The 115,343-nt window shown below is 43.0% G+C and carries 97 protein-coding genes, 1 tRNA gene and 1 riboswitch (1 of these 99 running past the window's edge); of the genes, 18 read left to right on the top strand and 80 right to left on the bottom strand.

From position 1 onward, the window contains the following. Positions 1-652: the 3' portion of an ABC transporter ATP-binding protein gene (locus BXO88_RS05670; RefSeq protein ID WP_078036776.1), read on the top strand. The gene continues 182 nt to the left of window position 1, outside the view; 652 of the gene's 834 nt are visible here — the last part of the coding sequence; the start codon falls outside the window, past its left edge; it ends in the stop codon at positions 650-652. Positions 653-871: 219 nt separating this feature from the next. Here BXO88_RS05670 and BXO88_RS05665 read toward each other — a convergent pair whose 3' ends face one another. From BXO88_RS05665 to BXO88_RS05655, 3 genes are all read right to left on the bottom strand, one after another. Beyond that, positions 872-2,578, bottom strand: a complete 1,707-nt coding sequence (locus tag BXO88_RS05665; protein WP_078036775.1) for a glutamine--tRNA ligase/YqeY domain fusion protein — start codon at positions 2,576-2,578, stop codon at positions 872-874. A gap of 128 nt (positions 2,579-2,706) precedes the next feature. Next, entirely contained in the window at positions 2,707-4,884 is a 2,178-nt protein-coding gene (locus BXO88_RS05660) for an EAL domain-containing protein (protein ID WP_078036774.1), read from the bottom strand. A 123-nt stretch (positions 4,885-5,007) separates the two neighbouring features. Further along, positions 5,008-6,381, bottom strand: coding sequence for a M14 family zinc carboxypeptidase (locus tag BXO88_RS05655; protein ID WP_078036773.1), 1,374 nt, complete (start codon positions 6,379-6,381; stop codon positions 5,008-5,010). A gap of 238 nt (positions 6,382-6,619) precedes the next feature. Here BXO88_RS05655 and BXO88_RS05650 point away from each other — a divergent pair, with 238 nt between their 5' ends. Then, positions 6,620-7,843 carry a DUF3810 domain-containing protein gene (locus BXO88_RS05650; protein ID WP_078036772.1) on the top strand — a complete coding sequence of 408 codons (1,224 nt, stop codon included), beginning with the start codon at positions 6,620-6,622 and terminating at the stop codon, positions 7,841-7,843. 84 nt (positions 7,844-7,927) lie between these two features. On the opposite strand, the gene BXO88_RS05645 is transcribed toward BXO88_RS05650, so the two are convergent. After that, a complete protein-coding gene (locus BXO88_RS05645; RefSeq protein WP_078036771.1) occupies positions 7,928-8,926 on the bottom strand; it encodes a hypothetical protein in 999 nt (332 codons plus the stop codon). 317 nt (positions 8,927-9,243) lie between these two features. Then, a riboswitch (THF riboswitch) is annotated at positions 9,244-9,344 on the top strand. A 55-nt stretch (positions 9,345-9,399) separates the two neighbouring features. Here BXO88_RS05645 and BXO88_RS05640 point away from each other — a divergent pair. Together BXO88_RS05640 and BXO88_RS05635 are read left to right on the top strand one after the other, a co-directional pair. After that, positions 9,400-9,990: a folate family ECF transporter S component gene (locus tag BXO88_RS05640; RefSeq protein WP_078036770.1), complete on the top strand. Its 591-nt coding sequence runs from the start codon at positions 9,400-9,402 to the stop codon at positions 9,988-9,990. A gap of 225 nt (positions 9,991-10,215) precedes the next feature. Continuing rightward, entirely contained in the window at positions 10,216-11,511 is a 1,296-nt protein-coding gene (locus BXO88_RS05635) for a bifunctional folylpolyglutamate synthase/dihydrofolate synthase (protein WP_078036769.1), read from the top strand. A 122-nt stretch (positions 11,512-11,633) separates the two neighbouring features. On the opposite strand, the gene BXO88_RS05630 is transcribed toward BXO88_RS05635, so the two are convergent. The 8 genes from BXO88_RS05630 to BXO88_RS05595 all read right to left on the bottom strand — a co-directional run bounded on the left by BXO88_RS05630 (position 11,634) and on the right by BXO88_RS05595 (position 21,554). Further along, positions 11,634-13,598 (bottom strand): FAD-binding protein, encoded by a 1,965-nt coding sequence (locus tag BXO88_RS05630; RefSeq protein ID WP_078036768.1) that lies wholly within the window; start codon positions 13,596-13,598, stop codon positions 11,634-11,636. A gap of 113 nt (positions 13,599-13,711) precedes the next feature. Continuing rightward, a complete protein-coding gene (locus tag BXO88_RS05625; RefSeq protein ID WP_078036767.1) occupies positions 13,712-15,400 on the bottom strand; it encodes a hypothetical protein in 1,689 nt (562 codons plus the stop codon). 27 nt (positions 15,401-15,427) lie between these two features. Next, complete coding sequence (locus tag BXO88_RS05620; RefSeq protein WP_078036766.1) at positions 15,428-16,879, bottom strand: MBOAT family O-acyltransferase; 1,452 nt, start codon at positions 16,877-16,879, stop codon at positions 15,428-15,430. Positions 16,880-17,171: 292 nt separating this feature from the next. Further along, complete coding sequence (locus tag BXO88_RS05615) at positions 17,172-17,780, bottom strand: recombinase family protein (RefSeq protein WP_078036765.1); 609 nt, start codon at positions 17,778-17,780, stop codon at positions 17,172-17,174. Between the two features lie 144 nt (positions 17,781-17,924). After that, the gene (locus BXO88_RS05610) at positions 17,925-18,596 is read right to left on the bottom strand and encodes a helix-turn-helix domain-containing protein (RefSeq protein WP_078036764.1); all 672 of its coding nucleotides are present in this window, start codon (positions 18,594-18,596) and stop codon (positions 17,925-17,927) included. A gap of 5 nt (positions 18,597-18,601) precedes the next feature. After that, a complete protein-coding gene (locus BXO88_RS05605) occupies positions 18,602-19,282 on the bottom strand; it encodes a flavodoxin family protein (RefSeq protein WP_078036763.1) in 681 nt (226 codons plus the stop codon). Between the two features lie 120 nt (positions 19,283-19,402). Continuing rightward, entirely contained in the window at positions 19,403-20,767 is a 1,365-nt protein-coding gene (locus BXO88_RS05600; RefSeq protein ID WP_242945161.1) for an MATE family efflux transporter, read from the bottom strand. A gap of 43 nt (positions 20,768-20,810) precedes the next feature. Continuing rightward, positions 20,811-21,554, bottom strand: a complete 744-nt coding sequence (locus BXO88_RS05595) for a TraX family protein (protein ID WP_078036762.1) — start codon at positions 21,552-21,554, stop codon at positions 20,811-20,813. 464 nt (positions 21,555-22,018) lie between these two features. Here BXO88_RS05595 and metF point away from each other — a divergent pair, with 464 nt between their 5' ends. The 3 genes from metF (at position 22,019) to BXO88_RS05580 (ending at position 26,517) form a co-directional block, all read left to right on the top strand. Beyond that, on the top strand, positions 22,019-22,882 hold the full coding sequence (metF, locus tag BXO88_RS05590) for a methylenetetrahydrofolate reductase [NAD(P)H] (protein WP_078036761.1): 864 nt from the start codon (positions 22,019-22,021) through the stop codon (positions 22,880-22,882). A gap of 151 nt (positions 22,883-23,033) precedes the next feature. Beyond that, on the top strand, positions 23,034-23,834 hold the full coding sequence (locus BXO88_RS05585; RefSeq protein WP_078036760.1) for a vitamin B12 dependent-methionine synthase activation domain-containing protein: 801 nt from the start codon (positions 23,034-23,036) through the stop codon (positions 23,832-23,834). 118 nt (positions 23,835-23,952) lie between these two features. After that, the gene (locus BXO88_RS05580; RefSeq protein WP_078036759.1) at positions 23,953-26,517 is read left to right on the top strand and encodes a homocysteine S-methyltransferase family protein; all 2,565 of its coding nucleotides are present in this window, start codon (positions 23,953-23,955) and stop codon (positions 26,515-26,517) included. Between the two features lie 35 nt (positions 26,518-26,552). Here the strand turns inward: BXO88_RS05580 and BXO88_RS05575 are convergent, their stop codons facing one another. From BXO88_RS05575 to BXO88_RS05560, 4 genes are all read right to left on the bottom strand, one after another. Then, positions 26,553-27,419, bottom strand: coding sequence for a hypothetical protein (locus BXO88_RS05575; protein WP_078036758.1), 867 nt, complete (start codon positions 27,417-27,419; stop codon positions 26,553-26,555). A 1-nt stretch (position 27,420) separates the two neighbouring features. Then, positions 27,421-29,205 carry a hypothetical protein gene (locus BXO88_RS05570; protein ID WP_139355519.1) on the bottom strand — a complete coding sequence of 595 codons (1,785 nt, stop codon included), beginning with the start codon at positions 29,203-29,205 and terminating at the stop codon, positions 27,421-27,423. A 351-nt stretch (positions 29,206-29,556) separates the two neighbouring features. Then, positions 29,557-30,561, bottom strand: coding sequence for a hypothetical protein (locus tag BXO88_RS05565; RefSeq protein ID WP_078036756.1), 1,005 nt, complete (start codon positions 30,559-30,561; stop codon positions 29,557-29,559). Between the two features lie 95 nt (positions 30,562-30,656). Beyond that, positions 30,657-31,118, bottom strand: a complete 462-nt coding sequence (locus BXO88_RS05560; RefSeq protein WP_078036755.1) for a hypothetical protein — start codon at positions 31,116-31,118, stop codon at positions 30,657-30,659. A gap of 53 nt (positions 31,119-31,171) precedes the next feature. Between BXO88_RS05560 and BXO88_RS05555 the strand changes: the two genes are divergently transcribed. Then, positions 31,172-31,924, top strand: coding sequence for a serine/threonine protein kinase (locus BXO88_RS05555; protein WP_078036754.1), 753 nt, complete (start codon positions 31,172-31,174; stop codon positions 31,922-31,924). Between the two features lie 47 nt (positions 31,925-31,971). Then, complete coding sequence (locus BXO88_RS05550) at positions 31,972-33,102, top strand: hypothetical protein (RefSeq protein WP_078036753.1); 1,131 nt, start codon at positions 31,972-31,974, stop codon at positions 33,100-33,102. A 135-nt stretch (positions 33,103-33,237) separates the two neighbouring features. Here BXO88_RS05550 and BXO88_RS05545 read toward each other — a convergent pair whose 3' ends face one another. Then, positions 33,238-34,932, bottom strand: coding sequence for an AAA family ATPase (locus tag BXO88_RS05545; protein WP_078036752.1), 1,695 nt, complete (start codon positions 34,930-34,932; stop codon positions 33,238-33,240). Between the two features lie 203 nt (positions 34,933-35,135). Between BXO88_RS05545 and BXO88_RS05540 the strand changes: the two genes are divergently transcribed. Beyond that, on the top strand, positions 35,136-35,741 hold the full coding sequence (locus BXO88_RS05540) for a TetR/AcrR family transcriptional regulator (RefSeq protein WP_078036751.1): 606 nt from the start codon (positions 35,136-35,138) through the stop codon (positions 35,739-35,741). After that, positions 35,725-36,369 (top strand): alpha/beta hydrolase, encoded by a 645-nt coding sequence (locus tag BXO88_RS05535; protein ID WP_242945160.1) that lies wholly within the window; start codon positions 35,725-35,727, stop codon positions 36,367-36,369. The genes BXO88_RS05540 and BXO88_RS05535 overlap by 17 nt, the downstream gene beginning before the upstream one ends. On the opposite strand, the gene BXO88_RS05530 is transcribed toward BXO88_RS05535, so the two are convergent. From BXO88_RS05530 to BXO88_RS05485, 10 genes are all read right to left on the bottom strand, one after another. Further along, positions 36,347-37,324 (bottom strand): prephenate dehydratase, encoded by a 978-nt coding sequence (locus BXO88_RS05530; RefSeq protein ID WP_078036750.1) that lies wholly within the window; start codon positions 37,322-37,324, stop codon positions 36,347-36,349. The two genes, BXO88_RS05535 and BXO88_RS05530, sit on opposite strands and share 23 nt — an antisense overlap. Before the next feature lie 116 nt (positions 37,325-37,440). Then, entirely contained in the window at positions 37,441-37,926 is a 486-nt protein-coding gene (locus BXO88_RS05525) for a flavodoxin domain-containing protein (protein ID WP_078036749.1), read from the bottom strand. Positions 37,927-38,143: 217 nt separating this feature from the next. Continuing rightward, a complete protein-coding gene (locus BXO88_RS05520) occupies positions 38,144-39,868 on the bottom strand; it encodes a clostripain-related cysteine peptidase (protein ID WP_078036748.1) in 1,725 nt (574 codons plus the stop codon). Next, the gene (locus tag BXO88_RS16470) at positions 39,868-40,494 is read right to left on the bottom strand and encodes a hypothetical protein (RefSeq protein WP_078036747.1); all 627 of its coding nucleotides are present in this window, start codon (positions 40,492-40,494) and stop codon (positions 39,868-39,870) included. Before BXO88_RS16470 ends, BXO88_RS05520 begins: the two co-directional genes overlap by 1 nt. A gap of 59 nt (positions 40,495-40,553) precedes the next feature. Next, positions 40,554-40,841, bottom strand: coding sequence for a hypothetical protein (locus tag BXO88_RS05510; protein WP_206099966.1), 288 nt, complete (start codon positions 40,839-40,841; stop codon positions 40,554-40,556). Between the two features lie 102 nt (positions 40,842-40,943). Further along, a complete protein-coding gene (locus tag BXO88_RS05505; RefSeq protein WP_078036746.1) occupies positions 40,944-41,792 on the bottom strand; it encodes a Type 1 glutamine amidotransferase-like domain-containing protein in 849 nt (282 codons plus the stop codon). 25 nt (positions 41,793-41,817) lie between these two features. Then, positions 41,818-42,489, bottom strand: coding sequence for a hypothetical protein (locus BXO88_RS05500; RefSeq protein WP_139355518.1), 672 nt, complete (start codon positions 42,487-42,489; stop codon positions 41,818-41,820). Between the two features lie 154 nt (positions 42,490-42,643). Beyond that, a complete protein-coding gene (locus BXO88_RS05495) occupies positions 42,644-44,194 on the bottom strand; it encodes an AAA family ATPase (RefSeq protein ID WP_078036744.1) in 1,551 nt (516 codons plus the stop codon). A 184-nt stretch (positions 44,195-44,378) separates the two neighbouring features. Beyond that, the gene (locus BXO88_RS05490; RefSeq protein WP_078036743.1) at positions 44,379-46,232 is read right to left on the bottom strand and encodes a hypothetical protein; all 1,854 of its coding nucleotides are present in this window, start codon (positions 46,230-46,232) and stop codon (positions 44,379-44,381) included. 206 nt (positions 46,233-46,438) lie between these two features. After that, complete coding sequence (locus BXO88_RS05485; RefSeq protein WP_078036742.1) at positions 46,439-47,113, bottom strand: RraA family protein; 675 nt, start codon at positions 47,111-47,113, stop codon at positions 46,439-46,441. 213 nt (positions 47,114-47,326) lie between these two features. Between BXO88_RS05485 and BXO88_RS05480 the strand changes: the two genes are divergently transcribed. Beyond that, a complete protein-coding gene (locus tag BXO88_RS05480) occupies positions 47,327-48,220 on the top strand; it encodes a LysR family transcriptional regulator (RefSeq protein ID WP_078036741.1) in 894 nt (297 codons plus the stop codon). Between the two features lie 28 nt (positions 48,221-48,248). Here the strand turns inward: BXO88_RS05480 and BXO88_RS05475 are convergent, their stop codons facing one another. From BXO88_RS05475 to BXO88_RS05430, 10 genes are all read right to left on the bottom strand, one after another. Beyond that, positions 48,249-49,268, bottom strand: coding sequence for an ABC transporter permease (locus BXO88_RS05475; protein ID WP_078036740.1), 1,020 nt, complete (start codon positions 49,266-49,268; stop codon positions 48,249-48,251). After that, positions 49,255-50,805 (bottom strand): ABC transporter substrate-binding protein, encoded by a 1,551-nt coding sequence (locus BXO88_RS05470; protein ID WP_078036739.1) that lies wholly within the window; start codon positions 50,803-50,805, stop codon positions 49,255-49,257. Before BXO88_RS05470 ends, BXO88_RS05475 begins: the two co-directional genes overlap by 14 nt. 163 nt (positions 50,806-50,968) lie before the next feature. Further along, on the bottom strand, positions 50,969-51,904 hold the full coding sequence (locus tag BXO88_RS05465) for a carbohydrate ABC transporter permease (protein ID WP_078036738.1): 936 nt from the start codon (positions 51,902-51,904) through the stop codon (positions 50,969-50,971). 12 nt (positions 51,905-51,916) lie between these two features. Then, a complete protein-coding gene (locus BXO88_RS05460; protein WP_168171629.1) occupies positions 51,917-53,584 on the bottom strand; it encodes a dicarboxylate/amino acid:cation symporter in 1,668 nt (555 codons plus the stop codon). 101 nt (positions 53,585-53,685) lie between these two features. Next, positions 53,686-54,021 (bottom strand): hypothetical protein, encoded by a 336-nt coding sequence (locus tag BXO88_RS05455; protein WP_078036736.1) that lies wholly within the window; start codon positions 54,019-54,021, stop codon positions 53,686-53,688. A 375-nt stretch (positions 54,022-54,396) separates the two neighbouring features. Continuing rightward, positions 54,397-54,945 (bottom strand): peroxiredoxin-like family protein, encoded by a 549-nt coding sequence (locus BXO88_RS05450; RefSeq protein WP_078036735.1) that lies wholly within the window; start codon positions 54,943-54,945, stop codon positions 54,397-54,399. Positions 54,946-55,021: 76 nt separating this feature from the next. After that, positions 55,022-56,233: a MalY/PatB family protein gene (locus BXO88_RS05445; RefSeq protein ID WP_078036734.1), complete on the bottom strand. Its 1,212-nt coding sequence runs from the start codon at positions 56,231-56,233 to the stop codon at positions 55,022-55,024. Between the two features lie 122 nt (positions 56,234-56,355). After that, positions 56,356-57,777: an APC family permease gene (locus BXO88_RS05440; protein WP_078036733.1), complete on the bottom strand. Its 1,422-nt coding sequence runs from the start codon at positions 57,775-57,777 to the stop codon at positions 56,356-56,358. 437 nt (positions 57,778-58,214) lie between these two features. Then, positions 58,215-58,703, bottom strand: coding sequence for a MarR family winged helix-turn-helix transcriptional regulator (locus tag BXO88_RS05435; RefSeq protein WP_078036732.1), 489 nt, complete (start codon positions 58,701-58,703; stop codon positions 58,215-58,217). A gap of 59 nt (positions 58,704-58,762) precedes the next feature. Beyond that, entirely contained in the window at positions 58,763-59,491 is a 729-nt protein-coding gene (locus BXO88_RS05430; RefSeq protein WP_256363646.1) for a precorrin-8X methylmutase, read from the bottom strand. Between the two features lie 292 nt (positions 59,492-59,783). Between BXO88_RS05430 and BXO88_RS05425 the strand changes: the two genes are divergently transcribed. Next, the gene (locus tag BXO88_RS05425; protein WP_139355517.1) at positions 59,784-60,914 is read left to right on the top strand and encodes a hypothetical protein; all 1,131 of its coding nucleotides are present in this window, start codon (positions 59,784-59,786) and stop codon (positions 60,912-60,914) included. A 254-nt stretch (positions 60,915-61,168) separates the two neighbouring features. On the opposite strand, the gene BXO88_RS05420 is transcribed toward BXO88_RS05425, so the two are convergent. The 3 genes from BXO88_RS05420 to BXO88_RS05410 all read right to left on the bottom strand — a co-directional run bounded on the left by BXO88_RS05420 (position 61,169) and on the right by BXO88_RS05410 (position 64,837). After that, positions 61,169-62,878, bottom strand: coding sequence for an FAD-binding protein (locus tag BXO88_RS05420; RefSeq protein ID WP_078036803.1), 1,710 nt, complete (start codon positions 62,876-62,878; stop codon positions 61,169-61,171). A gap of 238 nt (positions 62,879-63,116) precedes the next feature. Beyond that, positions 63,117-63,938, bottom strand: a complete 822-nt coding sequence (locus BXO88_RS05415; protein ID WP_078036730.1) for a MerR family transcriptional regulator — start codon at positions 63,936-63,938, stop codon at positions 63,117-63,119. A gap of 179 nt (positions 63,939-64,117) precedes the next feature. Then, entirely contained in the window at positions 64,118-64,837 is a 720-nt protein-coding gene (locus tag BXO88_RS05410) for a nitroreductase family protein (protein ID WP_078036729.1), read from the bottom strand. 900 nt (positions 64,838-65,737) lie between these two features. Here BXO88_RS05410 and BXO88_RS05405 point away from each other — a divergent pair. Continuing rightward, positions 65,738-65,938, top strand: a complete 201-nt coding sequence (locus BXO88_RS05405) for a resolvase (RefSeq protein ID WP_242945159.1) — start codon at positions 65,738-65,740, stop codon at positions 65,936-65,938. A 69-nt stretch (positions 65,939-66,007) separates the two neighbouring features. On the opposite strand, the gene BXO88_RS05400 is transcribed toward BXO88_RS05405, so the two are convergent. The 9 genes from BXO88_RS05400 to BXO88_RS05360 form a co-directional block, all read right to left on the bottom strand. Beyond that, complete coding sequence (locus tag BXO88_RS05400) at positions 66,008-66,613, bottom strand: cob(I)yrinic acid a,c-diamide adenosyltransferase (RefSeq protein WP_168171628.1); 606 nt, start codon at positions 66,611-66,613, stop codon at positions 66,008-66,010. A 133-nt stretch (positions 66,614-66,746) separates the two neighbouring features. Continuing rightward, the gene (locus BXO88_RS05395) at positions 66,747-68,249 is read right to left on the bottom strand and encodes a cobyric acid synthase (RefSeq protein ID WP_078036726.1); all 1,503 of its coding nucleotides are present in this window, start codon (positions 68,247-68,249) and stop codon (positions 66,747-66,749) included. Between the two features lie 25 nt (positions 68,250-68,274). Continuing rightward, entirely contained in the window at positions 68,275-69,525 is a 1,251-nt protein-coding gene (locus BXO88_RS05390) for a pyridoxal phosphate-dependent aminotransferase (RefSeq protein ID WP_078036725.1), read from the bottom strand. Between the two features lie 25 nt (positions 69,526-69,550). Further along, entirely contained in the window at positions 69,551-70,546 is a 996-nt protein-coding gene (cbiB, locus tag BXO88_RS05385) for an adenosylcobinamide-phosphate synthase CbiB (protein WP_078036724.1), read from the bottom strand. 61 nt (positions 70,547-70,607) lie between these two features. Next, on the bottom strand, positions 70,608-71,234 hold the full coding sequence (locus BXO88_RS05380; RefSeq protein WP_078036723.1) for a histidine phosphatase family protein: 627 nt from the start codon (positions 71,232-71,234) through the stop codon (positions 70,608-70,610). Positions 71,235-71,367: 133 nt separating this feature from the next. Beyond that, positions 71,368-71,781 (bottom strand): bifunctional adenosylcobinamide kinase/adenosylcobinamide-phosphate guanylyltransferase, encoded by a 414-nt coding sequence (locus tag BXO88_RS05375; protein WP_168171627.1) that lies wholly within the window; start codon positions 71,779-71,781, stop codon positions 71,368-71,370. Positions 71,782-71,910: 129 nt separating this feature from the next. Further along, complete coding sequence (locus BXO88_RS05370) at positions 71,911-72,681, bottom strand: adenosylcobinamide-GDP ribazoletransferase (RefSeq protein WP_078036721.1); 771 nt, start codon at positions 72,679-72,681, stop codon at positions 71,911-71,913. Between the two features lie 16 nt (positions 72,682-72,697). Further along, positions 72,698-73,366 (bottom strand): bifunctional adenosylcobinamide kinase/adenosylcobinamide-phosphate guanylyltransferase, encoded by a 669-nt coding sequence (locus tag BXO88_RS05365; RefSeq protein ID WP_078036720.1) that lies wholly within the window; start codon positions 73,364-73,366, stop codon positions 72,698-72,700. A gap of 172 nt (positions 73,367-73,538) precedes the next feature. Next, positions 73,539-76,304 (bottom strand): cobyrinate a,c-diamide synthase, encoded by a 2,766-nt coding sequence (locus BXO88_RS05360; protein WP_078036719.1) that lies wholly within the window; start codon positions 76,302-76,304, stop codon positions 73,539-73,541. 183 nt (positions 76,305-76,487) lie between these two features. On the opposite strand from BXO88_RS05360, the gene BXO88_RS05355 reads away from it, so the two are divergent. After that, complete coding sequence (locus BXO88_RS05355) at positions 76,488-76,724, top strand: AbrB/MazE/SpoVT family DNA-binding domain-containing protein (RefSeq protein ID WP_078036718.1); 237 nt, start codon at positions 76,488-76,490, stop codon at positions 76,722-76,724. Positions 76,725-76,793: 69 nt separating this feature from the next. On the opposite strand, the gene cbiT is transcribed toward BXO88_RS05355, so the two are convergent. The 7 genes from cbiT to BXO88_RS05320 form a co-directional block, all read right to left on the bottom strand. Continuing rightward, complete coding sequence (gene cbiT / locus BXO88_RS05350) at positions 76,794-78,116, bottom strand: precorrin-6Y C5,15-methyltransferase (decarboxylating) subunit CbiT (RefSeq protein WP_078036717.1); 1,323 nt, start codon at positions 78,114-78,116, stop codon at positions 76,794-76,796. Positions 78,117-78,241: 125 nt separating this feature from the next. Next, the gene (locus tag BXO88_RS05345) at positions 78,242-79,120 is read right to left on the bottom strand and encodes a precorrin-6A/cobalt-precorrin-6A reductase (RefSeq protein ID WP_078036716.1); all 879 of its coding nucleotides are present in this window, start codon (positions 79,118-79,120) and stop codon (positions 78,242-78,244) included. Continuing rightward, entirely contained in the window at positions 79,120-79,887 is a 768-nt protein-coding gene (gene cobJ / locus BXO88_RS05340) for a precorrin-3B C(17)-methyltransferase (RefSeq protein ID WP_078036715.1), read from the bottom strand. The genes BXO88_RS05345 and cobJ overlap by 1 nt, the downstream gene beginning before the upstream one ends. Before the next feature lie 141 nt (positions 79,888-80,028). After that, entirely contained in the window at positions 80,029-80,862 is an 834-nt protein-coding gene (locus BXO88_RS05335; RefSeq protein WP_078036714.1) for a hypothetical protein, read from the bottom strand. Continuing rightward, the gene (locus BXO88_RS05330) at positions 80,859-81,815 is read right to left on the bottom strand and encodes a hypothetical protein (protein ID WP_078036713.1); all 957 of its coding nucleotides are present in this window, start codon (positions 81,813-81,815) and stop codon (positions 80,859-80,861) included. The genes BXO88_RS05335 and BXO88_RS05330 overlap by 4 nt, the downstream gene beginning before the upstream one ends. Before the next feature lie 49 nt (positions 81,816-81,864). After that, on the bottom strand, positions 81,865-85,452 hold the full coding sequence (locus BXO88_RS05325) for a hypothetical protein (RefSeq protein WP_078036712.1): 3,588 nt from the start codon (positions 85,450-85,452) through the stop codon (positions 81,865-81,867). Then, a complete protein-coding gene (locus BXO88_RS05320; protein WP_078036711.1) occupies positions 85,449-86,609 on the bottom strand; it encodes a zinc ribbon domain-containing protein in 1,161 nt (386 codons plus the stop codon). The genes BXO88_RS05325 and BXO88_RS05320 overlap by 4 nt, the downstream gene beginning before the upstream one ends. A 283-nt stretch (positions 86,610-86,892) precedes the next feature. Here BXO88_RS05320 and BXO88_RS05315 point away from each other — a divergent pair, with 283 nt between their 5' ends. Continuing rightward, complete coding sequence (locus BXO88_RS05315) at positions 86,893-88,239, top strand: ABC transporter substrate-binding protein (protein WP_078036710.1); 1,347 nt, start codon at positions 86,893-86,895, stop codon at positions 88,237-88,239. A gap of 116 nt (positions 88,240-88,355) precedes the next feature. Here the strand turns inward: BXO88_RS05315 and BXO88_RS05310 are convergent, their stop codons facing one another. The 22 genes from BXO88_RS05310 to BXO88_RS05205 form a co-directional block, all read right to left on the bottom strand. Continuing rightward, positions 88,356-89,087: a hypothetical protein gene (locus BXO88_RS05310; RefSeq protein ID WP_078036709.1), complete on the bottom strand. Its 732-nt coding sequence runs from the start codon at positions 89,085-89,087 to the stop codon at positions 88,356-88,358. A gap of 75 nt (positions 89,088-89,162) precedes the next feature. Then, a complete protein-coding gene (locus BXO88_RS05305) occupies positions 89,163-89,828 on the bottom strand; it encodes a CPBP family intramembrane glutamic endopeptidase (protein ID WP_078036708.1) in 666 nt (221 codons plus the stop codon). 62 nt (positions 89,829-89,890) lie between these two features. Next, a complete protein-coding gene (locus BXO88_RS05300) occupies positions 89,891-91,015 on the bottom strand; it encodes an ABC transporter permease (protein WP_078036707.1) in 1,125 nt (374 codons plus the stop codon). Next, positions 91,012-92,220: an ABC transporter permease gene (locus BXO88_RS05295; protein WP_078036706.1), complete on the bottom strand. Its 1,209-nt coding sequence runs from the start codon at positions 92,218-92,220 to the stop codon at positions 91,012-91,014. Before BXO88_RS05295 ends, BXO88_RS05300 begins: the two co-directional genes overlap by 4 nt. A gap of 91 nt (positions 92,221-92,311) precedes the next feature. Further along, positions 92,312-92,929, bottom strand: a complete 618-nt coding sequence (locus tag BXO88_RS05290; protein ID WP_078036705.1) for an ABC transporter ATP-binding protein — start codon at positions 92,927-92,929, stop codon at positions 92,312-92,314. A 69-nt stretch (positions 92,930-92,998) separates the two neighbouring features. After that, on the bottom strand, positions 92,999-94,729 hold the full coding sequence (locus tag BXO88_RS05285; protein WP_078036704.1) for a zinc ribbon domain-containing protein: 1,731 nt from the start codon (positions 94,727-94,729) through the stop codon (positions 92,999-93,001). A 305-nt stretch (positions 94,730-95,034) separates the two neighbouring features. Further along, positions 95,035-96,237, bottom strand: coding sequence for a cobalt-precorrin 5A hydrolase (locus BXO88_RS05280; RefSeq protein WP_168171626.1), 1,203 nt, complete (start codon positions 96,235-96,237; stop codon positions 95,035-95,037). Between the two features lie 106 nt (positions 96,238-96,343). Further along, the gene (gene cobM, locus BXO88_RS05275) at positions 96,344-97,129 is read right to left on the bottom strand and encodes a precorrin-4 C(11)-methyltransferase (RefSeq protein ID WP_078036702.1); all 786 of its coding nucleotides are present in this window, start codon (positions 97,127-97,129) and stop codon (positions 96,344-96,346) included. Between the two features lie 136 nt (positions 97,130-97,265). Continuing rightward, on the bottom strand, positions 97,266-98,609 hold the full coding sequence (cbiD, locus tag BXO88_RS05270) for a cobalt-precorrin-5B (C(1))-methyltransferase CbiD (RefSeq protein ID WP_078036701.1): 1,344 nt from the start codon (positions 98,607-98,609) through the stop codon (positions 97,266-97,268). Between the two features lie 47 nt (positions 98,610-98,656). Continuing rightward, on the bottom strand, positions 98,657-99,205 hold the full coding sequence (locus tag BXO88_RS05265) for a histidine phosphatase family protein (protein WP_044993644.1): 549 nt from the start codon (positions 99,203-99,205) through the stop codon (positions 98,657-98,659). A gap of 247 nt (positions 99,206-99,452) precedes the next feature. Next, positions 99,453-99,935, bottom strand: coding sequence for an NUDIX hydrolase (locus BXO88_RS05260; protein WP_139355516.1), 483 nt, complete (start codon positions 99,933-99,935; stop codon positions 99,453-99,455). A 22-nt stretch (positions 99,936-99,957) separates the two neighbouring features. Next, on the bottom strand, positions 99,958-100,896 hold the full coding sequence (locus tag BXO88_RS05255) for a hypothetical protein (protein WP_078036700.1): 939 nt from the start codon (positions 100,894-100,896) through the stop codon (positions 99,958-99,960). Positions 100,897-101,166: 270 nt separating this feature from the next. Next, complete coding sequence (locus tag BXO88_RS05250) at positions 101,167-102,117, bottom strand: DNA-directed RNA polymerase subunit alpha (protein ID WP_078036699.1); 951 nt, start codon at positions 102,115-102,117, stop codon at positions 101,167-101,169. Between the two features lie 290 nt (positions 102,118-102,407). Next, complete coding sequence (locus tag BXO88_RS05245; protein ID WP_036610419.1) at positions 102,408-103,259, bottom strand: replication initiation protein; 852 nt, start codon at positions 103,257-103,259, stop codon at positions 102,408-102,410. Between the two features lie 1,252 nt (positions 103,260-104,511). Then, positions 104,512-105,996, bottom strand: coding sequence for a hypothetical protein (locus BXO88_RS05240; protein ID WP_078036698.1), 1,485 nt, complete (start codon positions 105,994-105,996; stop codon positions 104,512-104,514). A gap of 11 nt (positions 105,997-106,007) precedes the next feature. Then, a complete protein-coding gene (locus tag BXO88_RS05235; RefSeq protein WP_078036697.1) occupies positions 106,008-106,388 on the bottom strand; it encodes a hypothetical protein in 381 nt (126 codons plus the stop codon). Positions 106,389-106,459: 71 nt separating this feature from the next. Further along, positions 106,460-107,569: a sigma-70 family RNA polymerase sigma factor gene (locus BXO88_RS05230; protein WP_078036696.1), complete on the bottom strand. Its 1,110-nt coding sequence runs from the start codon at positions 107,567-107,569 to the stop codon at positions 106,460-106,462. A 542-nt stretch (positions 107,570-108,111) separates the two neighbouring features. Next, on the bottom strand, positions 108,112-108,744 hold the full coding sequence (locus BXO88_RS05225) for a rhomboid family intramembrane serine protease (protein ID WP_078036695.1): 633 nt from the start codon (positions 108,742-108,744) through the stop codon (positions 108,112-108,114). A 134-nt stretch (positions 108,745-108,878) separates the two neighbouring features. Continuing rightward, positions 108,879-109,472 carry a hypothetical protein gene (locus BXO88_RS05220; RefSeq protein WP_078036694.1) on the bottom strand — a complete coding sequence of 198 codons (594 nt, stop codon included), beginning with the start codon at positions 109,470-109,472 and terminating at the stop codon, positions 108,879-108,881. A gap of 55 nt (positions 109,473-109,527) precedes the next feature. Continuing rightward, entirely contained in the window at positions 109,528-110,937 is a 1,410-nt protein-coding gene (locus BXO88_RS05215) for a transglutaminase domain-containing protein (protein ID WP_078036693.1), read from the bottom strand. 223 nt (positions 110,938-111,160) lie between these two features. Further along, positions 111,161-112,564, bottom strand: coding sequence for a trypsin-like peptidase domain-containing protein (locus tag BXO88_RS05210; RefSeq protein WP_078036692.1), 1,404 nt, complete (start codon positions 112,562-112,564; stop codon positions 111,161-111,163). A 183-nt stretch (positions 112,565-112,747) separates the two neighbouring features. Next, a complete protein-coding gene (locus BXO88_RS05205) occupies positions 112,748-113,266 on the bottom strand; it encodes a hypothetical protein (RefSeq protein ID WP_078036691.1) in 519 nt (172 codons plus the stop codon). Positions 113,267-113,603: 337 nt separating this feature from the next. On the opposite strand from BXO88_RS05205, the gene BXO88_RS05200 reads away from it, so the two are divergent. Beyond that, a complete protein-coding gene (locus BXO88_RS05200; protein WP_168171625.1) occupies positions 113,604-113,849 on the top strand; it encodes a glutaredoxin family protein in 246 nt (81 codons plus the stop codon). On the opposite strand, the gene BXO88_RS05195 is transcribed toward BXO88_RS05200, so the two are convergent. Then, positions 113,846-114,406, bottom strand: a complete 561-nt coding sequence (locus BXO88_RS05195; RefSeq protein WP_078036689.1) for a hypothetical protein — start codon at positions 114,404-114,406, stop codon at positions 113,846-113,848. The two genes, BXO88_RS05200 and BXO88_RS05195, sit on opposite strands and share 4 nt — an antisense overlap. Positions 114,407-114,609: 203 nt before the next feature. Here BXO88_RS05195 and BXO88_RS05190 point away from each other — a divergent pair, with 203 nt between their 5' ends. Continuing rightward, entirely contained in the window at positions 114,610-115,233 is a 624-nt protein-coding gene (locus BXO88_RS05190) for a DUF4317 family protein (RefSeq protein ID WP_078036688.1), read from the top strand. A gap of 37 nt (positions 115,234-115,270) precedes the next feature. On the opposite strand, the gene BXO88_RS05185 is transcribed toward BXO88_RS05190, so the two are convergent. Then, positions 115,271-115,343, bottom strand: a tRNA-Thr gene (locus BXO88_RS05185).

The raw sequence follows: 115,343 nt of genomic DNA, 5'->3' as shown, positions 1-115,343 counted from the left end.
CATACAGGACATCCCCGTCTCCCGAATGAAGGAAAGAGAAATGTGGAACTATATAAGCTATGTCCCTCAGGCAAGAAAGCTCGTATTCGGATACAGCGCTCTCGATATGGTTGTCATGGGGCTTTCTCAGAATATAGGCATCGGAATGACTCCAACAAAGTCCGACTACGAAAAAGCATATAGGCTTCTTGAGCAGTTCGGCATATCCGATCTGGCAGAACAGTCCTGCAATACCCTGAGCGGAGGTCAGCTCCAGATGGTGCTTATCGCCAGAGCTCTCATCAAGGAGCCCGAACTCCTCATAATGGACGAACCGGAAACCGGTCTCGATATGAAAAATCAGATGATCGTTCTGGAAACCATAGAGGCTCTTTCTCGGAACAACCTTTCCATCATAATCAATACCCATTATCCGGACCACGCACTGAGATGTGCGGACAAAACTCTGCTTCTCGGGAAAAACAGCTATATTTTCGGGGATACTCCTGATGTTATCACAGAAAACAACATCCGGGATTTCTTCGGTGTCGAGGCTTATATCACAGAAGCTCACTGTCACGGAAGAAACTTCAAGGGTATAGTTCCCATGGAGCTTGTCAGGAAGGATCCTGATCCTCTCCACAGTGATGTGCCAACAGATATAGCTGTATAAAAACAGACTTCATATGCAATGAAGCCATCTGTTTCATCATTTTAAACCAGTCTGGCTTCGAGCATCTAAAAAGGTGACCACCTCTGAAATCGAGGTGATCACCTTTTCTATTGATATTTTTCTTGTTTAATACTTATGCCGGACAAGATTTCCTTTGAAAATCCGTGCCATCCGCCGGCGGCTCTGAGAAAATAATGATTATATCCGTGTTTCCTCAGATCAGTTCTGTGTCGGAAGCTTGAAAGAAGACTTCAGACCTACAACTCTGTTATATACAGGATGTCCCTCTGTGGAATCCTTGCTGTCCACGCAGAAGAAACCGTTACGTACAAACTGGAAGCTGTCATATGGCTTTACATCCATAAGCTCAGGCTCAACCATGCAGTTCGTAACTGTAGTAAGTGAGTTAGGGTTGAAGTTCAGTGTTCCGTCGTCGTTGAGCTTGCCCTTCTCTTCGTCTATAAGCTGCTCATAGAGACGTACTGTCACCTGACCTGCGGTAGGAGCATTGACCCAATGAATGGTTCCCTTTACCTTACGTCCCTCAAATCCTGAACCTGACTTGGTCTCAGGGTCATAAGTACAATGAACAACAGTAACATTGCCATCAGCATCAGTCTCATAGGACTCAGCCTTTACAAAATATGCAGACATGAGACGAACCTCATTACCTACGTAAAGTCTCTTATACTTCTTAGGAGGCTCGATCATGAAATCATCTCTCTCGATGTAAAGCTCTCTGGAGAAAGGAACCTCACGGCTTCCCAGCTCCTCGTTCTCAAGGTTGTTAGGAACTGTGAGCATCTCTGTCTGACCTTCCGGATAGTTATCGATAACGAGCTTGATAGGATCGATAACAGCCATCATACGCTTATCCTTAAGCTTCAGATCCTCTCTGATGCAGTACTCAAGAAGTGAGTAATCAGAGCTTGAATTTGCCTTCGAAATACCTGAAAGCTCAACAAACATGCGGATAGATGCAGGTGTATATCCACGTCTTCTGAGGGCTGCGATAGTTACGAGACGAGGATCGTCCCATCCGTCTACTACACCGTCCTCAACCAGTTTCTTGATATATCTCTTACCTGTTACAACGTTTGTGAGGTAAAGCTTCGCGAACTCGATCTGTCTTGGAGGATTCTCAAAATCACAATGCTGAACTACCCAGTCATAGAGAGGTCTGTGATCCTCAAACTCAAGAGTACAGATGGAATGTGTGATACCCTCGACAGCATCCTCGATAGGATGTGCGAAATCATACATAGGATAGATGCACCACTTGTCACCTGTGTTGTGATGATGCATGTGAGCTACACGGTAGATGATCGGATCTCTCATGTTGAGGTTAGGAGAAGCCATATCGATCTTCGCACGAAGTGTCAGAGTTCCGTCCTCATACTTTCCTGCCTTCATGTCGCGGAAAAGCTGAAGGTTCTCTTCGATACTTCTGTTACGGTTAGGAGACTCCTTACCCGGTGTAGTGAAATCACCTCTGAACTCTGTGATCTGCTCTGCTGTAAGATCATCAACGAAAGCAAGTCCCTTATTTATAAGAAGCTCTGCCTTCTCATACATGATGTCAAAGTAATCTGATGCAAAGTATACTCTGTTCTCGAACTCTGCGCCGAGCCACTCTACATCTCTCTTTATGGCATCTACGAACTCTGTCTTTTCCTTCATCGGATTTGTATCGTCAAAACGAAGGTTGAACTTTCCGCCGTACTCCTTTGCAAGTCCTGAATTCAGGATGATGGACTTGGCATGACCGATATGAAGATATCCGTTAGGCTCCGGAGGGAATCTTGTCTGCACGTGATCGTAAACGCCCTCTGCAAGATCCTTGTCTATCTCTCGCTCGATAAAATGCTTGGATTCCTGTGGCTTTGCCTCAAGTTCTCCATTTTCGTTTCTAATTTCCTCAGACATATAAGTCCTCCTCAAAACTAAAGCCAGATCGCTGAAACAAACCGCTCAGTCGATCTGGCGTTATACTTTAATATTTCATCGTAAATTTCCTAGATTTTACAACTTTTCTGATATAAGCGCAAGATATATCAACTCATATTTCGTTTATGCATTTCTCTTTCTTCCTGCATACGCATATGTCCGATATCGTGCATCTTGTTTATATCCTTTATCTCTGAATACTTTACCACTCCCAGTGACGGATAAAGCGTACAGTTATATCCGTTTACGTTGTGGATCTCGGATACGAGTCTCCTTACCTTTGCTGCAAAGGCATCCACTTCCCTAGGATTCATGAACTGCGTGAATGCCATGAAATCATCTCCAGAATAACGCACAAGTGTAGCTGTGGTGCCGAAACCGTTCGCCAGCTTCTTGCCGCAGGCATACAAAATCTCATCTCCGAAGGCGTGACCGTGCAGGTTCTTGAGTTCCTCAAAATTATCCAGAGAGAAAAATACCTCTACGAAATCCGTACCCCTTCTCTCATATTCATCCTTGTATGTTGCAGTGGCAGTCATCATACCGCGAATATTGAGTAGACCGGTAAGATTATCGGTTTCCTGAAGATCCACCTTTCTCGCTCTGTCCTGCTCTGTCTCGGTTATATCCTCAAAATATCCTACCAGTCCTATGATTCGTCCGTTGTCATAAACAGGCATCTTGGAGGCAAGTATATCTCTGATACTTCCATGGGCGATACAGTGTCCCTGCACTCTTCTCGTAACAGCACCTTCTCTCAGGACTCTGTACTCATCCTTCCTGTACGGCTCTGACACTATATGCCAGCCCATATCCTCATCAGTCTTACCGATGAAATCTGCAGGGGTCTTGAATCCATAGTAGTCCATAAACTTCTGGTTCGCACCAACGAAGCGGCGCTGCTTATCCTTCCAGAAGATCCCCAGATTCGAGTTCCTGTTCAGGTTATCCCACAGAAGATCCTTGGTAAGCTCCATACCGAGATCTCCTCTTACTGCATCGGTATAATTACGATAATACTCGGACCATGCATTGGCCTTGATTGAGTCTGCATTACGCACGAAAACAAGCGCCTGCTGCGGAGCCGTCATCAGCGCCAGGTATATCTTCCAGGTGTAGTCGCCATGAGGGGTCTTCGTTCTGATGTAAGCATTGATAAAACCTCGCTCAGACCCGTTGATCTTCTGTTCCAGGGTCTCAGCCTCGAAGAACTTGAGATAATGCTTACTGTCTTCGGCAAAAACGAACCTGTCGGCATGATCACTGGTGATGCCTTTGATACTTCCCTTTATGGCCTCCCCGTTCTCAGCGACTCCGTAAAGAACCTCAAAAGAATCCTCATCCAGATTCAGAAGATAAACTCCGTTATAAATGTCGTAGAGCTGCTTCCATTTCATATTGAGATTTCTTATCTTTTCAGCAGCTGCTTCATCACGCTCAATCGTATAAGCCACTTCTCCGGAATATGAATCTCCTGAAACGCCGCTTTCATTAGGAGTCTCTATAACTACTCCCTTGTTTTCCAGCTCTTCCATACACTGTGAAAGCGGCAGCGGCTTACCGAAGATATCGCCCTGAATCTTTTCGAATCCTATAGCCTTCAGGAAATCCAGCTCCTTTTCCGTCTCGACTCCTTCTGCCAGAGTCTGGATGCCTATGCCCTTCGCCATGGAAGCGACCGACTTTATGATGCTCACAGCCTTTTTCGTGAACTCACGGATGAAATCCACATCTATCTTGATACCGTAAAAATCATAGTCCGTCAGGACATTCAAAGAAGAGCGGCTTCCGAAGTCATCCACCCACAGCTGATAACCTGCATCACGGAACTTCTCTATACCCTCTCGCAGCTTCTCAGAGTCTCTGGCAAACGCAGACTCTGTTACTTCTACATTGATAAATTCCTTTGTTATCTCATATTTGGTTACGATAGAATCAACGACCTCGAAAATGTCGCATAATTCAAAATCCTTTTCAGACAGATTTATGGAGATAGGCACCACAGCCTTATCATTATTGAGTCTTTCACGAAGGAGCTTGCAGACTTCCATGACTGCAAAGCTGTCAAGATGGTGCACCACCCCATGCTTCTCCAGAACAGGCAGAAAATCATCAGGAATAAGCAGACCATACACCGGATCCTCCCACCTTGCGAGGGCTTCCAGACCGGAAAGTTTATCACTTTTCACGCGCATTATCGGCTGGTAAAATATCTTGATCCAGGAATTTGTGATGGCCTTTTCAACGTTGTTAACTATATACTCTTCAAACTCTAAACTGTTCATATCTCAACCTACATGTGTTCAAAAAACAGCCGAAAAACACAAATCTAATTACTTTGATTATATACTAAACACCAAAAAAAGAAAGCCCGGGACGAAAAATCGTCCACGGACCTTCTCTCAAGATCACTTATTCAAAAGATCGATCATTATATCCGGAAGGATACCGTCGTTCTCAGCCCAGATCCTGTTTATCTGCTCCTCTTCCACAGGTGAGGTTCCGAGACCGCACTCGATGGTAACTGAAGGGATATCCAGCTTCTGAACAGCCCAGTCCTTGAAGCCCGCAGCATCCTTAGGAGCCCAGGAATTGGAAATGCTGTAATTTGTATTGTTATGAACGATGGTAGCCAGATTGAAGCCCTCGTTCTTGTAGTTACCGCTGTCTCCGAAATACCAGTAGATAACTCTTCCCTGCGTGTGGTAGCTTATGGTTCTGTTCGGCATGATAGCTCTGGTGAGGTCTGCCAATGCCTTTGACTCCACCTCTGACTCCGCGGCAGAACCCTTGTAGTTCATGGAAGACGGATGATCGACCTTTGAAGCGGTCTCTTCCCAGTTGGCATCAAAGTTTCGGTTCAGGTTTACACCGTTAATGTTGTTCTTCCATGTGCGCACATAATTTCCCATGTCCTGAGCGCCGTCCATCTGGGCAATGCTCATTACGGACATCTTCGCGCCGTCGGTCTGAAGTGCTTCCACACCGCCCTGTACCAGAGTGATACCGTCAGGATCCACCATAGGAACGAAATGGATACAGGTGTTCTGAAGAAGATCCGCAACATTGCATCCGCTATAGACAGTTCCCTGCTTCTGCATCTCCAGAAGTGATGCTATCTCTCTCATCACCACCTGACAGGTGATGTACTCTCTGGCATGTATTCCCGCATGAACCAGAACCTTGTGCTTAGCCATAGGATTTCCAACCACAACATGATAGAGGGCACGGTTATCCGCTGTAGTGGCGATGCTGTCCAGCATCATACCGGGATAGTTTGCCTTGAGTACACTTAAGTCAGACACCATGTTCTCATAAGTATATGTAGCCACATTGTTGAAATGGTAGCCTGCAGGAAGCGGCAATGTCTCTCCATATCCGCTGTCAGATGAATCAGCTGCTGCGCCTGATGACGCCGATGTTACCACGGCACCACCTGCCATAGGTCCGAATTCAGAAGTTGTATTCATAACATTAACAGCCCCTCCCACTGAAGGTCCAAACTCTGAAGCGGCATTAACCGCACTTCCTGTTGAAGCTGTATTTACCGAAACCTGAGATGTCGTCGTTTCGGAAGCCGCCTGTGTTTCGGTTGAATCAACTATAGCCGCAGTCTCGATCTGCTCTGATGAAACTGACTGCGAATCTGCCCCTGCAGAAGCATTGGCAGGCTCGGAAGCTACGATGACGCTGACTGAATTCTCCTCAGCCAGAGCGCTCATGCATATATTTGTACTGATCACTGCTGCCGCAGCGATGGCAAAAAGTCTTTTATGTTTCATATCTACCTCTTAAATATGTGACGTGCGTGTCTCTGTATCGAGCCAATCTAAAATAGGAAAAGTCATCTGTGTGGCTCCTGACACCTGAGCCATTATATCCAATGACTCCCGACATGTGAATGAACAATTTAATTACAATTCACTTTCCACGTGTTTTGACCGGTCTGTCCCGATGTAGTAAAATGTCGGTGAATTAATACGGCTTTAGTATATCCTATTTTTAAATTTGGTTATTGACATGAATTTGAAGGTTTTTATAAGAAAATATAAACTATATTTCATCGCACTTATTTTTGATCTCATGGCTCTCACGGCAAGCTGTCTCGCCGCAGGAACTCCTTTTTTTGCCAATGTCTATTCCCACACCATCTACCGCTTCGGAAGTCTTCTGATAAGCAGAATCACAGGACTTCTGCCCTTTTCGCTGGTGGAGATACTTCTGTATGCATTGCTCGTTTTTATCCCGGTGGATCTTGTTTTTCAGATCGTTTCAGGAATAAGACGTCTGACTGTATTTATCGGTCATCTGTTTCTGATCCTGTCACTGCTTTTCACGCTTTATGTATTTAACTGTGGCATCAATTACCGAAGAGCCAGCTTCTCTGCCGAAGCCGGATTAAGTTCAGTTTCACCTGATCTCAACGAGGAAACTCTTACGAAGCTTTGCGAATATCTGGTAGACAATATAAACAGATCAGAATCCGCACTATATTCCGGTAATGACTCAGCTGCACTTTCCGTGTCCAATGTCTCCGGCGAAGTTTCTCCGGAACACACCTCTTCTGATACGACTGTTTTACCTGTCAGACTGTACAATGGAGCTGTTCTCGGTGAAAACCGGTTCTCGAAAAAGCCTTCCCTGCCCTATCTTTGGAATACCGGAAAGGCAGGTCAGGCTGCAATGGAAAAGATCGGTGCAAAATTCCCCAGACTTTCGGGGCATTACCCTTTCCCCAAGCCTCTTATAAATTCATGGATACTTAGCATACAGCAGGTAACAGGTGTGTACTCACCTTTTACAATTGAAGCAAACTACAATCGCGACATACCATATTACGATATTCCCTTCACCGTATGCCATGAGCTGTCACATCTTCGCGGCTATATGCAGGAAGAAGAGGCGAATTTCATTGCCATACTTGCGACCATCGGTTCAGAGGATGCTTATTTCAATTATTCAGGTTACGTTTCCGCATGGGTCTATGCGGGCAATGCTCTCGCAAAGGCAGATCCTGAAAAATTCGTAGAACTCTACAGCCGGATAAACAGCTACACCCGTCAGGATATGCAGTACAACAATGAATTCTGGGACCGGTATGAAACAAAAATTGCGGAAACTCAGGAAAAGCTGAACGACGCATATCTCAAGTACAACGGACAGTCAACCGGAGTCCTAAGCTACGGACATGTGGTTGACCTGATGGTGGTCTACTATAACGAAAACGGGACACTGGGCTACTGAGGATGTAATTCCCCAATATGCATCCTCAGTGCCCGGACCGCTGTATAATATTTTCTCATACATATCAGTAATTTGATCTCAGCATCATCTCTCTTCCAGAAAATGAAGGAATTTAACCGAAAGCTCCTTCCTCTCCGAAACGACCGGAACTCCGAAAACCGGAACTGTCCTGCTGAAAAATCCGCCATCTGCTATCTTTGGTGCATCTGTGACGATGATTCCTACAGGAATCGGGTCTTCCATCTTTTCAGGATCAGGAACTGTAAAAGCTTCTCTTGAAACAACATCCGGTTCACCCATGAGCTCTGCAGCGAACTGCGCCATCTCACCGAGAGTCTCCTCTGAAGAATCGCTGCTCTCAGCTGTTATGTCGCTTCTATTTTCCCCGGCGACATCATTTACAGCTTCCGGATCTCCTGTCTCACGACTCTTATCTCCGTTTTTTATGGCTCCGGCATCGGCTCCGGTTTTCGGCTCCGAAACTTCAGCTCCGCTTTCTGCCGCCATAACACTTTCTGTCTGATCCGCGTCAAGATTTTTCAGCTTCTCCTGAATCGCTCCGTCGATGTAGTAAATGCGGTTCCCGGATCTGTATTTCTCAAACTCATCGTCGTTCAGAACTTCTCTTAGGTCAGTGAATGCTCCATTCAGCCCATAATATGTGAAAACACCCGGATCTATGACCATGGCATCCAGATCATGAGATGCAAAAAGAGCAGTGATCTTCGCATTCTGAGCCATGGAGTACTGGCTGTTGACATTGGGATTGAAGGAAGCCGTGGTGTCGATGACTACCTTTTCGCTTCCATCGTTCACTTCCGCAAATGCCGCGAACCGGGATTCAAGCTCTTCCTCACTCATGGATACCTCCGGGCCGGAAGCATTGAGCATCATGCAGTAAAACGCCAGAGGTTTGTTGTTTAGGAATGTGGTCACAACATAATAGATAAGTGAGACTGCCACCACAAATGCGATAATATAGAATTTATAGTAATCAAATATGTACTGAGCTTTCTGCCCGAAGCTCATCCTGCTGAGTTTTTCTTTCTCATTTCTGAATTCATTTTTCAATTTTTCGCTCATATATGTCCTGCCTCAATTTTCACCAAGAATATCTGTCTGATATTCTCTGTTTTATATCTATCAAAAATCACTCTGTATCCAATGGATCTTAACCCGAAAAAATTTTATCCTGTTAAAATCACTCACTTGTTACTTTTGTTTAATAATCAGGTGATATCTTATCAGAAAGCTATCAAAATATCCACTTTACGGACTGAAGGTTTTGATATACATTCTACTTGAGAAGGATCGATGTGACCGCTCCTATGATATCCGATTTGTTCCGGGTTTATGGAACTGCCTATCTGATTTTTCTTGTACAATACAATTTATTTTTAAGCAGAGTAGACGCTCGAGCGTATAGTGCCTTCCGAACGGGGAGTTTGTCGGAGGGACGAAACCTTTTTCAGGTGCGGTTCGGTCGTCGCATCCCGCTGCAGTGAAGGACGAGCTAAACCTTCTTTGTAGTCAGGGACTGCAAAGGAGGTTTTATTATGTCAAAGTTCTCAACGAGAATGATCGTAACCCTTTCAGTTCTTGTCGCTCTTCAGGTCGTACTGACAAGATTTTGTTCATTTAATGCGTGGAACGTCCGCATAGGTCTCGGTTTCACCGCCCTGGTCATCGCAGCCATCTTCTATGGCCCGGTGGCAGCCGCAATAGTCGGAGGGCTCGGTGATTTCATCGGTTCCATAGCATTTCCGACGGGCTCATATTTCCCGGGCTTTACATTGACACAGGTCCTCATGGGACTGGTCTTCGGCTTTGCCCTCTACAGGAAATATTACAATGCTCCTTTATTTTCTTTCGGAAGCACTCAGAATCAGACTGAAGGAACCACTCTTACCGGAAATACCATGACACAGATTATCCGAATCGTAATCGCGGTTCTCATCAATCAGTGTATCTTCAGTCTCCTGTTGAACACTCTCTGGATCTCGGTTCTTTACGGTTCAAGCTTTACAGGTCTTCTCTCCACCAGAGCCCTGCAGGCAGCTGTCACAGCACCGATACAGATCATCATCATTTCCGTACTTCAGGGCATATTGAAGAGAGCCGACATCAGAAGTCTGTTGGCAGTATAAACGTTTGACCGGATCATCATAGTCAGGTCAGAAAAATCAGCCTGTACGATCCTGCGTTACCTGTCAAATGTTGTATGGCAGGTTCACAATTCTCTTGTGGCGAGCATCTCGTATGATTGACAGGCTTATGACAAATCAAAAAACTGACTTCCGCGTGGCAAAGGCTCCGGAAGTCAGTTTTTTCACGGTAATACCAAATTAATTTCTATCACGAAAGGCATCAAAATGGACTGGAACGAAGCAATAGCACTTTTTCACGGCGCAGACTGGAAACACGCAAAGATCGGTCTCGACCGGATGAAGGATCTGATGAAAGTGCTCGGAGATCCTCAGAAGAATCTCAAATTTATACATATAGCAGGTACAAACGGAAAGGGCTCTGCCTGCTCTATGACAGCTTCTGTTCTTACCGCCGCAGACTACAGAACCGGTCTTTATGTTTCACCCCATCTTGATGCTTTTAACGAACGCATATCTATAGATGGTGTTTATATCTCTGACGAAGATCTCCGAAGAATCGCCGCAAAAATAAACGCCGCAGTTTCAACATTGAAAGAAGAGCCTACGGATTTTGAGCTGATAACCGCTCTTTCCCTCTGCTATTTCGCAGAGCAGAACTGTGATTTCGTAGTGCTTGAGGTTGGCATGGGCGGAAGGCTGGATGCCACCAATGTTATCGACGCGCCAGTTGCAGCCGCAATCATGAGCATCGGCCTCGATCATACTGAGGTTCTCGGAGATACAGAAGAACTTATCGCGAGAGAAAAGGCAGGGATAATAAAAAAAGGCTCTGATGTAGTTGTACTCCATCAGAAGCCTTCTGTTCTTGAGGTTATCACTGAGAAATTCAGAAGCGTTAATTCAGAATATACAGCTTCACATTTCTGCATCACTGACCCATCATCACTTTCTGTTTATTCAAGAGATCTGTCCGGTCAGGTTTTTGATTACAAGGATTTCAGAGACATTAAACTGCCGCTGCTTGGGGCATATCAGACAGAAAATGCCGCTGCTGTTTTAGAGATCATCTCCTGTCTTCGTGCCCGCGGTTATATGATTTCTGATGAAGATGTCCGCACCGGTCTTCTTAATGCCAAATGGCCTGGACGCTTTGAGCTTCTCTCCACAGATCCTGCTCTCATAGTTGACGGCGCCCATAATCCTGACGGTGTCATGGCGCTTATCAACTCCATCAGAACATTTCTGCCGGATGAAAAGATCTGTTTTGTCATGGGTGTCATGAAGGATAAGGACTACCACGAGATGCTCCGCCTCATCACTCCCTTTGCGGAAAGCTTCGTGACAGAACTCCCCTACAGCGCCCGTGGTCTTGATCCGGAAGTCCTGAAAAAAGAAATCGCAGCCTACTTCTCCGGTCCTGTGGACACCGCTGGTTCAGTGACAGAAGCCGTGGACAAGGCATTGGCACACGCAAAAGAAACAAATACTCCTGTGATCTGCTTTGGTTCACTGTATCAGGTGGCGGACATCAGGAAGCATGTTATGAACAGCATAGTCTGATTTTTAATCCAAAATGAGTAAATAAAAAGAGACTTCTATACTGATATTTGCACTCAAAAAGCCACCGCAGGCTGATGATTCATCTTCCTGCGATGGCTGAATTTTATTTCAGATTTTACTTTTTAAGCATTAAGGTATTCAAGCATGCAGTCTGCTGCAACGATACCGCTTGTATAAGCTGTTCCGAGAGCTGCGCCTTCATTCTCATAATAAGGGCTGCAGTAAAGACTTCCGTTATCTACACCGGCAACATAAAGTCCCGGAATAGGAGTCTGATCAGCTGTAAGAGCTCTTGCATAATCATCAGTCTTTACTCCGCCGAAGGTAGACCAGATTGACATCTCATACTCGAAAACATAGTAAGTGTCTCCGCTTAACTTATGAAGAAGATACGGAGCCTTGAAGAACTGTGTATCTTCCTTTGCATCACAGAGCGCATTGTACTCTTCAACTGTTTTCTCGAGGTTGTTCATGCTGAAGAACTTAGCACATTCTTTTAATGTTCCCTTGGCTGCCCACTCCTGCTCGATAGCGGTCTCTGTTCCTTCATCAAGATCTGCCATTACCTTGTCCTTCATACCGGTATATCCAACATACCAGTCTTCAGGGCTTCCATAATACTCAAGGATACCCTTGTCACGGCAGGTGTCAAACATCTCCTGATCTACTACTGCATAGTACTTTCCTTCTCTTAACGCCATCTCACCGCCAAGCGCCAATGGACGATCTGAAAGATACTGCTCATTCATGAAACGATCACCGTTCTGGTTAACGATAAGTCCACCATATATAGCAAACTCAAGAGCGATGTTTGCGTTTCGCATCGCAGGTCCCTGAACAGGAATCTTATGATTTGCGCCGCCGAATTCATTACAGCAAAGTGCCCAGTTACGATCTGCTATACCGCCGGCTTCGATAACCATGTCATAACCCTGACCGGTTGAAAGTGTATTGCAGAGAGGCCATACTGTGATATCTCCGTAAATCTCACGAAGCTTTTTATCATTTCCTGCATATCCGCCTGTTGCAACGAGTACAGCCTTGGCATCATACTCTACGATTTCCTTTGTTGCTGTGTGACGTACGATAACGCCTGTTACAGCATCACCAGTCTTGACAAGCTTGAGAGCCTCGCTGTTAACGAAGAACTGTCCTCCGTCAGCTTCAAACTTATCGATCAGCGGCTGGAAGCGATCCACACCCTTGACCTGCTTGCCCTCAAGGTTGGCAAAGTTGTGACGGGCACGGAATCCCATTCCGTAGGCATCTCTTCTGAGACCCATGTTTACGCCGTTATCCATAAAGTTGGAAACAACTCTCTCACCGACATCGACGCACTTACGTAAAAGTGAACCATTTACTGTTCCGCGGCTGAAGCCATATTCGCACTTGTAAAGAGTCTCGGCAGTAACGGTTGCATTCTCAGCTTCCTGAACTCTTGTCTCTGCGAGTGCAGGTCCACCGGCTACAGAACCATTGGAAATTCCGCAGGAACCTCCCTTTTCAAGGAGAATGGTCTTCTTTCCGGCTGCCTGAAGAACAAGTGCCGCCTGAATTCCGGCTGCACCGCAGCCGATAACTACAGCATCAGATGAAACTGTGCGGGACGGTGTGAGATCAAGCTCTTCTTCCTCTTCAGAAACCTCAACTACAGTTCCGCCTGCCTGTCTGATACAGTCATTGAGACATTCTTTTGCTGCATTTGTAGTGATAGTAGCTCCGGAAACACCATCGATGTTAGCGTTCTGAGCATCCATAAACTGCTTGATCAGTTCGTCACCAGCGGCCTTACCGATTCCTTCGGTTTCCTCGGAAACATCCAGCACGATATCTGTGATGGCATCCTCTGAGAAGGTGGCTTTCATGGTAACATTACCCATACCTTTAGCTGTTGCGGTATAAGTTCCCGGCTTGTATAGAGCCGCTCCGGAAGAAGCCGCACTTGTTGCCGCCTCTGTGGATGATGCAGCTATTGTTGCCTCCGGTACCTCTGTTGCAGAACATCCCGCAAGAGAACCGAGTCCTGCTATAACAGCTGTAGCGCTCATTCCCTTAAGGAAATCTCTTCTTGTTATTTTGTTTGACATAATATCCTCCCTTAGAATATAAACTATCAAGCCATTTCGGTTACTTATACATTATATAAAATAAGGTAATGTTTTCCCAATTCTTTTTTATTCATATGCGACTCGGACATTGATCAATAAAAGCAGATATCGCTGAATAAAAAACCGGTTTCTTTTGCTTCGTTCTTAACACTCAACTTCTTTTTCCTTTTTGCTTTACCATCTTCTTCGGGAGGTACTGGTGCTTCGCCAGCACCTAATACCACTGTTACCTGACCAGATATAGTTGAAAGATCTAAAACATATTGATGTCTCTCTTCGTCCATATCCTGATATTCAACATTCTTTTCAGCGACTATATTTCCAGAACTGTCTACAACAAATACCCTCATTTCTCCATTCTCCGACTCGGACAGCTTCTGTCCACAAAAGCTCAGATAACCGTGTCCTTTATAGCCTTTATCCATATCGAAAGAAAACTTAATTCCCTTATACTCACTGAATTTAATAAACGCATTCTGATCATCAGATGGTTCATTTTCATACATAGAATCGCACTTTATAGCATTTTCACCTTCATAGATTATCTTTTCTGCATCCCTTAATCTAACATCAGTTTTTCTGTCAAGCATCACATTCACTGGTTCCGCACCGGTCAGTTCATGATTTAGAAGTGCTGCTGCATAGAAATCCGCCTCATAATCCTCCTGCCCGTTTAAACCTTCATAGTCAAATGTTGAATAGAATTTCCTCTCTTGTTTCAGGTAATCCTCATAATTATCCTCAGAAAGAAGTCCTTCTCCATCATGCATCCATTTAAGCATAAGCGAATTTATCCAACATGCATAATGCGCATTATCTTTATAATGATTCAGATCTGTTATAATATCAGTCCTGTTATTAAATGAATATAAATGAATATTCTTATGTGGAAGTATAAGCTCTGTTATAAACTTTTCAGCTTCCAGTCTTTTTTCAAATTCACCCTTATCAAGAATCTCTCTCCACCATGCTATACTGTAAGGCGAATAGAAATAATAAAAATCCACGTTCGGATATCGATCCGCAAGTTCTGTGACATTACGTTTTATATTCTCTTTAATGTCTCCTTTTTCTTCTTCAGTGAGTGATTCTTCCATTTCCGAATTACTGATATATATTCCATCCGGACATACCGTATCTATCCCAAATGTATACCCGCCCTGCCATCTTGCATATCCATCAAAAGACGATATACCCGGTTCAAAGCTTTCTTTCTTCTTATCAGAAATCATCTTATAGACCCATGAGAATACAATGTCTCTGTTCAAATAATATCTTACGTCATTAAATGGATTATCATCATACAGATACGTCGGATATGTCCCGAGATCATCACGCATATTGTCCCATTTATCGAAGAATCTATCCATATCTAAAGCCCGAACCACTATTTTCAGATTATTGTTATGCTTTAGCGCTGTTTCAATATGATCATTTATCTCCTTATAGGATCCGCCAGAAAATGGGGTTTTTACTGCATTGCACCCGAATATGTCATTCATTTCTGTCGTTCTGAAGTTCTCGGTCATGGATGTTCCAACTATCATGGCATCAAAATCGAAATGTTTCAGTATTCCATCATTCTGGCTTCGCTCATTGCTGATTTCATAATAGTATCTGCTTATATTCGGTTTGTGATAGTGAAAAAAAGGATCTACTTTATATACTTCCGCAGAGATGAACATTACTATAGAAAAGCTCAAAGTAAACCATATAGTAATCCAGATTTTCTCTTTCATGTTAATTAACCCATGCCATATTTTTATGACTATATTTTTCATTCTTTGTTTATCCTTCTAAAAATCCAATTAAAAACCGAAATATACAAATACGGATTCCGAGCCAAGGCGTAAAACTCCCCAAACAAAAGAAAGCACCGAAAGTATCAGCGAAGCAAAACTCAATTTATCTATTTTTCTAAAATTGTTTTCCGGAATGAAACAGATAATACAAGCCGCTAAGATAAAGACAAGCATATTAAATCCTCTGACTCCATATTGAATACGATCGGGAATAAACAACATATCACATATAAACTGACTCTCAGCAAGATTGAAGTTTCCAATAAGCCCACTGCTGATCTCAGTACTCTGCATTGACAATATTCTTTTAATCACAGCTTTCCACTGACCTATGGATTCTGCACTGAATAACAGCCACAAAACATTGACACAGCCAAAGGTACACAGCCACCTTACCGGCATAAATATTTTTTCTTCTGTCTTCTGAAGCGCCCTGTCAAAACAGCTGATAAGTCCATGGAGAAATCCCCATAAAATAAACGTCCAGTTGGCTCCATGCCATATTCCGCTAACCATAAAAACTATCATTATGTTAATATATGTAAATACGATACCTTTTCTGGATCCACCCAGTGGTATGTAAATGTATTTTGTCAGGAATTTTGTGAGAGAAACATGCCATCTTTTCCAGAAATCTTTTATAGATATAGCCTTATACGGTGAATCAAAGTTCATGGGAAGTTCAATGTTCATCATGGATGATATTCCAACTGCCATATCACTGTACCCACTAAAATCAAAATAAATTTCAAATGTATAGAATAAAACAAGAAGAATGCAATCCATGGATGTGGCAAAATCAAAGTTTCCATATACCCAAGCCACAGCCTTTGCAAATGTATCCGCCAGCAAGACCTTCTTTATCAATCCTAAACTGAATAACTTTATCCCAACTGCGAGATTATGTATATCTATACGTTTCTTTTCCTTTTGATTTATCTGCCCTATGAAATCCACAGGATCAACGATAGGTCCCATGATAAGCTTGGGAAAATATAAAATATATACGAGATAATCAGTAAGGCTGTTATTCTTCAGTTCCCATCGCTCAATCGCCACAATATAAGCTATTTGCTGGAATGTATAAAATGATATTCCTAAAGGAAGCACAATTCTCCATAAATCTATATTTTTTCCGGTAAAAGAATTTAAATTACTGACAACGAAATCAGAATACTTAAAATATAATAAGGCAACCACATTAATAATTATTGGGATCATCATGATAAGTCTGCTTTTCAGCTTGAATTTTCTTATCAATATAGCAAAAAGATAATTTGTCAGGATACTTGCACCAAGATAAAAGAGCATATTAAGCCTTTCATAGGCATAAAACACCAAGCTTGCCAATATCAACACCATTTTCCCTGCAAATGGTCTAATATGATTCCCGAGAAAATACAATATGACTGTGATAGGCAAAAAACAGAGTACAAACTCATAACTATTAAACTGCATAATTAAGGCTTCCTTATTTCAAAAAGTGTACTTTTTGAAATAAACAGGAATACACATCTCAACTATTATGAATTTCCTGCAAAAAGTGCTCGATGTACAAAAAAAATAGTACGTATATGATATAATCATCGTCGTTGTGTCTAAGAACACAATTTATTTACTAAAGTACACTTTTTGAAATTATCTTTTTTCACAACCTCTTTCACAACCTCGTTCAGTCTTATATCTGAGTAATACTCTTCGAATCGCCATCATTAAATTAATCTGCCTCGACAACTAACTATTTTCCAATTTATGCCTTATTCATATATTGGCGAGCCTTTTTGAAAAAAGTTGATTCAGCCATTCCACAATCTACTGCAGCCTGCCTGATAGTAATCTGTTTATTTTGCCATTTACAACATACTTCATAAAAATTGTTCGGCAACTTATGAACCGGTCTTCCAAACTTAACACCTCTGGCCTTTGCCGCTATGATTCCTTCTGCTTGTCTCTGCTTTATACAAAGTCGTTCATTCTCCGCTACATAACTGAGAAGCGCCAATACTATATCCCCTATCAATGTTCCCATAAGATTCTTTTCTCTTCTTGTATCAAGCAGTGGCATATCTACAACTACGATATCTGCATGCTTTTCCTTCGTGATGATCCTCCATTGTTCATTGAGATCTCTGTAAGATCTTCCTAGTCGATCAATAGATTTCACATACATGACTGAGTTCTCATCCAACTTTCGAAGAAGTTTTTTATACTGCGGTCTATCGAAATCCTTTCCCGACTGTTTGTCTACAAAAATGTTTCTCTCCGGTATACCAAGATTCCTCATGACAATCATCTGCCTGTCTTCATTTTGATCTCTTGATGATACACGAATATACGCATACAGCTTTTGGCTCTCCATTCATTTAATCTCCTTCGTTTTCTTTTTTGCTTTTTCAAGTCGTAAATCATTATAGAAAACCGATTATAAATGGCCGGAAACCATAAAACTTCAACTTAAGCCTATTGTCACGGACACATTTTTTCCTGATCCGAATTCTAAGCACTATCCAAACAGCCTGGCAGCTGCTTTCTCCAGCTCTCTCCGTTCCTGTGTATCGTCGTAGCCGCTCTTTTTATCATCAATACCTTTTATGATCTCATGACTGAAAAGACCATCTCGGTTACAGTAGAAAAAGATTTTCTGCACGCCATTGATGGAAAATCTCGCCTGGGCTTCTCCTTCCGGATAAAGCTTCACAATCTGACAGCGATCCGGTGATACTGCTGCAATAAATGAAATGTAGTGGTTCTTGTTCATTTCGTGATCGATCCTGACGAAATACTCGTCCTCCACACGCTCAACAAAAACCATATGTTGTTCATCTGTCAGCTCTGCTTCAGCCGGCAGAAGCTGAATCCCATGACAATTAATCACTGCCTCCCCCATGCTGTGGATCACATTGCCGCAGACCGGACAGATATAGAATTTCGATCGGAGCATATTCGCCGATACATTTTCATTGTGTACGGTGTTTCCGGAAATCAGCTCCGTTACGGAGATCCGGAATGCATCCGCTATGGGCTCCAAAAGGGTGATGTCAGGATACCCCTTTGCTGTCTCCCACTTAGAAATAGCTTTGTCACTGACTCCCAGCTTCTCCGCAAGCTGGCTCTGAGTCATTTTATTTTTTTCTCTCAGTTCTTTGATAACTGCACCTGTAACGTACTGGTTCATATTCCTCAGCCTCCGTTCACATTACGAAGATACTCAGCCTTCGGTATCATAGGTGTCTCAAGACCTGTCACAGTCTCCGGTGAAAGGTGAAATGTCTCCGCATACTCCTCACCGGCCCTTTCGAATTTCTGAAGCAACGGATCTGCCACAACAGCCGCGGCAGGAACATTGAGCAAAGGTGCCTCCGGAACACATACCATGTCCGATCCGCAGAAGCACTGTTTGCACATCATCCTGAGCCCATCAAAATTCCCGTCCCAGTCAGGAAAACCGCAGCCGCAGATCACAAGTGTATGAAGTTTCGAAAAATCCGCCCCTGCTTCATGATGAATTCTTCCGTCCTGCTCCTCCACCATCCTCATCTTCACCAGCGGAACGGTCCTGTCGAGAACCGCCTTTAGATGGGACGGCATGGAATAACAGTACAGCGGGAAGCTCCAGATAATAAGATCCGCCTTCGTATAGAGATCCAGAATCCTATTCTGATCGTCCTCCATTACGCAGTGGCCATCCATTTTCTCCCAGCATTTGAAGCAGCCTCTGCAGGGTGCAACCGTCTTTTCGATGACATTGATAATGTCTACATCATGTTTCTCTTTTTTGTTGAGTCCCTTTAAAAAGCTTTCCGTCAAACGAAATGTGTCACTTTTCTTTTTGGGACTTCCGTTCAATACAAGTACTCTCATTTATTCCTCCTTGGGGTTTCCCCTATGCTGAAATCTTAGTACTTGTATGAGCCAAAGACCACCTACTCAAAGTAGAGTCAGTTTCTTATTCCATTGGCGCCAAAATGACGTCATATTTATTTATAAACCAGCAGGCCAGCCTTCACTCTTTCTTATCCCTGCATATATTATGTACGAAACTATAACCGTAAAAATATCTGCCACTATCTGTGTCCATACGATACCCATAACGCCAAACAGTCTGTTAAACAAAAAAAGTATCGGAATATTGAAAACGATCTGGCGTATCACTGCCAGCCAGAAGGAAGCATTACCCCTCCCGATGGCCTGTGTAAAATGAACCATGGAAAAACAGAGGAACATAAGGGGTGTAGCAAAACATCTCGCCCTGAGAAACATGGTTCCGTATCGGACAGTTTCCGCATCTCCGATAAACGCCTGCATGATGGCCGGCGCGAAAATATAATAAAGGATCACACAGGTGATTCCGATTCCCAGTCCTACAGCACGTCCGAATCTGAAAAACTCATCCATACGTTTCCTGTTACCGGATGAATAATTATAGGCAAGAAGCGGAATCATACCGAGACAGATACCTATTCCTATATTCAGCGGAAGCCTCTCCGCTTTCAGAACTATCCCGATAGCCGCCAGCTCAATGTCTCCATAAGAGGCTGACAGTCTGTTAATAACGATATTGCAAAGGTCAAAAAGAAGGACGCCGACTGCAGCCGGAATCCCGACACCAAAAATAGCCGAAAAAGATTCTTTCGAAGGGTACTCTCCCTTCATCCTTAATCTCAACACAGTATCTTTCTCTGACTTTTGATAAGTTATGATGAAGTAAACTGCCACAACAAGATTACTGATCATGGTAGCAAGTGCCGCTCCCATGACCTGTTTGCCGTCAGGCAGTATCACAAACATAAATATTGGATCCAGTACAATGTTCAGAACTCCACCCATACTGAGCCCGAATGAAGCTTTTGAAGAAAGTCCGATACTTCTCAGCATAGATGACACAGTATTACTGAATATCACCGGTACCCCGCCAAGAACCACCACAAAGAACATGTATTGTCTGGAATATTCAAGCACATTGTCACTTGCCCCAAGAAAAATAAGGAACGGAGTCATCACAAAAAAGCACATCAGAGAGAACGCAAGACCTAAGCCCAATGCCATCCATATACAGGCCGCAGAAACTCTTGAAGCTTCATCGTCTTCACCTTTTCCTATGAGACGTGCGATCAATGTTCCACCGCCGGCTCCGAATATATTCGATATAACGATAGTCAGCATATATACAGGAAGCACTAGTGAACAGGATGCCACCATATAGGGATTATTTGTTCTCCCGACAAACCATGTATCAGCCAGATTGTATATCAGTGTTATCAACTGGCTTGCTATGGCAGGAAATGCCATAACCCCTAAAGCATGCGGTATACTGTCTTTTTCAAATAAAAACTTTTTATCGTTCACTTACTTTCCCTCTGCAAATGATTTAATTCCAGCAAATAACCATTCATACGGAGATCATCACATCTCCATAGACAAGACATCTTATTATTCCGATGATGACGAAGTGCAGCGGATAATAAATATAGAAGAACCACTTCATCCATCGTGCCTTTCCTCTTTCTCCATTGTAAAACTTCAAAACAGGATATACCATGAGGACTCCCACAAGTTCCAGCGCATAAACTTTACTTACAAAGAAGTATGATACGATTCCGTAAAGAAGGACCCACTTTATCATTTCAAGCATCTGAAGCTCAAGGTTCCCTCTTCTTTTATACATCCCCAAAATCGCCAGAACTGCTATGCAGCTCCAGTCTGCAGGGAAAGCACTCCAGACCAGAACAAACTGAATGAAACTCTTCAGCCATGATTTCCATGCAGAAGCATTGTCCTCAAGGTACTGAACCAGAACCGCTATAAAAAGAGGATACATCACACTGGTTCTGTTAAAGATACTTCCTTCAAAAGGATTCAGACTTATTCCGAAGCCGAAGCAATAGGCAAAATGCGAAATAACGGCAAATACCCCGAGCCTCAGCATATACTTCTTTACGTCTCTCGTGTAATGATAACCCTCACAGACAAAGAACCACATGATGGGTGCCGTAAGCCTGCCTATAAAATGAAGCGCCAATGGAATGGGCTCTGCCGGAAAACCGGGGTAAAGAAGATCTGTCCCGTGATCGATAGTCATGGCAATGATCGCAACCAGCTTCAGATAATTGGAATTACACAGTCTGTTATTCATTTAGTCCTCTTTCCGGCAAGTATAATCTTAATTCTGTAATGATCAGGTATGCTCTCTGAATCCCGGACATCCTCTGAATCCTCATGATGAACAAAGTCTCTCACCTCTTAACTCTCCATATAAGAATATCACCAAAACAAAAGCAGACAAATCAGAATACGTAATTTGTCTGCTTTACACTGGTTTTTTATTTTTTTCACATAAGGAAGAAAACATTCAAATCTGACATTATTCTCACATATTTTCACCCCAACCCCGAAGTGCAATAAATTGTATCTATAACCTCTACTAAATTTAATATATTTTGAATTATTTTGACGATGTGATTAAATAGTATTAGTTAGTCGGAAGACGCTTTTTTGCACATGTGAAATTCACTGTCGTTAATGCTATAAGTGTGAGTGTCAAAGTCGACACCGAGTCATTTTCACTTAAATCAATATATAGAAATCAGCGAGGGAACTATGAGAATCATCGATATACTTAACAGCGGCAAGGTAACATTATCCTTTGAGGTTTTCCCACCGAAAAAGATCGAGAATTTTGAATCAGTACAGCAGGCAACTGAAGATGTGGCTGCTCTTCACCCGAGCTTCATGTCCGTGACCTATGGTGCAGGTGGCGGAACCTCGGAGTTTACATTGAACATCGCAAAGAATATCCGTGACAAACACGGAGTCGAGGTTCTCCCACATCTCACCTGCGTTTCTTCCACCAGGGAGCATGTTCACAATATGCTTCAGAAGTTCAAGGAGAACGGATTTGAGAACATCATGGCTCTCAGAGGCGATATTCCAAAGGATGGAACTCCTCATGATGATTATCACTATGCTTCCGAGCTTATCGCAGACATAAAGGCTCACGGAAACTTCTGCATAGGCGGCGCCTGCTATCCTGAAGGTCATGTTGAGTGTGCTCACAAGGACGAAGACATCAAGAACCTGAAACTCAAAGTCGATGCGGGTGTTGATTTCCTCACCACTCAGATGTTCTTTGACAATGCCGAGTTCTTCAACTTCCTTTACAGACTTCGCGAGAACGACATCCGTGTACCTGTACTTGCAGGTATAATGCCTATCACCAATGCAAAGCAGCTGGGCCGTTCCGTTGCACTTTCCGGAACTACTGTTCCAACCCGCTTCAAGGAAATAGTTGATAAGTTCGGTGACCATCCTGAGGCCATGAAGCAGGCAGGAATCATTTACGCCACAGAGCAGATCATTGACCTCATAGCTAACGACGTAAAGCACATCCACGTTTATTCCATGAATAAGCCTGATGTAGCTGAAGCGATCCAGAAGAATCTTTCGGAGATCCTGAAGGTTTAAATAACAAATTAGATTTTCCAGTGCCGTTGCCAAATGGTCGCGGCACTTTTGATATTTCTATGAAAGCAGGCTTTGAATCGCACTATTCACGTTATTTTCCTGAATATAATTAACATATAGTCGCACCCACTTTCAAAACACAAATGTAACTATGATTGAATTACGAACCAAAGAAATTTACCGTTTTCTCGGCTACCGGAACATCACTCCCACCCCTGAGATAGACGAAAGAATAAGGCTCTGCGTAGAAAAGATGCAGGCTGCTGCCGCCCCCAGATGCTTTTATCGAAAATTTTCAATATCTCAGACTGCCCCTGATATCACTCATATAGCAGGTCTCACCATAAGGTCAAAGAACCTGTACAAAAATCTTCAGGGCTGCGATGAAGCCTATATGTTCGCCGCAACTGTAGGATTAGGCATTGACCAGCTGATTAAGCGAAGCGAAGTAACCAGCATCATGGATGCTGCCATATATCAGGCGGCAGGTGCCGAGATGGTTGAAGCCTTTGCGGATTCGGAAATGCAGAAGCTTCGGGCTCAGGAGGAAGAAAGGAGCTACAGACTCCGTCCCAGATACTCTCCCGGCTACGGCGATCTGCCTCTTGCACTTCAGACAGACTTCGCAAGAATACTCGACATGCAGAAGTGGTGCGGCATCAGTCTTACGGACACTCTTCTCATGGTTCCGAGCAAATCCATCACGGCATTTATCGGATGCGTTAAGTTTGAGCCGGATGAAAGATCATCTCTGGATTCACCTATGACTATACCGGCTGGCTCTTCTGAAAATGATGAAGCTTACCTTGCGGATGTCGTGAATCCTCTGGAAGCCACCGGACTATCTGCCAAAGAATCCACGGGATCGGAAAAGATATGCCGCAATTCTCTTCCGGAAACCTCCTGCACTCATTGCAGCATGGCATCCGATTGCATGTACAGACACTGCTGACTACTCTATGCAATTCCACTACAGTATCTGTATATTACAACATTTACTCATATTCGTATTTCCTGCACAGAATCATTCTGTATAATCGAACTACAATCACTCTTAAGGAGACTTTTCAATGCGCAAAAACATACTCGAACGTTTAGGAAAAGAATGGATCTTTTTTGACGGTGGTACCGGCTCCATTCTGCAGTCAAAGGGCCTCCAGCCCGGGGAACTTCCCGAGACATGGAACCTGACCCATCAGGAAGATATCATCGACCTTCATCTTGGATATCTCAATGCAGGCTCCCACATCTTCAACACCAACACCTTCGGCGCCAACAGACTTAAATATCCTGACAATCTGGATGAGATAGTTTCAGCTGCCGTAGGTCTTGCAAAGGAAGCCCGACGCCGTTCAGGTCGTGAGGATGATTCCTACATCGCTCTCGATATCGGCCCCACCGGAAAGCTCCTTAAACCTATGGGTGACCTCTCTTTCGACGATGCCGTGGATATCTTCGCCGAGGTTGTTCGAATCGGTGCCAGAGAAGGTGCTGACCTCGTGCTCATCGAGACCATGAATGACTCCTATGAGGCAAAGGCTGCAGTTCTCGCAGCAAAGGAAAACTGTGACCTCCCGGTCCTCATCACCTGCGTTTTTGACGCCTCAGGGAAAATGCTCACAGGCGGCACTCCCGAATCTACCGTAGCCATGCTGGAAGGCCTCGGTGTTGATGCTCTGGGAACCAACTGCTCCCTCGGACCTGAACAGATGATTCCTATAGTAGAACGCCTCGTAAAGGCAGCTCACGTACCTGTCCTTGTTAATCCGAATGCAGGGCTCCCGAAGTCAGTGGACGGAAATACGGTTTACGACGTGGATGCGGAAGCATTTGCAGGCTTCATGCGCACCATCGCGGAAATCGGTGCCACCGGTCTCGGCGGCTGCTGCGGAACCACACCGGAGTACATCAAAAAAGAGATCGAAGCTGTTACCTCTCTTCCCTTCCGCGCTCCTGTGCCGGAAAATCACACAGTGATATCTTCCTTCTCTCAGGTGGTGGAAATAGGCGGCGTCGCGAAGCCGGTCATCATCGGTGAGCGAATCAACCCCACCGGAAAAAAGCGCTTCAAGCAGGCTCTCATCGAACATGACATCGATTACATCGTGGATCAGGGCTTACAGCAGGAGGATGCCGGGGCTCATGTTCTGGATGTCAATGTCGGCTCTCCCGAGATCGATGAAACAGAGCTTATTGACGAGGTCATCACCAGACTTCAGAGCGTGCTGGCTCTTCCGCTTCAGATAGATACCTCAGACCCCGCAGCCATGGAGCGGGCGCTGAGACATTATAACGGAAAGGCCCTTATCAACTCAGTGAACGGTAAAGAGGAAGTGATGCATCAGATCTTCCCTCTCGTTAAAAAGTATGGCGGAGTGATCGTGGGCCTCGCTCTCGATGAAGACGGAATCCCTGACACTGCCGACGGACGAATCCGCATCGCGAAGAAGATCTACGACACAGCGGCTTCCTATGGAATCAGGAAGGAAGATGTAGTCATTGACGGACTCTGCATGACCATTTCAAGTGACCCCCGCAGCGCCCTCGTGACTCTCGAGACCATTCGCCGCATCCGGGATGAGCTTCACGGAACTTCTATCCTCGGAGTTTCCAATATCAGCTTCGGTCTCCCCGCAAGAGAACTCGTGAACTCCTACTTCTTCGCCATGGCCCTTCAGAACGGACTGTCCTGCGCCATCATTAACCCGAATAATCAGGCTATGATGCAGGCATACCGGAGCTTCTGCGCTCTCACCGCTCAGGACGAGAACTTCATGGATTTCATCGGAGCTTATCAGAACTATAAAACTCCCGAGAAGCGCGTATCTGAGGCGGTAGACAACTGCCGCGCCCGGGTACTTGATGCCCTCGGAATTTCAGCCGGAGACTTAAAGTTTTCCGGCAGTCCCCTAGGAAACGGTTCTAAATCTCAGGCCAATGCTTCCGCTTCGGCACAGTCTTCAAACGGAAATTCCTCATCAGGCGGCAGTTCCGAAGGTAAAGCCGGAAAGACGCGACTCATGGAAGCAATCGAGCGAGGCATGGCAGGTCCCGCCGCAGAAGCCACTAAAGAGGCATTGCGCTCAAGAGATGCTCTCGACATCATAAATCAGGATCTGATTCCGGCCCTTGATACAGTCGGTCAGGGCTTTGAAAAAGGAACCATCTTCCTTCCTCAGCTCCTCATGGCGGCTGATGCCGCAAAGACCGCCTTTTCTGTTGTAAAAGAATCCATGGCAGGGGTACAGCAGGAAGTTAAGGGAAAGGTGATTCTTGCCACAGTAAAGGGTGACATCCATGATATCGGAAAGAACATCGTAAAGGTCCTTCTCGAAAACTATGGCTACGATGTTATAGATCTCGGAAAGGACGTTCCTCCCGAGGCTGTAGTGGAAACCGCCATTTCTCAGGATGTAAAACTGGTGGGACTCTCCGCCCTCATGACCACCACCGTAGTCAACATGGAGGAGACCATCCGCCAGCTCCGTGAGAAAAAGCCTGACTGCAGGATCGCTGTGGGCGGTGCCGTCATGACTCAGGACTACGCAGATAAAATCGGCGCCGACTGCTACGGCAGAGACGCCATGACCACCGTAAGATATGCGGATGAACTATGTGAAAAGGGATTACTGTAAAAATAATCAGGAGGGGCGATGCCCCTCCTATTTTTTTATGAAAAACTCTTAGAAAAGAAATCCTCTTTCCTTAACAATTCCGGAACATATGTACTTAATACTTCAAGCAAATCTATTGCACATTTATGATATTCAGCAAACTTCTCTTCTGTATTAACTCCACCTGTAGAACTTTGTATCTTATCACTTTTATCCATTAACATCTCAAGTTCTTGCTTAAGCTGATTATACATGTAAGTGTTTTTTTGAGATTTAAACAACTTCTCAAAGCATGATATTAAATCCGGAATAATTCCTGGATTATCCCTATCATGCAATTGTGTTAAATGATATGTATAATAAAGCGCATTATATTTATCAGCCGCGATATGATCACCTATTATGTGAATATAATACAGCAGTTGACAGAAACTCTCACATTGCTCTTTATACTTTTTCCCATCGGAATCCCACGGCAAAAAGGAAAAAACAGATTTCACTTCTGAAAAAAGCACCTTATCAACTGTATTCCTGAGGATCCTTTGCCTAATATCCCAATGAGCACTACGGTCATAATTAACGTTCCATCCTCTATGAGTATGCTTCCTATGTGTATAATTATCTTTGAAATCAAACTCATCAATTGACTTAGGTATATCAGGAATTTTTTCATTATGTAGATTTTCTAATTCTTTAATTCCTTTTCCATTAAACTGATCGACACAAAGATATGTAGCATCTTCTATGGCTTGAATTTTTTTACTGTTACTACTATTTGGATGGGTTTTCTTATAATCTTTATTACGAAACAGCACATATTCAATATCTTCATCATGTTCAGATTTTTCGTGTGCCATAACCGGTACTGAAAAAAGGAAAATAATTACACATACTAACAAAACTGACAATAGTCTTTTTTGCATATTATTTCACCCTTTCAAACAGCACATCACTCTCCCATACTTTTAAATACTCGAACCATTCATTTTTATTTCCTTTTGTTTTAAATTCAAAATGATGTGATCCTTTTGATGATCCCTTATATGATACATCTATTGAGATTGTTTCATCAGCTTTCCAACCATAATCCTTAGAGGTTTTGCTGGTATATTCAGCTTTATGGGTTGAAATAACATTCTCTGTATCTCTTTCAACCTCTTTAAGTACCCAGTCTGTAAAAACATTAGTCATATTTCCATCTTTAACCGATACTTTTATATTTGAATCTGATGTCAATATAGATGCAGGAAGCACCATACTCCCCTTTGATATTGATACATTCATATCTTTATCTGCCGTTGATGATCCATTCTTATCAAACCAGTAATTATTTTCAACCGATTCAACAAGAAATACTGCTTCAGCGTTTGGATGCAACATTTTATCAATTTTTTTCTTATCGGAAGCTGATATCTTAAGCTCGTCAGCTATGGCGAATAATAAATCTAAATTCAATCTAAGTGGTTCATAAATCGGTGCTAACTCCACCTTTCTGGCTTCCTTACGCATTTTGTTATATTCTTCTATCTGGTTTTTCTCTTCTTTTGTTGCGGATTTTGGTATGGCTTTATCAGATACCTCTTTTAGATACTCTTCATTTTGAGTTTTCTGCTCTGACAAAAGATAGTTGACATTATCTACAACAATATTATATGCATCTTGTAAATATATCTTATCTTTTGTTTCGGCATATATATCCACAAAAGTCTGGGCAGCAAAATACCTTAAAGCCCAATCATCATGATCAGTATTATTCACGATCACCTGTGCTTTTTCACTTGCATACTTGGCATACTCATCCTTTTTCATTGTTTCTTTTGCTGATGCTATTGCTAAAGGTAGTATCTTTGCATATTCATAATCTCGTCTAAATATACGAGTACCCATTTTTTCATATGTTTCAACATCGCTAAGACACTTCTTATAATCATCATTCTTATAGTAGCTCTCTGCTCTGATAAGCCAGTATCCGCCATATGCTTGATATGTTTTTTTATTTGATTCCAAAAACTGAATTCTGCCAACAATATTAGAATTGTTCTTCCAATTTACAAGGTCCTTTACACTATCTTCTGTCAATGTCAAATCGCCCGGAAGATTATATTCATTAACCATCTTTACCATGTAGCTAAAAGTTCCTTTTCTGCTCTCATGAAGTACCTTTGCTTCCTCATCATCAAGAGCCCATCCATCCTTTAAAAACTTTTGTTCAGTTTCTGACTTATATGCAATATAATTCATCGCCGAATCCATTGCCATATATACAACAGATCCTATCAATTTAGCCGGATGAAAAGAATGAACAGTGCTTAATAGTCCTGTTGGATTAGGTATAGCTGCTTTCATAGCTTGTGCCTGACTTTGTTCATAAACATATTGCAGACGTTCACGCTTAACATCAATCATTCGATAGCTTTCCATCGTATCAAGCAGTCCTGTCAAATGACTTAATGTTCTGCTGTCAACCGCATTTGGATATGTATTATTTATAAGTGTAGAATACGCATTTTCCATGTAGATACGGCTGTTTTTCGAAGTATTGATGTCCTGAGTGAGCACAGTAATATAGTTGAGCATCTCAATTGCATTACTCTGCTGTGTTGTTAAATTTGCAGCTTCTTCTGCCATAGCTATAGTACTTCCTAAACTCATCACGACAAACGATGTGGTCAAGACAATACTTATAATTAATCGCTTAATTCTATTCATACAAAAACACCTCCACCACGCAATCCTTTATCCGGTACGCTTTTCTCTACTACTTTTGATGCAATTGTCTTACAACTATAACCTTTCTACAGTACTTATCTAATTTCTAATCCATTAAAATCATCAAATATCTTTGGAAATATAATCATTATAAATTCTCATTACCCCAATGTTTTTATCGTCAAATCCTAGGTTAACTATAACAGTAAAGACTCTTGCTATTATGGTTTGAAGCTACATCATTATGAATAATTATTACAGAGCAATGTTTTTAAAGCCCATTTATTTTCTTTTTCAACAAAAGGGCCATCATGTGACAGCCCCTTAGTATTCCTTCAATTTTTTATTGTCTCACCTTATTTTTACGATTACTTCTGCCGGCTCGGACATCACCATATTATCTGAGTTCTTTGCTTCAATAGTGAATCCGATACTTTCGACATCTTCTATTCCTAATTCTGATTTTTTCTCTTCCTTAAGAACACTATTTATACCTATATCCTCAATGGTTCGTTTCCCGGCAGTGACAATTTCAGAGCTCCACGTTCCCTCGTAAGCCAATTGATCATTAATTTTTATATCTTTTATAGAAATCCTGGCATCCATTTCCGTATCATTCTTTTCTTCAATCATCAATGTTTGCTTACCGTCTTTGTTTGTAATTAAAACCTCAGTTATAATTGAAATACCGGCTGATGAGTATAATTCTTCATCGGAGAAGTAGTCCAGTGTCATATTATAAGTGTATTGAAGTGCCTTACTCTGCATGTTTTTACGAAAATTGTTAGTACTGGATTCAACTGTATCTGCTGCTGTGGTCTTTAACTCTAAAGTCCCGGTATAAATGTCGTTATAATCATCATCACTAATACTGAACCCAGTTTGTATAATTCCTATTTCGGAAATCCCCGAAAGCATCATTTCATTATAATTGAATCTCATTGTGTCAGTTGCAGACTCACCGGCGGCTACATCAACATTAACGTAACCATCCTTTATCATAGAATCATTTATGGCATTTCGAGAATATCCTAAAGATTGAGCTATAAAACTCATATTTTTATCACTATTATTCTCAAATTTCAGCCCCAAATCTGCAGAGTAATTTCCATACGTGAGTGATATAGCAGTAATTTTTAAATCATTTTTATCAAACAAGACAGTTTCTTCAATTGTCGCATCCTTTTTAAAAGGTTCCAGCGGAACAAAATCACCATTTTGAGTTTTCCCTGAATTACCCGTAGCTGATTGTTTATCGTTTCCATTCGCATCAAAGCTTGTTTCACTAGATTTATTACCACAAGCCATAAGTAAAGAAAGACTACCGAGTATCAAAATAAAAACTATCTTTTTCATAGCAACTCCTTTCTTTTTAAAGAATGATAATTTATTTTTTCCTTAGAACAATTTCAGAAGTGTCAAAGATCAACCAACTATCCTACAAAATACTTTTATTCATGTACTCCACTGGATCTTAGCGGCACCATTTTGTTGGCAAGAAGCATCTCATTAATATCAATGATGCTCCCGGGATGTTCATTAAAAAATGTCATGAGTAATGCATCTCTCGGATCTCTGGCAAACAACGTATCCATGTGATAAATCTTAAGTGCCTGCTGCGTTTCCTTAAGTGAAAAATTTGCAGCATAACAGATTCTCAGGATAATATCTCTCTGCTTAGTTACCTTTTCCTCTGATAACAGCTTATATCCATATCCCTGCGAAATATCCGCCCTAAGAAGCACTTCCTGTTTCTGAAGCCCCTTCTCCCTGAGCTTTTCGTTCATATATTTCATAAAGTTCCTGTCACCATCAAGAAGATCCTCTTCATTATTCTTTACATAATCCAAAATGTCCTTTGGATGAGTATGTTCAAGTATCTCTTCCAATTCTTTTGTGGTCTTTTTATACATTGCACTCCCCTTTACTGTGTTATACTTAGATAATAAATAGGTGAGGTTATATTATGTTTGACAGTTCATTGCCAATTTCCTTTTATAAAGAGGTTGCCACCCTCAGTGAGGAGCATCAGATATATTATGTCCAGCACATTGATACAAAGAAAGTTTATCTTAAAAAAACGCTTTCCGTATACAATCTCAATGTTTATGAGCAGCTTTTCAGACATCACATCAAAAATATTCCTCGCCTTTATGCCATGTATCAACATGACGGAGTTCTCACCATTATAGAAGAATACATTTCCGGTGATACTCTACAGGAAGTGATTGATCTGTGCGGTTCAGTTTCAGAAATCGATGCCATATCCTACGCAATAAAACTATGTGACATTCTTATTGAATTACATTCACAAAAACCTATTCTGATTCATCGAGATATTAAGCCTTCAAATATAATTCTTACGGAAGACGAACGAATCATCCTGATAGACTTAAATGCCGCCCGTCAGTGTATCACCGAAAAAGAACGCGATACCAGACTCATTGGCACCGAAGGCTATGCAGCCCCGGAACAATTCGGTTTCGGTAATTCCTCATGTCAGACAGACATATATGCTGTAGGAAATCTAATTAAGACACTAACAGGAAATGATAATGTTCACTCGAAAAAAAAGTCAGCAAAACTTTCAACTGTTATTAATAAATGTCTTGAAATGAATCCAAAAGATAGGTACCAATCAGCCTCTCAACTAAAGAAAGCTTTGCAAAAGCTTCAATGTATTCTATCTATAACTAATTATAACAACAGGAATTATTAATGCTCCCACCGTAGCAGTGGGAATAGTATAAAAAAAGAGTAAATCTTATGCGATTAGTTAACTGCCCAATTTGTGGAACAAGATGTTCCGCAGATTTAGAAAAGTGTCCTGAATGCGGTTTTGAAATCGGTCAATATTTTGCAAACAAAGCAATTGATAATCATACTAAAAAGCCTCCGATTCTGATCATATGTGCTGTATTTATTATGATAATGGTTTTTGTGGCATTTTCATTTTTTAAAACAAAATCAGAATCTCTTATACCGGAGGCTTTTGTTGAAACCAGCATTGATAATACTCCGACAGACACATACTCAGCCACACGGGAAACAACTACAGTATCCACTTCCGTGGAAGAAACGACAATCACCTCAAATGAAGATAATATTGACATTTGCGGTGTTTATGCGGGCGATGACCATGAAATCCTTGTACTAAACTCGGACGGCCTTGCATACTATTATTGCATCACTATCCAATACACTGAATTGGCATGCCCTTGGTATATTAAAGATGATAATATCTATATAGAGCTTTCAAGACTGCACTGCACAATATTCTCAAAAGTTGATGAAAAGGAACTAATATTTAAATCGGATAGCACCAATTGGAATACTGAGCTGTTCACACGGCTGAACGTCGAGCCGGAACAATATCTCACAAAGATACCCAAAACTAATGATCCCATGGCAACCATGAATATGGATGGAACCATAAATTATACTTTAGATAATATTACCTATATTCTCCCAAAAACATTTATGGATGTAAAAGATGAATTTGACAGTATGAATGACACCTCCTCTTTCATAGATCAGGATACTCAAAGTGACTATATAGCTTCCATAACATTCTATAAGACTATCGGTAGTAAAGAGATGGATGATACTTTCGCCAAGAATTTGGCAGAAACCTTTGCATCAGGATTCTATAAAAATATAACCATTTCAGATTGTTCCAAACTGAAAATTGCCGGTCAACATGGATTCAGATTTAAAATCAACGGATTTCTCAATAAAGGATTTAACGTTTTTGAAGGGCATGAAATAGATGGATTTATTATTATCTTCTACAACAGACTCACAGGAAACAACAACTATATCATGATGGTACAAACTTCCAATAGGGCTCTGGACGATACATCCTCATTTGAGAGCATTATAAAATCCGCAGGATAAACTCTGTATTTTTCCTGAGTTCCCATGACAATATCATTATTACATATAAAAAAAACTACATTCATCAGTTATGTACAACTACAGGAGGGGCGATGCCCCTCCTGTCTGTTTACACACTATTATGCTTTTCCGCACTCATAAACTCTTCCCGGCAAACCCGGATACCTCTGAAATAAGACATTTCTTATCACAAAAGGCCATACTATACTTCAAACGTGTTGTATATCCCTCATATCTGGGCCCGCTCTCATATTTTTTCTCTACAATCTGTCCTGCTGCCTCCTTTAAAGCTTTTTCCAGTTCATTTTCATCCTTAACATGCTTTAACTCGATAATGATACATCTGCTTTTTGCCGGATCCTGAATTATCAGATCACTTCTTCCGTATCCGGTCTCTCTTTCAGAATGCACTATATATCCCAAACCTGTGAAAAATCCATCCAGAATTAGATGATAACTGTACTCACGGTATTCATGATAAAAAGATAATGTTGCCTCCAGTATCTGATTAAGTGCCGCTTCTGCTCTCTGTATTTCTCCGGTCCACAATGCACTTACGAAATCTTTTACAAAAACATTGTCTACCTTGTCTTTGAAATAATTCCATATCTCCTCTCTGAATACCACCTGTATTTCTTTATTAGGTATCCGAAGGGGCATCAATGGCATATTTTCGGTAACAGCTTTCGAAAGATATCCTGTTTCAACAAGTACCGACCAGAGGTTTTCACCGCTCTCATGTATTCTGTGATAAGGCAGATTAACATTTACAGTACAGTCAATCGTATCCCCTGCCAAAAGTCTTTCAAAGCTCTCATCGATATCAGCGGTTTTTCCAAGGAAACCTCTTATGATATTCAATGACGTCTCCGATGTATTTACCCAATAGCTTTCAGGCCCCATAGCCTCACTATATGAGCCATCCAGTACAGATCTGACATATGACAGCACATCCCATGGGCAGTACATTTTATCTCTTCCAAAAATATATCCGTCATACCATTCTGATACAGTCTCGTAACGGTCAGACAATCCGGCGTCTTTAAGTAATGTTTTTACATTATCATCAGTAAAACCTATGGCAGAAGCATAGTTCGGTGAAAGCACAGTGTAGGGTATGATATTATTGACACCGGTATATGTACTGTTTTTCACAGTATAGAGGCACCCTGAAAGGATTACGGCCTTAACATTATCATTTGTCTTACATACGAAACTGAGCATGTGTTCAATCATGTCCCGTACTCTGTCATATTCAGGAGTCCCAATAGCCTTTGCCATCGGAACATCGTATTCATCAATTATGACAAATGCCTGCTTTTTATAGTAATTCTTTAAAAGTCTGGCCAAGAAACCGAGGGATGCTATCGTGTTTGCTTCATTTGCCTCCTGATCTCTTAATTTACTGAGGATTTTCCTGTCTTCTTCCTCAAGAAGTTCATTCCTGATCAATTCAGGATACTGCTTGCATAATTCCGAAACCGCAAGTTTCAGATTAGAAAAAATGCTGTCCGACTCTTCTCCATATATCTCCTTCAACGAAATGAAGATTACCGGATACTTATTCATGTATCCTTCAACCACATCACGGCAGTTCATGACATTCAGTCCGGCAAATATATCCCTGCTATCCTGCCGTATGTCCAGAAAGTCCCTCAGCATCGTCATGGTCAATGTCTTACCAAATCGACGAGGTCTGGCAAAAAGAACCGCCTTATCAAATTTATGGATCAGATACTCTTCAATGATATCTGTCTTGTCAACATAATATGAATTGTTTTCCCTTAACTCTCTGAAACTATCATACGATGTCCTTATATTGATCGCCATGCTATCTCGTCCTTCCTGATGGATTCCGGTACTGCCCTTTATTTCCAAAGAGCAGAATTCACTTCATATATACGTTTATACTATCACTCGGACAATGCTCACACAATCGCAACCGCCTTTTCTTTTTTATCTCTTGCAAAAATCGACACGCGTGTCTATAATCTAAATCGACACAGGTGTCGAAAAAGGAGTGGGATAAAAAGATGGCAGGAAAAGCTGAGAGAACAAAGGAAATGATATTGGATCGGGTCTATCCTCTGTTTGCAAAAAGAGGATTCAAGCAGGTGACCATGAAGGATGTATGCGAAGTGACAGATCTGAGCCGCGGCGGACTGTACAGTCATTTTTCAGGTACCGAGGTACTGTTTGAGGCTCTTCTTGAAAAGATCACCGCAAAAGACGCTATGGATTTTCATGGCGAGATTTCGAAGGGACTTTCTGCCACTGAAATTTTAGAGAGTGCCCTTCTGCTTATGGATGATGAGATGAAACATCCCGAAGACTCTCTGAGTATCGCGATGTATGAATACGCGGAAGTGACGGGCTCCGATGTGATGGAACGTTTTAACAAAATCTGGGAAGAAAAATGGACTGCCTTGATCCGCTATGGAATCGAACGCGGTGAATTCTCAGAAGTGAATGTCGGTGAGATCGTGAATGTGATCCTCTTCTCCTATCAGGGTATCCGAATGTGGAGCCAGATCATACGGATGGAACCGGAGACATTTCAATCGGTCACAGAACACATCCGAAATATTCTGATCCGAAAGGATCGTTATCATGGAGGCAAAAATGAATATGCAGAATAAAAAAATCGCCGTTCTCTATGTTCATGGAAAAGGCGGCAACGCGGCAGAAGCCGAACACTATAAAGCTCTCTTCCCGGATGCGGAGGTTACGGGACTTGATTATCACACCGATCTTCCCTGGGAGACCAATCTGGAAATTGAGAACGCTGTCTCAGAACTTGCGGCCCGCTATGACCATGTCTTCTTGATCGCAAACAGCATAGGTGCTTTCTATTCAATGAATGCTGACATCTGTGAAAAGCTGAGCCACGCCTACTTCATCTCTCCTATGGTTGACCTTGAAAAGCTCATCCTGAATATGATGACATGGGCAAATGTAACCGAAGAAGACCTGAAACGTGAAAAGACCATTAAAACCGACTTCGGTGAAGAACTGTCATGGGAGTATCTTTGCTACGTGAGGGAGCACCCCATAAAATGGACTGTTCCCACTGATATCCTCCGGGGCTCAGAGGACGAACTGTCTACCGCTGAATCCATCGAGCACTTCATAAAAAAAACCAATGCTTCCCTCACTGTCATGCAGGGAGGTGAGCACTGGTTTCACACAAAAGAACAGATGGAATTTTTAGATAAGTGGATAACTGACGCCACTGCCCGCTGTTTTACTTCTTCTCAACAGCGTTGAAGCTGCCGAGAAAACGGATACCTTCCAGCCCGGAGACCTCTTCGATCTCTTCTTTTGTAACTCCTCCGGGCTTTTCGGTTTCAATGATGTAGTTGTATCTTCCCAGCTTGCTGCCCTCAGGTCTGTCATGGATAGTTACCATTTCGAGTCCTGCATCATGTATGGCTAGAATAATGTCATCGATCCTGTTTGCTTCACAATCAGCCACAAACAGCGCACGCTCATTTCCATCACCCTCCATGGGATTCTTCGAAAGAACATAGAATCTTGTTTTATTCGCATCGGTGATCTGAACATTTTCAGCAATTACAGTCAGACCGTAAAGCTCTGCTGCTCCGGGAGCAGCGATGGCAGCGATAGTCTTATCTCCCTGCTCCGCAACATAACTTGCCGCTGCCGCGGTACTTGCCATCTCTGTGACATCCGCATCCGGCATATGTTCTGCACGCCACTTCTCTGTCTGTTTTATTCCCTGTGCATGCGAGCACACAGTTTTAATGTCTTCGATAGCAGCACCTTCAACTCCCATCAGTGTCTGACTTATAGGAAGTATCACTTCTCCGACTACATAAACACTCTTTTCAGCGATAAGAGCGTCAACATATCCTGTAACGGCTCCACCAAGCGTATTCTCCTGAGGGATCACGGCATAGTCCGCCTCTCCTGCCACAACATCTGAAATAGCGTCTGCCACGGTTTCTTTCGGAATAAATGTGCCTCTTTCTTTGAAGAAAAACTGAGTCGCCTCCTCTGTATAAGTCCCGGCAGGTCCCAGAAAACTGACCTTTGCTTCCTCTGTAAAAGCACCACTGACTGCATTCCCCTCTGACTGACTTTCAGCTATTGTCTCCTGCACAGTGTTCCCGATACCCGGAACTGCATCATAACCGCAGCCGCTAATTGCTCCTGTAAGTAAAACAGCAGACATAAAAATCGAAATCATTCTTTTCTTCATTTACTCTTCCTCACTCTTCACTTCATACCGCTTTTTAAAAAAGCCACTAGTAAGTATATCTTAAATCTGTGAAGTTGAGCTGTTTTTTCTTACCATATCATAGACTGCAGACGGACTTAATTACATTCATACGACACCGGATATACCTGGAATATATATTTACGCTTTATTCCATCAAAAAACTTCACTGCTCCGTCTATATCAGACTGATCCGGGTGCTTTTTGTTGATACCTCCTATGATCTTAAAAGGTCCGAAGGTATCAAATCCCTTACAGAAATAGGTCCCCAGATACTCGCATTCCCTCTCATCAGTTATCTTCTTTGCAGATCCATTCTGATTCTCTCTCGGATCTCCGGCTGTATGGATAAAGAAGACCTTCTTGCCCGCCGGAAGCTTCTTTTCCAGATATTCCAGAATCTGCGGATAATACTTGCTGAACACTATACCGGATGCGATTCCGATAAAATCATAATCCGAAATATCCGCATCCTTCTCACTGATGATGTCTATGGCATCGACCTGATTCTCTTTTGCTATGGCATCTACCAGCTTTTTGGTATTACCATGATGTGATGATGCATAAATAATAGCTGTCTTCATTTTGCTCCTACTCCTTTTCAATAATTTTTATATCTTCAAATACAACTATACACTCTTAAGGCCTGATTTTTTCTCAGACACTTTAAATTGCTGATTTTACATTGTTTTGATTGATTTATCACTTTATTCCCACTGTCAACACAAATATATAACAAAAATGGCGGAGCACCTCACGCTCCGCCATCTGACATTATATAAATCAGTTCAACTGATACCTTCACTCACAGTATTCCCAACTGTCACTTGCTTCATCATAACAATACAGACAGTCGCAGTCCTCATCGTAATAGAACATGGTATCCGTATCCTCATCATAGAGGTAAAGCTCTCCATCCTCATAGCTGTACCAGATCTCCTCGTCATAATCATAGATCCAGCCATCCTCATCGCAGGAGCCATCATAACATGAGCTATAGTCATAACCATACTGACAGGAACCGCCGTTACTGATATTGCAGCCATACTCACTCTCGTAGTCTCCCCAGCCGCCCCAGTTGTTCTCAAAGCCATAATAATCATAGTAATCATTATAGCCGGAGCTGCTCACGAAACCTTCGAGCCAGTTTATATACTCCGCATCCAGACCGATATCACTGTAAACCTCTTTCAGCTGCTTATAAAATTCGTAATCTCCATACGGAAGCGATACCGCAAGTCCGGTCAGTTCGTTTTTATCCGATGTATGCCCAAAGTACGCCACCTCCGCCTTCAAAGCTGAGATAAGCTTCTTCGCCTCATCACTGTTTTTGTCAATGCTTTCCACCAGCGCAAGGATATCACTGATATAGTAATCCGACAGAGTTACACTGCTGTAATCATATCCCCAGTTATCAAAAAAGCCTCTTCCCTTTGCCTTGTGAGCCTTACTGTAATTCTTCTTCAGAAGTGCCGCCTCGTTTTTATACGCAAAAGCCTTCCACGCCTCATAAAGATCCCTGGAGGCCGCCACATTGAAAAGCCCCATACAGGCAGAACCGCCGCCAAAACTGCTTTCATTATCGGCAATAACAGCATCTACTATCCGCTTCCCGAGCAACGGGGTAGCCATCCCGGGATTTCTCTCGAGCTCTTCCATCCATCCGGTGTAGTTCCAGCCGAGTCCCGACTCAAAGTCCTCCGACAAAAGGGCATACTTACAGTATGGTGCCAGAGCATAGCAGGTCTCCATGCTGGCCATGATACAACAGTCCATGCCAATGATATCGAAATGAACATCATCATTCTCCGAAAAGGCTTCTGCCATCTCGGCGATCGTGAGGCTATCAGTCTCAGACTGCCACTCATCATACCCGAAGCCGTATACAGGCCCGCCCCCATGATCCCAGAACAGGAACATGTACCTGTCCGCCGGATACCCGGTTTTACAGAAATCGATAAATTCAGACAAAGTTCTCTTATCTGTACAGTCAAGCTGTCCAAGCCCGTCTCTAATAAGCTTGAACTCACCATCTTCTATCCTGTATGTCTGGGCACTTTTTGAAGATATACCGTAATTCTGCCAGTGTCTCGTCCCCATAGTCTGCACGATGACATTGACATTATCACCTATTCCTGAAGCTATCATCTCGGAAATGTCTTCCGTCGCCTCTCCTGCCTCCGACTCAAGATCCGAGCCGTTGACATAGACCATGATGGTAGCAGATCTGGCACCTGTATCAACAGAAACGGTATCCACATTTATATCCGGGGCACCCGAGTTACTGATCTGCTCTTTGATATTCTCCGTATCCGTCTCAGTCTGAAAGCCATCAGTTACACTCTGATGATCTCCACTCTGATGATTATCACTCCGGTCATCAGTATCCCGTTCATCTACATTCTGCTCTACCGCAGTCTGTTCTGAAATCTGCTCCTCATCATCCGGCCATAGAAGCAGGATGATGAACATAAAACCAAGAGATGCCAGTATGAAAATTATTATTTTCTTTATTTCATTCCACATTATTCTTCGAATTTCTGATCATCAAAGTCATCGTCGAATTCTTCGTCTTCAAACTCATCATCACCGAAATCCTCGTCATCAAAGAACTCTTCATCGTCCGGTTCATCAAAAATGGTCTCATAGTATCCGGCTGTTTCGAAACCGTCATCCTCATGATCTGACAGCATCCATTCCATCATCTCTACTATTTTGTCATGGCTTCCATCAAAACGATCATGCACATAGAACAGAGAGAGAATATCCTGACTAAGCTCCATACCCGGAATCTTGTTATGGAATGTCTCTATCACGTTCCACAATGTCACCGAATCATCATACTGAATATCCATGAGAAGTACATTGAGTCTGTCCGGATTGTAATAGCAGCGCACCATACCGCCCACTGTATCCTCTCCGAAAAGATCCATGTATATCTGTCTCAAAGCCTTTGCATTGAGCTCATCAGGATCATTCAGATAATTCTCAGGATTCTCTATAGCCACACGATAGTGGCTGAAGGACTCGTTCTTCAGCTCCAAAAATTCAAGCGTATCTGCTATCGCAGTCTCTATCGTTACATCATTCTGTTCTGTATATGATTTAAGTATCTGCATATACTCATCGGGAAATTCCATCTTCACACCCATAATCAACCTCCGATCTTATATAGCCCTCATAATTTTGTGCGTATATTCTATATCTATGTTCACATACCTGCAAGCTCTGCCATGAACATATCATAATAGTCATCCTGCCCCTCAAGCTTTGGAGAATTCTCTCCGCCGCCGTTTGTGGACCTCTTGATAGCTGCGTAGAATTCTTCGCCGTATGTGAGGATATCCATCTCATACAGCTCATAGCCCTCACTACATGCTATATCGCAAAAAATCGATAAAGGATTTTTCTCCTTCTGCGTGTCTAAAAGCCTCTGTCTGAATGCTTTGTCTGCCAGAGCCTTCTTTCTAAGTGCCGCCATTACTGTCTCAACATCCATAATTACCTCCCATTGTAAAACATCTCCCAAAATTTATGTAATCATACTCCCTGATAATTTTATATTTAAAAAATAAACCCTGACCTGCCGACCCTCACAAGATCACTTCTCATCCAGCTTCTTCAAAACGTATCTCGTTATAGCTGCTCCTATGAGACTGCCAACAGTCAGCGCTGTTGCCACCAAAAATGCCGGCTTCCTCACATCTGCTCTCACAGGTATCTCAAACTCTCCGCCGTTCTTACAGATAAGCCCTATCTCTCCGTCTGCAATGAGATAAGACTCACCGTAAAGCATCTCCTTGTTTGCCCCTGTATCCTTTCTGATGTAGGCACCGTCAGTCAGGCAGTAAAATGCCCTGTTCATACTGTCAGGATAAGTGATCTCCTCAAACAGCTTCTTGCCGTCAAGAACTGAATCTATGGTCTGATTGTAGTGGGGAATGACATTGGTCTCAGTGAGCCCAAGTCCCTCTATGAAGCGTTCATAGTTCGCATCCTTTGATTCACCTGTAAGCTCCGGCTGGGCATAAACCACATCGGCGCAGTTCATGGTACCGGCGCTTATGCCAATGATTATACCTCTGAAGCTTCTGATCCTCTCCTTCAGATTTATCTTCCGGAACCAGGCATTCTCTGTGGGTACATGTCCTCCCGCAAGGATAACCACATCGTAGCATCCGATGATCTCTACAGTCTTTTCATCCCTTTCGTCCAGAACATCTATCATGTCCATGCTGAGTCCTGACTGGTTAAAGGCATCAAGGTAAGTCTGTGCTATGGCGCTGTTCATCTCTGCCGCTTTAGGATCCGAAGAGATAAGAAGACATTTGCTGTGATCCTTCCAGTCCTCCTTCAGTCTGTCCACGAAATTATTGCTATTATCAAGTTTTTCTGGCAAGCCAGTCTTTCGATCGAACCCGCCCGGGGTAGATGTCAGATATATGATCATTTAAAAACTTCCTCCTATGAAAAAGTTACTTTTTCATGCTGTTGTATGCCTTCATAACGAGCCATGAAACGAGATAATTTACTCCTAGAATAGCCATGGTCCATAACACTGACTTAACCGGTGACTGCTCATGCACGCGAAGGAAGAAATAAGGTCCGTCAGCAAGTCCAGCTGCATTCATAGCTATAAGTATCACGGCATAGATCAGTGTCGGTATGACGGCATAAACAGGAGCCTTTTTCGGCAGCGGCTCAGCTGTCTCTAAAAACAGAAAGCTAAGCAGCGATAAGACCGGAGCCAGCACATGGTCGATGGGATGTACTCCCTTAAGCAGCTGATCCTCAAAACCCTTCTTTGGTCCGAGAACAAAAAGCACCACCAGAAATGTAAGCATTAAGCAACATGTAGAGATGTATCTGATCATGCTGATCCAACGCGGCATTTCAGATGAGCCCTTATAATGCTGCATCATATATGTGGAAACGAAGCCGCTGGTTCTGCCTTTGGACAGCGCCGGAAGCATGAACACTGTAAAGATCGCGCTCACTATAAGGCATAAAAAATTGGAGCTGTCGGTATAATAAATGAACATTTTGAATCCGTCATGAACTCCGAAAGTGTAATTAAAGCCTATCAGCTCCATCACCACCAGCATGATGTGAATAAACAGCGCCGTTCTGAATTTCTTATTTTCCATTCCAAACAATCAAGGCCCGGCGGATCCCCCGTCAGGCCTCTCCTCCTTTTTACTCTATCTAAGGCACTTTCAGCCTCCGACTGGTAGATATGATACCCTACCTGAAGCGGCAAGGGAAGTACTATGTATGCAAATGTCTCCACCGGTATATTTATCAAAACAGAAGCCTTCTCACCGTATGGGCGTCAAATGTCACATCCTTCACTCCGGTGGTCTCGATCTGGTAAAGCGCATTGGCCGCAAGATGTTCCGCCGCCTGCTCCAGATCTCTGCATCCGGTCTGGTCACGATACTTTTCCAGTATCACATCTATGGCCCTGTCCTCGACTACGCACTCCTCCGGTCTCATGCCCATTCGCTTCAGTACCTTCGGAAGTGAGAACTTCCTGAATATGATCCGTTTCTCCTCCGGCGTGTAATCCGGTATATCTATAACCGCAAATCTGCTCATAAGAGGATCTGAAATTCTGGACTTATCATTGGCAGTAGCCACAGGATATACCCCGTTGGTCGGGATACGGCATTCGATGTAGTTGTCAGTATATCCGATATTATCAAGCAGTGTCAGAAGTGCATCCGCAGGATTTCCGTTCACACTGTTCTTATCGGCTTTATCCAGCTCATTTATTATGAAAACTATATTACTGGAGCCGCTTTGTGTAAATGCCTCCATTATGCGCCCGGCCTTGGCATTGGCATAAACACGGGGACTACCGGTCAACGCCTCCGAGTCGTGGATGGCACTCATGTCGAGGCTGGTCCATGGAAGTCTCAGGATCCTCGCTACAGCGTAGGCAAGCTGGGACTTCCCGATGCCCGCAGGTCCCGCAAGGAGAAGCCCGTAGGCAGGAAGTGTGTGGGTTCTGTTTATCTGGATGATGGTCTCCATGATGCGCTGCTTTACACGCTCGAGACCGAACAGCTCTTCATCCAGGATCTGCCTTGCCCTGACAGGATCTATGGAAGCGAAATACTCCCCTTTCCAATGTATGTTCAGCACCATCTGGAGAGCTCTTTCCGCGTGACGACGCTCTTCAGGAGTTATGGTTTGGGACTTGATGAGGTTAATGCTTCTATCCGCCCATGCCTGCATGTTCTTCGGAAGTGTGTGTCTCGCGCAGGCAAGGAAATTGAGCATGGAGTTCAGGTCACGGAGATCCTGCTGCCCCGAATCTTCGGGCTCATCCTCCATATCCGTATCCTCAGGTGCCTCACTCTCTGAAAGTCTCGCTATCACCATCTGAAGGAATCTGTCACGTTCAGTCTGGATACCGGAGCCGTTCGGATTCACTGCGCGTATCTTATAAACACAGTATCCTTCCTCCCGGCTCTCTCCGGTGAGTTTCACGGATACATGGTTCTCTCCGAGCCACTTCTCAAGCTCCACAAATCTCTTGTCTATGGTGAGGATCCGATGATTCAGGTCTCTGCCATCCTTGTCCTGGCCGCTGACATTAGCCTCCACCGTGCCTCCCGTATAAGCGAAGGAATTCCCTCTCAGTGGATTTATAAAAACTCCAACCGCATGCCGTGGAAGCTTTTCTTCCCCCTCCATAAGAACCATGATGGGAGTCTCAGGGCAAAGCACTTTGCTGTCACTGACCATCACCCTGAATGCATGAGGTGCCGATGTTCCGGCCTTATCTTCCTCTGCTTTCGGATTCACCATCGTACTACTGTTAAAGTCAAATATCCTGTCCGCCATATATGCGCCCGCCTATAAATCGATAAAAATCGATTTCCCCTTTCCTGCTGACATTAGTGCCTGACAATTGAATCAAAAGTACCAGATCAGACCATCATTCTATCTGCCTATACTAACATACTTTCGCTTTCCAGTCACATAACATAGTGTGAACAGAGATATGCTGTATTTTAATTGACAAAACTCAGCTGACCTGCGGGGACAGCTCCTGTCCATATATGATATACGTAAGTCCGTCTGCATTTTTTGCAAAAGGAATGTTCAATATACCTTCCGCAGTGCATAAAACAAGTACACTTGTACCATCACTGAACAATACCTTATATGTCTCTCCGATGGTCACACCTGCACTCACCGGAACATCTACTGTATCGGAGACTGAGTCTGCAAACAGACCGTTGAAGCTTACCACACCTGCTCCCTTTACGTTATCTGTCCCCATGGTGCTTACATCCGATGAAAAATTATTGATGGCTGTTAACGTGTCTACAGGCTTTAGTACATCAGAAACTTTCTGTACCTGGGATGTTCCTGCAGAATTTACCGTAATTATCTGTAATCCCATGACCTCTTTCGAAAGCGCTGTCATATGATCCGAGGTGTTTGCAGTTTTTTTATTATTACCTGTGTCCGATCCGTCATCTGAATTCGTATCAGTTGAAAGTTTTGTCAGTCTGACACCGACCTCAACTCCGCCTCCTCTGGGAACAACCAGATAAGCGTTTCCGTTACCGTCAGACACGATCCTGTAATTGCTGTTTCCGTTGATATCATAGAATTCAGCCATGTGTCCTGCGGGGATATCCACCTTGAGATAAACTGTTTTATCCTGATTATCAGTATAGCTGCCGCTTATATATCTGCCGTTTCCGCTGACAGAGATGCTTGGAGAAGTCTTTATGATATAGTTTATCTGCTTCTCAGCCCCTTCTGCACTGCTATACTCAATTTCTCCTGTATCTGCATCTTGCATCATGTTCTCCGCAACAGCTTTACCGCCGGATGTATCGACCCTCCATACCGTTATGTCTATGTTCTCTGTTGAACCAGTCTTTTCAAATACCAGATTATGCTCGCTGCCTGAAACCGTGCCATTCACTACGAGCTCAATATGGGTGTCATCAGCCATTTTGTTTATCTGTACAGCCTGGCCCTCCTGTCCTTTCTGTACGACATCACCTCCAATATATGCATATATATCTCCATTATTAGACCACAGATCCACCCCATCTGCATCAGGACCTGATGAAACGACATCTCCCATAACAGTTGCAGAGGCATTTCCATCTACGGTATATAAAAACACTCCTATTGCCAGATCCGTATCTGTCTCGGCCATCACACTGCCTGATACATCAACCTTTGTTGTTCCGCTTTGAACCTTCGCAAAGACTCCCTCAGCATTTCCATAAGCTTTAACACCAACATCATTACCGACCGTCACGGTTGTCGTTCCACCGGTATCACTTGACGGAAATATACCGAATGCTGCATCTGAAGACGAAACAGTTCTTATATCACCCTCTATTTCTACGGTTGTTTTTCCTTTATTATAGCTTCCGGCTATAACTCCATAATCATTATCGACAGCTTCAACATCTACATTTTTAGCACTGACTTCAGTAACTGCCTCGTCTTCAGCTGACGCATTTATGCCGATAGTCAGTTTATTTGAACTCACTGTCACAGATACTTCCCCGCCAATGTTGACATCAGCCTTTGAAACATTGTCCGCATCTTTACCGGAAGATGCTGCAATCACACCTGATATATTTTGCCACGAACTACTGTCACCACTGGTTTCAACATCACCCTTGATATCCACTGTAACCTCATCACCGGCACTCATCGATACCATGACCGCCGGTGAACCGTCAGTAGAACTTACAGATTCAGCCTCTATGGATTCACCATGCTGATATCCTGTCACCGCTATGACATTAGCCGCCAATGCCGGCACAGAGACACCGGTACTTAAAGAAACAGTCAGTACGGTCACCGTCAGCCTTTTTATCTTACATAAGTTCCTTCTTATCATTATGAGCCCTCCCTTTCTGCTCTCTATGGGCATTTTTCCCAAAAAATCTCATGAAAACCCAATATGATTTTTTCGCATACTTATGTATATAAAGTCGGCAATTTTTTCAAAAAAAATAACGTGGGCGAACCAGAGCACATTTCGATACTCTATGTGCTCTGGACGCTCACGTTTTAACTTTGGATATCACGGACTGTCTTCAATCATCAGACGATAGTACAGCCGATCTGCTCAAGTCTCTCCCAGACAAAAGTCTGTGTCATGGAACCTGTCTCCTCAAGTTCCTTGAGAAGAAGCTCTTCCTTCTGCTTTGTCTTTATAGTGTTTCTATATACTTCCTCGGCCAGCTCCGGCTTGATGAAGACGATTCCATCCTGATCTCCTACTACGATATCTCCAGGATTAACCAGCTGTCCACCGCAAACTATAGGGACATTGACCTCTCCCGGACCGTTGAAGAAAGGACCGTTAGGACTTACACCCTTTGCGAAGACAGGGAAATCAAGCTCTGAAAGCACCATACTGTCACGAAGAGCACCGTCACAGATGATTCCTGCAGCACCTGCCTTCATGGCATACTTTGTTGTGACCTCACCGATAACGGCTCTGTCCTCAAATCCACCTGCATCAATAACGATAACATCCCCCGGCTTAACATACTTAAGGGCTGCTCTGAACATAAGGTTGTCTCCGTGAGGAAGCTTAATTGTAAATGCTGTACCTACAACAGTCTTTCCTGTGAATGATGAGATCTTATGAAAAACCGCCTGAGTTCTGGACATGTTGTCGTCCAGATCTGCAACCTGAAGTCCCTCAAAAAGCTCAACAAGTGACCTGTCAGGTCTCTTGAAATCTGTTATTATCTGACATCCTATAGACATATATTTTCTCCTTGATTATATATAAAACTCTGTTTGGCGTTCTTTACGGTGTCATACTATAATTCCTATTTTTTCATTTGAAAAATACAGGTTTTTTATATACTATTAGTTTTATTAATAGTATTGAGTACAATTTACATTTATTATAGTGATTGTCTATATTCTGATAATATTAGCACCTATTAAAAAAGAAAATCAAAAAGAGGCGAGATCATGATCACCATAAAACAGATGAAGTATTTCCTTTCAGTTTGCAGAACGGAAAATCTGAGTAAATCCGCAAAAGAGCTTTTCGTTTCCCAGCCAACTCTGTCCGTTGCCATCAAGGAGCTGGAGCAGGAAACATCTACTCACCTTTTCATGAGAAAGGGAACCCATATTACATTGACAGAAGCCGGAAGGAAACTAAGGGACGAAATAAAAAAGATCATGGAGCATTACAACAAGATGAGCTCCATGATCGAATCAGGTATTTTAAGCACTGACTATCTGCGCCTCGGCTACTCCACCATCATCGGCAGCGAATCCCTGCCTCTCATTTACAGAAAGTTCACTGAAAGCTATCCCTCCATACATCTCGAGATCTCAGAGGGCGCCGGATGGAACCTTCTTCAGAAACTGGATGAGGATGAGCTTGATGCAGTACTGACTGTAGAGAATTATTCTCAGGAAAGCCTCTGGAAGAAAAGATTTGAAACAAAAAAGATAAAGCCCTCTATCCTTGAGTACTGTGTAAGTGAAAAAAGTCCCCTTGCAGGCAAGGAGACTATAACACTTGAAGAGATCTCGAAGGAACCTCTCATTCTGTTCGATCAGGCTTTTCCCCTTTCCGGAACCATCGAAAATATCTTCAGCGAACGTGGCTATGATCTGAAGGTGGTTCTCAGGAGCTCCCAGATATTTATGGTGTCCCGTTTCATTGAGGAGGGACTCGGCGGCGGCTTCCTCCCTGCATCAGCCTGTCGTGAGAACCTGAAGCTCGTCCCTCTGGACTGTCCTGAACTCACCCACTCTTCCGGCATGGAAGCAAGAGTTTACTGGAAAAAGCATTCTGCCCCTGACCGTCCTCTCTCACTGTTCCTTGATCTTCTGGATTCGATCATGTGAGTCAAGGGACAAAAGCCTACCACCCGCGTCAAAACAGACTGCTGTCGCTGTCTATGGCTTTTATGATCCGGTTCGTCACCATCAAAAGTACAAAGCCCACTATGCTCTGGAGAAATGACGCGGCGGCTGAGAAACTGAAATTCGCCTGCTGCATCAGCGCCTTATATACATACACGTCAAGAGTCTGCGTCACGCTCTGCAGAGACCCTGAATCCAGCGGAACCTGATAGAACAGTCCGAAATCCGAATTAAGTATGGTTCCGATGCGTAGTATGAATATGGTACAGATGGTCGGGCGAAGATGCGGCAACGTTATATACCACACCCTCTGCAGGAATGTCGCTCCATCCAGCACTGCTCCTTCATACAAAGAACGGTCAATGGCAGTTATGGCACAAAGATATATGATCATGGCATAACCCGCCGACTTCCATAACTCGGTTATGATAAGTATCACTCTCCAGTATCCCGGAGACTGATACCACTGTATCCCCTCCATTCCGAACATCCTGAGGAAATGGTTGACCTGCCCTTCATTGGTCGCGAGAAACGCATACACCAGGTATCCCACAATGACCCATGAAAGGAAATACGGAAGGATCATAACCGTCTGTATGAAGCCTTTAAACTTCACACTGTGTATCTCTGTAAGAAAGATCGCAAGAAAAACCGGTATTCCTATCCCCAGAATTATAAAGAAAAAGTTATAGATCAGTGTGTTCCATATGATCCCCGGCATATCCGATGACCGGAGCAAAAAGTTAAAATTCTCAAGCCCAACCCATGGACTGTTTATGAAGAGATTCTTGAGAAGGAACTCTCCCGGTTTCGGTGTAAACCGCTTAAATGCAAAGAATATACCGAACATGGGCAGATAACAAAAACCGATATACCACAGCATGGCAGGGAGAGACATCAGCATAAACACCCTGTTTCTTTTCCCGGTATATGTGGAAAATCCGGTCTCAGACTTTACCTGCACTGTCTCGCTTGTAACGGTTGTGATTTCTGCACCACTTATAGATGATTTTTTCTCAGTTTCCGTCATCACTTGTTCCCTTCTCTTTAGTCTTCACCTTACTTCTGTTCCACTCTGAAAGCTGAGACCTTATATCCTGTAGAAGCTCCTTCATCCCTGCTGCCTCCATTCGTCTCTTTATCTCAGGGATCACTACATCAGGATCACTGGTTCCGGTCCTTAGCTCTGCTCCATAATCACTGTAAATGGCGAGCAGCGCTGCTATGATGTCCTCTTTTCCTGTCTGATCATAGGCGAAACCGTTTATGGCGCTGTGTATGCCATCGGTTTCGTATTCCTCAAATACATCCTTCCACTGATCAGGATCCGCCAGAAATGTTCTGCTGACAGATTCAACAGATGCAGAAGCGGATGGACCTGTCTGAAAAAGCATCAGATTATATCTGTCACGCCCGGTCTGAGTCCTGAGAACAGTTCCGTTATCGAGATACTCAAAATGCTTACCCTCTATACCATAGGCAAGGATATCCCTGAATCTCCTGTCCGTACTGATAAGCTCGATATACTTAAGACATGCTGCCGCATGCTCCTCATCACAGGCTGCGCATATCCCGAACAGAGCTCCCTGTCCGCTGGAACGTGACAGGAAGGGACCGTCATAGATGGAGGTCTTCACATTGAACCCCCACTCCAAAGGATTTGAATAACCCTGATAGCCCTTCCATGCAACTCCGAAGCGCACCGGAATAGTCTTGTCATTGGCCGTGGAATCGATAGTGGCTGCATCCGGGTGTATGTATCCGGCCTTATACCATTTATGGAAAAGCCTGAATCTGTTCACCAGCTCCTCACACTCATAAAACGGAACCACATCATCACCTTCCTGTCCCTCTCCGAAGGGTAGGACTATGATAGGGTTCACTATGCGCTCAAGAAAATTGAGATAACCCGCAGGTCCCGATTTAGTCATATCAAGAGGAAACTTATCGGGATGATCCTTTTTATATGCTGCAAGGAAGGGTTCAATGTCTTCGAGTTTCATTCTCTCAGGAATCACCATACCCTTCTTTCCTTCAAAGTAGTCAGCATTGAGACGGAACATCTCCTCCGCTCCCATATCCTTAAGCAGCGGTACGCCATAGATCCTGCCGTTAAGCTCGGCACATTCCCAATAGGGATCAACGTACTCATAAAGCTTCGGAGTCTCCTTCTTTACGAGCTCCGTGATATCATAATACAGTCCCGCGGAAGCATTTTTATCGAAGTTGTTGACCCATGACGAGGTGAACACCATGTCATAATACTCTCCTGCTGCCATCATGAGATTTATCTTGTCATTTGGCTGGAATTCGAGATCCAAAATCACTCCGATCTTTTCCCGGGATACAGCATTGGCAGCTTCCACCACCTCTTTGATATCGAGAGGAATATCTCCTCCCTGATAGGTCACAACTCTCAGTTTAATGACTCCATCGTGGTTCTCCTTCTGTACGCATCCCGAAAGCAGCAAACAAACCACCGGAATAATGACAACGAAAAACCCTCCCGCAATCTTCTGAAACAGTCCTTCATTCATACATAAATGTCCTCTATCTCCTGAAAACATTCAATCCCTCTCCTCAATCACAGCCGGCTTCATAACTAAAAAAGAAATCCGGCCTTTTGTATCATGAGCCCTCCATGGAAGGTCCTCCCTCATATCCGGATTATGGCCGCCCTAATCTCATAGCTGCACTGATCCCCATGTCTCCATCTGATCAGGAATTTCCTTATCCCTTGATGGCCCCAATCGTCATTCCGTTCTTCAGGAATTTATGAAAAAACGGAAGCAGGATCATTACAGGCAGTATAACTATGACCACCATGACCATACGCACCGTCACAGCCGGAGGGGTGTAGACACCGGCACCTGAAATATACTGAGCGTCTCTGGAGAGTCGTTCAATGCTTCTGTCCATATTCACCAGCACATACTGCAGCGGATAAAGCTCCGTGTGGTTGCTGTCCAGATAAAGAAGCGACGGATACCAGCTGCTCCAGTAGGAAAAGACCTGAAATACAGATACAGTCACTATTACAGGCTTTGAAATGGGAAGCACGATAAGTCTGAAGGTCTGAAACGGGTCACAGCCGTCCAGCTCCGCAGCTTCTATCAGTGAATCCGGGATAGAAATATGAAAATAATTTCTCAGGATCATGATGTACCATGTGGAGCAGAGTCCCGGCAGTATCAGCGCAAGATATGAATTTTTCAGATGGAATATCTGGGTGTTTACCATATAAGAAGAAACCAGCCCTCCGGAAAACATCATAGGTATCATAAGAAACAGAAGTATACGTCTCCTGAATCCGAACTCCTTCCTGGATACCGCATAGGCAATCGGGCACATGACGAGAAGCCCTGCCAGGGTACCTGACAGGGTTATAAGAACAGAATTAAAAAAAGATCTGAGGAGATATTCTCCGGAGTTAAATAGATAGCGGTAAGCGGAGAACGAGAAGCTTTTTGGAAAAAAGCTGTATCCAAGCTCCGTCACACTCTCTTCAGAAGAAAAAGAAATGATGATGACCAGCAGTATGGGAAGGAATATCAAAAGAGCAATCAGTAAAAAAAACGCGCTCATGAATATATTCACTGTCCCTGAATAGGCACTTTTCTGTGGAATAATATATATGTCACGGCCCTTAGGATTATTGTCACTCATTACAGATCACCTCTAGTCTCTGCTCTTATATATCTCCATATCCAGCTCTCCCTCGCTTTTGGCTACGATCGTGGATACCGCCACATCTCCGAGACAGTTGCTCATGGCTCTGAACATTCCGCAAAGGGAATCTATACCCATCACAAGACCTATAGCTTCAACCGGTACGTTCATCTGTGACAAAAGAACCGAAAGACAGATAAGTCCTGAACCCGGGATGCCCGGTGCTCCCATGGAAAGAACCACGATGGATATGATCATGGAAAGCATGGCTCCCTCTGTAACAGTAACGCCATAGATCCTGGCAAGAGCCAATGCAAATACAGCCAGATGGACACATGTTCCATCCATATTGAGAGTTGCACCAAGAGGAATGGATAATGAAAAAATCCTCTTGCTGATTCCTAACTTTTTCTCACATGCTTCCATGTTTATAGGGATGGCGGCATTGGATGAGGCCATGGAGAAAACCTGAAGCATAGAGGGCGCATATTTCTTTAAAAAGTACACGGGGTTGATCCTCCCCATCACCACCATGAGGATGCAGTAAAATGCCATCATGATAATGAGTCCCATTATAAATGTCCCCATCATTCCAAGAACCGACACCATGGTTCCCACACCCATAGTCAAAATCATAGACATGATGGAACAAAAGACAGCTACAGGCATAAGCTTGACGATCATTTTTGTGACCTTCAGGAACAGGTCATTGCAGGCGCTGAAAAACACCCTCAGTATATCTGAATACTTGCCGAGATAGCCTGTTGCGATACCACACATCACAGCCATGAATATAAGCTGAAGCATATCCGATTTCAGAAAAGGATTAATGATATCGGACGGCACGATTCCAATTATAGTATCCTTTATGGAAACATCCATGGTTTTTGATGTTATTGAGGAAGCATCTGCAACCAGAGACTCGGCCAGATCTGAGTTACCGGGTTGTATAAGAAAGAAAATACCGATACCCACTGCCACTGCCACAAATGTTGTGAAAAGATACATCACTATGATCTTTCCCCCTATTCGTCCCAGAGCGGAAAGATCCGAGAACTGTACGATACAGGTAATGATAGAAAAGAAGACCACCGGAGCAACGATCATCTTCAGCGAATTCATGTACATGGTCTTGATGGGGATAAGAAGCATGCTGTTCAATGTTTTGTTGATCTCATCCGGAACTAAGGACGAAAACAATATTCCGAAAACTATGGCAAGGACCATGGCTCCAAGAGTCCTGTACAGAAATGTCCTCGGTGACCGTACCACAGTCATCTTTATATAATTGACGCCATTCATATGTGTGTACCTTATATCATCCGTCATGGATTTAAGGATGATATTTCTTAAAGCCACCTGAATGTCGTCTTCATTATCCACATCCTCCAAAAGGGATGTCGATGCCATATTGTCTACAAGAGAATATTCCTCACCGGCCGCTATAAGCTCTATGTTGACATTACCGAATTCCGCTTTAAATACTACGGTTATCTCCCCGGCATCTCCATCCTTCTTCCTGTGGCTGATGAGACTGTCTGCAGCCTCTTCCACCGCAAGAACGGCCTTACCTCTGTTTCTTCTCTCTGTTCCGCACTCGTCAAGCTTATCGTTTATAAACAGTGTCAGCTCATCGATACTTTTTATATCTGCGCTAAATTGTTTTTTTACTATCATAAATTGCCCTTCTGCTACTATATATTTATGGTTGACACCCATACCTATCCCTTAAGTAGTTATATCGGCAAATTTTTAGAATTATTAATTTATTATAAAAATCATTCGAGTCTTATATCTGTAAGAGCGATCCTGTCTCCGGTAAGGGCTGCATATACCTTCTCGGTTTCTTCTTTTATGGTTGTGGTGCTTTCAATGCTTATACCGAGATTTTCTGTCTTAATGATATTGGTACAGAATCCAACCAGGACCCCGGGAAGATACCCACCCATTCCTGCAATCGCCACAGTCCCCACAGTATCGAGATACAACGGCAGCTTAAAGACAGTTACCAGATAGTTCAGCGACAGGTTAAGCATGACTCCCAAAATGCACAGCATGATCGCCATTATATTGGATCTGTTTCGCAATGACTCTTTAACTCTTTCAGATATCATCAAAACCTCCGCCGGTTGTACTGTGAAAAGAATCGAGTAGAAAAAAAGAGCAAGGCCTATTCATAGGTCTTGCTCCCAAGCCTTCAAAAATGAACATACCTGTACATTTATTTTCGGCTGTTTGATTGTCGATTATATCCGGCGAATTATAAAATTTTTATTATGTTGGTTGTACTAATATTTTTGCCTGTAAGTATCAATCTTTTGGCGAATAAACACTTGCCTATACGGCAAACAAAAACAGCATTATCCCTGTAATATTAACAGGTACAATGCTGTTTTCACATCTTATTTCAGAATATATATCCAGAAGGTCTTTTATACAATCATTGTATAGGATATCTGATTTCTGAACTGACTTTCACTTAGTTTCCATCATGAAGCTATAAGCTCTTTCAATTCCTTCGGCGCAGGTACATCACCCGCGGATTTCCCATAATGTGAATAGCTTATCTTTCCTTCTGAATCCATAACAAATGTTGCAGGAAGCTGCAGTTCTTCTCCTTCGTAATCTCCGTGTTTCAAACCCGCCATGGTAGCTTTCCCGACCTTTAACATGGTTTTGGCATCTGCCATCGCTTTCATGGATTCAGCACAGGGAATCTCGAACTCCCTGTACAGCTTCATTTCCGGGTCACATATGATTTCGAAGGGAAGCTGTTTTTCCTCCATATCTTTTGCGATCTTTTGAGGATCGGATTGCAATACAACATAGAATCTGCCGCCACCTTCTGTGATATCAGAAAATTCTTTGGCATAAGTCCTGATATCAAGCTGGCACAGCGTGCATCCATAGTATCTCAAAAATATAATAGCCGTTTTTCCATCATTTTTTTCCAGCTCCGAATACCACTGTCTGTCTGTTGAAAAAGGAGTCTGGAATTGAAAATCCGGCATAGTATCTCCCACATTCAATTTAGCCATGATATGTTCACTCCCACACATAAAATATTTTCTGCTTTTTTCATCCACACATAGAACACAGCTTAAAAGCTATTATCTAAGCATTAAAAACATACTTATCCAATCGTTCAAAGGCTTCCTTTACTCTGGACAAAGGAAGGGCCAGATTCATTCTAAGGTGACAGTTTCCGTGGAACATCCTTCCATCCTGAATCGCAACTCCCACATCCCATGCCGCATGCTCGATGTCTTCGATGGTTTTTCCATGGGCCTCGCACCACTTGCTGCAGTCCACAAAAAGCATATAGGTTCCCTGAGGCTTGCACACCCTGAGTCCTTCAAAGTGCTCAGATATATAGTCACTGGCATAGTTCACATTTTCACTTAGTACAGCCTTTAACTCATCGGCCCACTCATATCCTTCAGGCTTGTAAGCACCTATAAGGGCATGCATGGATAAAACATTCATATCATTGTAATGTGCCAGTGATGACTCTTTTTCAACCCTCTCTCTTATCCACTTGTTGTAGATGATGTGGTAGCTTCCCACAAGACCTGCAAGGTTAAAGGTCTTAGACGGAGCATAGAGTGCTACTGTACGCATCTTTGCATCCTCAGAAACAGACTGAGTCGGGATATGTTTATGACCGTTCAGGATGATGTCTGACCATATCTCATCGGATATGACAAAGACATCATGCTTCCTGAATAACTCCATAGCCTTTTCAATCTCCCACTTCTCCCATACACGTCCGCATGGGTTATGAGGTGAACAGAATATTGCGGTATGGATTTTATTATCAACTATCTTTTTCTCCATATCGGAAAAGTTCATTCTCCATATACCCTCATCATCGATCTCCAGAGGACTGTGAACGATATTATAGCCGTTGTTCTCAAGGCACATGGTGAATCCGATATAAGTCGGACTGTTGACTAAGACATTGTCTCCCTTGGAACAGAAAACATTCATGGCACTTACAACTCCGCCAAGTACTCCGTTTTCATAGCCGATTGCTTCCCTTGTGAGACCTTTTACATCGTTTCTTATTTCATGCCACTTGATGATGGAATCAAAATACTCGTCTGTGGGAGCAAAATAACCAAACGCCGGATGCTTGGCTCTTTCGATGATAGCCTCAGAAATGGTAGGAACTGTAGGAAAATTCATATCAGCCACCCACATAGGTATGATATCAAATCCATCCTTTGGCAATTCCGGAGCAAATCCGGGAATAGTTCCCAGACCGTCAACCGCAATGGCATCTTTTCCTTTTCTGTCCATTATGGAAACAAAATCGTATTTCATATAAATCTCCATTCCGCTGCCATTTTTGACAGCATGATTAAGTTATATTAACCGCTTCTTCATAATACTATCCATTCCGTCTGTTCTCACCTTACGGAATGGATAGTTTAAAAACGGCTTTTTTACACTAAACTGCTGCTAAGCTGTCCCTCGGTCCTGACCGTCTCAGAAGCTTCAGTTGCTTCGATCGCAGCCCGGGCTATCTGTTCGCGCTTTTCCATAAGTTTCTCAGCACTTACAGCCCCTGTCATAAGTCTTATCTTTGCTAATCCTATCATAACCGCCAGCAAAACCACACAAATGATCATAGACTTTGTATCAAGACTCTTGAAAAGATAATAGGCAACCGCAAGTGCACACACTGAACTCAGTCCACATACAACTCTGAATACCGGCATCGGCATATGCCATGCAGCATTGTTCCACTGTCTGGGATATTTTTTGACAAGCTTGATGAGGCAAATGTTCATGTATGCATTCTGAAGCATGGCCGGAATCATGGTCAGTGAGATCATGGAATCAATCGAAAGCCCCATAAAAAGCGGAGCGATAGAAAATACCAGGAATAACAGCATGACCACATATGGATATCCGTTTTTATCAGTTTTCTTAAATACTGCAGGAAGCCATCCATCTTCAGCAACGGCAACCAGAGGATATCTGAGCATAGTCATTCCGGAAGCCAGTGACGAAAGGATGGCACAACACGCAGCTCCTAAAATAAATATGGCAAATAATGTCGGGTTAAATATCTCTGCCGCAACAAGTGACAGGTTCTGTCCCATAACCTTTTCAACCGGTAATACTCCTGCTGCAACGATTCCCATAAGAGCATAAACGATACCTACTGTAATAGTGATGAGAATGATTCCGAAGGGAATGGTATGTCTTGCATTTTTAGTTACGGGCATTACAGATATCGGAGCCATGGTAGTTCCCTGGCAGGCAAATGACATCATGGCAATGGCACTGATAAATCCTGTGAAACCGTTTGAAAAGAAAAGTCCATCGGAGTTAGACCAAAAACCGGGCTTAACATTTGGAATTCCCACAACTACGAACAGGCAGATAGATGCCAGCAATATGATAGTTATTATGGTCGTAATGGTTGCAAGGGCTTTCGTTCCTCTTGTAGAAAGGGCAAAAAACAGAACTATAAGCATTACCGCTATCCATAGCTGATATGGCGCCAGCCCTTTAAATACTGAAACAAAATAATTTGCAAATGCAAGACCATATGAACCCATTCCGAGACTCTGAACTACAGTATATATTGCAGCAAATCCCGACATCGTTGGTCCTAAAAGCATACATTTCATATCGTAGTCACCGCCGGGCAGTACGAACATAGACGCCATCAAAGGCTGAAATAAATACGCAAGAAGCATATATATACAGCCTATGGATACAGCCAGTACTATGGAACGCCCTGTATGAGCAATTCCGAATCCCATCATTACAAAGATACCTGAACCTATAGCTCCGCCCACACCAAGACTGAAGATATTGAACAGACCCAATTTGTTACTACTGCTTTCACTCATAACCTCCACCTCTCTTTATTCTGTTTTCTTTACTTTTTAACCGGTCAAATTTGAAGCACCTGAATGTTCACGCTCATTGTTAAGGTGCTTAACTATTTAACATGATTATAATCCCGGGAATGCCATGTGTCGATAATAGTTAAGCAGCTTAACAATTTTTGGCAATTTAGCCAACTTTTAGCCAGAAATATAGGCGCTTTACACAATGAGCAGAAAGGTCATTCTTTGATAGATAACTGAAACTGCCATGGTACCTGTTTCAGAAAAACAATCCTCAATGGCATCACTCTCTGCTGTACGAAAAAGAGGCAAAGTCATCCGGAAACCGGACAACTTTGCCTCTTGAAAGGGATTATAGTTACATCGGGCAATAAAAGTCAACAACACTTAACATGTATAAACATTCCATTTGGTTATCCCTGCGTAAACCGGAAGCTCTACAATGAAGATTTTCCATTCTGCTCTTTACTTCTCTTAACGTCTTCCTTATATACCTCATTTAGTGCCCTCTGAACCTTTATGGATATCATTAATTCCTCATCCGTAAATTCATCGAGTTTTTTGAATGTTATCATCTGACAGTCATCATTGACCCTTTTATGATTTTTGTATAACTCTTCTCCGGCAGGTGTAAGTCTCAGATTATAGACTCTTTTATTGTTTTTATTCCTGACCTGTTCAACGAGTCTCTTTTTTACAAGTTTTTTTACTATCTGACTGCAGGCGCTTGTGGTCTTATCAAGCTTCTCTGCAATTTCTGTAAGAGTAATTCCGGGGCTTGCTCCGATAGAACTTACTATATACGCCTCTGCCTGATACAGCACGACATCACCGTAATAATGAGTCATAGAGTCATATTCATACATATAATCATAAGCATTATTCTGTTCTTCCCATATGTTTGACAGCAGCTCCGCTCTTTCCATAATTCATAATCCCCAGTGATCAATGATATTTTTTAATTCATTATACAACAATTACATCATTATTCTATTCCGTAAAGCAGCGCATTTACTATGGCTGCTGCGATATTGGAACCGCCCTTTCGCCCCCTCGCGACTATCAGCGGAATATCTCCGTATTCCTTTTCATTCCTGAGCTCCCATATGAGTTCCTTCGCCTCTACCACATTTACAAATCCAACGGGAACCGCAATGATTCCCGCAGGTCTCAGATTCTCCTCGCGGATAAGTCTCTCCAGCTCAATGAGAGCTGTGGGGGCATTTCCGATGGCGAAGATAATGCTGGAGGAAGCAGGCACCACCTTTCCGGCTTCTGAATCCTGATAAGAGTCAAATTTGATCTTCGGAAGGTGCTTTGCAAGTCTCGCAGCCTGTTCCATGCTTACAGTAGCCCGGGTGACTCCTCTCTTTCTGGCTTCTTCCGCCACTTCAGGATCCGACATGAAGCATCTTAGCTTACAATCATATTTCGCCATCGTAACCTTGCTTATTCCCGATTTCGCCATCTCAGTATCCGTCACCACTGTGGCTCCTGCTGAAAGGGCAGCTCTCATTCTTTCCACAGCATGTCTTGTAAAAACAAGATTCTCATAATAATCGAAATCTGCCGATGTATGTATGCATCGCTCTATCACCGGGGCTTCTACAGCCGGAAGCTTAACTCCTCTTCGAGCCAGCTCCTCCCTGATGATCTCCATGCTTCTTCTCTCTATATCCTTTGGCTCTATATGTTCAAACCTTATATTCTCCACGCTGCTCTCCCCTGATATATACCTTCATAAATTCAATCTTAGCATATTTTTTCTTTTCATTTACTATAGAAACTATTTTTCAAGAATAAGTCTCTCAGATAACACTGATCTACGATCACCTGTGCATCATAAATTATCCCTCATTGCATATAGTCGGAATTTAGACCATATGCAATCTGATTGAATTTTGATATAATTAATTTCATAATCATTCAAAAGATTCAGATTCATAATTCTTAACACGTTCTGTGATTGAGAAATTTCCGGATAAGATAAAACGATACTTTTAGAATTGGGACTGTTAAACAGTCTGAATGATACTTTATCATGCCCGCAATTACTGATTTCTTCTCCTCCCTATAGATATTCTATAAAATTCATTCACTTCTGTTCCCCAAAAATCGATTATTTAAACTATGAAGATAAGGAGGCCAATAACTTAACCATGCCCTACGATGAGAGTAATTTAGAAGACTTGTCTAACACGCCATTCGATGATGTATTCAAGCTTCAAATAGAAAAGATGGGACAACTACTTGTACCTGTCATAGAGAGGATGTTTCATGTCAAAGCAACTCTGGTAGATATGGAAGAAATCGAAAGACTTGCCAATGAACGTTTTCTCATGGATGATGAACAAAAAAAGATTTCAAAGCGTTTTTCAGACAGCTGTTATAAGATTGCAGGCGGATACTACCATGTGGAATGTCAATCCACAGAAGACGGAAGCATCCTGTTCAGGCTGGCAGAATATAATGTCCGGATAGCTCTTGATGGTGCTAAGAAAGATGGTGATTCTATACGAATAAACCTTCCAAATTCTGGACTCATAAAGCTTAGAGGTACTATCGATTCAGAAAAATCTTCCGAAATGAAGATAAGATACCGGTTTTCAGATCAGGAAATAGTCATGCCTGTTCCGGTTCTGAATGTGCAGGCATACTCAGCTGATGATATATATGATGGAGGATTGTTTTTCCTGATACCCTACTATCTCATCAGATTCGAAAACCGTTTAAGAAAAATATCAGATTCGGAAGACCCTGAATATGCTAAGATATATTCAGAACTACGTGAATTCGTTAATCGGTTAGTCAAAGCCTGTGATGACGGATTTATCTCAGAGGATAATACAAGAAGACTCGCAGAGTTATCGAATTTGATACTTAATCATATAGCAAGCAGGCTGAATAAAGATTTAAAGGAAAGGATGGCAGGACTTATGAGTCATGTAATTGAACTTCAGGAAGACAGATGGCTGAGAAAGGGCCGTGAGGAAGGCAGACTTGAAGGAACAAAATCCTTACTGTTTTCTTTGGTTGTTGATAAAGTAATTGATGTAGCAGATGCTGCCAGAAGAGCCGGTGAATCTGAAGAAGATTTCACTAAAGAACTGGAAGAATATATCAAGAATCAGAAATAAAGCTATAAAATACAATTTTAGGATAATCATTATGGATTTATTAGGAAAGGTGGCGCTGTTAACTCAAGTACAGTACCATCTTTTTATTAACCTCCTCATCAGATTCCCTTTTGTCACCGATGTTATGACCACATCTTAACTAACACATCCTCTTTGAACGAATATCCAAAAAGGATGTGTTAGTTTACTATTCCCAAAAATCAAAAAGATTTATCGATCATGCTGTATATGTTTAAACTTGTTAAATCCTATATTTATTTACCGGCATTTGCTGCTGCGCTCTCACCTGCAAGAAGACCTGAAGCATAGCAGAATCCGAGGCCTGAACCGCCCTGATAGTAAGGTGTGCTCCAAAGGTCTGCATCAGCTCCGCACACATAAAGGTTCGGAATAGTCTTTCCGTCGGAAGTCAGAGCCGCAAGGTTTCCATCAGTCTTGATTCCGCCGAGAGTCAGCCATGCACCGACATTGTACTCTATCATGTAGAAAGGACCTGTCTTCACCGGAATGAGGTACTCCTTCGGAGTGTACATCTGGTCATCCACACCGCTATCGCAGGCTGCATTGTAAGTCTCCACAGTCTTAACGAGGTTCGGCATGTTGAAATGCTCAGCCAGCTCCTCAATGGTATCTGCCTTGTAAGCCCAGTTCTGGGATACAGCCTCTTCAAAATCGTCATAGATATTGTCAAGAACAACACCCTCAAAGCCCGCAAGGAGAGCCATTCCCATGTTGGCCTTTGCTCCTTCACCGAGGAAATCGATGACCGGTGTAGTGCTTATCCTGTCCATAAATGCCTGATCGACGATGGTGTAATAGGTGCTCTCGCGAAGGGCCTGCTCGCCGCTGTACATGGTGGCCTCACACATACGACGCTCATCCATGAAACGGTCACCTGCCCTGTTCACAAGCATCAGTCCGAAATTCGGGAAATAGAAGGTGGCATTCGTTCCGCGGCCCGGTGCCCATGAGAAGGTCGGAGTCGCCTTGAAGTTCGCCGCACCCATCTCATTCATGGAAATGGAGAAATTCTTGCCCATTTGGGCGCCCGCATTCTGAAGCAGCTGAATGCCTTCGCCGTCATTGTAAATGCTGTCCTGAGGAACCAGCTCGGCACCGCCATAATATCTGGCAACCATCTCCTTGTTCTGAAGGAAACCGCCGGTACATACGATAACGCTCTTTGCACGGATCTTCACGGTATTTCCATCCTTGTCTTCGGTGAGCACACCTACGATGGCATCGTCCTCCCTCAGAAGGTTGGTGACCTGAGTATTCCAGCGAAGCTCAACGTCCGGTCTCACCTCAAAGATCTTCTCAAGGTATGGAACACGCTCAAGACCTTCAACCATATATACATGTCCGCCGCGGCTCAGCCAGTCTGTAGCCCCCATGGCAAACGGATATATCATAGGCATTCCGCTGTTAATGACTATATCGATGGCGCGTCCGCTGACCTCCAGCATATTTCTCACGAGACGGGCATTGCACTGATAGTTGGTGCCAGCCATGATATGCTCAAAGGCCTCCTGCTTCGTGAGGTATCCGTCGTACTTAAGCTGCTCGCTGGACTCAATGTGCCATGCGCCTGTGGTATTGACATTGTTGGTGCCCGCAAAGCCGGAAGCACGGTCAAGGGCTATGACCTTACAGCCCTTATCTGCTGCGCCTGCTGCCGCAGTGGTTCCCGCAACACCGATACCGACTACAACTACATCTGTCTCCTCTTCCTTTGAAGCCTCAGCCTCATCATAAAGAAGTGTTTCAAACTCTACAGGCTTTCCCTCCGCTGCTTTATCAGGTGCCAATGTTTCTGCCGAAGCACCTTTTGTTTCCTTTTCCTTCTCTCCTTCCGGATGGCTCTCCGCCGGAGGTACCTGAGGTCCGCAGGCAACTGTCACTCCCATAGCTGCCACCGCAGCGAGACCTCCCTTTAGAAATGAACGACGACTGATCTCTTTCATGATACATACTCCTTTTCAGCTGCCACATATCTCACGGTTACCTTCAGGCTTATTCTCCATTTATTGCAGCATGTTTTACTGTCTGCATTTTTCGAATTACCGCGGATGGTCTTAATCAATGCTGATTATTTTTATATTTCTTTACCATCACTTTGTTTCAACTCATGTCGATATCGTGTTATATGGCTTTTGACAATTAATGTTTACCTTTATTCTAAAGTCTACAGTTACTGAAGAGTCAATCATGATCTGATACTTTTTTAACATTGACCCACAAATGATCGTATCTGCTATTCTTTCCGTTCTTTCTTGAGGTCAGTATCCTTTTTGAAATGACCGGCTCGTCCTCCGAAATCACAAGTCCCTCCTTATCCATCAGTTCATGCAGGAGTCTTCGGCTTCTGCTGAGACTCTCCTTAGTGATGGTGAAATCTTCATTTATCTCAACGATGCAGTGAATAGCCGGACCCTCGGCATATTTTCTTACACTACTTCCTTCAAAAAAGCTCATATTCAAAATATCCGATTCAAACATTCCCACACCAAGCTCCGGGACCGGTCCCTCCGCATTTTCCATATACTCCTGTGCTGAGAATCTGAGTACTGAATCAGCATAGGGAATCTCAAATACTGAATTTTCCGGCCAGCTGGAGGGCTTCCCGTCTCTGACTTCCAGAGGCATCCAGATGATAGCCGGCCTCACGGTCAGTTCACAGAAACTCTCCGCCCTCCTGATATCAAGTGCATCATGACTTCTGTGCCTAAGGAAATGAAGAAGTCTCATGCTTTCATGTATCTCTCCTTCCAGCTCATCACAACGCTGGTCCAGTATCCCAACTTCATCCTCACTATGCAGAAGACTCAGTATCTCCTCCTGCGTCAGCCCGCTTTTCCTGTAATTCCTGTAATCTAAAATAGTCGATACGTCTGACATGCTGTACGACCTGTATCTGCCTTTTCTGCCTCCCGAGGGCGAAAGCACACCCTGCTCCTCCAAAAAACGTATACCGCTTGGAGACAGCCCCGTCATTTTTGCTATTGTTCCGATTTTGAATTCCATGATAGTCTCCGGTATCTTTATAACATCTTTGTAGAAACACTATAGTTTATATACGCGTTCGATATACTGAATATCCATGTCAAATCATTAAATAACACAGTCTCTTTGAATATGCATATCCAAAAAGGCTGTGTCAGGTCACTGTTTAAATAATATGACGTATATATCAAAAGGCGATATCAATCTACTAAGCTCACCACATCATCATATGTATTTCTTTCTGTCGCTCCGGAAGAAGTATCTATTGAATCCGCCGGATGACCCACCATAAGAACTGCAACCGCTGACTGGTCATCGGGAATGTTAAGAATAGACTTATACTCATCCTTCTTCTCACCGTTCAGGACGATGGTAGGTGAAGAAACTATCTTCGTTCCATATCCCATGACATTTGCCATATCAGACATGGATTCGCAGGCAAGTCCTGCATCAAATTCCGAACCTTCCTTGCAGGAAATCACGATAGCCACCGGCGCATCCGCTATGCCCGCCTTTGGTCCTGTACCTGTTGGAGCCGGTGCCGGAGCTTTATCTTTTTTATCCCCGTCATCCGGTTTTCCCGCAGGAGCACCGGCAGGTCTTCCTGCACTCATGTCCGATGCAATCTGTTGAAGAACCTCTTTATTCGTAACAACTGTAAAATGCCATGGCTGCTTATTCATAGCGCTTGGAGCATTTATTCCCGCAGTAACAATCCTGCTAATGTCATCACTGCTGACAGCTTCCTCCGAAAAGCTCTGCACAGTCGGTATATCACCGATCACTGCCGCAGCATCACTTGAAACAGACTGAGCAGACTGTACAGACGAAATGGTCGGCACATCAACCTGTTCACACCCATACAGAGCTGAAGCCAACATTAACGACATCCCCAGAACCAGACACTTTCTTTTGAGCATATTCTCCTCCTCACTGATGAAGCTATCTATTCTGCCATAACTTCATCCCTTCTTAATTGAGTTCCCCAGACTCAATTAAATACTCGTTTCATACTACTCAGCACAATCCCTTGATATATGTAAAATCTATATCCAATGATACCACATTTTTTCTTTTCATTTACTATCAAAACTATTTTTCAAGAATAAGTCCCTCAGATAACTTTTTTGCAATATTATCTCCACAACCAGCTGTTCTGAAAAGTTTAGTCATTTCTTCAGTGAATAATTCACCATTTTTTAAGTATTCAACGGAAAGAGTTATGCCGTCCTACTCAAATTGGAATCCTGCTAATGCACGTAATTACATTTGTTTTTTTGTTATAGGGGCAAAAATGTGTTGACATATTGGATGATAACCATCTTTGGGCAAGATTGTTCTTTTATAAATACAATACCGGTTTCATATCATACTTGCTGAGTTTCCTCAGCTAGCTCATGCTTAGAATAAAATTATTTCGTTCTGTCTCGAGTATTCTACGATCTAAGACTGTGTGGTTTGACTTTTTAAATCAATCTAACACTGAGCTACGGTCACCTGTGCATCATAGATAGTCCCGCATTGTATATAGTCGGAATTTAGACCATATGAAACCCGAATGAATTTTGATATAATTCACTTCGGAATCATTCAAAAGATTCAGATTCATAATTCTTAACACGTTCTGTGATTGAGATACTTCCAGATATGTTAAGATATATTCAGAACTACGTGAATTCGTTAATCGGTTAATCAAGGCCTGTGAGGACGGATTTATTTCAGAAGATAATACAAGAAGACTCGCAGAGTTATCGAATTTGATACTTAATCATATAGCAAGCAGGCTGAATAAAGATTTAAAGGAAAGGATGGCAGGACTTATGAGTCATGTAATTGAACTTCAGGAAGACAGATGGCTGAGAAAGGGCCGTGAGGAAGGCAGACTTGAAGGAACAAAATCCTTACTGTTTTCTTTGGTTGTTGATAAAGTAATTGATGTAGCAGATGCTGCCAGAAGAGCCGGTGAATCTGAAGAAGATTTCACTAAAGAACTGGAAGAATATATCAAGAATCAGAAATAACGCTATAAGATACAATTTTAGGATAATCATTATGGATTTATTAGGAAAGGTGGCACTATTATCGGATTCTCATAGTTCTACCCCGACTCTCGCCTTGATACCGTCATCATAGGGGTGTTTATCCTTAACCATATTGGTGACATAATCCGCCATGGACAGGATGGTAATGTCGGGATTCCTGCCTGTCAGTATGACCTCCACGTTTTCCGGAATCCGCAGTAGAAAATGGGTCAGAAGGTCATGATCCAAAAGCTCTTTGTTCACCGCATCCAGTATCTCATCAAATATAAACATGGCCTCTATATCCGGTTTAAAGGGCTCCGATTGCATGATGACTCCGGCCTTCCTCTGTCTTTCCTCGGAAGCTATCTGCTTTTTCACCTGATTTTTCAGACTTATCTTCATGGTTTTAATTGCCTTTACGAACATGGCATCACAATCTTTTCTGGTGATTTTCAGCTCCTCTTGAGACATCTTTCCTGTCCATCCAAAAAAATGCTCGGGAAAAAGCACCAGCACTCCGGGAATCTTTTCCAGAATACTGATTTCACCGGACATGCCGTCCTTCAGGAACTGACAAAAGACCACCGGCACATTATGCCCGGCGGCCCTTACGGCAGCACCTACAGCAGCCGTGGTCTTCCCTTTTCCGTTTCCCTGATATATATGAATCATTTTTACCCCCATGGACGTGTACGAATCGAGTTCACTTGATTTTGTATATTCCCCAACAGATAAGTTTGAAATTAAAGCCTTTCCCTTTTTGGTTTCCGATATTTTCATATTATCTGATGCCACATGCAGACTCTTATTTTTCCAGCCCCATAATCCGATACACTTTATTCATATCCAAAGACTCTCTCAGCACTGAAGCCAGCTTATCATACTGCTCCTCTTTGAAATCCTCATACCGTATTTCTGTTATATTATCGCGGTTTATCCCCTTCTTCTCGAATAAAATCCGGAGAAATGCTTCCCTCAGTTCATCACTGTCGAAGAAGCCGTGAATGTAAGTTCCGAAGACATTTCCGGCAGAAACATTAGCCGAATCCTCCGAACATACGGCATGAGTCCTTCCCATGTGTATCTCGTAGCCTGTGACAGTCTGCCCGTTAAGCTTCGAAAATTCACCTGAGAGTCCTGAAAGCTCCGTAGTCACTCTGGTTCTCGTTTTCTCCTCCGAAAATTCTGTCACCAGAGGTAAAAAGCCAAGACCCCGGGTAGTTGTCCCGGAAGCTGTCTCTGCTCCGAACTCGTCCACGATGCTTTCACCCAGCATCTGATAACCTCCGCAGATTCCCATTATCATAGTTCCGGCATGATGCTTCTGCCTTATTTTCGCTTCAAGCCCTGTAGCCCTGAGCCACTCCATATCTTTGATGGTGCTTTTTGTTCCCGGAAGGATGATAAGGTCGGGCTCTCCCAGCTCCCTCACCTTCGTAACATATCGAAGTGACACTCCGGACTCTGTAGAAAGTGCCGTAAAATCTGTAAAATTGCTGATCCTCGGAAGACGGATAACCGCAATATCGAGAAGCGGCACGAAGGATTCACTTCCTTTATATCTTCTCACATTCAGCTGCTCCGAAAGAGAATCCTCATCGTCTATCACCACATCCATATATGGCACAACTCCGAGAATTTCCTTCCCTGTTCTGTCCCTAAGGATATCCAGCCCCGGATCAAGTATGGTCTTGTCACCTCTGAACTTGTTTATGATGAGCCCCTTTATCCGTGCCTTTTCATGATCCTCCAGCAGCTCAATGGTTCCATAGAGCTGTGCAAAAACTCCGCCCCTGTCTATATCACCAACCAGCAGCACCGGTGCATCCGTAAGCTCTGCCATACCCATGTTGACAATGTCATCGTCCCTTAGATTTACCTCCGCGGGACTCCCCGCTCCCTCGATCACGATGATATCGTAGTCCGCTGAAAGCTTCTCATATGCCTCACGAACCACAGGGATCAGCTGTTTCTTATGTTTGTAATACTCCCTCGCAGTCATGTTGCTGCTGACTTTCCCGTTGATGATCACCTGAGAACCGACGTCCGTGGTGGGCTTCAAAAGTATCGGATTCATGAGGACCGATGGCTTAATGCCTGCAGCCTCCGCCTGAACCACCTGAGCGCGACCCATTTCAAGCCCTTCTTCTGTTATGAAGCTGTTCAGCGCCATATTCTGTGATTTAAACGGAGCCACTCTGTATCCGTCCTGATGGAAAATACGGCAAAGTCCTGCTGCAATGAGACTCTTTCCTGCATTGGACATGGTCCCCTGTATCATGATGGCTTTTGCTCTTTTCTTCTCCATGAGGTTCTCCTTTTATTTGAAATTCCTATTTATTATAGTACAATAGTGCTTTCCAGTTTTCTAACAGCTGAACATTTTCCTCATGCCTGCGGACACAGATTCTGAAGAATCTTCCATCAAGTCCTGAAAAATCCCTGCAGCTTCTTATAAGTATTCCTTTTTCTATCAGTTTTTCTTTAAGATCAAGAACATCCTTAGACACTCTGAAAAGAATGAAATTCGCCTCTGATTCAATATTGTATACCTTTTCAGCAAGTCCGTTTCTTAGGATTTCATCAATCAGATATTTACGTTCTACTTTTATTATTTGTCTCGTTTCCACGAGATAATCACCATCAGAAATTGCTGCCACTCCCGCCATCTGTGCCGGTATATTTATCTCCCATGGTGTCATGGTTTCTTTTAAGCTTCTGATCAGATCCAGATTCTCAGTAACGAGATATCCAAGCCTCAGACCCGGCATACCATATATCTTCGTAAATGCCTGGAGGACGATGAGATTCCTCCAAATGTCATTCTCTGCATCAAATCCGCTATATTTAGCTCTACTTTTTTCATTATAAACTATTCTGCTTTGGGATCTTAATTCAGACCCCATACTACATTCAGCCGTATTGGAGAACGATTTTGTAGTATTCCTATTACGTTCCGTTAAATCCTTTTTCTTCAATCTTTTTCTGATCTCCGGAACCATGGAATACTCTTCTTCACGGGAACTGAACGGCAGGAAACATTCATCCACTATCAGCCAGATTGAGTTCTTCTCGCAAACCTCATAAATACGAAGAAGCATTGCCTTTGGAATCATTCCCCCGTCGGGATTATTGGGATTACATAAAAAAACGGCAGACCCTGCTGCCATATTTTCTATCTGATCAATGAACTTCTCCAGTGTTTCATCATTAAAACTGAAGGAGTCCCTCTCGTAAAGAAAGAACTCCTGAACCTCTGAACCACTCATTATCGCCGCTTTTCCGTACTCTGAAAAAGAAGGTGCCGGAACCATAACCTTTTCAGGTCTTATCACCTGCATTAGCCGATATATGAGATCCGCCGCACCGTTACCGAAAAGCAGATTCTCTCCTTTAATACCGATATGCTCCGATACAGCTTTTCTCAGTTCTCTCTGATTCCAGTCGGGATAAAAAGTACTTAATTCAACACCTTTTATAGCCGCGTCTCTCGCCCCATACGGCATCCCCAGTGGATTAATGTTTATCGAGAAATCCAGTCTTATATTTTTTTCGTAAATGTCTCCACCGTGATGATATTCCAATGTTTATCTCCTGTATTCTATGATCTCACACCCATCCAAACCTGTACATCACAGCTCTCATAACAATTATACCCACTATGTATATCATGAAAACCGAAAGATACATCACTCTGTTGGCGGTCTCAATGTCTTCAGGCACCACCTCGCGAAGCTTATCACCTATCTCCGGCTTCTTTACAAGCTTTCCGAAATACCATGCATCTCCTAAAAGTGTGACTCCCAGGGCACCCGCCATTACTGCCTCAGTCTGTCCGGAGTTTGGACTTGTGGACTTCTTTGCATCTCTCATCCAGATCTTAAATGCGTTCTTCCAGTTAAGATTAAGGAATAAAGCTGCAATCACCATGAAAAGCGCCGTTACTCTTGCCGGAATAAAATTAAGTACGTCATCAAGTCTCGCCGCGCAGGTTCCAAAATATCGATATTTATCGTTTTTATATCCTATCATTGAGTCCATGGTATTGACTGCCTTGTAAAACCAGCCACCTGCGACTCCGAAAACCATCATGAAAAGGAGGGGTGCCACAACACCGTCGGAAGCATTTTCCGCAACCGTCTCAACTGTTGCCTTCACTATTCCTGACTCATTCAGCCTCTTGGTATCTCTTCCGACTATCATGGAAACGGCTTCCCTTGCTCCCTTGATGTCCCGCTTTTTCAGTGCATCATATACCTTCATGGATTCCTTTTTAAGCTGCTTCATCGCAATCATCTGGTAGGCAAGAAAAGCACTGATGGCCCAAGATATGGTCTCACCGAACATTTTACTTATATTCAGTATCACAAGAGGTATCACCGTGAAAACAACCAGCATGATAAGCACCAGTATGCCCCCGGCGATACGTTTTTTTGTCTTGTCCTCTTCAGGTTCATCGGAAATTTTGAATATTTTTCTCAATGCTTTTTCCAGCCACTCGATGGCACGACCCATAGCCATCACCGGATGGAACCAGTTGTGCGGATCCCCGAAAACAAGATCCAGTATAAGTGCCATTATGAGTATCATTATTCTCTCGTACATATGATGTCCTTCTTCTTAGTCCTATTATGAAATCAAATTATTTTATCTGGTACGGCTGGTATCAACTCCACATTTTTACTTTTTTGAACCTGATCTCTCCTTCAGAATCCAAGCTTATCTCAGCCTCATAGCCCTGTCCCGGCTTCAGGCCCCAGTCAAAGTAATCCTTATGAGGCTCTGAATATTTATCCATGAGCGCCATGATGGTTCCGCCATGAACCACCAGCGCAAAGGCAGACTTTGATGAATTCCTTATTACAGCAATCACTTCCTTCTCAAAAGCGGAAACCACCCGTTCCGTGAATTCACTTTTGCTTTCACCTCCAGGGAAGGGTGATTCTCCCATAGAATCTATATATCTCTGGTATGCCGCTTTATGTTCAGGATCCGAATCCTCATTTATTTCTTTATAATTCATGTACTCGAAATCACCGAACTCCATCTCCCGAAAATCCCGAACTACAATCTCTTCATTGTCTGAAACAACCTCCGGAAACAGACATTCCAAAGTATCTCTGCATCTCAGCATAGGGCTAATGAATACTTTTTCAATCTTTAACCCACCCGGAAGTCTCATTTCCCTGAGCCTGTCTTTTTCCTCCGGAAGCAGCCCCTCATCAGTCGAACCAACATAACGATGCTCCAAATTTCCTTTTGTCATTCCATGTCGTATAAGCAATAATTTCATCAATCCCACCGATGTATCATTTTTTCATCAAATTAAAATATATCAATATGTCCTTATAATGATGACAACCCACTCAATCATTTGGCTTTTATGCAGAAATCATACTATCCTGTTACACCACCAAAGAATCAGGCTACTTCAGCCTTTGTGGTATCCCTGCCAGCAGTCTGTAGACTCTGGCAGCTCTTTCAGCAAAAAGACAGCTCACACGTCCTACAGCCTCGCGCCACTCCCGTTCCTCTCTGTCCATGGGAACAACTCCTGAGCCCACCTCTCTCATTATTATCACAAGTTCCGGCTTTTCCGCCACTGAATCAGACCCCATATCCTTTATACGATCTGCTTTGTCACTTGATACTCCGGTGATGTCAGTAAATGAACCTGTATTATCTTCAAGCCATCTCTCGGCTTCTTTAACAGGATCCTTTCCCTGCTTCAGCTGCTCCCGGATTTTATATTCAAAATCATCGATTAATACTGCTGTAGGAAATTCTTTTTTGCAAAAGCTGTGTTTTCCCTGACACATACCACCTAAAACCAGTATCATTTTTCCTCCCTGACTCATGCAAGTCCTTGAATTAACATACGATGGTAGTTGACCCGGATATTACCATTCTTTGTTATATTGCACATTAAAGATATTGTGTTTTTATATGGCTACCTCTTAAATCCTATGCTAAAACAGCCACGATACTAAAACATTGAACAACAGCATCAAAAACTCACAGTTACAAAGAAAATAACCGCAAAGATCTCCTGTGGTTCCTCCAAATTCAGGAACTATTCTGTATCTGTACCAGAGAAATGAAACTACCGCCGCAAAAGTTGTTGCCGCAGGATAAAGCAAAGACCTTCCAAGTATAGAAAAAAACATAAACAGATCGGCAACTGTAAAAATCAGATAAACTACCAGCACCAGCTTAACGATTCTGTCTGAATTCTCCGCAATGGTGCTGACCATCCCGTCTTTCTTCGCCTTTTTAAAGCACACAACACTTAGTCCGCTCAGCTCTCTGGATATAAGAAATCCGAAGCACATCGAAAGAACACATTTCCCATTCACTGCTGTGCATAATGCAAATGCTCCCAACATATACATCACACCATAAATCACAGCAAACGCTCCCACATGAGGATCCTTTAAAATAGCAAGCTTTTTCTCTTTATCACCATAACTGTGAAGGGCATCTTCCGTATCGAAAAGTCCATCAAGATGTATGCCTCCAGTCACTGCGATGGGTATCATAAGCATTAAAAATGCCGTAAATATGTTATATGTCTGAAATCTCCCGATAAAATGCCAGACCAGAAATTCCAGACCTGCTATCACAAGCCCCACCACCGGAAAGAAACACATGGCATATTTCATGCTCTTTTCATTCCAGTCGGCCTTCGGCATCGGTATTTTTGAATATGTTGAAAAAGCTATGATCAGGGAATCTATCATTTTTCCTCCGCAAAAATCACTTTATATTTACCGGAAGTCCGGCAACGACCTCAATGACCCTATCCGCGTCACCGGCCATCTCACGGTTCAGTTCTCCCAGATTTCTAAGGAACTTCTCTGTCTCCTCCGGATACTCACGCCCATCACTGTAAAGCTCATTGGCCACTACAATAAGGTCTTTGACATTGGCGGAAAGCTCTCTCAAAGGAGCTGCTATCTCATGGATATGTCCGTCAGTCTCATAACACTCGTTGGCATAAAGATTGGTAAGATCCTCAAGAAGCACCACAGCATCAGACAGGCGGTTTTCTTCATGGAAACAGTCACCACCTGCTTTTTCTATGATTTCTCCCGTAACACGGCCTATATCCAAAGGTCTTTCTATGGTAACAAATCCCTTTCCTGCCCGCAATAATCGATGCCGTTCGATGCGTTTTTTCGTTTCCAAATCTTCATAAGGAAACATGGTGGCAATGTAGTACAGTTCTCCACGTTTCTTCTCACCCTTAAACGGTCTCTCCCTACCGGGATTATCTTCCACTGTTGGCTCTATAACTCCGGAGTTTTCTACCTCTGTCAAAAGCTTTTGAGTCTCAGCATCTTCATTCCCTGCCAGGGCCACCGCAAGAGCTTCCGCATATTCAGATTTTCCTGAACCGGCCCCACCGGTAATTAGATAATACATATCGATTTATACTCCAAAACCTGTGATTAATTTACCACCGGACTCATCAATGACTGTATAAAAATAAGGTGACAGACAACTAGGAATCGAGCAGGATGCCTTTTTCCTACTCCATCTGCATGAGCAAAAAACCACATGTACGGATATCGTATTTCCTGAGAAATGTAAAATCCTACTTGAACCTGTGATATGCCTTTACATCTATATCTTTAAAGGTCCCCATCTTGTTAAATGCATCAACCGCTGCTGAAAGTAGCGGTATCAGAAGCACAGCCCCGGAACCTTCTCCCAGAGACATCTCCGCATCGATGATGGCTCTGAGATCCATCCTTTCAAGAGCCTGTCCTGCCAGCTTTTCCTTGGAAATGTGGGATGCAAATGCATAATCACTGACTCTCTCATCCATCATAAATGCACTTAAGGCTGCTGCGGTTGAAATTATCCCATCGATAATTATCGGTACTTCATGCTCCACTGCTCCGAGGAACATTCCTGCCATGACCGCGATCTCCGGTCCACCGATCTGGAACAATGCTTTCTCCGCAGTATCTCTGCTGAAAACCCTGTATTCTTTCGCTTCCTCACTTAATGATAACTTTTCAAGCCTTTCAAGAGCCCGTCTCACTACATCCTGCTTTCTCCTGAGACCTTCCTCGCTAAGCCCGGCTCCGTATCCTACTGCCTCCTCAGCACTTGCCCCCATAAAATAAGCCAAAAGTGCTGCGGTAGGTGTAGTGTTCCCGATACCCATTTCACCTGTAGCGATGATATCGTAACCTTCCTCCTTCAGTTCACTGACTATATCCCGCCCGAGCTGAAGTGCCTTCCTTCCGGTCTCTTCGTCCATGGCTGCTTCCACAGCGATATTTCCGCTGCCATCCATGAGCCTTCTGTCATTGACCACATCCTGACGAAGTTTCTGAAAGTTGAGTGAATTTTTCTGGTCAGGAGAATTTTTCACATCAGAATCTGCTGTTTTTCCGTCAGCACTTCTGCTAAGTTTAGCGTTGCAGAAGTGAAAATTTTCCGAATCACTGTATCTCGGTCCGATCATCCCCACATCAACGGTATAGACATCTACATCATTGCCTTTCGCAAAGATGCTTGTGGTGGTCGCGCCTTTTACAAAGCTGTCTGCGACCTTTCTAGTGACCGAACTGTCAGTCTGGGTAACTCCCTCCTTCACACAGCCGTGATCAGCGCAGAGCACCACCAGCGCCCTCTTTTCTACAGAAGGTTCCAGGGTCCTCTGAATCCCGCAAAGCTTTATCACATGCTTTTCGAGAACACCGAGACTGTCAATGGGCTTTCCTATGCTGTCCCATTTCTGCTGCGCCGCCCTTTCTATCTTAAATCTCTCACAGTTTTTCATAAAATTAAATATCGCCTCAGGATTACTGTAATAATAAAAATGGGGCCATCCTGCAGACTTGCTTCTGTCGTAGAATATCCCGTCATATATCTTCCCTGCAGTCTTCGCCTTTCCCGTTCCTGCCGAAGGTTTTCTAATGCTGAAGCCCGCTCCGTTGTCAGCACAATCGAATCTATGGAACTCGTGACCTCTCAGGACCGTTCCTGCAGGCCCGAAAAGTCCGGCTGTCTTTGTCTCAGCCTCTATATATCCGAAACGCACCAGCCTGTCCTGCTTTCTGAGTTCCCCGGAAAAAACACCGCACATTTCACAGCATTCCTCATCCGGATTCATACTGACGTTTCCTTCTCTGCTGTATCCATTTGTGTCATCAGTACATATCGACTTATTCAGATACATATATCCGCCGCACTCAGCAATCAGCGATAAACCTTTATTTACAGCCTGAGCGATAGAATTCCGCATGTAAACATTGGCAGAAAGTGCCTCTGCATATAACTCAGGATAACCGCCTCCGATGATGAGCCCGTCCAGATCTTCAGGAAGCCTCTCGTCATGAAGGGGGCTGAAGCTGACAAGTTCCCCTCCCATTTTCTCAAGAATATCTTTATTTTCCTGATAGTAGAAACTGAAGGCTTCGTCTTCAGCAATTCCAAGTCTGACAGTATTTGATAACTTGAATTTTGAAAAATCCCTCAAAGGAATATTTTCACCGCAACAATTTTGTACTGCTTCATTCTTTAAATCAGCATTCTCCAAGACCAGGGAACTAATTGAATCTGAAATCAAATTATCTTTATGGTCGGATGATTTATCCGATTCCGGCATTCCGGTTGAATCGATTGAATTTTTCTCCGAATCCATCCAATTATCTGATGAAGCCAACTCAATTATCCCGTCTATATCTATGTTCTTCTCTATCGTCTCCCCTAAAGCCTCAATCCATGAATAGAACCCGTCCATTTCCTCCGGAGAAATGAGCCCCAGATGTCTGGAGGGAACATTGTATTCTTTGATCTCAGGAAGATACCCAAGGACCTTTACCTCAGGGCATGCATCCTCGATAAGCCCCTTAAGTCTTTCATAGAACATAGGGGAAACTCTGTTCAGGATGACTCCCCGAATCCCTGACCCCCCTCGATGCTTCGAAAAATCCAGCATTCCTCTCATAAGAGCGGCAATCGAAACACTTCCCCCCTTACAGTCCATGACGAGAACTGTCGGGCTTCCGATGATTCCGGCAACCTCCCATGTTGAGCCTTTGGTTGACACTCCCCCGAGCCCGTCATAGTACCCCATAACACCTTCAATGACTGAAATATCAGCACTCCCGGCTCTCTCCTCATATAATTGTCTCAAAAGCTCCGGCTCAACAAAAAAACTGTCGAGATTTGCAGAGCTCACCCCCAGAACCTTTCTATGGAACATAGGATCGATATAGTCGGGACCACACTTAAAGCTCTGTACCTTCAGTCCCCTTTTTTTGAGCACATGAATAAGACCACATGTCAGTGTGGTCTTTCCTGATCCGCTTTTGTCTGCTGCTATAACTATGCTATGTTTCATTAATAAAATCCTTTCGGTTTAGTAGGCGGAACACCACTATCCTTTAGATGGTGGAATGAGCTAAGTATGTTCACATTATTTATTTTGATTCTATTTCCGTTCTAATCGGATTCTTTATATTGCGGTTAATTTCAAGCAATGGTATAACAAGTATATACATGTTATACAAAGGAGGAAACATCCATGGCACAGGTCACAATAAGATCCTGGGGAAACAGTCAAGGTATAAGAATCCCCAAAAGTATCCTGGATAAACTGGGATTAACTATATCTGACACTCTGGATATAGCTGCGGAAAATGACACCATAGTCCTGAAAAAATCCTTTGCACACAAATCCTTCGAAGAACGACTGGCCGAATATGATGGCCATATTTCCATCTCAGACTTTGATTGGGGAGAACCTGTCACCAAATCATGAACATATCAGATGCCATACAGGGTATCTTTGAGTATAACTGAGAGCAAGCCTTTATGGCTTGCTCTCTTTTTATCTTCTTGAAATTCTGGTGATTGTTATAGGATTCTCAGCATGGTGCATGTGGTAGCTGCCTCGTCTTTCGAGACCTGTTGCCTGAATCTCAACCATTTCAAAGTTATAGTCCGTAAGTCTCTTCTCGATCTCCAGAACCTCAGCCACTGACTCAAGAGTCACCGTGTTTATGACAATGACTACATCAGGGTTAGAATTGACAGCCCAGTCAACTATCTTCTGGAGATTGCCCTTGCTGCCTCCGATGAATACGCAGTCAGGAATAGGCAGCGGACCATCATTTGCGACATTCTTCCTCTCTCCGGGCTTCTGCATCTCCATCTCAGAAAAACATTCCGGTGCCTTGCCCCGGACAATTCGGATATTGTCAACCTTGAACTGATATCGATTTCTTTCGATGGTGTCGATGGCATCCTGATTTATCTCAACTGCTATGACCTTGCCTTCAGGACTGGCGAGACCTGCCTCCACTGCCATACTGCCGCTTCCTGATCCGATATCGTAAATGATGCTGTTATCACGAATAGCCAGACGGCAAAGACTGAGGGCTCTCACATCTCTCTTTGTAATGGGAACTCCGCCTGTTCTTTCAAAATGCTCATCACCGATACCATATGAACGGATCGGGGTTATGGCATCGTCATTTTCAAAAAGGGCGATGGCGAGACGGTCGAACATCTTGCCTCTCATCTCTCTGGTCTTTCCTACAGTAAAGGACTCGTCAGGATAGCTCAGTCTCTCACCTACTATGATCTTCACAGAGCTTAATCCGAACTGAATGAGCTCCTCTGAAATATTGGAAACCGTGTCCTCACTGCCCAAAAGAGCACATACAAATTTGTTCTCGCGGATAAGAGGAATCATGTCCTTGTGTCGTCCGTGAAGACTTACCAGCTTGACATCCGCCATACTTATGGACCGCTTGCTGAGGAAATACTGAATGCTGGAAACTCCGGCATAGTTCCTTATATCGATGCTTTCAGATCTGTCCTCATCCTCGGAGTCATCATTTCCATCAGAGCCTGAAGCCTTTAACAGGGCTTTTCTAAGCGGAATGGCACCACTGTATACACTGGTATCTCCTGTAAAGACCGCAGAGATAACCCTCTTTTCAGGATGGTTCAGGATATAATCAAGCATTTCCTCAGTCTTCACTGCCTCATAGGTCTCGATCGTTGTTCCGGACGCAGCATCACCGGCAGTTTTTAAAGCACGGCTGGCACCCATAAGCACATCCGAATTTCTTATAGCCTCTATTGCCTGAGTTGTCATCATTTCAGGACTTCCAGGTCCTACTCCAATAAGATTTACTATTCTCATTCTGCCTCCTTACACTTGTATCGTCACAAACAAAAATATATTTTATTTAATCATGGAATATCAAAAGATATTTTAATAAAAACAGTATTTACTTCTACCATTTTCTTAATCTCTTTTACTATCATTTACAGCATCTCCAGAAAATCAATCACTTCCTGAAGTCCTATGACCTGATACCAGTCTTCATTTGGAACCATGGCGTGAGTCGGACGACCTATGACCAGAACTCTCACTCCAAGTTCTATAGCGGCATCACATTTTTCAGGAAATCCTCCGATCTCACCTGAGTCCTTCGTTACCAGAAAGCCTGCATCCGCATATCGTAACTGCGCAAGATTCATGTCCACACCGAAGGGTCCCTGCATAAGTATCAGTCTGTCTCTCCTAAATCCAAGCTCGGAACATTTCTTCAGAACCTCCTCTGTGGGCAGTGCTCTCACATAGCAGTATTCGGAAAAATCCGGTATCACAGTGTATTCCTGAATCTCTTTTGAACCGGTAGTGATCAGGATATTCTTTTTTATTTCACTGCTGTACACGGTTTTCAGCCAGCCGGCAGCTTCCTTCACAGAATCAAAATAAACAAAATCGCTGCTGCCTCTCTCCATCATCTCAATACTGGAAAGCCTTCCGTATGGTCGGTGCACTCTTATACATCCGACACCGACAGCTTCACAGGCCATCGCGATATTCTCGGTGACAACATTAGCATAAGGATGTGTAGCATCTATGACCAGTATATCACCGGCATCTCCCCCCTGGTTCTCTGCATCAAGAACAGCCTTCCCGAAGAGCTTCGCCATCTGATCTCTGTCCAGCCTTCCGATATGAACATTGATATGCTTCTCCTTTTTAAGAAGACTTGCGCCGTAATCCGTAGCCACGAAGACATCTGCTTCCAGATAATCCAACAGACCTGCTATATTCTTTTCTTCATTTATCTCCGCGATACAATTCGCGATCTTCCGCCCCTCTGTGGTGCCTCCAAACAAAAATATATGCATTAAAGTCTGTACCCCCTGGGTGTAACCATCCTCGGACCGTCCGGGGTCTCGATCACCTTTGTGGTTGAATTTCCTATAAAAATGGTAGTGAGCATATCTATTTCCGATACCTCACCTGCATTTCCCAGCTCTTCCAACTGATGCAGAAGGAAGATCCTGCTGCTACAGCCGTCCCTTCCGATATTTCTAACGTAAGCTGTAACCGTCTCCTTCGGAAGTATGGAACCGAGAATCTCACAGGCTCTCTTGAACTGCTCATGTCTCTTATGGCTCACGGGATTGTAAATCACGATAACGAAATCTCCCTCGGCGGCGGCCCTCAAGCGTTTCTCTATGACATCCCAGGGAGTCAGGAGATCAGAAAGGCTGATGACACAGAAATCGTGTCCTACCGGAGCTCCCAGAACCGCACCTCCGCTAAGCACCGCAGACAGTCCTGGAACCGTAATGACCTGAACTCCGCAGTAACGTTCCTTTTCTGAAAGCTCATAAAGAAGTCCCGCCATTCCGTATACCGCAGCGTCACCCGATGAGATAACGGCAACATTTTTACCGGAAACTGCAAGGTCCATGGCATACTCGCATCTTTTCTCTTCCTCACGCATTCCTGAGACGAAAAACTCCTTGTCAGGATACTGAGTCTTAAGTATATCGACATAGGTTTTATAGCCGACTATCACATCAGCTCCTGAAAGTACTTCTCTTGCTTCCAGAGTCTCGTATTTTTCATCCCCGGGTCCGAATCCTACCGCATATACTGTTCCCATTTCATCCTCCGCGTATTGATACCTTTATCCTATGATTTTAGCGTATAAAGAAAGGGACTGCAAACCACCCTATGATGATTTACAGCCCTAAAATCCGAAATAAAGCTTTCCTCTGCAGTTTTATATCCCTTATGCTTATTCTTAAGAATCATTACGGCAATCGATGATATGCGGTGTAGTAACAAAGTTGAAATAGTCTTCCGCACGCATCTCATACCATCCACCAAGTTCTTCGGCTCTTTCACTTATACTTGACATATCTTCCGCCGATCCATATGCTCCGGAAATAAATATCCCGACTCCGTTATACTCTTCGGGATATGTGATATAGAATGTTTCAGTCCTTCCGTCATCTTCCCCTTCAGCTTCATTGTACCAGGATATTTCATATTCATCCTTTCCATCTTTTACAGTAAACTTATGGATATCTGATTTTGATTTAGTCCCAACATATGTCTTCAGCACATAATCTTCATCAGGGGCAAAATCCTCGAAAAACCTGCCTGAATACATATCGATCAGGGCCCATTTCAGCATTACAAATTCATCATCTCCTAAAGATGAATACTTGTAATTATTTTTAGCCTCTATGATCGTCTTCATATACCCGTCTTTACAATCCTTTGTGGTAGTTGTAAAAGACACATCAGCATATGATTTTACAGAACGCAGGATATTTCCTTCGCTGTCTTGTATTATTGGATTCAACTTATATCTTCCAGGAGCTTCAAGTTCTAATTCCGTATACTCATACCAATAACCTGTATTCTTATTTTTGCTCTGCTTTACATTTGAATTCTGCTTCGCAAGGCATACCGGATTATCCATGACTCCCTCGGTTATGACAGATTGTACGCTTTGAGAGGTAATGTTACTGCCTAATTCAAGAGGCATCTTTGACACACCAAAACCTGTAACTCCAGTCAGTACCAGTATTGAAAGAATTGCAGCTTTAACCTGTGAATATCTCATCATTCATCAACCTCCATATAATCACTGATTTTTATAAAATAAAAATCATCCTTGGTTAGATTAAGACCATGGTATAGTTTCTTATCAAAGACATTGTAACCATTTGTTTCATAGATAATATCTTCAGTGTCTTCAATGGATGCAACCGCATATTCTTTCGTACATTCTTTCATGATAACCATTGTTAAACCATCATAATCCTTTGGAACTCGAAAAATATGTTTAAAATAGAGAATATCCTCGTTTTCATAATGTAATCCATCAGACTCCCAACCTGTCTCTTTATATTCTGTGCCATAAAGATTATCTTTAGTGTCACCCTTCATGTCATAAACTATATAAGACTTGTCTCCCCATTCTACAGTTGTAATACCTGGATCGTAATCTTCATCGGGTTTATAATCCCACCAATGATAACTACAGATCATATTGCCGGTATATGAATCCATAAAATCAGGATAGGTATACCAACATCTTGTCCGAAAATCCAAATACGTGTCACTTGATACAGCAAGAGACTTATAAACTCTGATTGTATAAGGAACCGTGACTTCTATATACCCTTTCTTATCAGGCTTCGTGGCAGTTATCTCGTCAAGTTTTACAGTAATCTTTGCATCGAGAGGTTTAACTTCTTTGATTTTAATGATATTACCAGCATCATCCGTAGAAGCTAGATATCCTTGTTGAACAAATGTCTTTTTTTGATTCTCAAATTCTAACGAATTCTCTTCTGCATAGTTCTTTTCTGAAGATTCATCCGATTTTCCTAAAAAAACATCCCATACAGACGAATCGTCTTTTTTTGCTTTGGAAGTCTTCTTTGATGCCAGTACTGCATTCTTTGATTCCACAGGTGTAAAAGCCGTAAGAACTATGAATGCTGACACCACCAGCCCTATGCTGACTATATTACCCATCTTTTTTGAAAACAAATGATTTTGTTTCTTATCCACAACATTATCCTCCGCTTCTAAATTATAGGAACTCTCTTGCTTTACTTCGTTAGACAGAATCCTGAAGTGGTGGATCCTTTGGCAGTACTCTCGGTTTAGAGTCGAATGTTATCATAACGAAGAAAAAGTCAAAAATGGTATCATATAGTTTACTCATTGTGTCTCTTGCATTGTTAAACAGCGGCAGGAAATCAATTTTCAGCCATACATCCTGTTCAACTTCAAACTCTTTATTATATAGTTGATAATAATGGACTCCGCTTTTCGCCAGATCCTCAGGAGTAGGTCCCTCATACTGTACGGTTAATACTCCTTTTGCAATACTGTCTCCACCTGCTATTTCTTCCATGCATTTTCCAAAAAGATCTGATTTGGTGAATTTGTAGAAATTCCAGTCAGTCATCCAGTCAATATCACCCTGAAAATCTTTGATTTCAAGACCATCAAATTTATATGAACCGTTCTTTGCTCTCGCAGTGTCAATTAAAGCAGTATATTTAAACTTTATCTGCTCCTGAATCCATTTTCCAAGCTTTGTGCCCAAAGCGCTCTTGAAAGACTGACTCTGCAGGAACTTTTTGAACATATCCCCGGCAAGTGCCTTTGCAAACAGGGAGGTCATATTTGAAAAACCATCGATAATTGCACCATATAGGTCACACACTCCATCCTGTTCGATTCTGGTTACATAATTTTTGAACACATTCAAAACATAAAATGATGCCAAAAGCCATCCTGCCTGCTTTATACCCGACAAATTTGTCAGCTTCATGTCCTTGGTGATTATGTTTTCAGCCACGGTCTCCACGTTGGAGAAAACCTGTAAATTTTTATAATCAAAGGGTCTTCCGCTTATAAAGTGATCTGCTGTTTCGCCCAAAGATGCTGTAACTATATCTTTTGCAGGAGATATTATGGCATCCGCAAGAGGTCCGGCATATGTGCTGACGAGTATAGAAAAGCAAATATCACCTATCCATTTACACCAGTCAAGCCCACAGTATGTCCAGTCAAGGATATCACCCCATAGTTTCTGCTTCGCTCCGTCAGCCATCATGCGGTCACGCATCTTTACCCACAGATCCTGACGCATCGCTTTGATTTCGCTGTCAGAAAATACTTCATATTTCGCCCTTACCCGCTCCAGCATTACATCACGTTCTTCATCCACCATGTATTTTATGATGAATGACTCAAGATACATTATTTCAGTTTCTTTTTTGGACATAGGCTTAAGAGGTTCGCCCAAAAGCCTGATTGACTGATCAAGGATATAGTCTGTTCCCTCATAGCTGCACCTAAAACTGATTTTTACATAATATGGCTGTTTGCCTTCCGGTATGTTTGATTCGGGATAAAACGATAGTACGCTTTGGGTGTTTGTATAAAGTGCCCTGTCATCAATATGGTAGTTATACTTCTCAATAAATTTTTCCATATATGTTGCATCAGCCTGGATTGGTCCTATTTCAAGCGGATATTTCCTAAAATCCACAACATTGACAGTTCTCCTGACTGCACCCTTTTCGGCTACTGCAAGAATCGGATAAAAGTTTGTCTGTTCAATCAAAACTGATTCATCAAATTGTTTTGCATCACGATATGATTTTATCTGAAGCCTGCCATCAGCTTTTTTTCCATCTATTGAAAGTCCTTCAGGATACAATTCAAAGTAGAATGATCCTGTAGCACTTTCTGTGCCTTTTTTAGCCTCGATCATAATCGAACATCTTCTTTTGGTGTCATGTTTTTCGCTGCGATTTAATACTACAGCCTTAAAGAACTGCCCGCCTTTTTCTGCATCTTTGATGCAAGAAAGAACCAGATCGTTTTCACTGGCATAGATTTTAATTTCAGATGTATCCAGTTGTTCAAAAAAGTCTTTAATTATGAAAGGAACTTCATAAGTCTCTCCATCTCCAAAAAGTCCATTAACAACATGTGTAGTGGCCAGCCTGTCCTTATCGGGAAATTCAATATAAGGATCACCAGCCAAATGAAACCGTACATTTTCAGTAAAGCTGTTTCCTTCATAATTGAACCTGAATGAGATTATACATTCTGTCTCCTGAGAGTTTGGTGCAAATACTCTTGCCGCCCGATAGCCCTCGGTCATTCCGGCATCTTCAACATTTATACCTTGGCTTCCTGAATATATCTGGATGTTTGCAGAAAGATCTGCTCTGGTTATCTCATGTCCTTCAGGTGTAACTTCAATGATACGGGCATAAACATAAACCGGTGCTCTCTGTCTGCCTATGGTATTGCCAAAGTTTTTATTAATGGCCAGTTTAAACGTAGATTTCCGCCTGCCCTTCTTTTTTCCTGATGAAGCACCGGTGGCTCCCGCTGCAGCTGCGCCTCCGGCTACAGCCACAAATACAGCTGCAGGAATATTGGTCGATGTCTCATTGAAGCCTTCTCCGACTTTTTCTTTCCTGTTACCTTTCTTGTTTTCTTTCTTAGTGCTCTTTTTGCTTTTTTCTACATTAGCATTATCATTTCCAGATTCTACGGTTTCATTGCCGCCTGTACCGTCAGAAGCATCAGTATCAACAACTATGTGTACACCTTCTTCTTTCTCAAAACTTTCTATTTCTTCCGGTAATATTTCATACTGTACATTGGTGAGAACCGGTATTATCACATTGTTTGTATGTTCATATCTCTCATTAACAAGATTATGAAGTTCAACAGCCTCTTTGACGGGATTATTTTCTCCAATCTCATAGTTTTCCTGAATTCTTTGTCTAACCAAATTAACAAGATATAAGTTTGGAATCTCTTTGATGCGTTTTATCTCATATATTTCCCATTCCTCCCAATAGTGCCAGTGCTCTATAAATTCATGAGGTGCATTATACCTTCCCATCGGAGTTTTAGTACCATATTCCGGTGTCTCTACACGTCTGAATAAAGTCAGAACAACCCTGTCGCCATAATTATCCCGGGTTACTTTATTAACATAATTGTAATATGAAGCTTTCTTATCACTTTCTTCTTTCTTTGCTTTTTCCTGTTCCAGTTCAAGCAGTTTTTCCTCCACTGCTTCCTCAAATGAGGGGGTTTTGTCATCCTTTTCAGAATAAATGGTTATGAAACTGGGCTGACAGATTTCCGTACCAATTACTGTGGCTTTTGTACCATAATCAAGTCTTAGATCACGATAGTAAAACGAATAAGCGAAACCATAATTAAAGCTTTCATCTTCCGTCTCATCTTTAACTTTTGGTGGATCTGCTTCGCTCCCTTTTTCATAGCTGTATATCCTGAACTGACGATTTTTAGTATAAAAACTTGTGTATTCATCGGGGAGCCTGAAACGAATCCTGACTTTCTGTTTCAGTACCATGGGATCAAAAGATTTTCCTGTGGAAATATCCTGAACCTGATATTTAAGGATTGCCTCCTTTGTATCTTCTGTTATATTGTCATTATTCCAGTCATAGCTGATATATCTGTTCTCAAGTGACTCTTTTATTTTGTACCTATCTGTATCATCTGCATATTTGTCATAGTTGAACAATCCATCCGCATAAGCAAATACATTGAAGGAAAGTGCTGAAACAAGCATGACACATGCAGCAATTGAGCACACCACTCTCGAAATAAGCTTTTTCTTAATGCTGAATCTCATACAGTCTGTTCCTCCTTCCCCCTCATTGTGAAATTAAGGATGATACCGATCATAAAAATCAGGCTTCCGATAATGTATGGAATGTATCCGAAAGGCAGTACAGAAAGGGGTATGGCAAGTGCCGAACCCAGGCCGATTCCTGAGATAAAGGCATTAACCTTTGAATCATTGGGAATTCGACTATTACCGAGCTTTTTGGCCATAAGTGACCGTGCCATCCCAAAGATAAAGCCGTTTTGTGAACCAAGAGCCTTAAACGCAAGGATAACTCCGGTTATTGCGACCATAGTATCTCCGAAGCTGGCATTAGCAACAAAGAAATTGTAGAGAATGAGGCTTAGACCTGCTCCCGTAAGGATAGCTCCGATGTTCGGGTAGCCATTGAAGCAGTAAAACCACTTCTTCATGCCTTCACCTATATCTTTACCTCCGTCCATAAGTGCAAAGAATCCTGAAGCTACGACCACTTTTCCAAAGAGCCCGCCCAAGATGCCACCGATACCATCACCCAGACCTCCCTGCGCGAAAGTGATCCAGGATAATGCATCTGTAAATACTCCGCCTATTCCAAACTGCTTCATAGCTATAAGAATCATCCAGACAAATGAAAGGACTGCTGAAAAAGTGAGAGCTTTTGGAGCTCTGAATATGCTGATGATCCCCTTGAAAAAACCGGAAACCCCTGTGAAAAACTGAGGGAAGGGATCAAGGACAGCTTTTGCTTCATCTGAAAAGCCGAGGGCACTCTGAATCTGAGGCAGCTGCTTTGTTGTCTCTCCTGCACTGTCTGCCGCATCCGAAAACACAGGCTGAATCATTGGCTGGACAAACTGCTGTTTAGCATATTGAACCGCTTTATTCTGAATAATACTCTGTTGTGACTGTCCATTATTAATTGCAGATGTTTGTTCATAGTTCCTTTGTTCCTTCCGGGCTTCAAAGGCTTGCTGCTCTATTACCCTTATGCCGCACTTCTGGCAAAACATGGCGCCATCCTTTATAGGATTTCCGCAATTTCTGCATTGCATTTTCGGCTGCTGCTCCTGCTTCTGAACAGGCTGCTTTTTCTGAATTGACACAATCCGAGTTCCGCAATTCGTGCAAAACATTGCATCTTTGCCCAGCGGGCTCCCACATTTTCTGCAAAATCCTGCCATCAGTTCTCTCCTCTTTATAAAATCATCATTCAAGGATGCTCTAAGATTCAGCCGGTATCCATGTATTACATGCACCTAACCAAAAAAACCTTGCTGCTCATTGAAAAATGTCACAAAACCACTTGTCTGCTTCTTTTATCGGCATTCTTAAAGGTTGCTATAAGAATTCTAAGATTTCTCCGATTTAAAAGCGCTAAACGGTTTTAAAAGTGGTTTTTTCTGCCGATATATAGGACACGAGCTTCGTGCATTGTTTATATGTCAGATAAAGGAGAATACGATTATGAAAAAACTTGTGGCGGGAATTATTGCTGCATCCATGATATCCACCATGTTTACCGGCTTAGGTTACAGTTCAGAAAAAAGCTTCATATCTTTTGAGCCACTTTTTATGAAAAAGTCGTTTATGGATACAATGTTACCGAAAGATACCGGGAAGAATACTGATACAGTTACAGAGCTGGATGTGATCCTATGTGAATACGGAGAAAATACTAAAGACTGGTTCCTTGGATCCGGTATGAAGGGGTCAAATTTTGTGAAGAAATTTGAAGAAGAAAACCCAAACATCAAATTGAACCTGAGTGTTGTTTCCTGGAATGATGTTTACGACGAAGTAGACAAACGAATCAAGAACGGCAATGCGCCGGATATCCTGAACATTGACACCTTTAGTGAATATGCCGAGGATGGACTTCTCCTTCCGGTTAAAGATTATTGTCCGACGAAACTCTATAATGATTTCTTCAGTCCTTTCCTTGAGCAGTCTGATATAGACGGTACAGTATGGGCGCTTCCGGATCTTGCTTCCTCCCGTGCGCTTTACTGTAATACTGATATCTTTAAGGAAGTGGGTATAGACTATCCGACCACCTGGAATGAACTTGAAGCTGCCTGCAAGGAAATAAAGAAATATTACAACGGAAAGATTTATCCCTGGGGCATCGACATGACAAGCGATGAAGGTCAGGCTGCATTTTCCTACTATACCTGGGGTAATGGCGGCGGCTTCGTTGATGATAACGGAAAGTGGGCGGTTAATTCCTCCGAAAATGTTGAAGCCCTTGAGTTCGCTCTGGGCTTAGTGGAAAATGGCTACACCAATCCTAAGCCTGCCACACAGACCCGCTATGATCTTCAGGATATGTTTGCGGAAGGTAAGCTTGCTATGGTCATCGGCCCCAATCAGCTTCCAGCATATGTAGCAAAAAAGGGCGGAAACATTAACATGGTTCCTGTTGCTATCCCGGCTGCTAAAGGTAAGACCTCATCATCCATCGGTGTTATGGACAGAATTATGGCTTTTAAAGATGCCGGAGCCTCCGATCAGAGTGCAAGAAATGAAGCCATTGGCCAGTTTATGACATTCTTTTTTGCGCCCGAGAACTATACAGCCTGGGTTGAAATGGAAGGTTTTCTTCCGGTTGTGAAATCCGGAGTAACGAATATGGCAAAGTACGACACTTCCTTTGAAGCATGGCATGATATCCTTGATAACTGTAAGTTCTATCCTACAGAAAAAGCTGAGTGGGCACAGGCTAAAAAGGACATCATCGCCGCAGAACAGAATTCTCTCAATGGTAAAGATGTGAAAAAGGAACTGGATAAGGTACAGAAGAAGCTAAACTAACAAAAATATCCGGTAAGCACTAAAAGCACGATTCCACATTCAGGAATCGTGCTTTTTTGATGAATAGTAATCATTCAAATACTCTGTACCAAAAAACTCATCAACCTAAAATCAAATCACCTGCTATTTTCAAACTTCAGGATCGGATGCTTATCCCGGTCCATAAGTGCATATACCGAAAATACAAAGGATCCTGCCAGAGCCTTAATAAGATCATCCATTGTATCGATAAGTCCTATGTCTATATATCCCGGGAGAATCCGGCCTCCCACCGTAACTTCACCGATATTTTCTATAGATCCAATCGTTCCTGTATTTCCTGCGAGAAGATAAGAATCAATCCTGGATATAAATACATCTTTCTGCATATCGAGAAGCCATATTGTATCCGCTGCATACTCTATTATCTCCCAGATAACGGCGATAAAAATGGAAAGAGATATTCCGAAAAGAAGATTTCGAATACGTGCTTTTTTACTGCCCTCATCCCCGATTGACAGATAATAGTATCCAAACATAGTAAACAGGAATCCTTCTACACAGTGCATCGCATCATCCCACCAGGAAAAATACATATATAAACCGAAACAATACCCCATGGCATCTCCCAGTGTGTAGATCACAGCGAAACAGTATACAGGCCATGGAATGATCAGTTTAAACACCAGTTCCATCCCTATAGGAATCAATGCCAGAAACATGGTGATAGTTACTATTATTGCATTACCCGTGTCTTTATTTACCATCAGGTAATACAGAATAAAAAACAGTAAAAGAGCCTCTACAAAAAGCAGAAATATTAATTTCCCTTTTCTATATATCAGCCTTTGCCCCAATGCACTCTTCATTCATCTTCCCCTAATCTGATGCTCTTATCGCCATCATGAACAATCATGTTACAGATTCCCCGCCAATGGATATCATCAGGCCAGACCCACGGCTCTGGGCAAAAAGCCCAGACAGAAATGAAGAACCCATATCCCCCAGATATTTTTATCTCTTTCATAAAGAATTCCTGTAAGAAAACACAGAACCCCGGCAGCCGTCATATAGTACAAGGGAAAATGCATATGATATATAGAAAACAATAATCCTATATAGATTAACGTGCTCCACTTTTTCCCGCCCATAGCCTGCTTTACATTATCCTGCCACAGCGGCTTTATCAAAAGCTCCTGCCACAAAGCGCTTAAAGGATAAAACCACCGAAAATTAATGTTTAGATAAAGAGCAAACAGAGGCCGCGTCAGGTAAGAAGGATCTGTTAAATTCTTATAGAGTCTGTAACCAAATAAAACCGCAGCATATATAACTATTACCACCGCAGCTTCCATCATTTCCCGTTTGAAGTTACAGTCTTTTGAAATCCTGAAACAGGAAAAAGAAAAAGACAGTTTCCCACATAAAACCAGAATCACCGCTATCACTGATATGATGGGCATAAATATCTTGATAAGTAAATTCTCACTTCCCGGTATCGTATATCCGGGCAAAACTTTTTCACATATCTTACTTGTAACAATCAATATAAGAATACTTACTAAGCTTAATATAAAAACCGATCTTTTCTTGTTCTCTGCCTTTTCCAATTATGTCTTCCTTTTATGCATTCATAATTCGGACAAATACCGACTAAATGCGAATCTTGCAACTACTGTTTTTTCTTTTTACTGAAGATCCATGAAATACCTATTCCCATCATAAACCAGACAACGAACACCAGCATGGACCCTAAGAAAAATCTCTTTTCCAGTATGGCATCATACAGCCAGTGTCCCGGAATGATCACAGATGCACTGTCCCAGAGCTTTGCCCAATCCGGAAGTTCGCAGAGAAGTCCGGAGAAAAGCGAAACAACCATGGTGCAGATAGGGGATATCAAAACAAGATTTGAAAATTTGCCTGACATACAGCATATTATAAGAGCAAAAGCTGCGGACGAGCATATATAAATCAAAAATGAAACAAATACCCGGACCGGATCAGGGTGACCGCTTGTCACAAGAACCGGAATAAATCCCAGAAATGCTATGATGATTCCGGGAAGGGACTGAAAAATAAACAGGAAGGCAATATTTCCTCCTCTTCCCGAGACTCTTCTCAAAAGCCCGGTACTTGAATAATTACACATCCATGTACCGCTGATGCATAGATAAAACATGGCAAAAACAGCATACCACCGGATTCCGAAATAGTTTTCTTCCTCTTCTGTTTTCTCTTCCTTACCCATAACGCTCTCTATATCCAAGAGAGACTCTCTTTTCCATACATCCCTGATCTCTTCTCTAAATAGTGTAAGGTCATCCTGCTTAACGCCTTCTATTTCTCCTATCCTCTTTTCAACCAGCTTTTCCGACCAGACTTTTATGACATCATTTATAACCATTTCCGTAAAGGTAGTCATATCATAAGAATCCGCCATAACCGTAATGTGAACCAGGGATTCATATTCACCACGCCCAATTTTTTCCGAAAAGTCGGGAACAATTTCAATTATACCCTGAGCTTTATTACCGGCAACTTCTCTTATCGCTTCATCATAGCTTGTTACATGATACTTAAATGTCTCTTCAGCAGAGAGAATATCTATCAGACGACTTCCAAGCATTCCTTTATCTTCGTTAACGATTTCTATGATGATACCCCTGGTATTTTCATTTCCGCTGTATTTCGAAATGTATATGGAAACCGCCACAGCTATAATGATTATAGCCAAAGATGAAAAATCCATAAGCAGTGCCCTTGCTCTGCCCTTAAATAATGCCAAATAATTCATAGGGCACTCCTTTTCCTATACAAAGCAAAACCTGCGGCAGAAAAGATCACAAAGGTCGAAAACAAAACAAACATATCAAATGCATAACGTTCAATCATAAGATTAAACATACCATTGGAAAAAATACTCACACTGGCTCTTAACGGAGAAATCCTCATGAGACAAGCTAGTGCTTCGGGTATATCTGTTTTGTCCGATAAAAATGCCACTGATGCTACAGATGCGGTTCCGAAGTAAAGTCCGGCCCAAAGCGCAGACTGTCCGCGCTTAAACATTGAACCTAAAAGCACTGCCAAAGATGAAAACACGAAGGATGTTAATATAATTCCCGGAATTACAGACAAGGCAAAATCAAGCTGTATCTGCCTCAATAAACGGGCAACCGGAAACATGATCAAAAATGAAGACAAAATCAGAATTGCTCCTGAGATAATTCTGGCAATAAAGTATACTGCAAGCCTCTTTGTGGGAATACTTCTTTTGCTGAAGATTTCCGATAAATCGAGACTGGTAAGATACATGATGGGAAATGAAGACATGTATGCGCATGTGGCAAAAAGAAGGGCAATGGCAAATCTGAAATGATAATCTGCTCCAAACAGAAAAATACCGTTTTTACCTATAACTCTGCCTCTGTGAATAAAAACATTCTGTAAATCAAGCACTCCCTCATCCCAGATCCTGAATATCTCTTCCTCCCTTAATCCCAGTTTCTCTGCGATGCCTACAGCGATATTCACAAGCCTGATTCCCTGACCGAAAACCGATATGCTGCTTTTAATTCCTGTATAAAAAGTGAGAGCATCAAATGCACGGGAAGGCGCATAATAGAATTCCATTACAGCTCTTTTTCCGTTCATGGAATCTGTGTAGGTATCGGGCGGAATGTGCATAAAGACAGCTACTTTTCCCTCGTCCACCATGCGTTCTCCCGTTTCCTTCTCTTTCACGGGATACACAGTTACGTTACCCTTTTTTACCTCATAATTGATGATGATATTCATCAACTGATCAACGCTTTCGCTGTCATCTTCATTCAGGATAGCGCCGGAAAAAAAGACTCCATTCCCCTGGGTAAGTATGGGCGCCAGAAACATTGCAAACATCAATATGACCGGGATAGGCGAAAGCATGGCAATAAAAGCCGTTTTTCCACGACCGAACAGTCTTTTGATATCATACAGTATGAACATGAAAGGATTCATTTGATAACCCCCATACCATATTTTGCACCACCATCGGCAAGTCCTTAGGGAAATACTGATATAATCAGTGTTTCCTAAAATAACTACGGATCTATACAGTTAAGTGTCCCCTTTCAATTCTCAATGAACGATCTGTAAGGGGCAAAAGAATCGTGGGATTATGCTCTGTTAAGATCATTGAGCATCCCTTCTCTTTTTCTTTTTTCAAAAGATGCTCTATGCATTCTCCTCCATGAGCATCTATCCCTGCCAGAGGCTCATCCAGTAACAGATAATCATATTTTCCCATCAGTGCAACTGCCAGATTGACTCTTCTTCTCTGTCCGCCGGAAAGTCTATCTACACGTTTTCTTTTGAAATCCGTCATTTCAAGTTCGTTAACCAGATAATCGGCACGTTCTGTATTTTCTTTTCCTTTAAGAGATGACCATGCATACAGATTTTCCATGACGGTCAACTCTTCAAAAAGAACGATTTCCTGAGGAACATAAGCTACCTTTTCCTTTGCCTGTTTACCTTTCAGTCCATCAACAGTCACTTCCCCTGAATCCGGTTTGAGAACCATGGCAAGCATAGAGAGAAGTGTGCTCTTGCCACTTCCATTGGAGCCAAGCAAGGCCACAACCTCTCCCTTTTCAAGAGATAAAGATGCATCATCCACTGCTGTATAACTGCCATATCTTTTTACGAGACATTTTGCTTCAATCATATATGATACCTGCTATCTTTATATAGCAACACACCCGGATAAGTGTGTATGTTAGCTGTTAGTTGAGTGTCATCTGTTTCTACCCATCAGTGAAATGATATATCCCAGACGCACAAGAGAATTCCTGTTTCCCATTCTTGCAAAATTTGAATCACCTTTACCCTTTTTATCTCCCAGTAACTTTGAATGAATGCTTTCTTTCAGATCATCGAGATCTCTTCCGCAATCAATTCCTGATTCCGAAAGGAACACAGGGGCAGTGATCTTATCTTCCTGAAGTTTTCCCCTCTCGTAGCTGGTGGTTATCGTCGCATGTCCTTCCTTGGTTTCAATTTCAGTTACAAACTGACCTTTTCCGTCGGTGATTTCCTGACTGATGGAACCTGTGAAACTATTCTCCTTAAGATGGATTTTTCCGGCCTTATCACCGGTTTTTATGGTAAAGCTTCCGCTGAGATCCCGGTCTTCACCATTTATTTTTCCGGTTTCATCTACAACAATTGAGAATTCACCAAAATTAATTTTGTTTAAAACCTCATATCCGGAATCAATGGAATAAACTCCGTCCTCATAATAAAAGCCTTTTCCTTTTTCAGACGGAATATCGATAATGGTCTGCTTTTCCTTACCGGTACTATAACCACTTAAATTAATGCTATATGTCTCTTCATCTTTGGATACACTTATAACAACTCCTACAGGACTGTTCTTGTAAGAATAGGTTGTTGCTGTAAGACTGATGCTGTCATCTGCCTCCTTATCTCCAAATATTTCCTCCGTATCAAAATCACCGCCGTTTGACATACCGACAGTAATAAGTTTTGTCATTCCCTCCATAAGGTCTTTCGCTTCCTGTCCGGTCACAGTAACGCTGACTGTATCACATTTTTGTGTCTTTCCGAAAATGGTGTATTCTTCACTGGATTTTTCAAATTCTTTTTTATCTATTCCTTCAAGTGATCCTTCAAGAAAATCTTCCAGCTGTTTATCCCAGTCGACTTCATCTTCAGAAGACATCCCTGTCAGCATCAGCGTATATCTGTCTATGGCCTGATAAGCTCCCAATGCCTTTGCACTGCTTTCGTCCAGCTCGTATCTGACCATCGGCGAAGATGTATTTGCCGGAGAATAAATAAATTCATTACCATTGAAGTACACTCCTCCGGTTCCAAGAGATGCATCTCCCATGCTTACCGATAAAGTATACGCGGAATCTCCGCTTCCGGAATCATAACTGTATGTTTGCTCCAAAGCATACTCCTGATCTTTTCCTGAAGCATCCGATTCTATAGTGGTGATTTTTGTTGTTGTATGTGAATCCTTCGAGTCATCCATTCCCAGATGAACCATTGCCTCAACAGGCTTTGTACCGAAGTCCGTGAACTCATCACTGAAATTTCTGGTAACCGTTACAACATTTTCCGCAAACAGAGTCTTCGGATCTTTAAGCAATCCGGGCAGAATATTGATGGCAAAAAATGCCCCGGCTCCCAAAACAGCAAGCACAAAAGCACCGACTCCGATTCCTAATGCCAAGCCAGACTTTTTCTTAGGCTGAACCGTGCCGTACTGCATCTCAGGCTGACCATACATATTCGGCTGGCCGTACATATTATTCCCGCCCTGCATGTTCGGTTGACCGTATGAATTCGGCTGCCCCTGAACATTCGGCTGGCCATACATATTTGGCTGATTCTGTGCATTCGGCTGACCCTGCATCATGTTTTGAAGCGAAGCTCCACATTTACGACAAAACTTCATATTCCCGGTGACAGCAGCTCCGCATTTTGGACAAGTCATTTGCATAATATCCTCCTCATAAATTAAGCCTATTATTTGTAATCTCTGCCACACAAATGCAGATCTAATTGGCTCTATAACAACCGTCTTCCTTTTATACCTGACACAGATTTCCATATGAATAACTCTATTTCAGGTATCTTAACCGTACAATCATCCGTATCTATTTCATATTTCGTCAAAAGTCAAAATTTATATTAATTAAAACGACCGAATTATCATTTATCTCCCATCTTAGATGATTTCAGGTTGGCGGGCCTATCGAAAAAAAAAGAACGAGGCCGGCTTCGACCTCATTCTCTGACTCACATTGCCACCGCCACCGCCAGCGTCACGTTCCCGTAGATCTGTTTGTTCACCAGCACCTTTTCGCGGCCGTTTCTTGACGCAGCATAGGCTGCTGCCCTTTCGCAGACATTGGAAACACCTGTAACGCTCTGAACGAAGGCGCTTGCCGCAAAGTCACCGTCAACCGAGCGGAGCTCCTCCGCAGAATATGTGATGAAAGGTATCTCTCTCTTATAACTGAAGGTCAGTATCCCCTGCTCATTCTTTTTTATGTCAATGCTTACAAGTGCCGCCACCGCCGAAGGCTCGATCCCGGAAGACTTTAGGCAGTTATCATAGGCTTTCACTACATCTTCCTCAGAGACGCCTTTACGCGCTCCTATCCCGACATATACCCGCTTCGCCGTGAGCCTCAGTCCGATGGCATTAAATGGTCTGATAACCGGCTCCTCATAATCAAGAAGTTTAGTCCGGTAACTTATGACTATATCAGCCTTATCGATTTCTTTCGATGATACCATCTCAGCTTCCCCGATACCCGGTCTCTTCAGAAGATTTTCCATGCTAATGTCACTGTATATCCGTAATTTCTCGCCTCTCAAAACCTTCGCCGCAACCTCCTTTGCCTTTCCGAAATCAGAAAGGATAAAGCCGTTTTCCTTTGCGAAGACATCTACCGAAAATGCTCCCTCTATATCAGAAGCTGTGGTGATAACAGGCTCGGCGGAAATGAGTTTCGAAATAAACTCTGTAAGTTCATTGGCTCCGCCAAGATGCCCGGAAAGAAGAGAAATAACGAAATGTCCTGCCTCATCAATGACCAGAACCGCAGGATCCTCCGATTTATGTTTGATGAAGGGCGCAATGGCTCTCACGGCAATTCCCGTAGATCCGATAAAAATGATGGCAGAAGCTTTTTCACCTTCTTTTCCTGAATCATCTGTCATCCCGGAAACATCCTTTGACGATGCACTATCTGAAACTATAGCAACTTCATTTCCACTCCGTCCAAACCAAAGTGCCATCAGTTCGCTTAATTCCCTTGGATCTGAAATCTCCGGAAGGGCCTTCGTTTTTGCATGGAGACCGATATTCCATGTCCTGTCCCCGGGCAGCCCGAAAATATCCCTTGGCAGTCTCTCCGCCCCAAGGCATCTTTCCTTTATGCTTTCCCCCAGACGATATCCCTTTTCTGTAAAAGCGATGATTTCTACCCTCACAAAGCGCCTCCTTTTATTATTTCCCATCCAGTCTTCTATCGTGCCGGAATACTGCCATGAATACCTGTTCAATACAATAAGATAAAACCAGGTATTTTATCACATATTACTTTCCGGACTTCTCTCCCCTGTAAGCTGTAACAAAATTACGGTCATAGAGCTTCGAGTATTCGTATACTGTTTTATCGTCAATAGCCCCACCGACTATTATCAGAGCCTGCTTCATATTTCCGTCTTCGCGCCTTGCACTGTCACGGTTAAATACCTCAGGCAGCTCTGCCAATGTTGTCCTCACCACTTCCTCATCAGGCCAGGTGGCTCTGAACACCACCGCTGCAGGAGTATCTTCACCGTACCCTCCTGCAATCAGTTCATCTCTTACCTTTTCAGATAATGTGGCAGACAAAAACAGCACCATCGTAGCCTGATGTTCAGCAAGCTTTCTCAACTTTTCCTTCTCAGGCACCGGCGTCCGTCCCTCCGCTCTTGTGATGATGACCGTCTGAGTCACTCCCGGAAGGGTATACTCCTTTTTAAGTGCTGCTGCAGCTCCTGAAAATGAGCTTACTCCCGGGCAGACGTCGTACTCTATATCATTTTGCTTAAGCCAGTCCATCTGCTCACGTATGGCGCCATATAAGCTTGGATCCCCTGTGTGGAGCCTCACCACCGTCTTTTTTTCTCTCTCAGCTCTCTCATAGACCTTTGTGACATCATCGAGATTCATTTCCTTCGAATCAAAGATCTCTGCTGTTTCCCTGCAATTAGAAAGAAGCTCAGCATTAACCAGAGAGCCGGCATAAATGACGATGTCCGCCTCTCTTAGTAGTCTCAGTCCCTTAACTGTAATAAGCTCCGGATCTCCCGGACCCGCTCCCACAAAATGTACCATTATTTTATCCTGATCATTAAATATCGATTATTTTAGTTTTATCATACAAGCCAAACATGATGCCTGGTATTTCACCTTAGAAAACCGTCTTTATACATGTCCTTCTCGACTAGTGGCATTTTTCAACTAAACAGCTTTATACAACTAAGCTCTTCATAAGTCTTTCTGCCTCTCCGCATTGTCCGACCAGCCCGAATCTCTCGGAATAGACAATGACTCCGAACTCCATCTTTCCTTTGATGCGATGCTCCATCTGGAACGCTACTTCCTTCATGATTGATGCCATGACTTTTTCCCTAAGGCCCATTTCCTCGAGTCTCGTGAGCATTTCCTCTGTGGTTGGAGCTTCTCTCATGGCCCTCACCTGCTCTATAGTACCGCCGCATAGTGCCAGGTGTGCCGCAAATATCTCCCACCTGCCATCAGCAACCTTACTGTGGGTATTCATTATCCCGGCAGCAAGCTTCACGAGCTTTCCCACATTTCCGATGAGAAGAAAACTTCCGCAGCCGTAAGATATGGCAAGATCTATGGCTTCTCCGATATAATTCGACACCGTAACACATCTCCCGGGATCGAACCCGAGCTCTTCCGCATAGCGCTTTCCGTAGTTTCCGGGAACCGCAATTAAACCTGATTCCGATGCTTCGGAAAGAGCAAGCTTCTGCCTTATTTCAGTCTCGATGGTGGCCACTATTGAGGCCTCAGACATTGGCTCAACTATCCCTGTGGTGCCCAGAATGGAAATGCCTCTCTCGATACCAAGCATGGGGTTGAATGTCTTCTTCGCCAGTTCTTCTCCATCCGGTACTATGACCGTAATGAGAAATGTCTCTCTGTGTTCCTCATTTCCTGTAGCTTCAATAACATCCTTTACAGCCCCGAATATCATTTCCCTCGGAACAGGATTGATGGCGCTCTCACCGATATTCTGATGCAGCCCCGGCTTCGTGACTACACCTACACCTTTACCACCTGTAAGAAAAAGCCCGGAATCACCCTCGCAGATAAAAGCATGCTGAGGTACTTCTTCCGGCGCAATTTCCTCTATCATGACATGAATTTCAGTTCCATTTGTAACATCAGGATCATCTCCTGAGTCCTTAACAGTGAAGAATTCTGAACAATGTCTCCCGCCGACTCTCCTGATATAGCCATTCTGATCGAGCCCGGAACTATGAAAATCCTTAACAACTTTTTCAGAATCTTCACTCGGTTCATTGCTCGGTTGATTATTATCGGTTTTTACAGAAATCCGAGAGACTTCTGATTCCAAAGACACTGACAAAAACTGATCAGAATTCTCTTTTTGAACCTTGAGGGAAACTGTATCCCCTCCCGGAAGAGTTATGTTCACCATCTCCGGAACCTGACCCGTCAGAAGATTCAGCATGGCTGCCTTCCCGCAGGCTGCCGCGCAGGTTCCGGTGGTAAGACCGCATCTAAGTTCTTTCTGATTTTTCCGCACAAATCTGTCCATCAGCTATACCTTCACTATGACTTATAACATATTTACGGTTTGATTTCTCAGAAATCAAACTCCCGAAGCTCTGCGTTCTTTACGCCGAAAGCAGCGAACTCCTCATTGGTCATATTTTCAAAATAAGACATTATAAATCTCGCGATACCGTTATGTGCCACCAGAAGGTATACCTTATCCGGCTCCTTCTTTATATCATCGAGGAGATTGTAGATTCTCTGGGCTACTCTGAACATGGACTCACCGCCCTCATAATCATCGATGAAGTTCTGCTTAGCCAGCTTGAAATCCGCTCCGTCTCTTGGTGTTGACTCCCATTTTCCGAAATTCTGCTCAATGAGTCTCTGCTCCGCCCTCATAGGAACTCCCGTAATTTTAGAGATCTCCTCCGCTGTATCATATGCTCTGGAAAGAGGTGATGAAATTATTTCGTCGATATGTATCTCTCCCGCATCGATCCTTCTCTTTAGTTCCATAGCAGTCTCTCTCGCCTGCTCATGTCCCTTTTCAGTAAGCGGGCTGTCAGTTGCTCCGCATATCTTGTTCTCAACATTCCAAACCGTCTGTCCGTGACGTACAAAATAAAATTTTCCCATTTCTTGCCTCCACCTGTATTTTCCAGGATTAATATCAAAAAGTTTCTAATGTGAATGTCAACATCGCCTTCGGAATCGTTCCACACTCCCAAAACACTAAAGAGAGCCTTACATACTCTCCGGAAACACCGATAATTTAATGTTCTTCGCCGGAAATGGTGTTATATGGCAAGTCTCCTTCGGAAACTAGGAACAAGCCACGAAGGTCTGACGCTATACTCCGTATCCCTGCAGAATCCGCCATATGTCATATTGGCATGTCATATTCCTCTCCATCCAGCTTCGCCTCCAGAAGTCTGTCCTCCGCATCATATACAAGCTTCAGAGAAAAGAAGCTGTCCCTCTCCAGAAGAAGCCTGAGGAATATGCGGTCACCGGGCCAGACATTGAGCTCAGGAACCTCTTTTTTATCTACCCACTTTAGCTCTCCTTCGTTACATACTACCTGATTCCCGGTGAATCCGTCCGCCGTGAAAAGATGCATGTACTCCGTCTCTGCTCTTCCTGAAATAAACGTCACTATCCCTCGATATCTCCAGGATGTCAATGTATAGCCAGTCTCTTCTCTGACCTCCCGAAGGAGACATTCCTCGGGACTCTCATCCTTTTCGAATTTTCCTCCTACACCGATCCACTTACCTTCATTCAGGTCATTCTTCTTTTTGGTTCGATGAAGCATCAGATACTGCTCATCATTTTCTATATAGCATAAGGTTGTAAGTATAGCCAAAATCCGATCTCCTTTACTCTCTTCATATCGATAACATCTGCGGCAGTATCCAGTAGTGTACTTCCGTCTTTCTGAATCCCTCAGTCATTCCCTTTATTCTGTGATACATGGGCTTGCCGTCATATGGACCTTCCCAAAGATCCGCGAAAATGTAATCATATTCCCCATCTTTTACGGTCTCCATGAAATCAAAGGCATCTGCCTGTATGATCCTTATCTTTTCGGCAATGTCTCTCCCGGCTTCATCTTTCCCGAGCTGTAGACGTATATAATTCTCAAACAGCTCTATGGTCTCTGCCTCTCTCTCTATGACCGTAACAGAAGAAACCGAAGCTTTTCTGGCCGTCATATATGCGTAGTACGAAAGCCCGAGACCAAGTGTCAGAAGCCTGCCTTTAGCATTGTCGATATCCTCTTTCATGGTAATGATCTCACCGGGAGACAGACTCATCCAGACAGCTTCCTCAGGCTTATCCTCAGTGATACAGGGGACTTCCAGAGCTTCCCTCAGATATCCGTAATGAGGTACATACATTCCCTCAACCATATCAGGATTTAACTCTATTATTTCTCCCTGATCGTATGAAAGTGTGGCAAAATGATGATTTCCCAAGGTCAGATCATCGGGAATCATTATATTTCGATAATATGGATCTGTATACACGAGACTCGATGAAATACCGCTTAAATGCGCATGTAAAATGTCAGAAAGATAAAGTCTCTGGTCCTTATCCTTCGTTAAATATCCGGACAAAACCATGGCAACATACCAGCCCTCAGGATCCGCCAGCATCTTCACATTTCCTATCTTTTGTGCCTGCCTGCGAACCATATCTATATCCGATTCGGTGAAAGGGACCACCGGCCGCTGTCTCGCGATTTCCGCCCGCATGTCTTTCATCATCCGGCTCATCCGGTTCTCTTCGATTGTATAGCTGTAATTTCTGTCAGATTCATTCATAAATAAAATCCCTATGATTAAATTTACATCATAATAACGTAATAGTGACCTAATTTTCGCATATTTCAATAGTACTTTCAATCATGAGCCATCCACAGATGTCCAGTAACGGCTTTATAAAAATCGCGTAGTGCGGATTTCATCCCCCCACACGATGACGCGTTGGCCTTCAAATGAATACAAGTATTCGTCTGAAGGCCGTATCGCGCATAAAAAAAACGGCTTCCAGTCATAGGAAACCGTCTTTTTGTTATGTTTACCGAAATTCAATTACTCTGCATCTCTGCTGCTGAGTACAAGTCCCATGGACTCAAGCTTACCAAGGATCTCGTCGATTGACTTACGACCCATATTACGAACCTTTGAAAGATCCTCAAGATTCTTACTGCAGAGATCACCAACAGTGTTGATGCCTGCTCTCTTAAGACAATTATAAGAACGAACACTGAGCTCGAGCTCATCGATGTTCATGTTCATAAGATCGTTAGAATCGCTATTTCCTGCGTCCTCAACCTTAACCTCGCTCTCAACATTGACATCCATGTCAGCAAAAAGCTTAAGATGTGAGTCAAGAATACGGGCAGAAAGAGAAACTGCATCGTCAGGAGCCATAGTTCCGTTTGTGGTAACATCGAGAGTAAGCTTCTCTTCGTTGGTTCCCTCGATCGGATCGATGACCATATTTACTCTGACTACAGGGCAATAGATAGAATCAACTGCGATGACACCGATAGGAAGATCGCTGCGGTCACGAGTGTTGGCACCGTCATAACCACGACCCTTTGTCATCTTTATCTCCATATAAAGTCTTGCTTCCTTACCTGAAAGTGTAGCAATGACCTGATCCTTGTTTACGATCTCTACTTCTGAAGTAACCTTGATATCAGAACCACGAACGATACCCTCTCCGGCATAGTCAATGTACGCCATAACAGGATCGTCGCTTGATGATGTATTTTTAATTGCAAGCTTCTTTAAGTTAAGGATGATATCGCTGACATCTTCCTTAACACCAGGGATGGATGAAAACTCATGATAAACTCCATCAATTTTTACCTCGCTAACTGCAGCGCCAGGCATTGATGAAAGAAGAATACGTCTTAAAGAATTTCCGATAACTGTACCCTCACCCTTTGCAAGTGGTGCGCATACAAAACGTCCAAACTTCTTATCATCTGAGATTTCCTCAACTTCGAGAACCGGTTTGATTTCTACTGCCATTACCCTACCTCTTTATATTAGAATCGCTGAAACAACATAGTAGCACATGATCTAAGCGCTTCATCTATCGATTTACAGACTACCGCTATTTTTAGAATCAAGCTATTCTATTATAGCGTTTTTTTATTGCATGTCTAGTCTTTTTTGAAAAAAAGTATAAAAAAATGGACGCATTTTATTGCATCCACTTAAATTTGTAGTAAAATAATATCCTTATAAGCTGTTTTCATTCGAATATGTCTCTTCCATGACACAAACCGATATCAAATATTCCTACGCCTTCTGTATCTTCAGGCGATTTCTACCAGAGATCCTGACTCATCAAAATTGAGTGTCAGCTGCCCCTTAAACTGCAGATTACGCTTTTCTATCTTGCTTACAGTCTTGTTATATGTAGCAAAACGATCCAGAGTATCCTTATTCTCTATATATAATCTTATATGAGTGATACGTTTTCCCTGAAGCTTTCCCTTAACCAGCTCACCCTTATCGGTGATACAGTCATAGGATACCGTAATATCAGTGTATTCATTGATCTCCTTGATAGCCGGAGAAAGGACCCTCTGCTTGAAATTTCCAAAAGCACTGTATACATCCGCCATCAGATTCTCTCTCAATGCATCGATCGATATGTCAACATGTCCCTTATAGGCATATGACTTCGCAAGCTCGTAAAGACGCGGTGAGTACTTGCTGGTCATGGAAAGGATATTGTAAAGCTCGTATTCCGTAAAATTGTTCTGAATTCCGAGAAGATAGGTCTTGATACGGCTGTCGAGGATCAGACTGATGGTTCCCTTACGCTCATTGTATTCAGGCTCGTTGAACCATCTTAATTTTATGACTCTGTTGTCAATATTTACCCAGAATGCCTTCTCGTCTATGGAATCGATCATATTTCTGAAATCACGATACACATTTTTCGGATCGATACCGCAAAGTCTGGCAAAATCCAATGCTCTGATCTCGTACTTCTTGAACTCTTCCTCACCCGGCTTGATCATGGTGATAACATAATTTACGAGTTTCTGTTCGTTAGCGGTAAGGTTGTACTTCGCCTTCTGAATAAGTGCGTTATCCTTAACAACCAGATATGTACGCTGATCGTCCATCTTCTGTTTTTGCGTCTTATAAGTTGCCATCTGCAAAACTCCGTTTCACGTTTACATGTCAATATAGTAAAACTCAAAACTCTAAAAATCAATGACCGTAATTTTGTTATATCTCTATTCTGATCTGATTTTTCACCGCAGCATCGCGAAAGTTGCATTATCCTTTCATGCCAATGTCTATGACCTGACATACAACACTTATATTTTTTGCTTTTGTTACCTGTGTTTTTTTCGCGTGCACGTTTCTATTTTTTGAGAGTTGGTTTTTTATTTGATTTATTTAATATTATATATATTTATATTATTTAATACAAAAAACCGCAGAATTACGTCGTTTTTTGTCCACATAAATAACATAATTACGGTGACCCATAACAAATTTACGGCGAGGTCTAACACAATGACGGTCTAACATAACAGATTTACGGTCTAAAAAATCAGCGCTCTCACCCGTGGATCACGATCCTGTAAAATCATCTGCTATGATCCCGTACCCTTGAAAAAGTCATAATCGTAATATGATTTTCCGTTATTTGACCCGCTTACGCTGAAAGTTGAGTCGATTTTTATGCCTGCCTCGTCAAATCGCACTAATTATGCTTCTCATTTTTGTTGAAATCGTCTTATAACAAAATTACGGTCACAGGATTGATAAGATAACACAATGACGGTGGTTTCGTAAAGAATAATTAAGCCGTAATTTTGTTATAAATAAGTGCTTATTTTAGACACATAACATATTTACGGTAGACACACCGGGATGCGTGGAAAGAAAGAGATAATATTTCATTCCGAAAAAGTGACACAATTACGAGTGTATTTTAGTTACCCAGAACAGGTTTTATCCTACATGATTGCTTGTAATATAACTAAAATACGGTATTTATCGGATTAATGTGTTAAAGCTCGGGCCACAATTTCAATTGTAAGAAAAATGTAAGCCGTAATTTTGTTATATCTATCGTGATGCTGTCTCTTCTTCTGTTTTTTATATCATATTTTTGAATCATTGATGCTTTCGACACCCTCTTCTGAAGGAACTTATAACATATATACGGTGAAAAACAGTCCGGTGATGTCTGTTTCGGGATAGAAAATCCAACACATAACAAAATTACGGTAAATGACATATAACAAAAAAACGGTACCACCCCGAAAGGTGATACCGTCATGATGATATAAGTTCAGACCGTAATAATGTTATAAAGTCGGAATATGAAACCGTAATTGTGTTATATATCATGAAAGTGTTGCGCTGAGATCCGTACTTTCATTTTTCTCATTATATCTTTATCTTCTCCAGAAGATTCCGTATATCTTCAGCGGGCTCCTGCTCCTTCAGCTTCCATACCGCGTTTTTAACAGCGGTGGACGGAACATAATCGTCCTTCAGCCATTCCTCAAGTGTGCTGAGAGCCATCTGGCGGTTGGCATTAACAGGACAGTTCAGAGAATAGATGATGAAGTCTTCGCCCTCTCCGGCTGTGTCCGCAAGGTTCTGCACCAGGAAGCTGAGCTGATGATAAGGACGATACTCCTCTCCTATGCCGAGGTTATCCTTAGGACCGGATGCCATCATCTGAAGAGGAAGCTTTTCTCTGTAGATCGCAAAAAGCTTTCCGAGGGTGTCTGTATCCTTTGGAAGAATGTCTACCAGAGACGCATGTGCGGCAAAATCCTCAGACATGGCGCTTATGATCTCATCACGGCAGTCTATGCCCATACGGCAGGCAAGGCGGAAGCCCTTCTTCTCTGCTATGAACTGCTGTACAGAAGCCTTGATGGAATCAGAATTCAGCAGCTTTTCGAGACTGTCACTGAGCTTTCCGGATTCGGCAAATATGTTATTGCTGAGATAATCTCTGATATCGAGAAGAGTTGCCACAGTTTCCGGTGTATGGGCTCTGTTTTCTGACTGCTTCAGATATCCTCCGATGATCTCGCTTCTGTCCTTCATGGAGCTTATGCCCTGAAGTGATCCTTCATTGAGAAGGCCTTCCATGATAGGACGGGCCAGCAGATAGTCGTCAGAGTTAAATGCAGGATTTGCAAATACTTTTCCCAGGCAGATCTTCTCAGCCACTGTACGGGCTGAATAAGCAGCGCCGATGGTATTCTTTACTCCCTCATGGAAGAGCCAGTCCTTGACTTTTCCTGATGTGGCATCTATGTGCTCAACTGCGTGGATTCGTCCCCATCCTCTTGTGTGCTTTGCAAAATCAAGGATGGCTTCAGTTGAGTCCTTCCAGGTCTCGGCTACGAAGATAGAGAAAAGTGTGAGCTCATCCGAGCGGGCAAGGGTGCGCACAACATCCTTTACTGCATCATTGTCGTCGGTGTCCATCATTTCGAGTAAAACTAGTGCGAACTTGAGACATTCCGGGTTGCCCGTTTTTACTATGATGTTTGCAGCAAACTCAAAAAGCGCTTCAGCATCTATAGTATCGGTGTTGTCATTGACCCACTGCTCTATTTTCTCGACCAAAGGCAGCATACGGCAGTCTTTATCGGAAAAGAAATCGTGGAGATCATAGTCTGCAGCGTCGAAATCATGCTGTGAAGCTTCATTGATGATCTCGATCAGCCCTTCGATCTCGCTGTTTCCCGGCAGATTATGAAAGAGATACATGCCGTCCAGAGCTCCGTCTACGAGACGCACTTTTTCCTGAGATTGTGTCAATGTATCTCCCGAGAGGCGGAACCCTTCCGGAAGCATATCATTTGTCTGGATGTTATCGCTGATAAGTTCAAATAAAGATGTAGACATTGGCCCTCCGTTTAGTATCCAAAGTGTTCGCGCTGGGTGTCGGCATCAAAAATCTTGTTATAGGCTGCTGTTCCCTGAATGAAGATTCTGATGAGATACCATTCCACGCCCTTTATAACTACCATTTCACCTACTTCCTTCTTGGCAAACGGATGGTTTGGCAGATTGATACGTGTTGTGATCTTCTTCTTTCCGTCAGAGATCATGACATAATCTCCGACCTGAGCGCCGGATTTACCCTTGATTTTTGTCTGGTAGAAAGGCTTCCCTGCTGTACCGGGCTTTCCCTTTGCGCCCTTTGAAGAAGGCTTCTTTCCGAAGGAGCCTGGTCTGTTGCCGCTTTTTGAAGATTTTCCGGAATTTCCGAATTTACGTGTTTGCTTTTCGTTCATTTATTACCTCTTAAAAAAATACAGAAAAAGCTTTCTGCTATTTTATAACAGAAAGCCGAATTTAAAAATACTTATGACTCAAGGAATCCGTCCAGCTCACGCTTGTACTTTGGATTCTGGAGTTTATGTAATGCCTTGTTCTCGATCTGACGGATACGCTCTCTGGTTACGTGATAAATGGTTCCGATCTCCTCAAGGGTCCTTTCGTGACCATCCACAAGACCGTAACGCATCTCAAGGACCTCTCGCTCTCTGTCGCTGAGATTAACGAGGATCTTGTCGAGCTGCTGCTTCATCATTACATTGTTGATATTCTGCTCGGGTGATGTGATCTTATCATCCGCGATGAAGGATCCGAGATCCGAATCTTCATCCTCACCTACCTTGCTGTCCAGTGAAGCAGGGCCTGCGTCGTAATTGATGACCTCCTGAATTCTTTCCTCAGGGATATCAAGTGCGATGCTCAGATCCTGGGTTGTAGGCTCGTGACCAAGTTCCAATGCCAGCTGACGTGAGGTCTTCTTTATTTTATTGATGAGCTCAACCATATGTACAGGAACACGGATGGTTCTGGACTGGTCCGCAAGGGCTCTTGCTATGGACTGACGGATCCACCATGTCGCATAGGTAGAAAGCTTGAAGCCTCTGTCCGGTTCAAACTTTTCAACTCCACGCATGAGGCCGATGTTTCCCTCCTGAATAAGATCGAGGAAATTCATGCCTCTGCCTGTGTAACGCTTTGCGATGGAAACAACGAGACGAAGGTTACATTCTACCAGCTCCTGCTTCGCACTTAAGTCGCCGTTCTTGCATCTTACAGCGAGATCATGCTCTCTTTCAGGTGTGAGCAGAGGATAGCTTCCGATCTCCTTGAGATAGATTCGTACAGGATCGTCTGCAGATATGTTCTCAAGATTGGAAAGAGCCTCCATATCGAGAGATCTGGCTTCCTTATCTTCTTCGGAAAGATCCTCTTCCGAGATTTCCTCATCAGCGAAGTCATCGCTTCCGGAGCTTATACCGATGTTAATGTCGGCAGCTGTATTTTTTATGATGGCATCAGAACCGCCATCAAGCTCTGTATAGTTTGTATCATTATTAGAAGACACGCTTGAATAATCAAGTGTTTCAACATCTGTAGTTTCACGATCTTCCAAAACTATTCTATTATCTTCTGACATAAAAAAACCTATATTCTATGAATTGCCATCCTAAAATAAGACAGCCTTTCTATATTAGTTTGAATAAAGGAATAAAGCAAGAGTAAAAATAGATAAAATTATTTTATGATATAAATAAATGCGTATAAGTCCTGCGGATTGCTTCGTTGCTGTGCAACTTTCGCAATCCTAACAGGAATCTCGAATTCGCGCTATCGCGCTTATTCTCGATTTCTGTTGTCGTGTCAGATGTCTATGCATCCTTGCAAGCAAGCTTGCCGTATGCATAGCCGCCTGACACTGGACTTATACACTAAAAAACCCCGGTGTGCGGCCGGGGTTCAAAAAGGATTTAATTTAAAGTGAGTAAATATTTATTAAGGAGTGTGCATTTATTTAATATGTATTTCTCATCTGTCTATAATATACACAACTCCCGAAAATAGTGATTGAAGAAAAACGAAATCTGATATTATGAAATTCTTAAGACGCCGTGGGGAAATTATTAAGGTCATAAAATGTGACTAAAAATCTCATAAATTAAGTAATTTAACTGTTAAATATTAGCTACTCACTTTCTCACGGCGTATGCCGAATCTTAGGATTTCCTGCATGATAAAGGCAAGAATCAGACCACCCAAAAGGCCTCCGAAATGTGCTGCAAAGTCTATGGAAGGATCATTGAGTCCTGCAACAAGAGATAAAAAGATCGAAAGGATAACTCTATGGATCGGAAATACTCTTCGCAGCTTTGGATTCATGGCAAAAAGAATGAAAACTGACAAAAGTCCGAAGATGGCACCGCTTGCACCGGCGGAGACATTGAAAATACCACTGTTCCACTCAAAGAACATGGATGCCATATTGCCGATAAGTCCCGAAAAGATGTAAAGCACCAGGAAAAGGAAATGTCCGAAGTAATGCTCCACGTAGGGACCTATGGCGCACAGGGAGATCATATTCGCACCGATATGCTCCACTCCGAAATGGAGGAACATGGATGTGAATATTCGATAGACCTGGCCGTAAAATATCACGTAGGGAGTATAAAGGGCACCAAAATTTATTGATGTCTGCAGGTTTTCACTTCCGCCAAACATCTCCTCCAAAAGAAAAACTATGACATTAACGCCTACGATGGCATAGGTGGTAAAGGGTATCCATTTGTAATTGATTATTTTCTGTTCTGTATTCATGTGTGTGATTATAACATCATTACGGTAAATTTCGACCCCTAAAATAAAAGGCGATGAAAAATCAGCATATTTTCCATCGCCTGCTATCGTTTTTTAATAATACCGTAATTTTGTTATGAATCGTGACGCTATGCTCAATCCTTCACCGCAGTAAGTACAGTCGGGATTCCATAGTACTCTCCGCTCCAGTTCATCTCGTTGTTGCCGAAGCTGATGATCACATTGCCGCCTGTGGTTGTCATGGTGTAGCTTCCGTCCTGATTTACAGGAAGAGTTATGGTACCTATCTGACCATCCTCATAGGCTATGGAAAGATTCAGATTCTGTTCACTGTCAATGTTTACCTGCAGCGACAGGATGTCAACTCCGCTGAATGGAAGCTTCATGCCCATTGAATTTGCGGTGGTGAAGTGATATCTACCGTTGTTGACATTGGCAGCATCCGTAGTGCCTGAAAATGCGATGTTCTCGTGAGCCTTGTCTGTGAGAACAGAACGCTCCTGAAGGACTCCGTTCACGATCCATGCACCGTTCTCGTTCACGGTGTAGCCGTCCGGCGTAACGCCTCCGTGCTGAAGGCTGTTGTCATCATTGAAATAATAGCATGCAGCGAGTCCGTCGCCGTTTGTGTCTATCCACGCCCATGAGCCTGCAAATGAAGAAAAGGTAAGGGCTGTTGCTGCTGTTAAAGCTGCGATGAAAGATGTGAAAAGTTTGGTTCGTCTCATATTTATACTCCTTAATAGTGTGATGTGAGTTTAATAATTGACATCAGATCATGATCTAAAAAATTATAACCATCGTATTTTGTGAATCGATCAAAGAGTAGCTGAAGCTCCTTACATTATCCAGATAATTATATATCTTCTGCTGATTGAAAAGTGAGTTTATAAGAGCAGCCATGGTCTCTGCCGAATCTGTACGGAACTGGACGATGTTTCCTCCGGAGGACTGTATCGAACGAACAAGCTCACCTACGGCTCCTGTGTCAGCATTGTCAAAATATATACCGTTTTTTACGAAATAATTCCCGGAAGTCGAAGTGCATGAAGGAACAGGTATGGTTCCGAGGGCGGTGTGATTTGCATTCATCTGATCATCTGTCAGACCGAAATACGCATAGTTTATGATAGATGCGTTTACGGATGAAAGCTGTGAGTCACCGAAGGTAACATCGAATTGATACCATGCTCCGTCCATAAGAACTGCATTCCACGCGTGGAGCCCGCCTTCGGCATAGCCTGTCACAAGAACCGAAGGTATGCCCAGCTGCTGGGAAAGATACTGGAAGGTCTTCGCATAGCCGTTACATACTGAGCGATGATTCAGTAAAACCGAGATGATATTCTGATTTTCATCGGCGCCGGCAACATATTCAGTATTTTCGATTATATAGTCATATATGTACTTTATCTTTGTATAGTCGGAGGTCTCCATGCCGTCCACATAGCCCGGTACACTAACGAGGATTGACTGAACCACAGGTACCATGGCGGCTTCATAAGAGTCGGCATTCTCTTTTGTCATAGAGTACTGCCCTTTTACTCTAATGGATGTTACTATGCCGTTTATCAGTTCCTGAGTGTAGTGTATGCCGCAGGAATAAAAGATCTCCGGGTGATCGGCAACCACGTAATTATAGATAGTATTTAGTTTTGCGGTGTCCAATGTTGACACATGACGCTCCTCCCGGCAGGTGATGGCTTCGAGAATTTCTCTGTATACAAGCTTCGAATCCTCATCCAGAAGATTATAGCAGTAGTAACCGGCCTGACTGGAATCACTGATGGAACTGCCATTTGACCATGGAGATACATTGCTTTCAGCCGGAGTAGTTTCGTTTAGTGAGTCATCAGCTGATTTCTTCTCCTTTGTTCTTCCGTTTTGAGCTTTATGCTCTTCCGTTCTGCTGGTTTCTTCAGAAAAAGAAGTATGAGTTTTATATTCATCGAAAAAAGTATCTGAAATGGAATTGATGAATCGGTCATAGAGGCTTCCGAAATCAAAACCGGCGATGTTTTCGATTCGTAGGTTCGGAATCAGTTCGGAGGGGACTCTCACTATAGAAAGTGCAAGCGCCACGAGAACGGCAATTATGATGACGCTGAGACATCCTCCACCGCCACGGTTTTTATTATGATGGTTTCCACTGTAATTTCCATAACGGTTGTAGCTTCCGCCGTAGTTTTGCATTAAAAAGGGTTCCTTTCACCGGATAGGTCTTTATGTAAGTGTTAAAAGTCTTTATCGAATCGGTCTATAGATTCAGGTTTAAGTCATTTTAGCATAGAAAGAGAGATGCAATGCTAAAGTATTTTTTAACATTGCATCTCATTTTGAATAATGGGGAGAGTGGCACTTATAATGATTTGAGTGTCAAAAGTCGATATCGGACCGCTTTGCGCTCACTTATATATCAGTTCATATAGAACTGAGGGAGACCCTGAATGAATTCACGGAACATCTCTTCACTTTCCTTTGCAGAATCGGAGTTTCCTGAGTTCTGTGAGCCAGAGGCATCATCAGAAGAGCTTTCTGAAGTCTTGTCGGGATTTGTTGTCAATGTGATGGAGATCACCTTTTCATCGTAGGTGCTGCCGTTAGGACGCTTTACAGTCAGATTGATGGTCTCACCTGCAGCGTATCTTCCCAGAAGATTCTGGAGATCATCGAAGCTGGTTACGCTCTGATCATCGAACTTCACGATGATATCCTTTTCCTGAAGATCTGAAGCCGCTGCGGCTGTACCATCGACGATCTTGTAAACATAAACGCCCTGAACCATACCGTAGGCTTCTGCTGTCGCGGCATCGATGGTCTTTGCCTGAATTCCGAGGTAACCGCGGTTCTCATCGGAAACCTTGCTTCTTGTTTCCTTGCTTGAAAGTGTGCTGATGATGGACTTTGCCTTGTTGCTCGGGATGGAATAGCCCATACCCTCTACATCGGTACTTGAATACTTGGCAACATTGATACCGATCAGCTGTCCCTTCATGTTAAGGAGTGCTCCGCCGGAATTTCCCGGGTTGATGGCTGCATCTGTCTGGAGAAGTCCGGATTCTGTACCGCTGCTTGTCTGTACGTCTCTGTCCTTTGCGGAGATGATTCCGGTGGTAACTGACTGACCATAGCCGAGAGCATTACCTATGGCAACGACCTGATCTCCTACCTGAAGCGCATCTGAGTCACCGAACTCTGCTATCTCGATTTTTGACAATGTCTCTGAGGGGATGTCGCTGAGCTTAACTGCGATCACCGCAAGATCTGCATCTGAATCCTCGCCCTTGATCTGTGCGTCTGCGGATGTACCGTCCACGAACTGTACGCTAAGAGTTGTTGAATCCTCTATAACATGATGGTTGGTTGCAATGAGAAGCTCGCTGTCTGTCTTTCCGACGATGACACCTGAGCCGCTTGCTGCAGCCTCAGCTTCGGTTTCACCGCCGAGACCGAACATGGTATAGCCGTACTGCTTATATCTTATGGTGTTTGTGATGGATACGACCTGAGGCATGGCGTCTTGTGCTATCTCAGAAACTGTCTTGGCGCTTCCTGCTGATGAAGCGGTGTTTAATGCTGTTGTATTGTTGCTGCCATTTGCCAGCATGGTAGTGGCATCGGTAGTTGAATTGTTCTGCAGGCTGCTGTCGGGAGAGACATTGGCATCAGTTCCAGTAGCAGTTTGAGCTGCCGCCACGTTCTGAGTAGTTGCGAACTGAGCGGCTCTTCCAACTCCAACCATGGCGATACCGGAAACAGATCCGAATACAAGGGCACTTAAAACGATAGTTGCAACACGTTTTCCTAAATTTCTATACATAATAACCTCCATCAAGTTGATTTTCACTGGATTGTTGTATTTTTGTTTACGCTTTGAATACTAGTGAAAAAGTGTGACTCAATTTTGTTTAATTGATGGAGATTTTGTGTCGTAATTGTCAAGAAATTGTGTCCTGGAAACTGGATGGTACAGCTTTATCAGCAGATCAAAAGTCTGGATATGTTATTTTAGTGCTGCGAGCTGAAGAAGGCTCGAAATGTGAACGGCGGTAACGCCGCCGAGCTGAAGCCTGTAAAGGACCCGGGTATCATCATCGATAAAGAGATGAGGGGTATTCAGGCCATCAAATTCCCTTTCAAGAGTTTCTTTCACCATGACTGACTTGTCAGAGTCTCTTGTGAAGAGTATGTTTTCAGGTTTGAACAGCCCTGGATAAACACGGTTTATGAACCTGACCTTCTGGGCATCCTGAGTTTTGGTGCTGGACAAACTGAGTATAAAATTTCTGGAACAGTCGGTGTAGGTTTCTATATACTGTTTGATGAATTCGGGACCGACAGCCGTCTCGTATATATCGTGCTCTTCCACGAAGGCATCGAATTCATCGTCACCGCAGACATTGATGCCGTCCGAGCCGTAACCGTAAACTGCGAGCACTCCATCGATGTCGAAAAAACGGACAAGATCCTTTCGCTTCAAAAGCTCAAGGTCGAGTCCAAGTCTGTAATTTGGATCGAACATAAATTGCCTCTTTTAATGCATTGATACCGTATTTTTGTTATATGTTTGATATAAGTGTCATAAGTCTATCCTCCACTTGTGCTTGCACAAAAGTGGAGGATAGACTTCATGACACGCCCCACATGGAGCACGTAAGGACGATTTATCGGCCTGAGAGTGCGGAATGTGGGAGGAACGCGAGAGCGCATAGCGCGAAGCGGTCCGATATCGACTTTTGACACTCACGTCATGATATAAGTGTCATGAAGACCCGATTGATGCCGAAAACTTCACATGCTACAATTACCGGCGTAATAAGGAAATGAATCCGGCAAAGCCGGAAGTAGCTGAGGTGTTTATGAATCAGGAATTAAAATTACTTACCACATTTCATTGCTCTAAATGTAAGCAGGTGAAGAAGGAGCTCATGGATGCGGGAATCTCATATGTTGAGTGTCCGGCGGATGAAAAGTCAGGCATAGAACTCGTTGTGAAGTATCGTGTCATGACCGCTCCTGCTCTCTTCATACCGGAATCAGAGGAAAGCTACAGGTACATAACTGACTTTTCGGAGATTTTAAAATATATTCATGAGAATGCTTAACGCTTCTCTCTCGCGGCAGTGATCTCTTCTGCTGTCATGTGGTCGAGCATGCCGTAATCCATATTGTAGGTTACGAATTCGTCGTAATCGTACATGTCTTCAAATGTTGTCATCAGGAACTCAGGATCCTGCTCGTCACGTTCACCGTCCTCCAGATATTCGTTTCTGAGAATGGAATAAACGTAGCTGCGGGCTTCTGAAGGCATGTTTCTGGCAGGGCTTGTTCCCTTGTCCTCACACTGATGGATGTAGCTGTGGATCACTGCGTGTAATGCATATTCTTCATAGATGTTTGGAATGAATTCATCCTTTGACTTTATTCCTTTAAGAAGAGATATAAATGCTGCCGCAGCGTCAGGCTTTGAATAATGATCCGGGAAATAGAATCTGATATTTTCCTGAAATTCGTTGTCATCGGTAGTGACCTTAAGATAGTCCTTACCGGCAGCATCTTCCATGTCGTTGATGAGGAGTGACATGATACGGTTATTTATAAATTCAGAGATGTAGGCATTGGCCTTCTGATCTCTTGTAAATGGTGTTGAGATTTTTAACATAGATTTTTTCCTTTTTATTTGTAAAGAGCCATTAACGAAAGTGGGCTCATATTTATATGAAGATTCATCAGAGACGGAAATATGATTTGCAGCAATTGAATCTTGCACTATAGTATAACAAATTTACGGTATAAAGGAACAGGAAAAATCTGACAATGTAAAGCTGATATGCCGTCGCAGGCTATCAGGAAGGGGTGATTTAAATGATTAATAGAGAAGATATGCTGGAGCTTACCAGAAGGATGACTTTAAGCAGAAACTGCTTTTACCGTGCGGCTGGAGCTTATATGGATCCGGAGGGTTATATAGATAACAGTTTTAATGTTAACTTCCGAAACATGGGAACTCACGACAGGCAGGTCAATCTGGAGCTGGCTAAGACGATTCCTTTTTCTAAGACTAATAAGCAGCTCAGGAGCTTTGAGTTTCCAAAAGGGGATCTGGCTTATGACAGCATTCACAGACTGTTGATGGCTTTATCGCAGTATGGGCTTAAGGATGATCTTCTGGTTCAGACTTTGTGTGAGCAGCTTGCTGAGGGAATTCGCATTCCGCAGGAGTATGGGATATTCATTTACCATGGGCTTTATGATGTGCCTGTGAAGGGCTCGGATAAGGAGGAACAGGGTGAATCTGAGGAGGTTTTTCAGTTCATAATCTGTGCCGTTGCGAGGGTAGATAAGGACTATAATGCCGGAAAGCCTGAGCTTGGCTTCCTCTTCCCTGCTTTTGAGGATCGTTCAAGTGATCCGAGCAGGATAGATATTTATTCGCTGGATCCTGAGCGTCCGGATGAGGCGTTTGTAAAGAAGATTTTGGGAAAATGAAAAAAGCTTCGAGATTTCTCTCGAAGCTTTTTTTTGAAGCCGGGATTCGGACTCGAACCGAAGACCTACTGATTACAAATCAGTTGCTCTACCAACTGAGCTATACCGGC

This window comes from Oribacterium sp. C9, assembly GCF_002007235.1.
Lineage (GTDB): Bacteria > Bacillota > Clostridia > Lachnospirales > Lachnospiraceae > Oribacterium.
The sequence above is the reverse complement of the archived record's forward strand: the minus strand, read 5'-3'. Positions and strand labels throughout refer to the sequence as shown.

Excerpts from the sequence above, each read along its gene's own strand:
- BXO88_RS05620 (WP_078036766.1), bottom strand. The coding sequence starts at position 16,879 with ATGCAGTTTAATAGTTATGAGTTTGTACTCTGTTTTTTGCCTATCACA.
- BXO88_RS05660 (WP_078036774.1), bottom strand. The coding sequence starts at position 4,884 with ATGAACAGTTTAGAGTTTGAAGAGTATATAGTTAACAACGTTGAAAAG.
- BXO88_RS05445 (WP_078036734.1), bottom strand. The coding sequence starts at position 56,233 with ATGAAATACGATTTTGTTTCCATAATGGACAGAAAAGGAAAAGATGCC.
- BXO88_RS05265 (WP_044993644.1), bottom strand. The coding sequence starts at position 99,205 with ATGGGAAAATTTTATTTTGTACGTCACGGACAGACGGTTTGGAATGTT.
- BXO88_RS05300 (WP_078036707.1), bottom strand. The coding sequence starts at position 91,015 with ATGAATTATTTGGCATTATTTAAGGGCAGAGCAAGGGCACTGCTTATG.
- BXO88_RS05545 (WP_078036752.1), bottom strand. The coding sequence starts at position 34,932 with ATGGCGATCAATATAAGGACATCGTATGATAGTTTCAGAGAGTTAAGG.
- BXO88_RS05220 (WP_078036694.1), bottom strand. The coding sequence starts at position 109,472 with ATGAGACGAACCAAACTTTTCACATCTTTCATCGCAGCTTTAACAGCA.
- BXO88_RS05245 (WP_036610419.1), bottom strand. The coding sequence starts at position 103,259 with ATGGCAACTTATAAGACGCAAAAACAGAAGATGGACGATCAGCGTACA.
- BXO88_RS05405 (WP_242945159.1), top strand. The coding sequence starts at position 65,738 with ATGAGTCATGTAATTGAACTTCAGGAAGACAGATGGCTGAGAAAGGGC.
- BXO88_RS05255 (WP_078036700.1), bottom strand. The coding sequence starts at position 100,896 with ATGAATGAATCTGACAGAAATTACAGCTATACAATCGAAGAGAACCGG.
- cbiD (WP_078036701.1), bottom strand. The coding sequence starts at position 98,609 with ATGGACAGATTTGTGCGGAAAAATCAGAAAGAACTTAGATGCGGTCTT.
- BXO88_RS05530 (WP_078036750.1), bottom strand. The coding sequence starts at position 37,324 with ATGAAGAAAAGAATGATTTCGATTTTTATGTCTGCTGTTTTACTTACA.
- BXO88_RS05250 (WP_078036699.1), bottom strand. The coding sequence starts at position 102,117 with ATGGCAGTAGAAATCAAACCGGTTCTCGAAGTTGAGGAAATCTCAGAT.
- BXO88_RS05640 (WP_078036770.1), top strand. The coding sequence starts at position 9,400 with ATGTCAAAGTTCTCAACGAGAATGATCGTAACCCTTTCAGTTCTTGTC.
- BXO88_RS05200 (WP_168171625.1), top strand. The coding sequence starts at position 113,604 with ATGAATCAGGAATTAAAATTACTTACCACATTTCATTGCTCTAAATGT.
- BXO88_RS05320 (WP_078036711.1), bottom strand. The coding sequence starts at position 86,609 with ATGGCAGGATTTTGCAGAAAATGTGGGAGCCCGCTGGGCAAAGATGCA.
- BXO88_RS05460 (WP_168171629.1), bottom strand. The coding sequence starts at position 53,584 with ATGATAGTAAAAAAACAATTTAGCGCAGATATAAAAAGTATCGATGAG.
- BXO88_RS05440 (WP_078036733.1), bottom strand. The coding sequence starts at position 57,777 with ATGAGTGAAAGCAGTAGTAACAAATTGGGTCTGTTCAATATCTTCAGT.
- BXO88_RS05370 (WP_078036721.1), bottom strand. The coding sequence starts at position 72,681 with ATGATAGATTCCCTGATCATAGCTTTTTCAACATATTCAAAAATACCG.
- BXO88_RS05490 (WP_078036743.1), bottom strand. The coding sequence starts at position 46,232 with ATGATAAGAAGGAACTTATGTAAGATAAAAAGGCTGACGGTGACCGTA.
- BXO88_RS05560 (WP_078036755.1), bottom strand. The coding sequence starts at position 31,118 with ATGTATAAAAAGACCACAAAAGAATTGGAAGAGATACTTGAACATACT.
- BXO88_RS05495 (WP_078036744.1), bottom strand. The coding sequence starts at position 44,194 with ATGGCGGACAGGATATTTGACTTTAACAGTAGTACGATGGTGAATCCG.
- BXO88_RS05580 (WP_078036759.1), top strand. The coding sequence starts at position 23,953 with ATGCGCAAAAACATACTCGAACGTTTAGGAAAAGAATGGATCTTTTTT.
- BXO88_RS16470 (WP_078036747.1), bottom strand. The coding sequence starts at position 40,494 with ATGGGTGTGAAGATGGAATTTCCCGATGAGTATATGCAGATACTTAAA.
- BXO88_RS05380 (WP_078036723.1), bottom strand. The coding sequence starts at position 71,234 with ATGAAATTATTGCTTATACGACATGGAATGACAAAAGGAAATTTGGAG.
- BXO88_RS05595 (WP_078036762.1), bottom strand. The coding sequence starts at position 21,554 with ATGAATAACAGACTGTGTAATTCCAATTATCTGAAGCTGGTTGCGATC.
- BXO88_RS05650 (WP_078036772.1), top strand. The coding sequence starts at position 6,620 with ATGAATTTGAAGGTTTTTATAAGAAAATATAAACTATATTTCATCGCA.
- BXO88_RS05310 (WP_078036709.1), bottom strand. The coding sequence starts at position 89,087 with ATGAAGAGTGCATTGGGGCAAAGGCTGATATATAGAAAAGGGAAATTA.
- BXO88_RS05550 (WP_078036753.1), top strand. The coding sequence starts at position 31,972 with ATGCGATTAGTTAACTGCCCAATTTGTGGAACAAGATGTTCCGCAGAT.
- BXO88_RS05190 (WP_078036688.1), top strand. The coding sequence starts at position 114,610 with ATGATTAATAGAGAAGATATGCTGGAGCTTACCAGAAGGATGACTTTA.
- BXO88_RS05615 (WP_078036765.1), bottom strand. The coding sequence starts at position 17,780 with ATGGAGAGCCAAAAGCTGTATGCGTATATTCGTGTATCATCAAGAGAT.
- BXO88_RS05520 (WP_078036748.1), bottom strand. The coding sequence starts at position 39,868 with ATGTGGAATGAAATAAAGAAAATAATAATTTTCATACTGGCATCTCTT.
- BXO88_RS05365 (WP_078036720.1), bottom strand. The coding sequence starts at position 73,366 with ATGTATTATCTAATTACCGGTGGGGCCGGTTCAGGAAAATCTGAATAT.
- BXO88_RS05485 (WP_078036742.1), bottom strand. The coding sequence starts at position 47,113 with ATGTCTATAGGATGTCAGATAATAACAGATTTCAAGAGACCTGACAGG.
- BXO88_RS05585 (WP_078036760.1), top strand. The coding sequence starts at position 23,034 with ATGATTGAATTACGAACCAAAGAAATTTACCGTTTTCTCGGCTACCGG.
- BXO88_RS05505 (WP_078036746.1), bottom strand. The coding sequence starts at position 41,792 with ATGATCATATATCTGACATCTACCCCGGGCGGGTTCGATCGAAAGACT.
- BXO88_RS05655 (WP_078036773.1), bottom strand. The coding sequence starts at position 6,381 with ATGAAACATAAAAGACTTTTTGCCATCGCTGCGGCAGCAGTGATCAGT.
- BXO88_RS05360 (WP_078036719.1), bottom strand. The coding sequence starts at position 76,304 with ATGAAACATAGCATAGTTATAGCAGCAGACAAAAGCGGATCAGGAAAG.
- BXO88_RS05510 (WP_206099966.1), bottom strand. The coding sequence starts at position 40,841 with ATGGATGTTGAGACAGTAATGGCGGCACTTAGAAAGAAGGCTCTGGCA.
- BXO88_RS05215 (WP_078036693.1), bottom strand. The coding sequence starts at position 110,937 with ATGCAAAACTACGGCGGAAGCTACAACCGTTATGGAAATTACAGTGGA.
- cobJ (WP_078036715.1), bottom strand. The coding sequence starts at position 79,887 with ATGGGAACAGTATATGCGGTAGGATTCGGACCCGGGGATGAAAAATAC.
- BXO88_RS05470 (WP_078036739.1), bottom strand. The coding sequence starts at position 50,805 with ATGTTTTCAGGAGATAGAGGACATTTATGTATGAATGAAGGACTGTTT.
- BXO88_RS05345 (WP_078036716.1), bottom strand. The coding sequence starts at position 79,120 with ATGCATATATTTTTGTTTGGAGGCACCACAGAGGGGCGGAAGATCGCG.
- BXO88_RS05625 (WP_078036767.1), bottom strand. The coding sequence starts at position 15,400 with ATGAAAAATATAGTCATAAAAATATGGCATGGGTTAATTAACATGAAA.
- BXO88_RS05435 (WP_078036732.1), bottom strand. The coding sequence starts at position 58,703 with ATGGAAAGAGCGGAGCTGCTGTCAAACATATGGGAAGAACAGAATAAT.
- BXO88_RS05290 (WP_078036705.1), bottom strand. The coding sequence starts at position 92,929 with ATGATTGAAGCAAAATGTCTCGTAAAAAGATATGGCAGTTATACAGCA.
- BXO88_RS05415 (WP_078036730.1), bottom strand. The coding sequence starts at position 63,938 with ATGGAATTCAAAATCGGAACAATAGCAAAAATGACGGGGCTGTCTCCA.
- BXO88_RS05575 (WP_078036758.1), bottom strand. The coding sequence starts at position 27,419 with ATGCAAAAAAGACTATTGTCAGTTTTGTTAGTATGTGTAATTATTTTC.
- BXO88_RS05395 (WP_078036726.1), bottom strand. The coding sequence starts at position 68,249 with ATGGAGAAGAAAAGAGCAAAAGCCATCATGATACAGGGGACCATGTCC.
- BXO88_RS05480 (WP_078036741.1), top strand. The coding sequence starts at position 47,327 with ATGATCACCATAAAACAGATGAAGTATTTCCTTTCAGTTTGCAGAACG.
- BXO88_RS05645 (WP_078036771.1), bottom strand. The coding sequence starts at position 8,926 with ATGAGCGAAAAATTGAAAAATGAATTCAGAAATGAGAAAGAAAAACTC.
- BXO88_RS05375 (WP_168171627.1), bottom strand. The coding sequence starts at position 71,781 with ATGATACTGGTTTTAGGTGGTATGTGTCAGGGAAAACACAGCTTTTGC.
- BXO88_RS05355 (WP_078036718.1), top strand. The coding sequence starts at position 76,488 with ATGGCACAGGTCACAATAAGATCCTGGGGAAACAGTCAAGGTATAAGA.
- BXO88_RS05525 (WP_078036749.1), bottom strand. The coding sequence starts at position 37,926 with ATGAAGACAGCTATTATTTATGCATCATCACATCATGGTAATACCAAA.
- BXO88_RS05610 (WP_078036764.1), bottom strand. The coding sequence starts at position 18,596 with ATGAACCAGTACGTTACAGGTGCAGTTATCAAAGAACTGAGAGAAAAA.
- BXO88_RS05555 (WP_078036754.1), top strand. The coding sequence starts at position 31,172 with ATGTTTGACAGTTCATTGCCAATTTCCTTTTATAAAGAGGTTGCCACC.
- BXO88_RS05315 (WP_078036710.1), top strand. The coding sequence starts at position 86,893 with ATGAAAAAACTTGTGGCGGGAATTATTGCTGCATCCATGATATCCACC.
- BXO88_RS05455 (WP_078036736.1), bottom strand. The coding sequence starts at position 54,021 with ATGATATCTGAAAGAGTTAAAGAGTCATTGCGAAACAGATCCAATATA.
- BXO88_RS05665 (WP_078036775.1), bottom strand. The coding sequence starts at position 2,578 with ATGTCTGAGGAAATTAGAAACGAAAATGGAGAACTTGAGGCAAAGCCA.
- BXO88_RS05235 (WP_078036697.1), bottom strand. The coding sequence starts at position 106,388 with ATGAACGAAAAGCAAACACGTAAATTCGGAAATTCCGGAAAATCTTCA.
- BXO88_RS05240 (WP_078036698.1), bottom strand. The coding sequence starts at position 105,996 with ATGTCTACATCTTTATTTGAACTTATCAGCGATAACATCCAGACAAAT.
- BXO88_RS05475 (WP_078036740.1), bottom strand. The coding sequence starts at position 49,268 with ATGACGGAAACTGAGAAAAAATCATCTATAAGTGGTGCAGAAATCACA.
- BXO88_RS05205 (WP_078036691.1), bottom strand. The coding sequence starts at position 113,266 with ATGTTCGATCCAAATTACAGACTTGGACTCGACCTTGAGCTTTTGAAG.
- metF (WP_078036761.1), top strand. The coding sequence starts at position 22,019 with ATGAGAATCATCGATATACTTAACAGCGGCAAGGTAACATTATCCTTT.
- BXO88_RS05225 (WP_078036695.1), bottom strand. The coding sequence starts at position 108,744 with ATGAATACAGAACAGAAAATAATCAATTACAAATGGATACCCTTTACC.
- cbiT (WP_078036717.1), bottom strand. The coding sequence starts at position 78,116 with ATGAGAATAGTAAATCTTATTGGAGTAGGACCTGGAAGTCCTGAAATG.
- cbiB (WP_078036724.1), bottom strand. The coding sequence starts at position 70,546 with ATGTACGAGAGAATAATGATACTCATAATGGCACTTATACTGGATCTT.
- BXO88_RS05500 (WP_139355518.1), bottom strand. The coding sequence starts at position 42,489 with ATGGAAAATAAGAAATTCAGAACGGCGCTGTTTATTCACATCATGCTG.
- BXO88_RS05635 (WP_078036769.1), top strand. The coding sequence starts at position 10,216 with ATGGACTGGAACGAAGCAATAGCACTTTTTCACGGCGCAGACTGGAAA.
- BXO88_RS05540 (WP_078036751.1), top strand. The coding sequence starts at position 35,136 with ATGGCAGGAAAAGCTGAGAGAACAAAGGAAATGATATTGGATCGGGTC.
- BXO88_RS05210 (WP_078036692.1), bottom strand. The coding sequence starts at position 112,564 with ATGTATAGAAATTTAGGAAAACGTGTTGCAACTATCGTTTTAAGTGCC.
- BXO88_RS05450 (WP_078036735.1), bottom strand. The coding sequence starts at position 54,945 with ATGGCTAAATTGAATGTGGGAGATACTATGCCGGATTTTCAATTCCAG.
- BXO88_RS05465 (WP_078036738.1), bottom strand. The coding sequence starts at position 51,904 with ATGAGTGACAATAATCCTAAGGGCCGTGACATATATATTATTCCACAG.
- BXO88_RS05325 (WP_078036712.1), bottom strand. The coding sequence starts at position 85,452 with ATGAGATTCAGCATTAAGAAAAAGCTTATTTCGAGAGTGGTGTGCTCA.
- BXO88_RS05570 (WP_139355519.1), bottom strand. The coding sequence starts at position 29,205 with ATGAATAGAATTAAGCGATTAATTATAAGTATTGTCTTGACCACATCG.
- BXO88_RS05285 (WP_078036704.1), bottom strand. The coding sequence starts at position 94,729 with ATGACTTGTCCAAAATGCGGAGCTGCTGTCACCGGGAATATGAAGTTT.
- BXO88_RS05535 (WP_242945160.1), top strand. The coding sequence starts at position 35,725 with ATGAATATGCAGAATAAAAAAATCGCCGTTCTCTATGTTCATGGAAAA.
- BXO88_RS05420 (WP_078036803.1), bottom strand. The coding sequence starts at position 62,878 with ATGAAAGAGATCAGTCGTCGTTCATTTCTAAAGGGAGGTCTCGCTGCG.
- BXO88_RS05335 (WP_078036714.1), bottom strand. The coding sequence starts at position 80,862 with ATGATGAGATATTCACAGGTTAAAGCTGCAATTCTTTCAATACTGGTA.
- BXO88_RS05295 (WP_078036706.1), bottom strand. The coding sequence starts at position 92,220 with ATGAATCCTTTCATGTTCATACTGTATGATATCAAAAGACTGTTCGGT.
- cobM (WP_078036702.1), bottom strand. The coding sequence starts at position 97,129 with ATGGTACATTTTGTGGGAGCGGGTCCGGGAGATCCGGAGCTTATTACA.
- BXO88_RS05400 (WP_168171628.1), bottom strand. The coding sequence starts at position 66,613 with ATGATTCATATATATCAGGGAAACGGAAAAGGGAAGACCACGGCTGCT.
- BXO88_RS05195 (WP_078036689.1), bottom strand. The coding sequence starts at position 114,406 with ATGTTAAAAATCTCAACACCATTTACAAGAGATCAGAAGGCCAATGCC.
- BXO88_RS05410 (WP_078036729.1), bottom strand. The coding sequence starts at position 64,837 with ATGCTCAAAAGAAAGTGTCTGGTTCTGGGGATGTCGTTAATGTTGGCT.
- BXO88_RS05565 (WP_078036756.1), bottom strand. The coding sequence starts at position 30,561 with ATGAAAAAGATAGTTTTTATTTTGATACTCGGTAGTCTTTCTTTACTT.
- BXO88_RS05630 (WP_078036768.1), bottom strand. The coding sequence starts at position 13,598 with ATGTCAAACAAAATAACAAGAAGAGATTTCCTTAAGGGAATGAGCGCT.
- BXO88_RS05605 (WP_078036763.1), bottom strand. The coding sequence starts at position 19,282 with ATGAGAGTACTTGTATTGAACGGAAGTCCCAAAAAGAAAAGTGACACA.
- BXO88_RS05230 (WP_078036696.1), bottom strand. The coding sequence starts at position 107,569 with ATGTCAGAAGATAATAGAATAGTTTTGGAAGATCGTGAAACTACAGAT.